Origin of the sequence: Autumnicola lenta, from assembly GCF_031846515.1 — a bacterium.
Classification (GTDB): domain Bacteria; phylum Bacteroidota; class Bacteroidia; order Flavobacteriales; family Flavobacteriaceae; genus Autumnicola; species Autumnicola lenta.
This window is the reverse complement of the sequence record NZ_JAVRHO010000002.1, coordinates 57,672-173,014: the sequence shown is the minus strand read 5'-3', so window position 1 is coordinate 173,014 and position 115,343 is coordinate 57,672. Positions and strand designations below refer to the sequence as shown.

Below are 115,343 nucleotides of genomic sequence, written 5' to 3'. Positions count from 1 at the left end.
GGACAAGCTCACTTGGACAAGCTCACTTCGACAAGCTCACTTCGACAAGCTCACTTCGACAAGCTCAGTGTGACACCAGAGTTACTGTCCGGCTGAGCCTGTCGAAGCCCCGTTCGTGCTTCTATTCCCCCACTTCGACAAGCTCACTTCGACAAGCTCAGTGTGACACCAGAGTTACTGTCAGGCTGAGCTTGTCGAAGCCTCAGTATCAAACCTGACTAAAACAACCCGTGTAGTTCCGCGTCTATTCTGTTGATAATATCCCCTAGATCCTCCGGATTTTCCACAAAATTTATGTTGTCCACATCAATGATCAGCAAATTACTCTTGTCGTAATCGTGCACCCAGGCTTCGTAACGTTCGTTTAGGCGGCTTAGGTAATCAATAGAAATAGAATTTTCATAATCCCGACCACGCTTCTGAATTTGTGCTACCAGGTTAGGAATACTACTGCGCAAATAAATTAATAAATCCGGACCCTGCACGACACTTTCCATAAGATCAAAAAGCGATTTGTAATTTTCAAAATCACGGTTAGGCATCAGGCCCATCGCATGCAGGTTAGGAGCAAAAATATGTGCATCTTCATAAATTGTTCTGTCCTGAATAATATCTTTTCCGCTTTCCCTAATCTGAAGGATTTGCCGAAATCTGCTGTTTAAGAAGTAAATCTGAAGGTTAAAAGACCATCGCTCCATTTTGTTGTAAAAATCTTCGAGGTAAGGATTTTCCAGAACATCTTCGAAGTGGGCTTCCCATTTATAATGTTTGGCGAGCAATTTGGTAAGGGTGGTTTTTCCGGCCCCAATGTTGCCGGCGATGGCTATGTGCATAGGTGTAGTTTTTTCGGGTGATTGATGATGCTGTTGAAATTAAAACAGCGGGGGTAAAGATACAAGTTTTAGGCCAAAAATATGTTCCTGGAACTGTTATGGAATCTCTATTTATGGAATTTTTAATTCGGTTCAACGTTAACACCTGGAAACGAGTGCCAACGACAAATGCAGATTATTTCAGGCATCTGCCAGGAATAAAAAACGGCAAAGATTTCTTCCGTTTAGGGATAAACTTTAAATTAAGCCTTTTAAGATGCTGCTATGAAAAAACTCTGCTGTTTATTTTGTCTTTGCCTTGTGTTCATCGGCTGTAATAATGATGATCCCGGGGATGTTTTATTCTCTTCAGATGTCGTGAGTGTGACCGGGACACGATATTCTGCAAGTAATAATGAATATGATCCCACTTATTCAGGTTTTATAAATGCCGTAAACCAGAATGCTGATTCAGACATAATTGCTGAAGTAGATCACGCTGCAAATGCAATAGCTACCGGGCGGGTTCTAAATTCTACAAACACTGTGTTTTTCACGGTTCCTACTTATGAAGCACAAATACTGGCAGAGAATCCGCTGGCGGGATTAGATCTTCCCGGTAAAATGATGTTTTATCAGAATGAAAATTCCGAAGTTTTTGCCGTTTACAATTCCGTACCTTATGTGAATTCCCGCTACGGACTCGAAGCTTCAGAAAACCTGGATGAATATGCTACACTGCTGAAGAATCTCGCGAATGCTGCCACCACTGGTGAAGTTAAATTTTCTGCAGATGCAATGGTAGGTTTGGAAGAAGGGATTATCACCGCAGAAAGTACACGTAGTTTTGAAGAAACCTACAACGCATTACGCAGCGCCATTTCTTCAGATGAAAACCTGGATATTGTGGCGCAGGTAGATCATCAGGAAACCGCGGCGGCCGAAAATGTGGAAATTCCGACTTCAACTTTAATCCTGTTTTCTTATCCCGAATTGGAAGCGCAACTTATGCAGGAGTCGCAGACGGTAGCCCTGGACCTGCCGCAAAAAATACTGGTCTGGCAGGATGAAGAGGAGGTAGTGCACGTATCGTACAATGATACAGATTATCTTATTCAGCGGCATATGTTGACAGGAAATTCTGAAGAACTTCAGGAGATTGTGCAGATTTTTGAAACGCTAACTGCTGTTGCTACAGGAGATTAACTAAACCAGAATTTCTTCAGCTTATAAATTTCCGAAGAATAATAGCATTCGCTGCATTTAGAGAACGACCAGAGACAGTCAGTAAAATCAGTAAGCATATGAAAGAGCAGCCCGATAAAAATCAGTCTGAAAATCTGGTGCTTCACAAAAATACTTCCGAAGAAATATATGATAATTGCCATTTCTGAATGCAGGGGATGATAACCAATTCCGCAGCGATCGGGATCAAAGATTGGCGTGGCAAAAAGATGATCAAGGTCCACCAGCATGGTAGCCAGCAGGATAAAGTAAGCTTGTTTCCAGTTTTCTCGATCCACCAGCCATGCAATAAGCGCAATAGCTACAAAATGTAAAAAATAATGGGCCAAAGGTTGAAGCATGGGCGTCGGAAAGTAATTTTAATCCTTATCAGCCTTTTTCTGCTCTTTGGGATCGTCCGGCTGGAGCAGCCTGTTAAGCTTTTTGTTCAGTGCGATATATCTCCAGATGCCCACAGTGATAAAAACAACACAGATAAAAAGGGACAGGTAGCCCAACCATTTTACGTGGTCATATTCCTTAATTTGCAACAATGCCAGCCCACCAATAAGTAAATACAAAGAAGCTCTTATATAAGAAAGTACTGTACGTTCGTTTGCCAGCTTTGTACGCTCCAAAGCCAGGTGCTCCCTGATGAGTTTCTCATCAATAATGCGGGTTTTAAACGGGTTGTGCAGTTTTACTTTTCTCATTCAACAGGAAACGTAAATGCAAAATCGGCTTATAGAAAAAGCCGGTTTGCATAATTCATTTTGAAAGGTAAAAATAAAAAGTCATTTTGGTCTAAACTGAAGAAAAATTCTAAAAAGATCATAGTCTTAAAATGGCAATTTTCGTCTTTGAGTATTTATAATGGCCAGAATACAGGTACCAATAACAGGATAATTACCAGCAGGATTAACGTGAGCGGAACACCTGTTTTAATAAAATCCATAAACTTATACCTTCCCGGACCGTAAACCAGAATACAGGAAGGTTCAAATGGAGTGATAAGGGAGACAGATGCCCCCAGCATGATTGCGATGGCAAAAGAACGTGGGTCTGAACCCAGCAATTCCGCAGCTTCAATGGCTACGGGAAGCACTACAAGGGCAGCAGCAGCATTGGACATTGGCTGCGTTAGTAGAATTACCAATACCACAAAACCCGCGAGTACATACCTTATGCCCAGGTCTCCTAAAAGGTATATGATGTTTTCTGCAAGAAATGTTGATGCGCCTGAATTTTCCATGGCAGTTCCAAAGGCGCTCATTCCGCCTATAAGGATGAGCAACTTCCAGTTCATAATTTCATAAGCCCGCTCTACCGTAATGGCACCTACCAGAATAGTCACCAGCGCTGCGGTAAGAAAGGCTATGGAAAGTGGTACCAGTTGTAGGGAAGCTGCGATAATGGCAATTAAAAATATGATTGCGGAAAGGATTCCTTTCCGTTCTTTAAACATATTTACCTTAAAATCCCCAATTATGGAGAACTCTCCCGACTGGCGCAGGATTTCTATAGATTCTTCGGTTCCCTGCACCAAAAGTACATCTCCAATTTTAAATCTAAGGCTGGCGATCTTTTGTGAAACAGTGGTCTTAAAACGATGGACGCCCAATACCACCAGATCATAATTTTGTCGGAATCTTATCTCAGTTAACGAGTGATCTGCCAGCCTGGAACCGGGAGTGACAAGAAGTTCTATTAACCTGATTTTGTCACTTTGTATTTCTTCATGCCGAATTGTGTCGGCCAGTACTTTTAAATCAGGTGATTCTTTAATTTTTATAAGATCATCTACCGGACATTCTATAAGCAGAATATCATTCTGCGCCAGAATCGTTCTACGGTTTGGGATAATTTCATCTTTACTGCGAATAATTTTAATGATCCTTACATCCCAGCGGGATAAATCGGATTTAAACGCACGCTGACCTATAAGATTGGAATTTTCAGCAATAAGTATTTCTGAAAGATACTGCTTGATTTTATAATCTTCAGTAAAACTGGTTTCCTTGTAATCGGGCAAAATTTTACGCCAGAAAAGAAGAATAAATATAATTCCGGAAATACATAAAATCACACCTATCCAGAAAATTTCAAAAAAGTGAAGTGGTTCCATTCCTGCCTGGGCAATGTAGCCACTCACCGCCACGTTTGTGGAGGTGCCTATGAGCGTACAGGTGCCACCGAGAATAGACGAATAGGCTACCGGAATAAGTACCTTGGAAGGACTGATGTTCAGTTTTCGGCAAATACCTACCACGGGTCCGGTAACAAGGGCTGTTACTGTGGTGTTGTTCATAAAGGCTGAAAACGTAGCCGTGACCAACATTGTGTAAGTAATGAAAATCGTTTCGCTCTTTAGGCGCTTTATCATTTGCGCACCGAGTTTGTCTAATAAACCCGTTTCAGACAATGCCCCGGAAATGACAAATATCGAGGCCAGGATAATCATAAAATCACTGCTGAAACCTTCAAAGGCTTCCTTTGGCGTAAGAATTCCTGAGAGGGCTAAAATTACCAGTAAACCGATGGTAACAACATCAACAGAGAACTTTTCTGTAGCAAAAAGAACTATGGCGACAATTAAAAGGCCTATCACTAAAGCTATCTCCATTGTTCCTGTTTTTCGGAAACTAAAGATATGTAAATTTAGTTCATACCTTCTTTATCAATTTAAATGTTGGTTGTCTGTTGTTTCTAGTTCGTAGTTTTTTGTTCGTGGTTCGTAGTGTGTCAGGCCTGTCGAAGCCGGGTTTGATTATTTCGAAAGATGAATTTTGAATTTTGAATTTTGGGTTGTCTGTTGTCTGTTGTGGGTTTGTGTCAGGCTGAGCCTGTCGAAGCCCTGCTTAGTTGTTCACTTCGACAAGCTCAGTGTGACGACTGGGAAAGTACGGCTGGGACTGTTGAAGCTGATTTATTATTTTAAATGTTTGTTGTTTGTTGTCTGTTGTGAGTTTGTGTCAGGCTGAGCCTGTCGAAGCCCAATACCTGCTTAGTTGTTCACTTCGACAAGCTCAGTGTGACGATCGGGAAAGTACGGCTGGGACTGTTGAAGCTGTTTTTATTATTTTAAATGTTGGTTGTCTGTTGTTTGTTGTGAGTTTGTGTCAGGCTGAGCCTGTCGAAGCCCAATACCTGCTTAGTTGTTCACTTCGACAAGCTCAGTGTGACGATCGGAAAAGTACGGCTGGGACTGTTGAAGCTGTTTTTATTATTTTAAGTGTTTGTTGTCTGTTCGTAGTTTTTTGTTCGTGGTTCGTAGTGTGTCGGGCCTGTCGAAGCCGGGTTTGATTATTTCGAAAGATGAATTTTGAATTTTGGGTTGTCTGTTGTCTGTTGTGAGTTTGTGTCAGGCTGAGCCTGTCGAAGCCTTGCTTAGTTGTTCACTTCGACAAGCTCAGTGTGACGATCGGAAAAGTACGGCTGGGACTATTGAAGCTGTTTTTATTATTTTAAGTGTTTGTTGTCTGTTGTTTATTGTGAGTTTGTGTCAGGCTGAGCCTGTCGAAGCCCAATACCTGCTTAGTTGTTCACTTCGACAAGTTCAGTGTGACGACTGGGAAAGTACGGCTGGGACTATTGAAGCTGTTTTTATTATTTTAAGTGTTTGTTGTCTGTTGTGAGTTTGTGTCAGGCTGAGCCTGTCGAAGCCCAATACCTGCTTAGTTGTTCACTTCGACAAGCTCAGTGTGACGACTGGGAAAGTACGGCTGGGACTGTTGAAGCTGTTTTTATTATTTTAAATGTTGGTTGTCTGTTGTTTCTAGTTCGTAGTTTTTTGTTCGTGGTTCGTAGTATGAGCTACAACCGACAACCGACAACTTTTTTCAATTCGATATGAGCGCAGCGAATACTTTCTCCGAACTCCGAACTCCGAATGAACTTCCGAACTCCGAACTCCGAACTCCGAACTCCGAACTCCAAACTCCGAACTCCAAACTCCAAACTCCAAACTATGAGCGCAGCGAACTAATGCGCCATACACCCATGCCCCTGCTCATGCCAGTCAAATGCCGGACTGTAGCGATTGTTCTCCCAATAGAAGTTGCCTCGTTCTTTCGGATAATTTCCTATCTCGTTCATGGTTTCGGCGTCGTAAAGCCGGCCGTTTATCATGGTGTAAATAATCGTGTTGGAGTTCTGAATATCTTCTAAAGGATTCTCCTCCAGTACCAGCAAATCTGCCAATTTTCCTTCTTTTAGAGAGCCGATTTCCTTGTCCATTCCAATGTATTCGGCACTATTAATTGTGGCAGTTTTTAAAGCTTCCAGATTGCTCATTCCGCCCATTTGCAGCAGCCAGAGTTCCCAGTGTGCCCCTAATCCCTGCAATTGGCCGTGAGCACCCATATTCACTTTTACACCTTCATCAGAAAGTTCCTTAGCTGTTTCAGAAACTAATATTGGTCCGTTCTCATATTCTTCCTGCGGAACCATTGTACGGTGGCGGGACCTGGAATCGATGATCTGGCGCGGAGTAAAATTCAGCAGTTTTTCATTTTCCCACACATTTGTTTTTTCATACCAGTAATATTCCCCATTTATTCCGCCGTAATTCACGATTAGGGTAGGAGTGTAGCCGGTTTTGCTTTCGCCCCACAGCGTTTTTACATCCTTGTAAACCGGCGCAATCGGGATGTTGTGTTCAATCCCGGTATGGCCGTCCACGATCATGTTCATATTGTGAAGAAACGTGCTGCCGCCTTCCGGAACCACGTTCATGTTCAGTTCTTTTGCGGCAAGTAAAATTTGCTGTCGTTGTTCCCTTCGCGGCTGATTATAACTTTTCACTGAAGTCGCCCCAAATGCTTTTGTTCTTCGCAAAGCAGATCTCGCGTCGTCCAGGCTGTTGATTACCGCCTTAAAATCCCCTTCGGCGCCGTAAAGGATTATTCCGGTAGAATATAATCGCGGTCCAACCATATCGCCGCTTTTAATTAATTCGGAAATTCCAAAAACGGTCTCACTTAAAGCAGAAGGATCGTGCGCGGTGGTCACGCCAAAAGCAAGATTGGCATAACTTGGCCAGTGTTGCTTCGGCGTAAGTCCATATCGAAAAGCCCCAATATGAGCATGTGCATCTACCATTCCCGGCATAATTGTCTTTCCAGATGCATCGTAAATTTTGGCAGTTTTCGGCACATTAATTTCTTCTGAAGGTCCAATCGCAACAATTTTATTCCCTTTTATCACAATTGTACCGTTTTCGATCACTTTATCGCCTTCCATAGTGATAATACGGGCGTTGGTAAAGGCAATTTGCCCTTCCGGAACATCTGTTTTTACTTCCAGGCCTATTTTTTGGCCATTTTCGGTGATTGGAGCAATAGAATCTGGCGAATTTTTCAGAAATGTAAAGCGTTCCGACACTTTATTGGTAAAATATTCGTCGCCCAAAGTCCAGTGTATATTTTGGCTATTATTGGACCAGTGCAAATTAATACCCGCGTCTTTGGTGATTTGCGTTACGGGAACAGACTTGGTTTTATCGTCCAGTTCCAGCGCCTGGCCGGTCATCACCAGCGGCGCGATATAAACCTTGTGCAGATTGGAAAAAGCAATCCATTTATTATCGGGGCTGGGTAGAAGTCGGTTAGCGTATTTCGATTTTACGTGCGTGCGCTCGTCTTCGCCATTAAGGTTTACACTTCTCAGGTTTTTCTCGAGGTCGCCGAAAAAGTAGCCGCCTGTTTGAAAGAACACCCTGCTGTCGTCCACATTAAAAACCGGAAAATCACCTTCTTTACTAATCCTTCTGATATTTTCTCCGGAAGCGCTCATCAGGTAAATTCCCGGTTCTTTGCTAAAAACCTGTCCCTGGTCGCTGTTCCCGCCTTCCCTCGCAAAAGCGATCATTTTACCATCATTTGAAAACGACGGATTACGATAAATGCCTTTTTTAGACGTAAGCGTAGTTTCATTTCTACCGGAAACAGAAATCTTTTTAATGCTCCCCATTCGTTCATCGTCCCAGGTTACATAGACAATTTCTTTCCCGTCAGCAGAAAAATCGGGTTCAAATTCAAAATCTTCAGAATTGGTGAGACGCTGAGGTTTTCCGTTAGGTAGTTGTTTCTTCCACAGGTAACCCACGGCATTAAAAACAAGCGTTTTTCCGTCGGGAGAAGTGACCGCGTGCCGAATTACTTTCGGATTAAATGTTTCAGAAAAAACCTCGTGATCTGTATGTAAAGCATCGGCAATCTGGATAGTGGTATTCACCTCAAACGGAATCTCTTCCACCTCGTAAGTATCGATATTTGCCTTTTTAATACCGCCTTCACTCCAGAAAACAAGCTCTTTATTATTCGGCATCCAGCTAAAACCGGGATAAACGCCGAAAATTGCCCAGGCTTCCTGCTGGTCTTTGCTTAGCTGATCGTAAACCGGCCATTCTTCGCCTGTTTCAAGATCATGAATGTAGAGCACAGATTTGGTGCGGACTCGTTTTACAAAAGCCAGTTTGGAACCGTCGGGCGAAACCTGTGGCCGCGCAGCACCGCCGGGACCGCCTGTAATTGTGGTGTTTTCTCCTGTTTCAAAATCATATCTCTTGATTACGTAGATCTGTTTGTTGGGATCTTTGTTATACTGAAAATTGCCGCCGGGATACATATCCTCGCTGTAATAAAGGTAGCGGCCATCGGGGGAAATGCTCGGCTCGTTCACGTCCTGCTGATCGTTTTTGCGCTCGGTAAGCTGAATTCCGCCTTTGCCTGCCAAATGATACTGCCACATTTCGCCGGCGCCCAGGGAACGTCCCGAGGTAAAGTGTTTACGGGCGATAATGGAATTTCCGTCTGCAGTCCAGACGGCGTTATTTAGCAGCCGGAAATCTTCTTCGGTGATTTGTTTGGCGTTGTTTCCGTTCTTTTGCATCACCCAGATGTTGTCGCCGCCACCCGCATCGCTGGTAAAGGAAATCCTGGAACCATCGGGGCTAAACCGCGGCTGCACCTCGTAGGCCATTCCGGTTCTTAGCGCTGTGGCTTTGCCGCCGGAAACCGGCATGCTGTAAATATCGCCCAGCAGGTCAAAAACAATTGTTTTCCCGTCGGGGCTAACATCCAGGTTCATCCAGGTACCTTCACTGGTTTGCAACGGAACTTCCTTAATATTCCAGTCGGCTGGATAAGGATTGGAAACATCCCATTTGGTATCATCTTTTTGTTCTTTTTCCTGTGCAAATACTACTGAAGAAGACAGCAACAGTAGCAGCGCAGGCAATAATTTGTTAAGCATAAAATGTGTGGTTTTAAGAGGCTAAATATAGGGAATGTTTTGAAGTTTTGCGGAGCGTAGTGGGACAGTAGGAAAGCTGAAGAATCTAAAAAATTTAAACTTGTTAAGATCAGGTTGAAAAGTTTTTCGTACAAACTTTTCAGGTTTAATAATTTAGCTTAGTTTTAACAAAATTCCCTATGATTTTTAGATTTAGATGTGCTGGTGCGCAGCTGCGACAGCAAAAAAGTTAGTAGAGTTGCATTTATTAGTATGTTGTGTTTTAATTTAAAAATGAACAAAACAGAATATGTTATGAAAGGTTGGCAAAGGATATTATTAATTATTCTACCATACATATTTATAGTCGGAATATTTCAGCTTATTGGAGGACTAATTTCTGGAGCTGATATCACCAATATACAATCTGAAAAAACTTCTATTCAGCAACTAATAATAAGTGTTTTTGATTTTACTGGCACTTTCTTAATTCTATGGTTTTTTATGAAGTTTGTAGATAAAGAAGACTTCGTCAGACTTGGATTTGGAACAAAAAATAGATTGAAAGAATTCATTGTTGGAATTTTACTTGGTCTATTAATAATGGTATTTGCTTTTGTTCTATTAAATCAACTCCAAGAAATATTATTTCTCAGAATAAATCTAGACTTAACAGAATTAATTATTTCTATCATACTCTTTACAATAGTTGCAGTAGTTGAGGAAACTCTTTTTCGGGGTTATATTTTGAGGAATCTAATGTCTTCATTTAATAAATATTTCGCTTTAATTATTTCGTCAATTTTATTTTCTGCAATGCACAGCTTTAATTCAAATGTTGATTTATTCTCTTTGCTTAATTTATTCTTAGCAGGAATACTTCTTGGATTGTCTTATCTGTATACTAAAAACTTATGGTTTCCCATTGCACTGCATTTAAGCTGGAATTTATTCCAAACACTTCTGGGTTTTAATGTAAGCGGACGAGACACTTATTCGATTATTGAGTTCAAAATAAATGAAGAAAACTTTATGAATGGTGGAGCTTTCGGGTTTGAGGGCTCCTATTTATCATTGTTTGCACAAATTCTTTCCATAGCAAGTATTGGATTTTATTACAACAGAAAAAAATTAACCACAACAGCGTAAAAACAATGCTTAAACTAGTCTTGAATTGAAAATCCTTGCTCACTTGCTTAGCGGATTGTCCTGCGGACAATCACACTTGCCCGCTCGCACAGTTTTTATACGAGACGATGGTAACAATATGTAACATATTAAAGAAAGATTGCGGAACATTATCAAGAGAAAGTAAATTCAGAAAATTATTACCGCCAATTCTACCTCCCCAACCGTAACATTTAAGCTATAATCGTGACAAACATCTAAAGTAATTAACATGAAAGCATGGAATTTCAGGTAAAAAGCAGTCCTAAAGAGATTGGAAAAAAATTAGAATCCTCCCTGGGATCTGCTGGAAAATTTGTATTTAATATAAGTGATGATAAGATAAATTCCGTCAGATTTAAATTGCGCAAACGCATGTTACTTGGCTTTGAATTAAATTCCCAAAATCACCTTATTGTAAACGGAAAAATACTAAAAGCAGGTAACGGCGATAAGGCTGATGTAAAAATTTACTTTACGCCACACATCTTATCGAAATTGGTAATTTTTGCAAATATTATTCTGGGGCTGGGCTTTTTAGCTGCCGTAGTCTTAGAAGTAAATAGCCATTCCTATATGTATATAATTGGAGCAATATTCTTGGTAACAGGAATTTTATTAGCGCTTCATTTACAGAGAACGTTTAAGGAGCATGTTCAGGAATATAAGACGTTGCTTTCGGACGTATTAAAATCTTAAAAGGATGAAGAACGTGCATTCACGATAATAGGTGGTGGAGTATCAAGTAAAAGAATACGATTTGCCTCAGTTATGCCCGGGACAGATGTCGCTTTTAAGAAAATGATTGAAAGTAGCGGGATGGAAGAAAATGAATTTATTTTCCAGGTTAAGAGAGCTGATTTTATTTCGGAGACTGTCCTGTATCGGATTAATGAATAAATAATAAGGGCTAAAAAGTTCCAGTCTTTTCTGTTTCAGTCGTAAAGAATAGAAAATTGTATCTTCCGATTATAATATGAAAATTATGTTGACCAAGGTAATTTTAAAAGACCATCGTTACAGCTCTTCGGAACCATTTCTGTTGATGCTCTTGTAGAGCAAATGGCCTTAAATGAAAATATAGAAAACACAAGTAAAACTATCTGAAAGGGGAAAATGAATTCTTACCCGTTGCCGCCAATCATGAAAAAATTTCTGTTAATAATACTATTTTTAGTTTCAAGTCGGGTTTTAGCTTGTGATTGTGACCCTCCGGATATTACCGAAAAATTTGTTCAATCAGAATTTGTTGCTGACGTTACAATTATAAAAATATATCCGAATGAAAAGAATGAACGCGGATATAAAGCAGATATTAAAATAAACAAACTGTATAAAGGCGAACCTTTAAAATCTGTTCACGTATATGGAAGAAGTGACCATAAATTTCAATCTTCCTGTGATATCTTTATTCCTGTCGATACCCAATTGATCGCGTATGCTAGAAAAAACAAAAATGGAAATTACGGAATTGGTATGTGCTCTGGCTTGCTTTATTTGAATGGGACAACACCTCAGAGAAAAAAGCGGGAAGTGGAAATTCTTGAAATGTTTAAATCAAAAGAGATTGATTTTACCGATAAGATAAGTTATCGGGAAAAAGGGACACTTAGAGAAAAACTGGATCAATTCAGAGGTATAAAACTTAAAAAAAATTATGGATTTTATCAAATAACATTCTCCTCTGATTTAGAAATAAAAAGTGTGGAACAAATAAGTGGATTTGGTACTCCAATTGACAAAAACCTAATGGAAATTCTTTATACTACTGAATGGACAAGTAGTGATAAAGGAATTAAAGACAAGGTCCCGGAGAACAGCAAATTTTTGATTGGGATCTATTATTATAAAGCCGAAAAGGAAAATCCGGGGTTTTTGAGTCAGTTTTACCATTAAAATATTTCGAAGCAACAAAATATAAAAAATCAACAATTTCAAAATTTGAAAAAAGCTAAAAATTATCTTGATAAGTTTGGTGGTACTCCCTGGAATATAAGTAGAAGAGACACTTCGAGCCACTTCATTTATACTGCTGTTAACTATGTTTTCATATTGTTCTTTTTTGTCGCCTGTTCGTCTACAAAAAACCAGACAGCAAAGACCGCCGAACCTACAAAATTTGTGTTTGAAAAATCCAGTATTTCTTCCCAAAGTGGAATCGCTAATTTAAAATCTAAGCAGGACTCTTTAATTGAAGCACTAGCCAATCCAAATGGAGAAGATTCTACAATGGTTAAACAACTCAAGGAGATGCCGTGGACTGATCTTTTAACTGAAACACCGGAAACTAAAATTTATATTGAAGTTCAGAATGATTCTATCTGGCGTCATCGGGAACAAAATGGAGAAATGATTGGAGATTATTTGATGATTCAAAAAGATAGCGGGATTTTACATTACTACGATAAATCTAAATCTGTGAACTACAGAAATTATGATCTTTTCAGTATAAAGGATGAATACGAAGTTCTGGAGAATAGAAATGACAGAAAAGAAATAAAGGGTTTTGATTGCTACAAATTATCGATAATTATAAAAGACACTATAAGCGATTTCGGAAACACGATTTACGAGATGTATGTAACCGATCAACTTGCTTTACCTATCCATTCTGTTATAAATCTCACTAAACTTGTTCCACATACCTTTCCAATGGAAATAAAAATTTCGGAAGAAAAGCTCCCCGGTTTGGCGGATAAGTATGAATTAATTGCTATTGAATACTAACCCAGGCAACTATTTCTAAGTGTTATTACTTTATTCTAATGGTTGAGCCGAATACATAGGTCGAAAAATACCAGCATATGAATTTCCCATTTCAATTCTTAAAGAAAATTTTCCTTTTACTAATATTAGTATCAGCTGTTGGTTGTTCTACAGATCAGGATGATGATCTTAAAGAGTATAATATCGAGGGGAGATGGAAGTATGAAGCAAACAATCGATATAACTATTATGGAGATTTAATTAGAACAAGAAGCTATGGTATAGTCTGGGAGGTAACTAAAGATAGTATTCAGCGATTTCAGACATTCGACTTAACTGGTGAAAATATGACGGGTACTATGAGTTTTTCCTCCACATTTGCTTATGAAACTTTTCCGGATGGCTCCTTTTCTATTTTTGAAAACAAATATCAAATTAAATCCTTAACAGAAAATGAATTTATTTTCCAGATTAATAGGCCTGATTATATTTTGGAGGCTGTTTTGTATCGAATTGATGAATAAAACATTAATTCATTTTCATCTGTATCACTTATTGATTTCCCATAAGATCAAAAATTGACATTTTGTACTATCGATTAAATCCTTGTTAATCAAATCCAAACGCAACCTATTAGTCTTTGCTGCATCTAATTAAATATGGGGTCATCAATTACTGAAAAATAAGAATCTATAAATTGGAAAATACAAACAACAATTACCAACTATGAGATTCAACTACATCATTTTTATCCTTCTTTTTTTATTTATTACAAATACATCTACAGCTCAGGATCTAAACAAAATCTTCTTAGAAGCTGAAGCTGTAACGAAATATTCGGTTGGGGAAACAAAAAGGGATATAATATATTATGAGACAAATTTTACCATTGATGTTCCACAGATTTCCAGTCATGAAAATCCTATTTATGGTTTAAATATTAGTCTTAGCTATCAATTAAGCTCAAATTTTTCCGCAGGCTTTGGATCTGGGTTAAACTTCGTCTTCGAACGGCGGCCGGATTTTCTAAATGAATATCATACTAAGATCATGGCTCCATTTTTTGGCCGCTTCAGATTCCAGACAAGTGTAAGCCCAAGTCTGATTTTTATATCAGATATAAACGCCGGATATCAATACCTGGATTTTAAACACGGCAATACACCAAACGGATTTCTTTTTCAGGAAAGCGGAGGGTTACTCTTAAATCTTGATCTTGGATTGGGCTTGAAAATTGCCAAATTCACACCTCTCTTAAAAGCAGGATATGAACTGAATCAATTTAATCATGAAAACAGTTTAGGATGGATTGCAGGTTATAATTACGAGGATAAGATAGAATACACAACTTACTATCACCTCCTCAAGCTGTCCTTAAGTCTGAGGTTATAGTAATAGAAAGCTTTGGGAAAACCCTAAAAGTATAAATTGTGGTATGTTTGATAAGTTGTGGGTTGCTATTATAACCGGCACCGTAAATAAGATTTGCAAACAAAAATATGAATTGTAAAAATTGCGATAAAGAAGTACATCTAAACTACTGTGACAACTGCAAACATCCTGTTCATTTAAAACGGATTAACAGCCATAATGTGCTTCACGAGATTCAAAAGGTATTAAACTTTGAAAAATGTATTTTTTACACCATCTGGGAATTATTAATACTTGAGATCACCTTTAAATTTACAGCATAAGCTGCTTCCGCAGGTAATATAGTCTCCCCTCTTAAGCACAAAAATTGGATAAAAATCTTACGAAGACGTATTTCTCATCATTACTCCCGTAACATTTAAGCTATAATAGTGACAAACATCTAAAGTAATAAACGTGAAAGCATGGAATTTTCAGGTAAAAAGTAGTCCTAAAGAGATTGGTGAAAAATTAGAATCCTCCCTTGGATCTGCTGGCAAATTTGTGTTTGATATAAATGATGATAAGATAAATTCAGTCAGGTTTAAATTGCGCAAACGCATGCTGCTTGGCTTTGAATTAAATTCCCAAAATCACCTTACTGTTAACGGAAAAATACTAAAAGCAGGTACCGGCAATAAGGCTGATGTAAATATTCACTTTACGCCACACATCTTATCGAAATTGGTAATTTTTGCAAATATTATTCTGGGGCTGTGCTTTTTAGCTGCGGTAATCTTAGAAGTAAATAGCCATTCCTATATGTTTATAATTGGAGCGATATTCTTGGTAACAGGAATTTTAATAGCGCTTCATTTACAGAGAAAGTTTAAGGAGCATGTTCAGGAATATAAGACGTTGCTTTCGGACGTATTAAAATTTTAAAAGGATGAAGAACGCGCTAACACGATAACAGGTGGTGGAGTTTCAAAGAAAATAATATCTTTATCACCGAGTCTAAGACGACAAATCTGCATCCCTACTCCCGCAACTTGTCCTCACTCGTAAATCTTGTAAATAATAAATCAAAAATCAATCAATCATGAACAGGAACATTTTTATCATCCTTATCGCACTCATTTGCAACGTATCATTCGCTCAAGATTTTAAAGAGCTGGCAAATTCTGAATTTGAATCAGCCGAGAGCTACAAACCTGCAGAAAAGCAGGTTTTGGTATGTGCCAATTATCTTTTTGAAAATCCGGCGAACCAGGCCGAACTAAACAGGTTGCACAGTATACAATATATTATGAAGTGGATGACGGGAACACCCGACTACACTTTTGATATTGGGCAAAAAGCAATGGAATTGACGAAAGGAAAGTCTGATTTGCTTGGTCTGTATATGGCTGCTATGTCTAAAGTTGTAATTGAGAATGAAGGTGAAGAATTGGATAGTGATCAAATTTATGATCAGGCAGAAAAAATATTAGTCAATTATTGTTCTGAACCAAATAACAAGATCAAGCCCACGAGGAAAATCAAAAAGCTAATAAAAGCGAGTTAGTACAAAGAGGACGATAAGTGGAAAATTGACGTGACCTCAGTTATGTCCGGGACAGATGTCGCTTTTAAGAAAATGATTGAAAGTAGCGGGATGGAAGAAAATGAATTTATATTTATGATCCTGGAAAATTTAACCGGTAGTGCGCCTGAACCAGATATTTGGACACCGATGTAGGAAATTGGTTTTATTCATGGTTTTTTCAAAAGAAAAATCCACCTAAAATTTTATTTATTTGATAAACAAACTTTTACTACTGCTGTTAGTACTAATTCTTACAGGCTGCGGGGGCGCAAAATATAATTACAACTTTGACCGGGGGAAGAAATTAAACTTCAGTACTGGAAAATGGATACTGAATAAACCTTATACTAATTATGAGGACAATGATGCTTATTCCATTGCTAAAAATGAATTTGAAGAAATCTTAGGGGACTCCTTACTGGAATTAGTGGAGCTGAGAAAGACAAAGCTTATCAGTGAGCAACTGCCTTTAGATCCCATTAAAAAGGAACTTAAAGAGATAAAAGAATTTACAGGCTGTGACTTCCTCATCAATATAGATTCAAAGGTTATTAGGGATGAGATGGGAAGTTTTGCACATAGCAGCAATTTTGGGACTGTTACAAAGTATAATGAAGCCTCTACTACGATTCAGATTTTCAATTTAAATACCCTCGAACTGATATCAGAATCCACCGCATCCGGAATAGTTGATGAGACAAAAACCCCTGAAGACGACGGGTTTCTTGAAAATTTTGATTATACCACTCCCGGCAGGATATTAGCACTAAAGACCATCAAAAAGCTTATCCGTAAATACGGCAAATACCAGGAAGAATAAGAAAATTTACCATCACAATTACCCCCGGCATGAAGAAACCAATAAAATATAAACTTGCATTCGGATTCTTACTTTTTGGACATATCCTCTTCGGACAGGAAATAGGACTGAATATCCACAAAACCTCCCTGGAGCAATACCTCCAAATAGAAAAGAACCTGGATAGTTACAGAATACCGGTAGCTTCAAATTCCGTATTGTTTAACGGGCAGGCAAGACCAATCGAGTTTATTCGGGAAGAAAAGATAATTCCAAACCTGTACTCACGATATCATTTTAAAGCAAAAGACTCTACAATGATGAGTGTGCATTATGAATGGGATGAAGGTTATCCCGGAAGGGTCGGGATGCATTCTTCAAAAAAAGAAGCTGTTCGAAGAGCTATGGTAGAAAAATTTCATAACCTGAAAAATAATATAATCCAAATTTACGGAGAACCAATAGAAGAGGTAGAAGAAGAGTTTTCTAATCCAAAATGGGTACATCCCAACAGCATTTTGCAAAAGATAGAAAAATGGTACCCGAATGATAGCACAGAAATTGAGTTAATGACCCGTCTTTATAAGCCCCGGAGTGGAGACACATCTAAGCAGAATCAGGAAATACATCTGTCCATAAGGAGCAGTAAAATAGAGACAACGAAAACCAGTTTTGGTCACTTGATTTCTTTATCGCTTGACTTTCTGCAAAGTCTGAATAATAAAGATATTACCAGATCGAGGGAGTTTTTTTCAGATTCAATTAATAATATTTTAACCGATGAGCACTTAAGCACACTAATCGATAAGGTAGATTTTAAAATTGAATCTATGATGACCAGGGCACATCACCTCGAAATGGCTGGAAAAGAATTTGCAGTATTCGAATTGAGGTATAAAGACGAGAGTTCATCTGCTCCAGATAAAATGATTGAAATTATGTTTGATTGTAAAAACGAAATAGTCGGGATAAGGCAAACAGATCGTAAGTGAGGATTTACTATTGATAATTTTCCAAAATGATTTAGGCAGAGGTATTACCATCACTTTTGTCATCTTATAAAAAATCAGGATCATGCAAAGAACAATAATAATTATCTTATCAGCTTTACTTTCAGTTTTACTCTTGTCCTGTGGCAAGGATTACACAGAAATTTCAGAATCAGAGTTTATCAACATGATGTGATCTATCAAAACAGTGCGCCCTTAGGTAGTCAATTTTATATGTATACATTTCATTTTCTGTCCCTCATTGTTCCTTTCTTAATCCCCGCCCATATTATTCTACTATGGATTGCCCTAAGAAGAATAATTAAATCTGAAGCAGATAATATAGAAAAACTGGTGTATAAAATTATTTCAATATTTTTTCCTTTTTTTGGGCCTATTCTTTACCTGACTACTGGCAAACTTTGATTTCCGACGCAACCTTTTACTGCTTGCTGCATCTTAACCCTGGGAGCGTCGCTATAAGTTCGATAACCTGGAATAAAAAAAATCCAATGCTGAAATTAATTCAACATTCAAAGTTTCTGCGCGATTACCACGATGCTCTGAGGCATAAAATTCTTCCTGTATTACTTTTCGTCTTCCTTATTACCTTCGTTTCCTGCGATGACGATGATTCCCGGGAATGCATTGGCCATAGAACGGAATTTGTTTCTCAAGTAAATGCTCCTGAAACGGGAAAAATTAACCAGCCGGTAGAAATTGAAGTAACCTTTTTCGTCAATGATGGCTGCGGAAAGTTTCAAAAATTTATTGAAAGTGGTACTGAAGATTCCAAAACTATCGAGGTTCAGGCAAGATATGAAGGTTGCATCTGTCCGGAAATTTATTCAGAAATAACTGCAGTCTATACTTTCACTCCCTCCGAACCCGGAGAATACGAACTTAAATTCAAGTCAGGAGAAAATGAATTTATTACAGTAAACCTGGCTATAACAGAATAAAATTTTCCGGTTCAGGAAGCTTCCGCTGCGGAAAGTTTTTCAGTTCAGGTTTCCACAAAAAAGAAGGTCGATAATTGCCAAATTTTAAGGTCGGCTTTATTCCAGCAATTAGATCCCCAGGAGTGTTGGTTATTTCCTTATAAGAGATCAATAAAATTTTACTGTAATATTCTGACTTACAGTGAAATATTCTATATTTATCATGTCCCCTTTGGTCTTGTTGAATTTCGAATGAAGTACCTGTGCTGAAAAGCGAATAGTATTGGCTTTGTTGGCGGTTCTACAAGAATGAGCTGAGTATTTACAAGGAAATAATTAAAAATCAATGAAAGCTTTTACAAAATCAACATATGGCGGTCCGGAAATTCTTCAATTGGAAGAAGTGGAAAAACCATCTGTAAAAGACGGTCACCTTCTCGTAAAAATAATGGCGAATTCGGCCAATCCCGCTGACTGGCATATTATTCGGGGAAAGCCTTTTCTTGCACGTTTCGCTTTTGGTCTGTTTAAGCCTAAAGATAAAATTCCGGGGATTGATTTTTCCGGTATTGTAGAAGAGGTAGGAAAAGATGTAGAGCGTTATAAAAAAGGAGACCGGGTTTTTGGAGAGATAATTCAAGGCGGGGCTTTTGCTGAATATATTTGTGTGCCGTCAAAGGTATGTGGTATCATGCCTGAAAGATCAGATTTCCCGGAAATGGCCGGTGTTCCTGTGGCTGGATTGACGGCCCTGCAGGCGCTTATTACTCACGGGAAAATTAAAGAAGGAGAATCTGTTATAATTAATGGTGCTTCGGGAGGTGTTGGTCATTTTGCTGTTCAAATTGCAAAAGCCTTTGGCGCTAAAGTAACCGGTGTCTGTTCAGCTAAAAAAGTTGATTTTGTTAAGAAGTTAGGTGCAGATCAGGTAATCGCCTATGACGAAGAAAATATTCATCAACACGACGGGCACTATGACCTCGTTCTTGATGCCCATGGTAATCTCTCCTTTGCCGATTTTAAACGAATGGGACAACAGGGCGTTATGATAGGTTTCACCACGGTGGGACATATGATGTCCGTAATTGTAAAAAGTAAGCTTAAAAAATTCCCTTTGGTCCAGTTTACAGCTGAAGCAAATACAAAAGATTTAGAGACATTGGCAACTATGATTCGTGATGGGAAAATCAAAGTTCATATAGAAAAAATCTACTCGTACAAAGAAATTCCGGAAGCCGTAAGCTACATTGAGGAAATGCATACCAAAGGAAAAGTAGCAATGGTTTGGGAGAGCAATGACAGCTTTTAATTCCTAAAAATTATATTCAACAGATTATGGCAACCATAAATGTATACCTCCACTTCAACGGAAATTGCGAAAAAGCATTTAATTTTTATAAATCTGTTTTTGGTGGAGACTATAAGTTTATAGGGCGTTACAGAGAGCTTTCAGAAACAGCCAGGCAGAATATTCCACATGCTACTGATGAGCAAATTATGCATATTGCCTTACCCATTAGTAAAGAAACATTATTAATGGGGGCTGATGTTGTTGATCCCGAAAAAGATTCAACTCATTCACATACTGCCTTTTCTCTATATGTGAATGCGGTTGATAAAATTGAAGCCGACCGGCTTTTTACTGCTTTGTCTGAAGAAGGGAAGGTCATTGTCGCTATTACCAATCAGTTTTGGGGTTCTTACTATGGTCTATGTAAAGATAAATTCGGAATTAGCTGGAAAATTAGTTTTAGTTCTAATGAAAAATAGACCAATTTCACCTGCATTAGTAATAACTCCTGAACAATGAAAACAGTTTTTGACGACCAAGTAAGAGCAGAATTGGTCAAGAGAGTGGGGGAAGTCAATAAGGCCAGTACGGCGGAATGGGGAAAGATGAACGTTTACCAAATGCTAAGGCATAACACTTATTGGAACGGCTGGATTTTGGGTAAATATAAGCCGGTTTATAAACAGGCCATTTCCGGTAAAATCTTCGGAAAAATCGCATTGAAAAGAATGATCAGGGACGAAAAGCCTCTGGCGAGAAATATTCCGACTTCTCCACAATTCCAGGTGAAAGAAACAAAGGGCGACCTGGAACCTGAAAAAGCTGAATGGATTTTGCTGATTAGAGAATACGACAGTTATAACAATCCGGATTTTATTCACGATTTCTTCGGAAGAATGACAAAGGAGCAGATTGGGCAGTTGGTGTATAAACACACCGACCATCATTTAAGACAGTTCCGAGTTTAAATGAATCCATGCAAGAAGGTCAATAATTGACAAATTTAGGCATCGACTTTAATCTTAGCTTTCAGAAGATACTTCGGCTTTTACATGTATATAAAATATAATCTTCCGTAAAGCATCCGTTGAAATGGTTACTGATAATAATTTAACCTATTTTTAAAGACTTTTGTTCAGAATCGCTTCAGGAATAGTGATTCGGGTGCTGAATTTTATAATTATCGGAAGCAATCTAATATGGGAAAGTTAATGCTGAAAACAAGTCCGAAAGTCAATGAGAAATTTGCCAATTATCCTGATAGTGTTCGGGAGAAATTGCAATTTCTAAGGTCATTAATCATTGAAACTGCAGAAGAAACCAAAGGTGTTACTGAACTGGAAGAGACATTAAAATGGGGTGAGCCTGCTTTTGTGACTAAATACGGCAGTACTTTCCGGATAGACTGGAAAGAAAAAACACCAAATCAGTACGCTGTTTATTTCCAATGTACAAGTCGGTTGGTAGATTCTTTCAGAATGATATTTGATCAAAAATTCCGGTATGAAGGAAGCAGGGCAATTGTATTTCATTTAGATCAGAAAATTCCCGTCCACGAACTGAAAGAATGTATAAAAGCATCTTTAACTTACCACAATGTAAAAGAGCTGGAAACCTTGGGGATTCAGCGAAATTTTTAAATCTCTTCGAATAACAATAAACTGAATGGAAAGTAAAATTGCAATTTTAAGAGGAATAAACGTAGGAGGGAAGCGGAAGATACTCATGGCAGATCTAAGAAATTTGTGCGGGGAGTTAAGAATGGACAATGTTAAAACTTATATCCAGAGCGGGAACATAATTTTCAATTCTGCAGGCCAAAATTCAGCCCTGGAAAACAAACTGGAAACTGCAATTAAGGAAAAATTCGGATTTGAAGTGCCGGTGATAGTAATGAATTCAGAAGAGCTTCAGGAATTAGTGGAGCAAAATCCGTTCTACAATCTAACTGCAGACATTAATAAATTGCACCTCACTTTCTTAAAAGAAGAACCTGCGGAAGAAAATAATCAGCACGCAGAGGCTTACGACTATAAACCTGATAAGTTTAAAATTCAGGATAAAGAGGTTTTTATATACTGCGAAGGCAAATACCACCAGTCTAAATTGACCAATAATTTTTTTGAAAAGAAACTGAAAACCGGGGCGACCACCAGGAACTGGAAAACAGTTTTAAAGCTGGTAGAATTGTGTAAAGGCTGAGAAAAACTAAAAATTAATAATAGCGGAATATCTAGGATGTTACTTTTCAGGAATTAAAATACACTAAAAATGCTTCCGGGGAATTAATATGGAATGACGACAAACAGAAGATCCGTCCTATCTCAAGGCGATCTCCTGTCTTACCATTTCTCCGTTCTTAACTTCAAATTTTGCATCTTTCCATTTTGGAGGGCCAAAATTTGCCGGTGCGTTATTGGAGACACCATAATTTTCCTTTGGCATTCCTATAAGATTGGTGTTCATCTCCCCATTTCCATCTTCATCATGAAATAGGGAAATCGCATACATTCCGTCGGGAACATCACTAAATTGTAACACTACTTTATCATCTTTAATTTCTGATTCTTCACTTAAAAATGCTTCTTTTAGAAAAGATACCTCAGTGTTATGAAGGGCAACGATAACAGACCCCTGGTCAGATTCGAAATTCCTGATTTCTACTTCGATGGTATTTTGCGCGTTTAGAAAAACCGTTCCGAAGAGGAAAAAAGTAAGCGCCGGGATTATTTTATTCATAACTTTAAAAATGAGATTTAAAAAATGAAGTTACAACAATAGTTCCATTTTTGGTGTCAAACTATTGCAACAGAGAAATTACAGCTTCAGATCAACCTTTAAACCCGAAATAAAAACATTCGGGAGCTGAATTATTCCTGCTGAAGAAATGAGGTTAGGAAAAGAGAAAGCCGAAAATTGGCAAATTTCAGCCAACACTTGTAACCGGGGATAACACAGAATTTTCATCATATATTAAGCTCCTTTTGAAATAATGGCCGATAAATTCCGAAACAAATACCGAATCCCATCTGCGCGATTACAAACCTGGGATTATTCATGGAATGCTGCATATTTCGTAACCATATGCACTCATAATCGCCAGAATTTCTTCGGAAAAATCTCCGATGCAAAAATGCAATTATCGGAAATTGGAACAATCACACCAATTCTGGAACGAAATCCCCAACCATTTCCCTTTTATCCAACTCGGAGAATTCATTGCCATGCCCAACCACATCCACGGAATTATAATTATTAATAACCCACCTCATTCCTTCGGGAAATCCAATGATGCCGGCGAATTAAATAATCCCGCCGCCCCATATTCCCCCGATAATGTACAGACGCCCAACTTGGGCGTCTCTAGCGTAAATCCGGAACGCGCAAATCCGGAAAATCGCGGCAACGGCGCGATAAATCCTTCTTCCAAAAAACATAAATCCTTCTTCCAAAAAACATAAATCCTTCTTCCAAAAAACATAAATCCGGCGGAAAAAATGAACAATGGAAACCCGGCACCCTTGGCGTGATCATCAATCAATATAAACGCATTTGCACGATCCACGCGCGGAAGATTAATCCAAATTTTGCCTGGCAAACACGATTTCATGATATCATAATTCGGGATGAACGCGCATTTGATACCATTTCTGAATACATAAAGAATAATCCAGCAAAGTGGGCGGCAGATAAATTTCACCAACAGAATAAAAAATGATTTTTTGTTTTATAGAATGTTTCCTGCTAAACCACTTAAGTTTGTAGTACGCGCTGCTTAGGGCAAAAACTGAAATTTTATGGATGCATCTAAAAAACCTGAAGTCTGGCTCCGTGGTCCTGTTCCAGGTATTCCTGCCTTGTTACAACCTGCGGCTCACGCCCTGTTGCAGTCTAAAGAAGAGGTTTTTAAATATACTGAAGATTTTTCTGAAGATCTGCTATGGGAGAAACCTGCCGGTCGTGCTTCTGTTGGATTTCATTTGCAGCATATCACCGGAGTCCTGGACCGGATGCTTACTTATGCTGAAGGTAAATTGCTTTCTGAAGATCAATTTGAATTTCTAGGCAGCGAAGGCGAGCCGAATGAAAATCGAAATTTGGCAAATTTGACTACTGACTTTGCTAACAAGGTAGACGAAGCTTTAGAAGTTCTTAAAGCAACTCCTGAAACAATTTTACCCGAAAAACGGACGGTAGGCAGAAAGAAATTGCCATCTACTGTGCTGGGGTTATATTTTCACGCCGCAGAACATAGTCAGCGGCATGTTGGGCAAATGCTGGTAACAATCAGCGTACTGAAAACTGGCTAAAACAGTAACTGACTTAAGTCCACATTTCCACCGGAAATGATGATCCCCACTTTCTTATTTCGGAATTTTTCTTTTTCACGTAACACTGCGGCCAGGGCTGTGGCACTGGATGGTTCTACCACAATCTTCATGCGCTCCCAAATAATTCTCAGCGCTTCGATAATCTCATTCTCTTCCACACGTATAATTTCAGAAACATACTGCTGAATTATTGGGAAATTCTTGTCTCCAAGCTGAGTTTTAAGTCCGTCGCCAATGGTATTTGTAGTTTTATTAGTTTCAATTTTTCCGCTTTGCAGCGAACGGTAAGCATCATCTGCTTCAAAAGGTTCAGCTCCAATGGTTTTGCAGTTTTTTCCGAAGAAATGGGCTGCAAGAGCAGTTCCGGCAACGAGTCCGCCGCCGCCAACCGGCGTCACAATAACTTCGAGATCAGGATATTCCTGTAAAAGTTCTATTGCCGCAGTACCCTGTCCCAGGATCACATTGGTGTCATTTGAAGGATGCAAAAAACTGGCACCTGTTTCCTGCATAATACGTTGTGCGTTTTCTTCGCGATCTTTCAGCGATGGAGGGCATTCCGTAATTATTCCTCCGTAAGTTTTCACCGCATTTTTCTTCACCTGCGGGGCAGAGGAAGGCATTACGATATAAGCAGGAATACCAATACTTTTAGCGGCAAGAGAAAGCGCCTGTGCAAAATTTCCTGAAGAATGGGTAACCACACCTTTTTGCTGTTGTTCTTTAGGAAGTTGAAGAATGGCGTTCGTAGCACCCCGCATTTTAAAAGCACCCATCCGCTGAAAATTTTCGCACTTAAAAAACAAGTCGGTTCCCGAGATTTCATTGACAAGTGACGAGTGTAAAACCGGGGTTTTATGGATGTAAGGGAGAATACGTTGGTGAACTTCTTCCAGTTCCTCTTTAGAATGCATAGCTGAATTGTTTTTATGTAAAATTAAAATTTTCAGATCATAAATGCAGCGAAAAAGCAGCCACTAATCCACTAATATTTAAAGATCACAGCAGCTGGCAAGTTGAATAAACGAAAATATATATTATTAGTGTAGTTGCGGTGAGAAAATTTAGGGCGAAAATTGCCATGTTGAAGCAACCTTTTTGAATGGGAAAAAGGGGCCACTAATTCACGAATTTTTTGAAAGTTTCGTTCGGTCTGGTGGAATAAAATCAAAGGAAATTTTGATCATTCGTAATAAATAAACCTTCAAGAAAGAATCGTCATGACTTCAGAATAAGACCTCACAGATACTGTGTTTTTAAAACTGTGAGGTCTGTTTTATATCAATTCAGTGGTTTACATAATTCCGAAGTTATTCGTGTATTCGCGGCGAACTACAGGATCAAAAATTGTCATTATTTAAGAACTATTGCTATCAGAACTTACTCAACTCCGTCTACCGGAATGGTAAGCAGAGGAATATTTGATTTTTTAAATAATTCTAAAGACACACTTTCAGAAAAGAGGTTGAAGAAAAAGCCATGTTTATGAGTGTTTACGATCATAAGGTCAGCCTGCAACTCTTCAGCTTCTTTCAGGATCATTTCTACCGTCGAACCCTGGATGAGAAGCGCTTCAGCATGAAGATTTTTACTTAAAAACCTGTCGCACAAGGCCTGTAACTTTCGGTGTTCATCACGATATTCTTCAGCCTTTAAATCTCTGATATACTGCGGGCCTGGCTCGTAACCTATAAAATCCGGCTCCGGATCTGCAACGTGGAGGAGCCAGATTTTGGCATCATATTTTTCCGCAAGGCTTTCAGTATAATTGAGCAATTTGCCTACTGATTCATCAAAATCTACTGCAACAAGAATGTTGTTTATCCCTACCATTTTATTCAGTTTAATAACCTTTATCTCTTTCTACCACGTTTTTCAGCGGCTCATCGTCCTGAAGACGTTCATAATTTTCAATAATCTGCGGGACAACAGAGGAAGCTTTAGTGACACTGGCGATATGCGGAGTGATATGAATTTTAGGTTCGGTCCAGAAAGGATGGTCTTCGGGTAAAGGTTCTTCCCTAAATACGTCCAGTGCAGCTCCAGACAAGTGTCCGCTGCCAATCATCCTGAGTAAATCCTGTTCTACAAGATGTTCTCCCCTGGCCACGTTAATCACGTAAGCTCCTTCAGGCAGTTGATCAAATAAATCCCTGTTAAGGATGTTTTCTGTTTTGGAAGTAAGCGGCAGTAGACAGACAAGGATTTCTACCTGCGGAAGAAATTCTTCCAGTCCTTCTTTTCCGCAATACGTATTAATGTCTTTCTTGTCTTTAGAGCTTTTTGCCCATCCAAGAACATTAAAACCATTCTTCGCCAGTTTTTCACCTACAGCAGATCCTAAAACGCCAATCCCCATAATACCTACGGTAGTATTTTTGGGTCTTTTATAAGGTTTCCTGTTCCAGCTTTTTTCTACCTGCTGAGCTTTATAATAAGAAAGCCGTCTCACGTGGTCCATAACCTGGGCCAGCACGAAATCACTCATATCTGTTGTAAGCTGCTGGTCTACTACTCGTGTGATTTTTATATTTTCAGGTAGTTCCCTGTCGCTGGTAATGTGGTCCACTCCAGCACCCATAGAGGCTACTACTTTTAAATTTGGATAGTTTTTAAATAAGCCGCGTGGATGGTTCCAAGCGAGTGCGAATTCCACTTCTTCTTTGTCGTGATCTTCTGGGTATACATAAATATTTAATCCCGGATGTTGGTTTTTTAAAGCTTCCAACCAGGGTTTCGGGTCTCTGCCCGGACTTACAATTAAAAATGACATTTTTCTTTTTTTATTTTAGTGTTTAACTCACAAATGCACTAAAGCCGGTAATAGCTCTTCCTACAATGAGAGAGTTTATTTCTTTAGTTCCTTCATAGCTGTAAATAGCTTCCGCATCGGCCACAAAGCGCGCTACATCATGTTCCAGCAGTATTCCGTTACCGCCCAAAACTTCACGGGCACGGCTTACAACATCGCGGGTGCGCATACTGCAGTAAACCTTGGCAAGAGATGCATGTTCATCTGTGAGCATATCCTGATCCTGCATTTCACTAAGCCTGAAAACCAGGGTTTGCATGGCCGTAAGGTTTGAAAGCATCTCGACAAGGTGATTCTGAATTAGCTGATAAGATGCAATTGGCCTGCCGAATTGTTCCCTCTTTTTAGTATATGCCAAAGCACTTTCATAAGCACCACGGGCACAGCCTACTGCCTGCCAGGCAACTCCTGCACGGGTCATTCTAAGTACTTTTGCTGTGTCCTTAAAGGAGTTTGCATTTTGTAAGCGGTCGCTTTCCGGTACTTTACAATCGGTGAGGGTAATAAGCGCATTCTGAACTATTCTCAGCGCCATTTTATCTTCCATTTTTTCGGCTTTAAAACCGGGATTTTCTTTTCTGACCAAAAATCCTTTCACCTGATTACTGTCGATATCCCTGGCCCAAATAATAATCACATCTGCAAAAGTTGCGTTTCCTATCCATTTTTTCTGGCCGTTGATTACCCAGTTTTCACCATCAAATTTACACGTGGTTTCCAGTCCTCCGGCAGCTCCGGAACCTACATTAGGTTCGGTTAAACCAAAAGCACCAATTTTGTCCAGCTTTTGCATTTGCGGCAACCATTCCTTTTTTTGTTCTTCACTCCCGCACAGGTAGATAGAACCCATTGCCAGTCCGCTATGCACACCGAAAAATGTAGAAATAGAGACATCTACTCTTGCAATTTCCTGCGCGATAATGCCCTCCATCAAAAATGGCAAGTTTGGGCATCCGTAGCCTTCATAAGGAACACCGGCGATATTAAGTGCTTTAAATTTTTCTATAATTTCAAAAGGGAATTTGGCACGGTTCCAGTGATCATTGGCAATTGGACGGACTTCTTTTTCCATAAAGTTGCGGACCTTCATCTGCAGTTCACGTTGCTCTTTAGTCAATTTAAGGTCCAGATTATAAAAGTCAGCATCTGTAGGAGGGAGTTCTTTTTCTCCTTTTTGCTGCTTTGTTTTTAACATTTTCATCAGCCCCTTCAGTTGCCTGTCATCCAGAGTACCCAATGCTTTCATTGCTTCAGAAAGGTCTATTTGCTTGTTGATTTGCTGTAATTGGTCGAGATCGACCGACTTTAAAAGGTTGATGGTGTTTCTGACTTTTCCAAAGAATGACATAAGGGTAGTATTGGTTCTTTTTAAAAATAGACAAATTAAACCTTGGCAGTTGTTAAACCTTTCCGAAGAAAACGTCAAAAATATTTTTGCAGATCAGGATTGTAAAATGAAGAAGAATTTCTTGCTAAGGATTTTTTACTATCCTAAAAATTTATGAAAGATTTAGCGACCAGACTTTTATGTACCATGCCGATATTGGTAATTTTAAGAAGGTCATCTATTTCTGCTGTTACAATTTCTTCGGAAGAAAAATAAACAGAATTTTTTCAAATAGAAGCCGACCATATTGTTTTAAAAATTAACCATTCAATTATGAAAAATCCACAAGAAAAACACGTAAAACCGCCTTACTCTTCACAAAGGCAGGAAGTGCCCGGTCACGAAGATGAAATGCAGCCTCAAGTAGACCACGGGGAAAATTCCTATAAAGGTTCCGGAAAACTGGAAGGTAAAAACGCCATTATTACCGGTGGCGATTCTGGTATAGGAAGGGCAGTGGCCATAGCTTATGCCCGCGAAGGTGCAAATGTGCTAATTGCCTATCTCAAGGAAAAAGAAGATGCTGAAGAAACTGCAAAGTACATAGAACAGGCCGGAAAAAAGGCCATACTCGTCGCGGGTGATGTGAGCGAACAGCAACATTGTGAAAAAATTGTGCGTCGTGCTGTAGAGGAATTTGGACAGATAGATATTTTGGTGAACAATGCCGCCTTCCAGATGGCGCGCGAGTCTTTACAGGATATTTCCAGTGAAGAGTGGGATTATACTTTTAAAACAAATATTTACTCTATGTTTTACTTGTGCAAAGCGGCAGAACCACACATGAAGCCGGGTAGCACGATAGTCAATACTACTTCTATTAATGCTTATAAGCCCAAACCGGTTTTACTGGCCTATGCAGCTACCAAAGGAGCAATCCAGAATTTTACAGCCAACCTTGCCCAACTGCTCGCAGATAAAGGAATTAGGGTAAATTGTGTGGCCCCGGGCCCAATATGGACGCCGCTTATCCCTTCTACAATGCCAATGGAAGAAGTGAAACAATTCGGAAAAAATACTCCGCTAAAACGTGCAGGACAACCGGCAGAACTCGCTGCAGCTTATGTGTTGCTGGCTTCAAAAGGTTCGAGTTATATGACGGGTTCTACCGTGCAGATTACGGGAGGAACTCCTACAATTTAAGTTGAAAAATAAATCTGCCCATTAAAAAAAGATCGATATGGAAGAGAATAAGGAACAATCAGCCCAACGTCGTCGCTTTATAAAAGGAGTTACCTTAGGTGTGGGTGGAATAGTGCTTAGTAGCCCCATTATGTCCTTTATGTCTGCGTCAGCTTCAGGAGACAATAACAATCGTAAACAACTAGGGATCGCACTGGTTGGATTAGGAGGTTACAGCACAAATCAACTGGCGCCGGCTTTGCAGGAGACCGAAAATTGCTATCTGGCAGGGATCGTTACCGGTACACCTTCAAAAATAGACGACTGGAAAAAGAAGTACGATATCCCTGATAAAAATGTTTATAACTACGAAAATTTTGATGAGATCGCCAATAATGATGATATAGATATTGTTTATGTAGTATTGCCCAATGCTTTACATGCCGAATATGTTATAAGGGCAGCCAAAGCAAAAAAACATGTTATTTGCGAAAAACCGATGGCTACGAATGTAGAAGACGCAAAGCGAATGCTTGATGCATGTAATGAAAACGGCGTGCAGCTTGCGATAGGTTACCGCCTGCATTTTGAACCCTACAACAAAAGAGTGATGGAGCTTGGGCAACAGCAGGTCTTTGGAAAAGTAAAAAGCATAACGGCAAACAACAGCAGTGATATGACTTCTAAAAAGCCTAACCTTTGGAGATTGGACAAAGAACTGGCCGGAGGAGGGTCGCTCATGGATTTAGGTATTTATGCCGTGCAGGGCGCCGTTTATACCATGGGGGAAAAACCTGTGGCGGTAGCTGCAAAATATGGGGAAGTGACAAAACCAACCTTTTTCCACGATGTTGAGCAGTCCATAAATTGGGAATTGGAATTTGAGGATGGAGTTAAGGCAAAAAGCAACAGCAGTTATGCCGAAGAACAAAACGAACTTTCAGCTGAGGCTGAAAATGGCTGGTGGAACGTTAGCCCCGCCTATGCGTATGAAGGTAAGAAAGGTGAAACCAGTGAAGGAGAAATGGATTATCCCAATATTTTTGAGCAGGTAAACCAAATGGACAGCCAGGCAGAAAGTTTTAGGAATAGCGAGAAGTCAATTGTGCCGGGGGAAATGGGATTACGTGATATGAAGATATTAATGGCTATTTACGAATCTGCAAATGCCGGGGGAGAAAGGGTGGTGATCCAGTACTAATACCAAATTCAGAAGTAAGGTTTAAGGTTCTGGAATAAAATAAGCCCCACAGATACTAAGTTGTGGGGTTTATTTTTAAATATTTGTCCGGTAAAGTTTTCTGATTTGAAAAAAAATTATTCCAACCCAAAAGCTTCTTTAACCTTATCCACATAGTCCAGTTTCTCCCAGGTGAAAAGTTCTACTTCTCGAGTAACTTTTCCGTTGTATGGACTTTCAAAAATTTTAGTCATTGTCCTGGGCTCTTTTCCCATATGTCCATAAGCTGCAGTTTCCCTGTAAATAGGATTTCTTAACTTTAAACGTTCTTCTATTGCTGAAGGTCTCATGTCGAAAATTTCAGCTACTTTTTTCGCGATTTCACCGTTGGTCATATCTACATTGGATTTCCCATAAGTATCTACAAAAATGGAAGTCGGCTCTACCACGCCAATAGCATAAGAAACCTGAACAAGAACTTCATCAGAAAGTCCTGCAGCAACAAGATTCTTAGCGATATGTCTGGAAGCATAAGCAGCTGAACGGTCCACTTTACTCGGGTCTTTTCCTGAAAAGGCACCACCACCATGAGCTCCTTTTCCTCCGTAGGTATCCACGATAATTTTTCTTCCGGTTAATCCGGCATCTCCATGTGGCCCACCAATAACAAACTTTCCGGTTGGGTTAATATGATATTTGATCTCATCTGTAAATAGTTTCTGAACATAATCGGGTAAACGTTTTTTTACCCTTGGAATAAGAATTTCCTTAATGTCTTTGTTAATTTTGTCCAGCATTTTTTGATCATCCTCATCAAACTCATCATGCTGGGTAGAAACTACAATGGCGACAATCCGTTGCGGAATATTATCGTCACTATATTCTATCGTCACCTGACTCTTGGAATCTGGTCGCAGGTATTTAATTTCTTCACCTTCCCTTCTTAGCTTTGCAAGCTCGATAAGGATTTTGTGAGAAATGTCAAGCGCCAATGGCATATAATTTTCGGTCTCGTTAGTGGCATAGCCAAACATCATTCCCTGGTCGCCGGCACCCTGTTCCTCTTTTTTACCGCGATCCACACCCTGATAAATATCCTGGGATTGTTCATGTATAAGCGAGATAACACCACAGGAATCACCGCTAAACATATATTCCCCTTTGGTATACCCAATTTCGTTAACAACACCACGGGCAATATTTTGTAAATCCAGGTAGGTATTGCTTCGCACTTCCCCGGCTAAAACAATCTGCCCCGTTGTAACAAGGGTTTCGCATGCAACTTTGGATTCTTCGTCAAAAGCAAGGAAATTATCTAAGAGAGTATCGCTAATCTGGTCTGCGATTTTATCGGGATGACCTTCAGATACACTTTCAGAAGTAAATAAATACGCCATGTTTTCAATTTTTTTAAGAAAAACAGGTAGGAAAATGACGTGCAAAAGGCTATAGGAGTGTATCACTGCTTTAGCATTTTCAGCTGAAATTGTTTCAGCTTATATATCACTCTTAAGAGTAATATATTTAGGGTTGCAATCAGTCAAATCTTTCCCTGTAAATAATTCGGTACAAATGTATAAAAATAGTTTAGATGAAAAATCCTTTAACTTGTTTTTATAAATTGTGCGCTGCCCTTTGCTTAAAAAAGCAGGGCCAGGCTTTCGCGGCTCGCTTTTCACAGCTAAAAAGCTGTAAAAGTGCTTAAACAAACGCTCAATCCTTAGCGCAGATTACAAAAAAAAATCCCCATGATTGTATATCACAGGGATTTTAAAGGAAGATTAATTTTCTACCTGTTTAGTCAAAATCGTTTATTGCTTCTTCAGCACTGGAACGTGGCAAGAAAATCTGTATACCTAGATTTATGCCCAAAGAATTTTGATAATTATCGCTTCCGGCACCAACGAGTCCGTTGTATTTTACACTTGCATCAAGTGCAACACTGTCGGTAAGGAAATAAGAATACCCGGGTCCAAAACCAAATGCAAATCCATTGGTTGAGGCGTCTCCAGATTGATTCACTCCTGCAAGACCAGCATTAGTTTCTAAAAAGAACTGTCCGGCAGGAACATCACCTTCAAGATTTACTTCGCTTGGGCTTACGTAAAACCTGGTAAGCGCTTGAACACCATAAACAAAAACTTCGGAGGCATCCTCGTTTGCTTTTGAAAAGCCGAGGTTTACTATAGCTCCAAGCATGAAGTTATCGCTCATCATATAACCAGCTTTGGGGCTAACACCAACATTCCAGCCCGCTCCATCATTTAAACCGACATTGAGCCCAAACAGTCCACTACTTGCGGGGCTAACAAGGCCATTTCCCAGATCTGCACCTAACATAAAATTTCCTTCCTGTAATTGTGCCTGAGTAACGCCGAAGGTTAAAAATAAAACGATAGTCAATAGTTTTTTCATAATGTATTGTTTTTTAAAATTCACTTCATGCTGTAAAGATAAAGCTAGCACCAGAGGAGCATATTATTTTATAACTATCTTGGGATTACTTTAATATTTTTTCTTAAAGCTTTTGGTGTCGGTCGAAATAAGAGAGTGTGGGAATCGTTCGGTCTATTTTTGTAATTTTTACAGACGAACAATCTTTTTATTGCCAATTTCAGAATTTATCATATCCTTACTGAGAATCCCAAAAAAATAATAATTAATTTGGAAAATAGAATTTTGTGTGGTTATATTTGCCTTAGAGAATAACAAACAATGAAACAGTTTAATTGCAACATGATGATGTGTATGATGTGGAAACCTTCCGCAGCGTACTTTATTGCATAAACTGAAAAGATATTTGCAAAAGCCGCTGCCAATCGCAGCGGCTTTTTTATTGCAGTCATTCGGAAAAAGGTTTTAGAACAGGACTTGAAGATTAAAGCAGGAAAAAGTAATATGGCAATTCAAAAACTAGTGGTACGAGAAATGATGATGATGCGAATGTGTCACATGAAACGCTATTACCAAAACTCGGAAATATAATTTAGTTTATATAGTTCAATTCGGAGTCCCCCTGGTAATAGCTAACCTGGGGGACTTTTTTTAACTTAACGCCAACGAACAGAATTATATAAAAATAGAAATTATGAGTACACAAAAATTTGCCACCAACGCACTTCACGCAGGACACGATGTAACCGCTAATGGAGGGACACGCGCAGTTCCTATTTATCAATCTACCTCCTACGTATTTAAGAATTCCAAACATGCTGCCGACTTATTTTCACTGTCAGAACCAGGTTACATTTATACCAGGATCAATAATCCTACAAACGATGTTTTAGAACAGCGACTTGCTGCGCTGGACGGCGGAATTGCCGGTGTTGTGACAGCTTCTGGAACGGCAGCTATTAATACTACGCTTCTTACCCTTTTAAAAACCGGAGACCATATCGTGGCTTCCAGTAGCCTCTATGGTGGTACATATAACCTGTTAAGCGTAACATTGCCAAGGCTGGGAATTAATACCACTTTTGTGGATCCCGCCAATCCTGAAAACTTTAAAAAAGCAGCAAAGGAAAATACGAGAGCTATTTTTGTAGAGTCTTTAGGAAACCCAAAGCTGGATGTTTTAGATCTTAAAGCTATTTCTAAGGAAGCTAAAGCGCTCGGGGTGCCTTTTATCGTAGACAACACAGTGGCTACTTCTTACCTGGTAAAACCTATTGAGCATGGCGCTGACATTGTTATTCACTCACTCACAAAATATATTAATGGTAACGGAACTGCGCTTGGGGGCGTGATCATAGACGCCGGCAAATTCAATTGGGCTAATGGTAAATTTCCTGAATTTACTGAACCTTCTCCGGGTTATCACGGGCTGGTTTATCACGACGCACTGGAGGAAGCAGCATTTATTGCTAAAGTGCGAATTGAAGGATTGCGTGATCACGGCGCAGCACTGAGTCCGTTTAATGCATTTCAGATACTTCAGGGGCTGGAAACATTAAAGGTCAGAATAAAACAACACAGTGAAAGTGCACTGGAACTGGCAAAATGGCTTCAGCAACAGGAAGAGGTTACCTGGGTAAATTATCCTGGGCTGGAGGAAAGCAAATACTATGAGTTGGCACAAAAATATCTTCCAGAAGGCCAAAGTGGTTTAGTTACTTTTGGAGTAAAAGGAGGTTTTGATTCTGCACAAACAGTAGCAGATGAAACAAAAATATTTTCGCTTCTCGCAAATATTGGAGATACAAAATCTCTTATTATTCATCCTGCAAGTACCACGCACCAGCAGCTGGATGAGAAACAACAGGCTTCTACAGGTGTAACACAGGATTTAATAAGGTTATCTGTAGGTCTGGAAGATATAGAGGATCTTAAATCTGATTTAAAAGAAGCTTTTTCAAAAATTAAGTAAGAGACACTGTTTTAATTAATTTGTTGGTTGGAAGGTAAGGGGAAAGAGCGTTTCAAATGTTCTTTCCCTCATTCTTTCAAAAAAAGGAAAGAAAATGCTAGAGGAAATTCACATAGCAAATTTTAAGAATTCCGCCGGAAAGCTTCAGGATATTAAACTTTCTTACGAAATTTTTGGTCAGCCTTTAGATACAGCTCCGGTTGTAATGATTAACCATGCACTTACCGGAAATTCGAACGTGGCCGGAGATGAGGGTTGGTGGAAAGATCTTGTTGGTGAGGAAAAATGTATAGATACTAATAAATATACTATCCTTTCTTTCAATATTCCCGGGAATGGCTATGACGGCTTTATTATAGAAAATTATAAAGATTTTGTCGCACGGGATATCGCGGAAATCTTTCTTTTGGGTCTGGAAGAATTGAAAATCGCAAAATTGTTTGCCTTAATTGGAGGTTCACTTGGAGGTGGTATCGCCTGGGAAATGGCTGCGATTAATCCCTCTATTACTCAAAATTTAATACCTATTGCTACCGACTGGAAATCTACCGACTGGCTAATTGCCAATTGCCAGGTTCAGGAACTTTTTCTTAATAATTCCAGTAATCCTGTGCATGATGCGAGAATGCACGCAATGTTGTGTTACCGCACACCAGAATCTTTCAAATCCCGTTTTAAGCGTAGTACGAATGAAGAGCTGCAGGTCTTTAATGTAGAAAGCTGGTTGTTACATCATGGTAATAAACTCCAGGAGCGATTCCAGATTGGAGCTTACAAGTTGATGAATCAATTATTAAAAACTATAGATGTTGCCCGCGGCAGACCCGAATTAGATAAAATTCTGGAGCGAATCGAAGGGAATATTACTATTATCGGAGTAGATTCAGATTTATTTTTTACTGCTGAAGAAAATAGGGAAACGCACCGACAGCTCGCACAAAGTAGCAACAAAGTTACCTACAGCGAAATCCATTCTGTTCATGGTCATGATGCTTTTTTAATAGAATCCAGGCAGGTAGAGCAGATCATAGCAGGAATTTTTCAGCAGGGAAATAAGCTGAAAATTGTCAAATTTGGCGGTAAATCTTTGTCTAATGGAAATGGAATCAAAGCAGTTCTGAATATTATTGAGGATAAAATTGAAAAGGAGGAGCGAATAGGGGTGGTAGTTTCTGCAAGAGGGAAGACAACCAGCCAACTTGAAGACTTGTTGGAAATGGCTGCTTCAAATCAGGATTACAGCGATGCCTTGAGGAAATTCAAAAAATACCAGATTGGCGGTTATGATGCTCTGGACTTTTCAGAAGAATTTAAAAATATAGAAAATATACTTGAAGGAGTTCGTTTACTCGGCGATTACAGCTTAAAGGTGAAAGATCAGTTGCTTGCCCAGGGGGAAATAATATCAGCCAAATTTATAACGGAGGTGCTGCAGCAACGGGGTCATAAGGCCCGTTTCACAGATGCCCGAAAGCTTTTAAAAACCGATGATAAATTCGGTAATGCCCAGCCTCTGGAAGCGGTTTCAAAAGAAAATTTCCTTAAGTACTTTGGAGTACATAACGGGCAGACGGTGAATGTCATTACTGGTTTTATTGGTTCAACATCAAATGGAGATACTACCACTTTAGGTAAAAACGGAAGCAATTATTCTGCGGCACTACTGGCAAATTACCTGGATGCGGAAGAGTTGCAGAATTACACTCATGTAGACGGAATTTTCACCGCAAATCCAGATTTAGTTAGGAATGCGCAACGTATCGAGGAACTTTCTTATAGTGAAGCGAATGAATTGGCAAATTTCGGAGCTACAATTTTGCACGCTAAGACGATTATTCCTTTAATTGAAAAAAATATTCCGCTACGGATTTTAAACACGTTTAATAATGATAACAAAGGAACTTTAATTACCGCTAAACCTTCGAAAGAAGGAATTAAGTCATTATCGGTTCTTGAACATAATTCATTGCTCAATCTGGAAGGCCGCGGACTTTTAGGAAAATCGGGAATTGATGCCAGAATTTTCCGGGCGCTCGGGGATAGTGGAATAAGTGTCAGTATAATTTCCCAGGGATCTTCAGAAAGGGGTATAGGTCTTGTGGTGGATGCCCAAAATGCAAGTCGCGCAGTGAAGGCCCTGGAAAGGGAATTTGAAAGTGACTTTTATTCCAAGGATGTGAATAAGATTTCTGTTGTAGATGATGTTTCGGTAATATCTATAGTGGGGCAGGACTTGAGTACTTTTCATAAACCTTATAATGCGCTCATCAGGAATCAGATCGTGCCGTTGCTTTTCAACAATACTGTCACCGGAAAAAACGTAAGCCTCGTTGTTAAAAGAACTCAGCTTCATAAAGCACTGAATGTCATTCATGGTGAAATTTTTGAGGTTTACAAAAAAATTAATATTGCCATTTTTGGACATGGAAGTGTAGGCGGAACCTTAATTGATCAGATTTTACATTCGGCTGCTTCAATAGAAGAACGGAAAAAAATTAAACTGAATATTTTTGCTGTTGCCAATTCCCAAAAGCTTTTGGTAGATTCCGAAGGTCTTTCTGATGACTGGAAAGAAAAGTTGCAGACATCAGAAAAAGAATCTTCAGTTTCAGAAGTTATCGATTACGCGCGGCTGCATCATCTGGAAAACCTTATTGCAATTGATAATACGGCCAGTAAGGATTTTGTTCAGCAATATTCCAAACTTGTTAAAAATGGATTTGACCTGATCTCCTCCAATAAAATTGCAAACACTTTGGATATGCATTTTTATAAAGGTTTGCGGGAAGATTTGGAAAAAAATCAGAAGCGATATCTTTATGAAACAAACGTAGGTGCGGGACTTCCGCTTATAGATACGATCAGAATTCTGCATCTTTCCGGAGAAAATATTACCAGGATAAGAGGTGTGTTTTCGGGAACGTTAAGTTATCTCTTCAATACATTTTCTTCAGAAAACAGACCGTTTAGCAGTGTCGTTAAAGATGCTATTGATAAAGGCTTTACAGAACCTGATCCCAGGGAAGATTTGAATGGAAATGATGTGGGCAGAAAACTACTTATTTTGGCAAGGGAACTTGATTTGCAAAACGAGTTTGAAGATGTGAAAATTAAGAATCTGGTTTCGGAAGATTTAAGAGACGGCGATGCAGGAAGTTTTATTTCAAATTTGGTGAAATTGGATGAAAGGTATCAAAAGATAAAAGACCAACAAGAACCAAATCATGTTTTGCGGTATATTGGAGACCTTTCCGGAGATTTGCAACAGGACAAGGGTGAGCTGGAAGTGAACCTGGTTTCGGTTCCAGCAGATAGCAGTCTTGGGCAGGTGAAGGGTGCCGATTCAATTTTTGAGATATATACCGAATCTTACGGCGACCGCCCAATTGTGATTCAAGGTGCCGGTGCCGGTGCTGCCGTTACTGCAAGAGGTGTATTTGGAGACATATTAAAATTATCAGAAAAAAAAGCTTAATGGAAAAATTTGAAACTATTGCAGTAAGAACTCAAATGGAACGTTCACAACATTTAGAACATTCCACACCAGTGTATTTAACTTCCAGTTATGTATTTGAGGATGCCGAGGATATGAGGGCTTCATTTTCAGAAGAAAAAGAGAGGAATATTTACAGCAGGTTTACCAATCCCAATACTTCCGAATTTGTCGACAAAATCGCCAAAATGGAAGGTGCAGAAACCGGATATGCTTTTGCCACCGGTATGGCCGCTGTATTTTCAACGCTTGCCGCATTGCTGAATAGTGGCGATCACGTTGTTTCAGCAAGATCGGTTTTTGGCTCTACACATGGTTTGTTTACGAAATATTTTCCGAAATGGAATATTTCTCATAGCTACTTTAATGTAAATGAAGTTGACAAAATTGAAAGCCTGGTAAAACCGGAGACAAAAATTCTTTTTGCTGAAACTCCTACAAATCCTGGTGTCGATATTTTGGATTTAGAGCGGTTGGGTGAAATTGCCAAAAAGCATAGCCTAATTTTGATCATTGATAACTGCTTTGCAACGCCATACCTGCAAAATCCAATAAAATTTGGAGCAGATCTTGTAATCCATTCGGCAACGAAATTAATTGATGGCCAGGGACGTGTTTTAGGGGGGGTTACGGTCGGTAATCCTGATTTAATCCGGGAAATTTACCTTTTTTCACGAAATACAGGCCCTGCTTTATCACCATTTAATGCATGGGTGCTGTCCAAGAGCCTTGAAACTTTGGCTGTAAGGCTTGACAAACATTGTGAAAATGCTTTAAAAGTAGCGGAATTTCTGGAAAAAGAGCCTAATGCTGAAAATGTCAAATATCCGTTCCTGAAGTCACATCCGCAGTATGAAATTGCCAAAAAGCAAATGAAACTGGGCGGAAATATTATTTCCTTCGAAATAAAAGGCGGGATTGAAGCCGGAAGAATATTTATTGACAGCGTGAAATTATGTTCCAGAAGTGCAAATTTGGGAGATACACGTAGTATTGTGACGCATCCTGCATCTACCACACACAGCAAGTTAAGTGAGGAAGACCAGCTGGAGGCAGGAATTACGCCTGGTCTTGTAAGGGTTTCCGTAGGACTTGAACATGTAGATGATATTATTGCTGATTTGAAGCAGGCACTTAATAGTTTGTAGTTCACAGTCTGGAGTTCGGAGTTGTAGTTGGATGCAAAAAGCTCCCATCTTTTTTAAGGAGGTCTAGCCGCGCAGGTTGAGGTGTGTTTAGGGGAGTGAAATGTAAAAGATTCCGAACCACCAACTCCAAACTCCGAACCTTTTTAATTTAGTTATCTTTGCGCTATGCTTTCAAAAAAGACAAAATACGGAATAAAAGCATTGTCGTATATGGCAAAACAACCGGAGCATAAACCGGTGCAGACCTCTGAAATTGCCAGGAGTCAGAATATTTCCCAAAAGTTTCTGGAAAGTATTCTGCTGGAACTGCGAAAGTCAGGTTTTCTGGGAGCCAAGAAAGGCAAGGGAGGAGGCTATTATCTAATCAAAGAACCTGAAGAAATAAAAATGACTTCAGTGATAAGGGTGTTGGAAGGGCCTATAGCAATGGTTCCGTGTGTTAGTCTCAACTATTATGAGAAATGCTCAGATTGTCCAAGCGAGGAAAAATGTTCTGTTCATGCCCTTATGATCCAGGTAAGAGACAGCACTTTAAAGATTTTGGGTGATAATACTTTAGCCGATTTAGCTGTAAAGGAGTAGGATCCCACAAATAAATGTTAAATCCTGTAAATTAGAGCTCTAATTAGTTGGAGTAATTAAAATTGAAGTTTACATTTGCAGTATAACCTAGTAGCCCGATAGGGTAATAGAATAATAAGAATTACTATGCTTATGTTGCTTGACCAGACGAAGACGAAAAAGAGTTACAAAAAAGACAGGGCTGCAGAAAAACCGATGCGCAGTATTGCAAAAACCGTCAGCTGGAGAATAGTAGGAACAATGGATACGGTAGCAATATCGTGGGTTTTGACTGGTGAAATAAAGACAGCTATGGCAATAGGATCTGTAGAGTTGGTTACAAAAATGATACTTTATTTTGGTCATGAAAGGATCTGGAATAAAATAAACTTTGGAAAGGAATAGTTATGAAAAAGTATAACGAACAAGAACTAAAAGTGCTTAATCAGCAATTAAAGGGGATTACTCCGGCTGAAATCGTGCAATGGGTTATTTCAAATGCTGAAAAACCTGTAGTAACCACTAATTTTCGTCCTTACGAGGCAGCTATTCTTCATGTATGTTCTAAAATAGATCCGTCTGTAAAAGTGATTTGGTGTGATACCGGGTATAATACTCCGCAAACCTATAAACATGCAAAAGAAGTTATAGATACACTTCAGCTTAATGTAAAGCTTTATACGCCAAAGCAAACCGCTGCGTACAGGGATGCGCTTTTCGGAGGAATACCCGATGTAAATTCGTCTCTACACGACGATTTTACAAAACAAGTTAAACTTGAGCCTTTCCAGAGAGCAATGAAGCAGCAACAGCCAGACGTGTGGTTTACCAATTTAAGAAAGGGACAAACCTCTTTTAGAAATAGTATAGATATCCTTAGCTACAGTAAAGACGGTATGTTAAAGGTTAGTCCGTTTTATCATTGGAGCGACGAGAAGCTGGATGCTTATCTCGAAGAACATGGTCTGCCAAATGAATTTAAGTATTTTGACCCTACAAAAGTTTTAGCCAATAGAGAGTGTGGTTTACACGCTTAAAAAATATATAAATGAATTCAATACTAAATCAAAATACCTTAGAAAGCGAAGCTATTTACATCTTTAGAGAGGTAGTGGCACAGTTTGAAAACCCGGTGTTGCTCTTTTCCGGCGGGAAAGATTCTATTACCCTGGTTAGACTGGCTCAAAAGGCGTTTCATCCTGCAAGGATTCCTTTTCCTTTAATGCATATAGACACCGGTCATAATTTTCCCGAAACCATAGAATTCCGGGATAGATTGGTAAGGGAATTGGGACTTGAGTTGATAGTGCGTCATGTACAGGACGATATAGACAATGGTAAGTCCATAGAGGAAAAAGGTAAATATTCCAGCCGAAACGGACTGCAGACAAATACTCTTCTTGATGCTATAGAAGAATTTAAATTTGATGCCTGTATTGGTGGTGCAAGAAGAGATGAAGAGAAAGCCAGGGCGAAAGAGCGAATTTTTTCAGTAAGAAATGATTTTGGAGAGTGGGACGAGAAGAATCAGCGTCCCGAAGTATTTGATATGCTAAATGGAAGGATTGAAATTGGACAGAACGTAAGGGTTTTTCCAATTTCTAACTGGACAGAGCTTGACGTGTGGAACTACATCGATCAGGAAAAAATCGAAATTCCTTCTATTTATTTTGCGCATGAGCGTGAGATATTCGAGAGGGATGGTCTAATCTGGACTGCTTCAGAATATGTATATAAAGAAGAAGATGAGGTTACAGAAAAGCGCAGCGTAAGATTCAGAACAGTTGGAGACATTACCTGTACAGCGGCGGTAGAATCCAAAGCAGATTCTATTCAGAAAATCATTCAGGAAATAAGAGAGTCTTCAATTTCTGAACGTGGCGCAAGAATAGATGATAAGCGCTCTGAAGCTGCGATGGAAACCAGGAAGCAGCAAGGTTACTTTTAGAAACCGTTTCCGAAGAAAATCTCAAGCAAAGAACAGAATTTAACGAGTTTAGAAAAAATGGAAGTTTTAAAAATAGCAACAGCAGGTAGCGTAGACGATGGTAAAAGTACACTTATAGGTAGGTTGCTTTACGATACACAGTCCCTTACCTCAGATAAAATTGAGGCAATCGATAAAAGTAGTCGCAAAAAAGGTCTGGATTATCTGGATTTTTCTTTGGCTACAGATGGTTTGGTTGCAGAACGGGAACAGGGGATTACTATAGATGTTGCTCATATTTATTTTTCTACAAAGAAAAAGAGTTACATTATTGCTGATACTCCCGGGCACGTTGAATATACACGGAATATGGTAACAGGAGCGTCGACTTCTCAGGCTTCAATAATTCTAATTGATGCCAGAAAAGGAGTGATCGAACAGACGTACCGTCACTTTTTTATCAATAACCTGCTTCGGGTAAAGGAAGTAGTGGTGGCAATAAATAAAATGGACCTGGTAAATTATTCTGAAGAGGTGTTTAATGAAATTGTTGCCGATTTTAGAAAACTTCAGGAAGAGAGCGACTTTAAAGAACAAAAATTGACATTTATTCCGGTAAGTGCACTTTGGGGAGAGAATATTGCTGAAAAATCTACGGCAATGCCTTGGTATAATGGTGATACGGTACTGGAGCACCTGGAAGATATTAAAGCCGAAGATTTTCAGGAAACTTCTCAGGCACGTTTTGCTGTACAAACCGTAATTCGTCCTAAAACCGATGAGCATCACGATTTTAGGGGTTATGCAGGAAAAATTACAGGGAACAGCCTTAAAGTAGGGGATGAGGTAACTGTGCTTCCATCTTTAACAACTTCAACTATAAAGGAAATATTCTTTTTTGATGAGAAATTTCAAGAAGCACCGGCAGGAAGCTCAGTAACCATTACTTTAAATGATGATATTAATGTGGCGCGTGGAAATACGCTGGTAAAATCTTCAGAAGTGCCGAAAGAGTCAAAACGATTAAATGCTACTATTTGCTGGATGGACGGGAAAGCTCTTGTACCAGGAAGTAAATATGTACTTCAGCATAATACTAACGGAGTAATGGCGAAAATTGACAAAATTGAGGGTCAGGTTTCTACAGATTTTGGAGGGATTAGCGAAGCTTCATCACTTCAGCTTAATGAGATAGGACAGGTTTCCATTAAATTAAGTAAGTCCATTTTTGCAGATAACTTTGAAAAAAATAAGGCAAATGGACGCTTTATTCTTGTAGATACTCAAACCAATACAACTTCCGGAGTGGGCTTTATAAAGTAAGAATCAAATGAAATTAAAAAAAACATCATTCTATAAGTTTATGTGTATGCGCTGTACAGCAAATACTTAGAAGACCGTTTTTATAACATCCAATTATAAAAGGTTCTTTTTAAGCGTAAAAACTAAAAGAGCCTTTTTTATCAAAATCCTGTTTTTCAGGTGATAAATTAAATTTTCAATATTATGCAAAGTTTTAGAACCGAAATAGAAAATCCTGTTGTTGAGAACGACATTATAGACCTGGAGAAAAGAATCAGGTTGTTCCGTGAAGGTAAAGCCGATGAGGAAAAATTCAGGAGTCTACGTCTTGCCCGGGGTGTTTATGGACAAAGGCAGGCAGGAGTTCAAATGGTTCGTATAAAACTTCCGTTTGGTAAAGTTACGTCTGAACAGTTACACAGGATTGCTGATGTATCTGATGAATATTCCAGGGGGAGGTTGCATATAACTACCAGGCAGGATATTCAGATTCATTATGTGAGCCTTGACCGCACCCCGGAATTATGGTCCCAACTGGAAAAAGATGATATAACACTTCGTGAAGCCTGTGGAAATACGGTAAGAAACATCACGGCTTCTCCAACTGCGGGGATAGACGTAAATGAACCTTTTGATGTTTCCCCTTATGCTCACGCTGCATTTCAGTTCTTTCTACGGAATCCTATTTGTCAGGAAATGGGAAGAAAGTTTAAAATGTCTTTCTCTTCTTCAGACGGAGATACTGCGCTGAGTTACCTTCATGATTTGGGCTTTATCGCCAAGATGAAAGATGGAAAACGCGGATTTAAAGTGATGCTTGGTGGAGGTTTAGGTTCTCAGCCCAGACATGCAGATGTGCTTTATGAATTTATAGAAGCAGATAAAATAATTTCCCTTATTGAAGGAGTACTACGTGTTTTTGACCGCTACGGAGAGCGGGCAAAAAGGATGAAAGCAAGAATGAAATATCTTGTAAAGGATTTGGGAAAAGATGCTTTTATGGAACTGGTGGCAGAGCAAAATACTGCACTATCCAAAAAAGAGCCGAATATTGAAATAGAAAAGTTTGAAGCAGCACCACCTTTAAAGGAGGTAGAAGTTCCTTCAGTAGAAATTGAAGATCAGAAAGATTTCGAACTTTGGAAAAGCACAAACGTGCTTCCGCAGAAACAAAAAGGTTTATTTGCTGTAGGTATTCGCGTACCGTTAGGAGATTTTTATACTGGAGGTGCAAGAAAACTTGCAGATTTAGTGAAAAAATATGCCGGAAATGAAATTAGGTTAACTTTAAGACAGGATATTTTGATCCGTCACGTACGCGAAGAGTTTCTTCCGTTCTTTTATTCGGAATTAAAGAAATTGGGTTATGCGGAAACCGGTTACGATAAAACAGTGGATATTACGGCCTGCCCGGGAACAGATACCTGTAACCTTGGGATCGCCAGTAGTACAGGAATTGCAGATGTACTTGAAGATGTACTGAAGGAAGAATATCCGCAGTTTGTAAACGGAAGGGATATTACCATTAAAATTAGTGGTTGTATGAATGCCTGTGGGCAGCATAATATGGCTGAAATTGGCTTTCAGGGAATGTCTATAAAAATTGGAAAAACGGTAGCTCCTGCACTTCAGATATTACTTGGAGGAGGAACTCTTGGAGATGGAGAGGGACGTTTTGCAGATAAGGTAGTTAAGGTGCCAAGTAAAAGAGGTCCTGCAGCTTTCCGAATTCTTTTGAACGATTTTGAAGCGAATGCTACGTCTGAAGAACGATTTATTCAATACTACGATCGCCAGGGGAAAACGTATTTCTATGATTTACTAAAAGATATTGCCGATACTTCTAATTTTACTGAAGATGAATATGTTGATTGGGGTCATGAAAAACCTTATATTAAAGCAGTTGGAGTTGGTGAATGTGCCGGAGTGGTGATTGATCTTATCGCAACGCTTCTTTTTGAGAGCGAAGAGAAAATAGATAATGCAAAAAGCGCGCTTGATAGAAAAGACTGGGCAGATAGTATTTATCATGCCTACACCTCTATTGTAAATTCGGCTAAAGCTCTATTAATTGCTGATGATGTAAAAACGAATACACAGGCAGGTATTATTTCCCAATTTGATGAGCTTTTTGTGGAAACAGGAAAAATTGAACTTTCCACTTCCTTTAAAGAATTTGCTTATCAGTTGAACGAGCATGAGCCTTCAGAAGCTTTTGCCGTGAAATATTTAGAAGATGCGTCTTTATTTCTGAAGAGAGTAGATGCATATAGAACAAGGGAGGTGCAACATGCATAATTCATCCAGGTTAACAGTAGTAGGAGCGGGGCCGGGAGATCCGGAATTGATAACGTTAAAAGCGTTAAAAGTGCTCGAGTCTGCCAACGTGGTTCTGTACGACGCGTTAATCAACCGTGAACTATTGGAATATGCTCCACAGGCAGAGCATATATTTGTGGGGAAACGCAAAGATAAACATCGTTACTCCCAGGATGAAATAAACGAGCTGATTGTAAAGTATGCGTTGGAGCGGGGACATGTGGTAAGACTTAAAGGAGGAGATCCTTTTGTCTTTGGAAGAGGTTCTGAAGAAATTAATTATGCGAAGAGCAAAGGACTGGAGATAGAAATGGTTTCTGGAATTACTTCAGCCATATCTGTTCCGGCAGGTGTGGGTATTCCGCTCACGCAACGTGGAACTTCAGAAAGTTTCTGGGTGATAACAGGAACTACAACGCAGAAGAAATTATCTGATGATGTACGCCTGGCAGCACAATCTACGGCAACCGTTGTGATATTAATGGGAATGAGTAAACTGGCTGAAATTGTTGAAATTTTTAGTCATTTTGGGAAAGAAGATATGCCCGTTGGAGTAATTCAGAATGGAACTACGGTAAATGAAAAGTCAGGTTTTGGAACTATTTCGACTATTGAAGAAGTGGTTTCTGAAAAAGGGTTAACAGCACCTGCAATAATTGTTATTGGCGAAGTGGTAAAGGAAAGAAATCAGGTGCACAGGATTTTTGAAAATCTTGAGGTAATTCCTGAAAACAACCCAAAAAATTAGTGATGGAAGAGCGAAACGAGTTATATCCTGTTTTCCTAAAGGTCAATAAGCTTAATATCCTTGTTGTGGGCGGTGGAAACGTGGGTCATGAAAAATTGTATTTTTTACTCAAATCCAGTCCAAATGCCAATGTTGAAGTTGTCGCCAAAAAGTTCCTGCCAGAAACGGCAGAACTTGCAAAGAAGCATGGTGTAAAAATGATCAAGGGCAGGTATAGAAGAAAGTATTTAAAAAAACGGCATGTGGTAATTGCGGCAACTAACGATGCCAAGCTTAACAAGCGGGTTCACAGAGATGCAAAAAAACGCTATTTACTTGCTAACATTGCCGATACACCAGATCTCTGTGATTTCTACATGGGCGGAATTGTAAACAAAGGGCATGTGAAAATTGCCATTTCTACCAATGGAAAGTCACCTACGACTGCAAAACGCCTGAGAGAATTTTTTGAGGAAGTAATTCCTGAAAACGTGAACCAGATGGTGGAAAATTTAAATGAGTACCGTAAATCCATTAAAGGCGATTTTGAAGCCAAGGTGGAACAGATGAATACAATAACCGAATCGTTAAAAGTTAAAAAAGATAGTAATGATTAAGACAGATATCCTGATAATAGGAGCCGGCCCCACGGGATTATTTACCGTTTTTGAGGCGGGACTATTAAAGTTGAAAACACATCTAATAGATGCTTTGCCACAACCTGGCGGACAGTGTTCTGAAATTTATCCAAAAAAACCGATCTATGATATTCCTGCATTTCCGGAAATCTTAGCCGGGGATTTAGTAGGAAATCTTATGGAGCAGATAAAACCTTTCGAACCTGGATTTACACTGGGTGAGCGTGCAGAAACTCTGGAGAAACTGGACGATGGGACTTTTATAGTCACTACCAATAAAGGTACAAAGCACCATGCTCCCGTAGTGGCAATTGCAGGTGGGTTAGGATCTTTCGAACCAAGAAAGCCACCTATTGAAAATATCACCGACTATGAGGATAAAGGAGTTTCTTATTTCATTAAAGATCCTGAAGTTTACCGTGATAAAAAAGTTGTTATTGCAGGTGGTGGGGATTCTGCCTTAGACTGGGCGATTTATCTTGCAGATGTTGCAGCCGAAGTTGCACTGGTTCACAGAAGAAAAGAATTTCGTGGCGCATTAGATAGTGTAGAACGGGTTTCTGAACTGGCAAAACTTGGTAAGATTGAAATGATCACGAATGCTGAGGTTGTTGGACTAAGAGGAGAGGATAAACTTGAAAAAGTGGTGATTCGTCATAAAGATACCGCAAGGGGAGAAGAATTCAGAGAGGTAGATGATTTCATTCCGCTATTCGGACTTTCGCCAAAACTTGGTCCTATTGGAGACTGGGGTCTGGAGATCGAAAAGAACGCTATTAAAGTCGATAACTCTTACGATTATCAAACCAATATTCCTGGGGTTTATGCAATTGGAGATGTGAATACTTATAAAGGAAAATTAAAACTCATCCTTTCAGGTTTTCATGAAGCTGCGATCATGTGCCAGAGTGCTTACCAGAGAATTTTTCCGGATAAGAAATATATTCTGAAATATACTACTGTTGGAGGTGTTCAGGGCTTTGACGGAAGTAAAAAGGAAGCTAAAAAAGAAGTCGTACAAAGTATAGGTTAAATTAATTGAAGTATTTTTTCGAACCTGTGAGATATAAAAGTCTCACAGGTTTTTGCTTCTCGTGCTGTGCCGAATTCTGAAAGATTCAGCAGGATCTGAGAGAAAACAGCAGGACGATAATTGGCATTTTTAAGGGTACTTTAAATTGGCCTGAATGCAGAGAAATTTTAACTTTGGGTAAAATTCCGGTTTTATGAAAATCAATTTAAAAAGGCTTAACAACAATTACCATTTCGAAACAAAGAACGAACGTGGGGACATAGTCCATTTGGATAATAAATCTGAAGAAAATCCGCAGGGATCGAGTCCTATGGATCTTTTACTAAGGGGTGTAGCCGGCTGCAGCAGTATTGATGTGGTGATGATTTTAAAGAAACAACATTTAGAACTGGATGACCTTCAGGTGGAAGTTGAAGGATTCCGGGAAGACGGAGCAATTCCTAATGTTTTTAAAAAAATCCATCTTAATTTTAAGCTGAAGGGAGACATTCCGGAAGCAAAGGCAAAAAGGGCAGTAAGTCTCTCTATGGAGAAATACTGTTCAGTATCAAAAATGCTGGAAAAAGCTGCTGAAATATCTTTTGAAGTTAATTTGAATGAAAAGCTCATTTAAAACTTCAAATTAAAGAGAGAAAGAGTTAATGAGATGAAGGATGGAAAGATAATAAGTAGAGAATTCACTACATAATTTTTTCCTTCTTTACCTTTTTAACTTTCTGTTTAATTCACTTGCAAATTCAGGCCTTAGCCTTATATTTGCTACCTAAGTTCATAAATTTAAACATCGTTATCAAGAAAGGTTGAGGGATTAGACCCGCTGAAGCCTTGGCAACCCTCCTGTAATGGGAGAAGGTGCTACGTTCTACCACTCAGGAAACGCTGTGGATAGATAACAAAAGAATCCTTTCCTCTCTTCTTTTTTGATAATATTTTGAAACGAATAGCATGTCAAGAATAGAAGATCTGATTTCTCAAAAAATACTTGTTTTAGATGGTGCAATGGGTACCATGCTTCAGGAATATAAATTTTCTGAAGAAGACTTCCGTGGAGAACGTTTTAAGGACTGGCCGGTTTGCTTGCAGGGTAATAATGACTTACTTTCTTTAACGCAACCTGAGGCAATTGCCGAAATTCACCGGAAGTATTTTCTTGCCGGTGCCGATATTGTGGAAACTAATACCTTCTCTGGGACTACCATTGCTATGGCAGATTACCAGATGGAAGGTCTTGTTTATGAGCTGAATTATGAGTCTGCGAGGATTGCGAAAAAAGTAGCTACAGATCTTACTGCAGAAAATCCTGAAAAGCCTCGCTTCGTGGCGGGTGCAATTGGTCCCACAAATAAAACGGCGAGCATGTCGCCAGATGTTAATGATCCCGGGTACAGGGCAATTTCTTTTGAAGAGCTTAAGGTGGCTTACCGGCAACAGGCACAGGCGTTAATAGACGGCGGAGTGGATATTCTGCTGGTGGAAACGGTATTTGATACTCTTAACGCAAAGGCAGCCTTGTTTGCCATAGATGAACTTAAGGAGGAATTAAACGTAGATGTTCCGGTGATGATTAGCGGAACTATTACAGATGCTTCAGGGAGAACCCTTTCCGGACAAACTGCTGAAGCTTTCCTGATTTCGGTTTCCCATATTCCACTTTTAAGTATAGGGTTTAATTGTGCTCTAGGTGCAAAACAGCTCACTCCGCATCTTGAAGTTCTTAACAGGTACGCAAATTCCGGAGTGTCAGCCTATCCCAATGCGGGATTGCCAAATGCCTTTGGAGAATACGATCAGGATGCTGAAGAAATGGCAAGTCAGATTAATGAATATCTTGAAAAGCGACTGGTGAATATTATTGGTGGTTGCTGTGGCACCACACCCCGGCACATTAGGGCCATTGCAGATATTGTTAAAAATTATGAGCCGCGTGAAATTCCAACCAAGATTCAATATACAGAAAGCATATAATCTCTATGTCAGAAATTAGACCTTTAAAACTCTCTGGCCTTGAGCCTTTAGTAATTACTCCCGACAGCAATTTTGTCAATGTTGGGGAGCGTACTAACGTTGCAGGATCAAAGAAGTTCCTGCGGCTTATTAAAGAAGAGAAGTTTGATGAAGCCCTGGAAGTTGCAAGAGATCAGGTAGACGGCGGCGCACAGATCATCGATATCAACATGGATGATGGTCTTATCGATGGCAAAGAAGCCATGGTGAAATTCCTGAACCTGGTAGTTGCCGAGCCGGATATTGCCCGGGTGCCTATTATGATTGATAGCTCAAAATGGGAAATTATCGAGGCGGGGCTTCAGGTGGTGCAGGGTAAATGTGTGGTGAACTCCATCAGTTTAAAAGAAGGAGAAGAAGAATTTGTAACTAACGCGAGAAAAATAAAGCGATACGGTGCTGCGGTAATTGTGATGGCTTTTGACGAAGTAGGACAGGCTGATAATTATGAACGCCGTGTGGAGATTGCCAAAAGATCCTACGATATCCTGGTTAACAAAGTTAAATTTCCTCCGGAAGATATCATTTTTGACCTTAATATCTTTCCTGTGGGAACAGGAATGGACGAACATAAGCGTAACGCGATAGATTTTATTGAAGGAACACGCTGGGTTAGAGAAAACCTTCCGCATTGCAGTGTAAGTGGTGGGGTTAGTAATGTTTCTTTCTCCTTCCGGGGAAATGATCCTGTAAGGGAGGCGATGCATTCTGTTTTCTTATATCACGCCATAAAGGCAGGAATGAACATGGGAATTGTAAACCCTGCACTTCTGGATGTTTACGACAATATTCCGAAAGATTTACTCGAACATGTAGAAGACGTAATTCTGGACAGAAGAGAAGATGCAACCGAGCGCATGCTGGATTTTGCAGAAAATGTTGTAGGTACAAAACGTGAAAGCAAGGTAGATCTTTCCTGGAGGGAAAAGCCGTTGCAGGACAGGATTACCCATGCCCTGGTAAAAGGAATAGATGCTTATATTCTCGATGATATCGAAGAAGCCCGGCAGGAAGCAGATAAACCTATAGAAGTTATTGAAGGCCACCTGATGATTGGGATGAATGTGGTTGGTGATTTATTCGGAAGCGGGAAAATGTTCCTTCCGCAGGTAGTTAAGTCTGCCCGGGTGATGAAAAAAGCGGTTGCTTATCTGCTCCCGTATATTGAAGCTGATAAATCACAGAAACGGCAGTCGGCAGGGAAGGTCCTTATGGCAACGGTAAAAGGAGATGTGCACGATATTGGTAAAAATATCGTAAGTGTTGTTTTGGGCTGTAATAATTATGAAATTATCGATCTGGGAGTGATGGTACCTTCAGAAAAGATTATTGAAACTGCCAAAGCTGAAAATGTGGATGCGATTGGGCTGAGTGGTTTAATCACACCTTCGCTGGATGAAATGGTTTTTCTTGCGAAAGAAATGCAGCGTCAGAACTTTGAGGTGCCTTTGTTGATTGGTGGTGCGACAACTTCTAAAGCTCATACTGCCGTAAAAATAGATCCGCAATATAATTATGCTGTAGCGCATGTTAATGATGCTTCGCGAGCTGTAACGGTGGTAGGTGACTTGTTGAAGGAAAGTACCCGGGAAAAATATAAGAGCGATCTTAAGGAAGAGTATGATAAATTCCGGGCGAACTTTAAAAAGCGTGGTAAAGTTAAGAGTTTCCTTAACCTGTCGCAGGCCCGACGAAATAAGTACCAGATTGATTGGAAAAACACGTCGATAAAAAATCCAAATAAACCCGGTATCCACATAATTGAAGAGTTTGATATCAGGAAGTTGGTTAAGTATATTGACTGGAGTCCGTTTTTTAGAAGTTGGGATTTACATGGCCGTTACCCGGATATTTTGAAGGATGAAAAGGTAGGGGAACAGGCTGGTATTCTGTTTGAAGATGCAAAACGTATGTTGAACAGGATTCTTGATGAAAAGCTCCTGAAAGCAAAAGCAGTATTTGGACTATTTGAAGCTAACACAGTCAATAATGATGATATTGAAGTCAGTTATAAAGAAGATTCCGAAGACAAAACGATGCTTTTTCGCACATTAAGGCAGCAGCTTAAGAAGCACGGTGAAAAGCCAAATTTCGCCCTTGCAGATTTTATAGCGCCAAAGGAAACCGGAATTCAGGATTACCTTGGTTTCTTTTGCGTAAGTACAGGATTTGGAACCAGTGAATTGGCGGCACAATTTGAAAAAGATCACGATGATTATAATTCTATAATGATCAAGGCTCTTGCCGACCGTTTAGCTGAAGCTTTTGCAGAATATCTTCATAAGCAGGTCCGTACTGAAGATTGGGGTTATGCGCCAGATGAAGATCTTTCTAATGAAGAATTGATTAAGGAAACTTATAAAGGAATAAGACCGGCACCGGGCTATCCCGCCTGTCCCGATCACCTTGAGAAGTTAAGTATTTGGGAGCTTTTAAAAGTGGAGGAGCGAATTGGCGTCAAGTTAACTGAAAGCCTCGCCATGTGGCCGGCCGCAAGTGTAAGTGGTTACTATTTTGCGAATCCTGAAGCACGTTATTTCGGACTCGGAAAAATAAAAGAGGATCAGGTAAAGGATTTTGCCGAAAGGAAAGGTATATCCTTCGAAAAAGCAGAGAAATGGCTAAATCCGAATATTGCAGATTAGGAGTGAGAAGTTGGATTGAAATATTGAGAATTAGGGACCTCACCGGTTTTTAAAACCTGTGAGGTCTGGAAAAAAACTCGGTAGACCTGCAAGGTTTTTAGAACCTTGTAGGTCTGGAAAGAATGATCGGTCTTAGAGTCGCGGAAAAGTGTAGACAAGCATTAAGCTACATTTAATTTAGCTGCTCAAGATTTGGTTTCGCGCTTTTGAATAAAAGAATAATAAATTAGAGGAATTAAATGCGTTAGGGATTGCAGCGGCATCCTTTTTTTACCGGCACATAGCGAAGCGGAGTGCAGGAAAAAAAGATATAGCGTAAAGCCCGGCCTGTAAGGCAACGCCCACATATAAAGAAATTTTAGATTTAAATGAAAGTTACAGAACACATTAAAAATGCAAAAGGCAAAACATTGTTTTCCTTCGAAATTATTCCACCAAAAAAGGGGAAAAATATTCAGGAGCTATATGATAACATAGATCCTTTAATGGAATTCCAGCCACCTTTTATAGATGTGACAACTTCCCGGGAAGAATATGTATATGTGGAAAGAGAAGGGCTTCTGGACAGGCAAATTACACGTATGCGCCCTGGAACGGTGGGTATTTGTGCCGCAATTAAACATAAATACAATGTAGATACAGTTCCTCATGTGCTTTGCGGAGGTTTTACCAAGCAGGAAACTGAGTATCTGCTGGTGGATTGCCATTATTTGGGTATTGAAAATGTAATGGCGCTGCGTGGTGATGCGATGAGCCATCAAAAATATTTTGAACCTTCAGAAGGTGGTAATAATTACGCCTGTGAGTTGGTGGAGCAAATTCAGGGTTTAAATCAGGGAAAATATTTGCACGATGTTATCGAGGCAGATCACAAGGCTGATTTTTGTATTGGAGTCGCGGGCTATCCTGAAAAACATTTGGAAGCCCCTTCCTTAAAATCAGATCTCCGGCGGTTGAAAGAAAAAGTAGATAAAGGGGCAGATTATATCGTAACACAAATGTTTTTTGATAATAGCAAATATTTCAAGTTTGTGGAAGATGCCAAAAAAGCTGGAATTAACGTGCCAATTATACCTGGCATAAAACCAATAGCCACAATGAGGCACCTGCAATTACTGCCGCAGGTTTTTAGAATAGATCTTCCGGAAGAATTAATTTCAGAAGTTGAAAAGTGCAAAAGTAATGCAGAAGTACGACAGGTAGGTGTAGATTGGTGTATCTCACAATCTAAAGAATTGATGGATGCCGGGGTTCCGGTTTTGCACTACTACTCTATGGGGAAAAGCTCTAATATTCAAAAAATTGCAGAGGCAATTTTTTAGCGGAAAATAAGAGAGATGCCAAAAATGGCAATTATCGCAAATGTATTAGATTTGCCGTGCCATGAATAGATTTGTCCTCTACCTACATTTGTTTTGCTGCGGAATAATTAATGCGCAGGATAAAGCTCCCAAATTTTATTCGGTAGATGCCAATTATTTCTATGGAACAATTTTAGAACATAGTCCGGATATCTCCCACCTTATTACGGACCATCCCACGGGAATAATCCTCAGTTTTCAGCGAAAAACCTATGGATTTGAAGCGTGGGAACGGCGTTACAACTATCCCGATGTGGGCTATTCTTTTACTTATCAGGATCTAAAAAATCAGCAACTTGGAGAGAACTTCGGACTTTTTGCTCATTTAAGTTTTTACTTTTTACAGCGGAATTTGATGTTTAGGGTAGGGCAGGGACTGGCCTATGCTTCAAATCCATATCATCCGGACGATAATTACCGGAACAACGCATACGGTTCCCAAATTTTAAGTTCCACTTACCTCATGGGTAATTTCCACAGGGAAAATATTTACAAAGGATTTGGATTGCAGGCGGGAGTTTCGCTGCTTCATTATTCCAATGCCGATTTTAAATCTCCTAATAGCAGTACAAATACGTTGGCATTTAATGTGGGAGTAAATTATATGCTGGATTATGAAAATGCTCCGGAATATATTGCTAAGGATTCGGAGAAAATTAAATACTCCGAACCGGTTCACTTGAATTTTGCTGTTCGCGGCGGAGTAAATACCATGGGAGTTATAGGATCTGCACGATATCCTTTTTTAACGGCTACGGTATTTGCAGATAAAGTGATTAACAGAAAAAGCACTTTGCAGGCAGGTGCGGAGTTTTTCTATTCCAAAGCCCTGGAAGAATATATTTATTACCAGTCGGTGGCTTTTCCAAACGGCCATACCACAGGTGATGAAGATGCAAATCGCGTAGGACTGTTTGCGGGTCATCAGCTAACATTCAACAAACTCTCTGTCATTACTCAGCTGGGTTTTTACGTTTACTATCCTTATGCTGAATATGTGGACCAGCTATACATAAGGGCAGGATTGAGCAGAAAGTTGAGTGAACATATCTGGGCATCAGCTACAGTAAGGGCGCATGGTGCAAATGCAGAAGCTGTCGAATTTTCTTTAGGGTATAGATTATAAATAAATGAAGAATATTTTCTACATAGTATTTATCGTATTTTTCTTTTCCGGCTGTTCTCCGGAAGAGGCTGTAACCTGTTTTGAAACTGCTGGGGAAGTGGTGCGGGACGAAGTTGAAGTAGAAGCTTTTGATGAAATAATAGTTTATGAAAGGGTGAAATTGTTCATTCAGCAGGGGGCAGAGCAGAAGATAATCGTGGAAACCGGAGAAAATTTAAGAGATGAGGTTTCGGTTGAAGTAGAGAATTCCAAGTTAAGTATTAAAAATGGCAATTCGTGCAATCTTTTTCGGGAATATGGGGTCACCAAAGTGTATGTTACTGTTCCCGATCTTACGTGGCTGCAGAATAGTAGCGGCAGCACGATAGAAAGTATAGGTATCCTGAAATTTGCCAATTTATGGCTGCGATCTTTTAACCAGGAAGAAGATGCTTCTTTTCGAACGGTTGGAGATTTCAAACTGAACCTGGACGTTGAAAACCTCCGAATTACGAATGACCAATATTCCAATTATTTTCTCTCCGGAAAGGTGGAAAATCTGAATGTGTTCTTTGCTGCCGGGGATGGAAGGCTGGAGGCCGCAGAATTGGTTATTCAGCATTGTGACATCTTTCACCGCGGGACAAACAAGATGATCATAAATCCGCAGCAATCTGTAAAAGGTGAGATAAGGAGTTTTGGCGATGTAATTTCTGTTAATAAGCCGCCGGTTGTTGATGTAGAAGAGTTCTATACAGGAAAGCTCAGGTTTATCATCCCCTAAATCCCCGAAGGGGGCTTTTAAATATGAAGTCACCTCGAGCGGAGTCGAGAGGTTCTTTTAAAGAGAGTAATTTGTATGAGTTCTCGACTGCGCTCGAACTGACAAAACATCGCGTGACATATCTTCCCGGAAGGATTCGAAGAGCAAAGATTTAAAGTGCGAATCCCCGAGTCAGAAAGAAAAAATTTTTGACCCTTCTGGTTTCAAAAGATCGATAATTGCCAAATTTGATGTCTCACTTCTAACACGTTTAAAAATTCTTTTGTTCACTTCTAAGCCGGGACGTTTATTTAAAGTGAGTTAATTTAGAAGTTCCCGACTGTGATTGGAACTGACTCTAATTCAGGATATTCACGTTGCAATTGTATGACGCCCCGAGCGGAGTCGAGGGGTTTGTTAAAAGCAGGGAAACATCTTCTTTATGGGAACAGCACAATGTGTTCTCTACTGCGCTCAAACTGACAAAACAGTGCGTTTTTGAGATTGAAAAATTTCACTTGTGAAATTTTTTCTACGAAGCTCCCCCTTCGGGGGTTGGGGGGATCGTAAGTTCGGCAAAAAGACTTTCCAGGTTCTTGGTTTTCCGGTTTAGCTGAAGTGTTTTTAGTCCGTTATCATGTGCGAAATCAAAAACAGCGGGGCGCATATCTTTTCTGGTATCAAAATGAAGTTCGTAGGTAAAACCACCGACATTTTTAGCGCTAATTAAATGCGGAAGTTTGTTGAAGGCAACATCTTCAATACGATAATCGAATTCCACTATGATAATTTGCTCATTTTCGTCCCGAAGTTCTGCCATTTTCTTGTCCGCGACTACTTTTCCGTGATCTATAATAATTACCCTTTCGCAAATCGCCTCTACTTCCTGCATAATATGAGTAGAGAGAAAAATAGTTTTGTTCTTGCCTATATTCCGGATAAGATTCCTGATTTCCACAAGCTGGTTAGGATCCAGCCCGGTGGTAGGTTCGTCCAAAATCAGAACTTCAGGATCATGAAGTAATGCTGAAGCCAGGCCAACACGCTGCCGGTAACCTTTGGAAAGCTGCTCAATTTTTTTGTTCGCTTCAGGAGTAAGTCGGGTAAGTTCAATTACTTCTTCTATTCTCTCTTTATCAATATTGTAGACCTTTGCATTAAAAGCAAGATATTCCCTTACGTACATTTCAGTATATAGCGGGTTGTGCTCCGGCAAGTAGCCAATTCCCTTTTGAATTTGATGAATATCATCTGTTAAGTGGATTCCGTTTACTTCAGCTTTTCCTTCAGAAGGAGGTAAATAGCCAGTAAGGATCTTCATTAAAGTAGATTTTCCCGCTCCATTAGGTCCCAGGAAACCAACAATTTCGCCTTTTTCAATAGAAAATGAAACTGCATCCAGGGCTTTTTGATTTCCGTAGAATTTAGAAATTCCTTCAACTAAGATAGACATGAAACTCTTTTCTTTCAAAAGTAACGATTAATTATCACCCATATGTGCTAAGGAAAATGTAGGTTTTCTTTTTACTTCTGAAAAGCAGCAATTTTCGTTTAAACTATTCGGAATAAAGACTTATTAAAAATGACAATTTTTAGTAATCCTTTTGTAAAAACAGAATTCCGAAATGAAATTAATAAAAAGTTAAAAAAAGCAGAAAAACTATTCCTGCTTTTGAAATTTAATGCTACTTTAGCCACGTAACAGTGAAACAATGAACAACTTAATTACCTGGAACGCATTTTATTATTTTTATTTCTATACCAGAGATAGGATCGGGAATGCTTTGTAATTAACTGTGCTGAAATTATATAAGAGTCTCGATCTAAAAGTCGGGACTTTTTTTTTAGAGCAAATTTTAAATGGAGAAAAAAGTAGCAATTCAGGGAATTCAGGGTTCCTTTCATCATTTGGTGGCACAAGAGTACTATCATAAAAGTATAAACGTGCTGGAATGTATGTCTTTTAGAGAGCTCGTTTCGGCATTAGTTTCCGGAGAAGCAAATGAGGCAGTGATGGCTATAGAAAATTCTATTGCAGGTTCAATTTTGCCTAATTATGCAATGATCGACGAAAATAACATAAAAGTTATTGGAGAGCATTACATCCCAATAGATATGAACCTGATGGCTTTGCCTGGCCAATCTATAGAAAAGATAAAAAAAGTTTTTTCACATCCCATGGCATTGCTGCAGTGTAAAGATTTTTTCAAAAAATTTCCGCATATTAAATTAATAGAGGATGCAGATACCGCTGAAGTCGCCAAGAGAATATATGAAAAGGAGCTAAAGCATGTTGGTGCGGTGGCAAGTAAAGCTGCAGCGCAGATTTTTAACCTTGAAATGCTGGCAGAAAGTATCCATACCAAGAAAAGTAATGCTACCCGCTTCCTTATTTTGAGTATGAAGAAGAAGGAGCCCAATGGCGAGATTATTAATAAGGCATCTTTAAAATTTGAGCTGGAAAGCAAGCGGGGAAGCCTGGTTTCGGTTTTAAATATCATCAGGGATTTTGATTTGGATATGACGAAGATCCAGAGTATGCCAATTATAGAAACACCCTGGAAATATTCATTTTTTGTAGATGTGATATTTGAAGAATATGAAAGTTTCCAAAAAGCAATGGAGATTTTGGAAGTGATGACTGAGCAGTTAAAAGTATTGGGCACATATAAAAATAGTTTGTAATGGTACAGGCAAAAAGATTAGATGAGGTAAAGGAATACTACTTTTCCAGTAAACTTAGGGAGGTAAGGGCATTAGAGGCAGCGGGAAAACCGATTATAAATTTAGGAATTGGTAGCCCTGATTTGCCACCGCCGCCACAGGTAATTTCAAAATTGAACGAGGCGCTTATGGATCCCGGGGCGCACCAGTACCAGCCATACAAAGGAACTGCAGATTTTAGAAATGCCATTCGGGATTTTTATAAAAACCATTATCATGTAAGCCTGGACCCGGAAACGGAAATTATTCCGTTAATGGGGAGCAAGGAAGGTATTACCCATATTTCCATGGCCTTTTTAAATAAAGGAGACCAGGTTCTAATTCCAAATCCCGGTTACCCAACCTATTCTTCGGTGACGAAGTTGGTAGAAGCCGAAGCTGTTTACTATAATTTGAGCGCTAAAGGAAACTGGCTTCCAGATTTGGAAGAATTAGCTAAAAAAGATTTAAGCAAGGTAAAACTAATGTGGGTTAATTACCCTCATATGCCCACCGGTGCTTCGGCTAACGATAAGTTCTTTGCAGATTTAGTGGCGTTTGCCAAAAAATGGCAAATATTGATCATAAATGATAATCCCTACAGCTTTATTCTAAATGACCATCCCGAAAGTATTTTGAAAACTGAAGATTGCAAAGATGTTGTGCTAGAGCTGAATTCCCTGAGCAAAAGTTTTAATATGGCCGGCTGGCGTATTGGGATGCTCTGCGGAAGTGAAAAAAACATCAATACCATCCTGAAGGTGAAAACCAATATGGATAGCGGTATGTTTTACCCCTTACAAGCCGGTGCTGCGGAAGCTTTGCGATTGGATAAAAAGTGGTTTACCGTTCAAAATGAAATTTATAAACAACGGAAAGAGAAAGTTTTGGAACTTGCTGAGGCTCTTAATTGCACTCCGGAAAAAGATCAACAGGGAATGTTTGTGTGGGCTAAGGTGCCGGAAGGAGAAACTTCAGAAGGTTTTGTGGACCATCTTTTACATACCCATGATATTTTCACCGCTCCCGGATTTATTTTTGGCAGCCAGGGAGAAGGTTACATCAGGTTTTCCCTTTGTACAAACGAAGAGAATATTTCCGAAGCCATTAAACGAGTAAAAAAATGAAAGTTTATATAATAGGAATCGGACTTATTGGAGGTTCTTTTGCACTGGATGTAAAAGCAAATTTTCCGGAGGCAAAAATCTTCGGAATAGATGCCAGCGACGCACATCTTGAGCGGGCCAAGGAATTGAAGCTGATAGACGAAAAAGCTTCTATGGCAGATTTAAAAGAAGCTGATGTAGTGTTTGTGGCCGTTCCTGTAGATGTTAGTTTAGGGGTGATTTCGAAGGCTCTGGATCAGGTTGGTGAAAATACGCTGGTTATAGACGCGGGATCAACAAAATCAAAGCTCTGCCAGGCGGTTTCCAATCATGCAAACCGAAGGAATTTTTTGGCGGCCCATCCAATTTCAGGTACCGAATATTCCGGACCCGAAGCTGCAACTCCGAATCTTTTTAGGGATAAAACGAATATTATTTGTGAAGTGGAAAAAACAGCTTTTAAACTTCAGGAGAGGGCGTTGGAAATCTTCAGTAAACTTGGGATGCGAATACGGTATATGGATCCTGAATCCCATGACCGGCACATTGCATACGTCTCCCATCTGTCACATATAAGTTCATTTATGCTTGGCAAAACCGTTTTGGAGAAGGAAAAGAACGAGCGGGATATCTTTGATCTTGCAGGCAGTGGTTTTGCTTCAACAGTAAGGCTGGCAAAAAGCTCACCTGCTATGTGGACACCAATCTTTCAGCAGAATAAGGAGAATGTACTGGAAACTTTAAACGGATACATCAGTAATCTTACCCAATTTAAGGATCTCATCGAAAATGAGGATTTTGAGGAGGTCTTTAACGAAATGGAAAGAACAAATCATATAAGAACAATTTTAAACGGAATCAACTAATACTACTTAAATTATATTGAAAAATGGAAAACAAGAAAGAACTTAGAAACTGGCTGGATGCTTTTGGACTGGATCATCCTCTGGTAATCGCCGGCCCATGCAGCGCCGAAACAGAGGAGCAGGTTTTGAAGATTGCACATCAGCTAAAAGATACAGATGCGACAGTTTTAAGAGCGGGAATCTGGAAACCAAGAACCAGGCCTGGAAACTTTGAGGGTGTTGGTGCTCTTGGATTAAAATGGCTTAAAAAGGCAAAGGAAGAGACCGGAATGTTAACGACTACTGAAGTTGCAAACACTGCTCATGTAGACCTTGCCTTAGAAAATGATGTGGATATTCTCTGGATTGGGGCGCGTACTACTGTTTCTCCGTTTATTGTTCAGGAAATAGCAGATGCACTAAAGGGAACAGATAAAACCGTTTTGGTAAAGAACCCGGTGAACCCGGACTTATCACTTTGGTTAGGAGCTGTGGAGCGGTTCTATACTGCAGATATTAAAAACCTGGGAGTAATACACAGAGGATTTTCGGCTTACGAAAAGACTAAATACCGAAACAACCCCGAGTGGCAAATTGCTATTGAACTTCAGAATAAATTCCCTGATCTTCCATTAATCCTTGATCCTTCCCATATTGCCGGGCGTCGTGATATTATTTTTGATCTTTGCCAGACTGCACTGGATTTAAATTACGACGGAATTATGGTAGAGACCCATCATACTCCTGATGATGCATGGAGTGATGCGGCACAACAAATAACTCCTGCAACACTAGTTCAGATTATGAAAGATTTGAAGATTAGAAAAGAAATTTCAGAAAGTGAAGAATTTCAGAATAAACTCAGCAATCTAAGGGCGCAAATTGATGTTGCCGATAATAAGTTAATCGAACTGCTTGCAAAAAGGATGAGAGTTTCCGACGAAATTGGAAAAGTTAAAAAAGCACAGAATGTTTCTGTTCTTCAGACTAAAAGATGGAACGAAATTCTTGGAAAAATGGTGTTGGAAGGAGAGCAACACGGTCTTAGTGAAGAATTTATTTTACGTCTTTTCAAGGCTGTACACCAGGAATCTATTAATCATCAGGAAAAAGTAATGAAGGCTTAATTGAGCTTTTAGTTTATTAGTGGTTCCTAAAAAAAGTAAAGCCTCACTTGTAGTGAGGCTTTACTTTTTTAACTCTTTAATCTATTTGGTGTAGGCCAGTCGTCTTGAGGCTTTACGCATAAGTGTATTAATCAAGCCATCTGTACTGCTGCCAAGGCTGCCAACCACCCTTTTGTTATAATTCCAAAGAAGTTCTCCATCCATCGCGTTGTTTACGCTCATATTAATCGTGGCAGAATTTGTGGCTCCCCAAAAACCAACAAGAACGCCAAGTGCAATGGAAGCACCGTCAGACATTGGCTTATCGGTTTCAAAGTTACCGCCAATAACAGCATCCACTTCTAAGAGTTCGGCCAGTTCTTCTGGTGTAAGGGCGGTGAGATCATAAATCTTGTTCTTCGCCAATATGGCATTAGTGCGCTTTGGATCCTGAACGTCAATAAACAATTTGCCGCGGCTTTTTCTTTTCAGGAACCATGAGTACATGGCGGCTTGTACAGCAGATCCTTCGCTTTTTTCCATTTCTGCCAGCTGTTCAACTGAAATTTCTTTCATTTGTTTAGGTCGTAGGCTTACCTTTGCAGTAAATGGCAGGATAGCAATTCTTTTGTGCTCTTTTGCAATTTGGTCAAAATTTGGGTTTTCATACAGGTGAGTTTGCGCGTTGGATGTAATCCCCATAAAGATGAAGAAGATGAAAATAAACGATTTTTTAGTAATTTTTTGCATGATGAACAATGATTAAGTTTAAGCGGTTAAATGTATGCGAAAATTCAATTGATCTTACAAGGCAATTAGTATAAATTTAATAATTGATGAAAGGAACTGTTTACAAGTCTACAGGTAGCTGGTACCTGATAAAAACCAAAGAAGGAGAACTCTATAACTGCCGAATAAAAGGAAAGTTCCGCCTTAAGGGGATTAAAAGTACAAATCCCGTTGCTGTAGGGGATAAAGTGGTTTTTGATCTGGAAGACCAGCAAGGAGATGAGCAGCAGGGAGTGATCAAGAAAATTGAAGAGCGGGAAAATTACATTATCCGGAAATCTGTCAACCTTTCTAAGCAAACCCATATTATAGCTTCAAATATAGACCAGGTTTTCCTTATAGTTACGCTCAATAACCCACCTACTTTTACAACATTTATGGACCGGTTTCTGGTCACTGCTGAAGCGTACGATATCGAAGCAGTCATCCTCTTTAATAAAACAGATACTTATTCTGAAGAAGAAGTGCTGGAAGTAAAATTTCTCGCTCAACTTTACAGGGACGTTGGTTATAAATGTGTGGGAATTTCAGCAAAGACAGGGAAGAATGTAGAGAAGGTTAAGGAAATGATGACTGGTAAAACCAGTATGTTTTCGGGACACAGCGGGACGGGAAAATCTACATTAATCAATGCACTTGAGCCTTCGTTGGATTTAAAGACTTCAGAAATTTCTGAACAACACCGGCAGGGGCAGCACACTACTACGTTTGCTGAAATGTTTGACCTTAGTTTCGATGCCAGAATTATTGATACGCCCGGGATTAAAGGTTTTGGAGTGGTGGATATGGAAAAGGAGGAAATTGGGGATTACTTTCCGGAATTTTTCGCGTTAAAACAAGATTGTAAATTTCATAATTGTCTGCACCTGGAAGAGCCGCATTGTGCTGTAAAAGAAGCTTTGGAAGAGGGAGAAATAGCCTGGTGCAGGTATAAAAGTTATTTACAAATAATGGAGGGTGAGGATGAGAATTACAGGATAGACAATTATCAAAAGAAATGAGAGTAGTATTACAAAGGGTTTCAGAAGCGTCTGTAACTATTAATCACCGTGTAAATGCGGTAATAAAACAAGGTCTCGTTATTTTATTAGGTATTGAAGATGAGGATACAAGTGAGGATATCGAATGGCTGTGTAATAAGATTATAAAAATGCGAATCTTCAATGATGAAGATGAGGTGATGAATCTATCCTTACTGGATATTGATGGGGACGCAATTGTGGTAAGTCAGTTTACACTCCATGCCAGCACTAAAAAAGGAAATCGACCCAGTTATATAAAAGCAGCCAAACCGGAAGTAGCGGTTCCTCTCTATGAAAAATTTATTGAAGTGCTGTCGGAAAAACTGGATAAAATAGTTGGAACGGGAGAATTTGGGGCAGATATGAAGGTAGCATTAATTAATGATGGACCTGTTACCATTCTCATGGACTCTAAAAATAAAAGTTAAAAAGTCTTAAAATTTTATATATTGCAGTCATTAATCTACCCTACCATAGAAATGTAATCTTTTAATGATTCTGAGTAAAATTTCAGTATATACAGTAGTACTATTTTTTTTAGCTAATTCTGCAGTTGCTCAAGATTTCAAGTTACCTAAGATTGCGGCAGAAGATTTAGAAGCTGCAATTTATCCTTTAGATTCTGCTGCGCCTGCAGTTTTTCTTTATAAAGTCAGAGAAACTTATTTTGATTATACTGAAGAGGATGGCTGGTCTATTATTACAGATGTGCGGGAGCGTATAAAAATTCTGGATAAGGAAGGGCTCGATTATGCTACTAAGAAAATCCCTGTTTTCAAAAGGGATAGTGAAAATGAACTTCTGGATAAAGTAGAGGGTATTACTTATAATCTTGAAAAGGGGAAAATTACCAAAACAAAGCTGGATGAGGATATTCTTTACAAGAAGAACATTAATGAGCATTGGGACGAATTCGCATTTACAATGCCCGCAGCAAGAGTGGGTTCGGTTATAGAATGGAGCTATCGCCTGGTATCTCCATTTTGGAAAATAGATGATCTCATATTACAGGAAGATATTCCTGTAGCTCATTATTTCTCAAGAATACGAAATCCTGAAATGTTTGGCTTTCGTATTATTAAAAAAGGTTCTTTTAAGATTGAACCTCGTTCTTCTGTCGAGAGAAGAAATTTAAATTTTACTTATGGCGGATATGGCGGATATGGCACCACCACTATGCGATCTAATTCGGCCAACCTAAGTTTTCCTGAAATCATCAGTGAATACGAAAAAGAGGATATACCGGCTTTAAAAACAGAACCCTTTGTCAACAATGTCAATAACTACAGGTATTCTGTTATTTATGAGTTAGTGTCCACAGAGTTTAATGAGGGGAATGTCAAAAATTATGCTACCGACTGGGCGGAAGTGGCAAAATCTATTTTCAAATCTAAAAATTTTGGAAAGCAACTCCAGGATCCGCATTTTTTAAGAAGTAATGCCGACATGCTGAAACAAAAATATCCTGATAAAAATGAAAGAATGGAGCAGGCTTTCAATCTTATAAAGGCAAGAATGACCTGGAATGGAGATTACAGTAAATATACTGATAAAGGATTATCCAGGGCCTATAAAGATGGAACAGGTAACGTTGCTGAAGTAAACCTTCTGCTTGTCGCGTTATTGAGAGAATGCGGTCTGGAAGCCAATCCAGTGCTGGTAAGTACACGAAGCAATGGTATTCCATCATTTCCTACCCTTGAAGGTTTCAATTATGTTATTGCAGGACTAAGGGTATCTGGTAAAAATATTTTGATGGATGCAACAGATAAACTCAGCACACCTAATGTTCTTCCTTCACGCGTGTATAACTGGAAAGGTCGCATGATAAGCGCCGTTGGTGCTTCGCAGGAGGTAGATCTTTATGATGGTCTTTTTGCTGATGAATATATTACCCTCGTGGCAGAGATAGATGAAGACGGCGTGCTAGCCGGCCACGTGAAGAAAAGGTACAAGGGCAATGAAGCTCTTAATTATCGTACTAAATATAATAGTGTTTCGAAAGAAGAAATGATAGCAAGGACCACAGAGGAATTAGCAATTGATAAGATTACAGATTTCCAGGTAGAGAATGTGTTTAGTTTTAATGAACCAATAGTGGAATCTTTTAGTTTCAAATCTGGTAAAAGTCTGGATCGCATAGGAGATAACACTTATTTTTCTCCGATGCTATTTCTTCGGCTAAATGAAAATCCATTTAAATCTACTGAAAGGAATTTCCCTGTAAATTTCATACATCCTTTTTCAGCCACAAAAACCGTTACTATTAAGATTCCGGAGAATCATAAAATTTTATCCCTTCCAAAATCCATAAATATTGCTCTTCCAAACAAGATTGGGACTTTTATTTATAGTGTAAGAGAGCAGGACGGCATGGTTCAGGCAATATCGCGGTTCTTTATAAATGAGCCTAATATTTCTTCAGGGGATTATTTTTCACTAAGGAAGTTCTATGAGCTTCGTGTAGAAGGAGAAAATGAAAAAATTGTTTTAAAGAAAGGCTGAGTGAAGCATAGAACGTAGGTTAATTTTCTCTTCCTGATATTATTATTCACTATTAAAAAAACTAATGCAAAAACTCCAAATTTTATTTCTGGTTATTATGTATCCTCTATGCATCCAGAGCCAGGAATTTTATCCTGTTTCAGAAATTGATTCTAATCTTCTCCAGAATACCAATGCTGTTGTTCGAAACTATAGTAGAAAAATAATTATTGAAGACCTGGATAAAGTTGTTGTAAAAACAAATAAGGTTATTACCATTTTAAATGAAAAGGGAAATAGGTTCCTTGGAGCATATGAATTATATGATAATTCTGAAAAAATCAAAGAGCAGAAGGCTACGATCTATGACAGGAATGGAGAAGAGCTTGAGAAATTTAAAAGCAGGGATTTTCGTGATCAGAGTAACTACCCTTCCTTTGTCTTATTTGCGGATAACCGGGTGAGCATCCTGGATTATGTGCCTCGTTCATACCCTTATACAATAAGCTATACCAGCGAGGTGGAAAGCGTGAACAGTGTTTTTCTTCCTGATTGGTGGCCGTTAAACAATTATAATATTAGTGTTGAAAATTCTTCCTATCAGATCATTAATGAAATACATGCACCGCTTCGGTTTTTAGAAAGCAATCTGGACAATATGCAACTGGAAAAGGATTTTGATGATTTTAATCTACATTATAGAGTTCGTAATATCGCTGCCATGCAACAAGAAGCATTAAGTCCCGATTTTTCCGAAGTAGCTCCAAAACTTCTTGTGGCATTGGGAGAGTTCCACTTAGCCGGTGTAAATGGCAAGGCCGAAAATTGGAAAGAGTTTGGTAAATGGCAATACGAAAATCTGGTGAAAGGACATGACGAATTGCCTGAAGAAACTATAGCGCAGGTTAGGACTTTGGTTAAAGATGCCAATTCTCTGGAGGAAAAGGCGGAGTTAATCTATGACTATGTACAGAATAAAACGCGATATATTGCAATCGCATTAGGAATAGGAGGATGGGAACCAGCCTATGCCAATGAAGTTGATCATCTTGGATATGGGGATTGTAAAGGCTTAACCAACTATACAAAGGCGCTCTTGAAATCGCAGGGAATTGAGGCTTACTATACAGTAGTTCATTCCGGGGACAAAATCGACATAGATCCAAAATTCACCAAAATGCAAGGTAATCATGTGATTTTAAATATTCCGCGGGAGGAGGGGGAAGATATCTGGCTTGAGTGCACCAGTCAATATTCACCATTTAATTATCTTGGTGATTTTACTGATGACCGTTACGTCTTAAAAATAACTCCTGAAGGCGGTGAAATTGTAAAAACCAAGAAGTACTCTGCAGAAGATAACCTTCAGAAAATTACATGCACAATTGCCGTTGAGGACGGAGGAGGATTTCATGCCGTATTTAACAGGCAAAGTACAGGTATTCCCTATGGTGACATTTTTCCCATAGCCAGGCAAACCGAGGAAATCCAAAAGCAGTATTATCGTGAGAAATGGTCTCATTTGCGAAATATTTCATTTGATGAGATAAAGTATTCTAATAGTAAGGACTCCATCAGGTTTACAGAACAGCTGATGTTCCACGGTGATAAATTTGCAGTTAAAGCGGGTAGTCGTATGCTCTTACCTTTAAATTTTATTAATAATCATCGTATGCAACTGCCGGATGACAAAAACAGGCAGCATCCTATCAAAATGAGCCGGGGTAAAACCTATTCAGATACCTTTAAGTATATTATTCCAAAAGCCTATGTAGTAGAGGCTTTTCCTGAAGGAACAGAATTAACCACAGATTTTGGTAGTTTTAGCTTTCAGGTTGAAAAGCAGGAAACAGAAAATGCTGTGGAACTAATTGTGAGAAGGTCGCTTATGTTTAAGGAAGGCGAATGGGCTCCGGAACGTTACCAGGATTTCAAAAGTTTTATGAACGCCATAGGCGATATGAATAATCAAAAAGCGGTCATCATAGAGAAAATCTAATTCAATAGCTAATATGAAAAATTACTACTTCCTCCTCATTACATTTTTTGTTATGAACCCTCTTTTCTCGCAGGACTTTAAATTCGGAAAAGTTTCCGAAGAAGAAGTGCTGGAAAAAGTTCACCCTTTGGATTCCGCAGCTAATGCAGTCATTCTTTATAAAAGTGAAGACACTTATTATGAGTTAAACCAAAATACAGGATTCACTCTTGTAACTGATGTTCACGAACGTATAAAAATTTATAATAAAGAGGGATTTGACTGGGCAACCAAAGAAATTACAGCTTATCAGAGTGGATCCGATCGGCAAAAAATTATTAATGTTAAAGGAAATACCTACAATATTGTAAATGGTAAACTTGAAGATGAAAAGCTGCACAAAGATGGGATCTTTGATGAAGAAGTCAACAAATACCGTCTTAAAACAAAATTTACTATGCCAGCTGTTACAGACGGGAGTGTAATTGAATTTTCATATACCATTCGATCTCCGTTCTTAACTCGTATAGGGGACACCAGGTTGCAATATACTATTCCTGTTAATAGAATGGAAGTGAAGGTGAAAATTCCCGAATTTTTTGGATTTAAGCTGCATTCTAACCTTAAATCCGGTTTAATTTTTAATATAGACAAATCTGGTGACACTTTTAGATATACTTATCAGGAGAGCAATAGAAGGAATAATGGCTGGACAATGTCGTCTAATTATTCCAGTAATTCTATAGATTACAAGCTGGATGTTTATGAGATTAACCAGGATGATATCCCTGCTTTAAAAGAAGAACCTTTTGTTGATTATCTCGAAAATTACGCTGCTTATATAAAATGGGAACTTATGTTTACAAAATTCCCCAATTCGCCCGTAAAGAATTTAACTGAAAGCTGGGAGAAGGTTACTAAAACTATCTATGATGGCAGCCTGGGAAGTGAATTAGACCAGGAGCGGTATTTTAGGAAAGATATTGATGAACTTCTTAAAGGAGTTTCCAATCCTGAAACCAAAGTAGCACTGATATATGGTTTTGTAAAGAAAAAAGTGAGATGGAATGACTTTGTGGGATGCTATGCAGAAAATGGTCTTAAATCTGCATATAAAGAGGGAGTTGGGAACTGTGCAGATATTAACCTGATGCTTACAGCCATGCTTAGATATGCAGGTTTAACCGCCAATCCCGTGCTTATAAGTACACCAGATAACGGGATTCCTGTGTTTCCTACAAGGAATGGGTTTAATTATGTAGTTTCCTGTGTAGAACTTCAGGATCAAACCGTGCTGTTGGATGCTACAGATCCCTTAGCTGCTATAGGAGAGCTGCCGAAGCGTGCCAGAAATTTTCAGGGTAGACTTATACGAGAAGAAGGTAGTTCAGACTGGGTGGACCTTATTCCTAATACGGTTTCTGAAGAAAAAGTGTATATGTATCTGGGGTTAAACGACAGTCTTAAACTGGAGGGTAAAGCCAGTAAAGCACATCAGGGGTTGTATGCGAAGCGATTCCGTGAAAATAACGGCATGAGTGATGAGAAATATCTGGAAAAACTGGAATCAAAATTAGGGGGATTTACTATTTCAGAACTTGTTGTTGATAATAAAAAGGACATAAGTGAAAATATTAGGGAAGCTTATACTTTTACAGCAAAGAATGCGGTAGAGGAAATCAACGGGAAAATTTATTTACAGCCGTTTTTGTTCGATGCAGTTAGGGAAAACCCGTTTAAAGCCGATGAGAGAAATTACCCAATTTTCTTTGATTTTCCTTCCTTACAAAATGAAAATATTACTTTTGTTGCTCCGGAGGGGTATATCCTGGAATCTGTTCCCGAAAGTGGAATTTTCCAGCTTAATGGGGGAGAAGTAAAATATACCTTTCTTGTACAGCAAAGTGGATCTGTCTTAAGTATAAGATCTACTTTGGATTTGCCAAAAACCTATTTTACGCCTGAAGATTATGAAGGTTTAAAGAAGTTTTACAGCCAGATTATTGAAAAACAAACCGAAGCAATAGTTCTTTCCAAAATATAAAAAATGAATATACAGGACGCTCAAAAAGCTGTTGACGAATGGATAAATGAACACGGAGTACGTTATTTCAACGAGCTCACAAACATGGCGCAACTTACCGAAGAGGTTGGGGAGGTTGCCAGGATTATTGCCCGTCGTTATGGGGAGCAAAGTGAGAAAGAAAGTGATAAAAATAAAGACCTTGGAGAGGAATTGGCAGATGTTGTTTTTGTAATTTTATGCCTTGCAAATCAAACTGGCGTCGATCTTCAAAAAGCGTTCGATAAAAAATTGGATTTGAAGACAAGACGGGATCACGACAGGCACCACAATAATGAAAAGCTGAAGTAAATGGGGTTTAAGAGCATTGTCTCACAAAGGAAATACTGGAAGTCTGTAGTTGTACTGGGGCTAATATTTGCCATTCTTTACAATCTCATTTCAATTCTTTTTGAATATGGCGGTTTTGCTTTTGAAAATTATTACAACGATCATATTGCCGGGGACAAGTTGCTAAGGTATATTTTAGCCCAACTTGGAGCCGCTCTTTTTTATGGAGTTATAGTTGCTTATGGCCAGTTTAGATCGAAGGAAAAACGAGAAGAAAATTCCGATAACTGAATTATATGGAAATCAAAATATCACATTCTGAAAAAAGGCTTTTTGGAAAATTACAAATAACCGGTTCTAAAAGCGAATCCAACAGGCTTCTTATTCTTCAATCTTTATTTCCTTCACTGCAGGTAAAAAATCTGTCCAATAGTGATGATACCCAGGTGATGAAGAAGGCGCTTCAGTCTGAAGATGAGATCGTAGATATACATCATGCAGGTACTGCCATGCGGTTTTTAACAGCATATTTTGCAGCTAAAGAGGGCAGGGAAGTAGTACTCACAGGAAGTCCGCGCATGCAGGAGCGACCAGTTAAACTACTGGTTGAGGCACTTAAAAGTATAGGAGCAGATATTTCTTATGAAAAGGAGCAGGGTTTTCCTCCGCTAAGGATAAAAGGGAAAAAACTCGTTAAAGATGAGGTAGTGGTGCAGGCAAATATCAGCAGCCAGTACATTTCGGCGTTAATGTTAATTGCACCTTCACTTCCAAACGGACTACAGATCAAGCTGGATGGGCAAATTACCTCGGCACCGTACATTTCCATGACGCTGGAAATGTTGCAGCACGCCGGCATCAAAGGAGAGTTTAAGAATAACAGAATCAAAATTGAACCTGTAGAAAGCCTGCCTTCGAAAACGATCAATATCGAATCGGACTGGAGTTCAGCCTCTTATTTTTACAGTATCGCTGCCATTTGTGATGAGGCAGAGCTAAAATTATCCAATTATCGTAAAACCAGCCTCCAGGGCGATTCGTGTTTGGCAAAAATATATAGCCAGTTGGGAGTGGAAACAGAATATGAAAAGGATTCCATTATTCTGAAGAAAAAGCCCTGTAAAAAGCCTAAGAGGATCACTGAAGATCTTCAGAATTCACCGGATATTGCTCAGACAATTGCTGTAACCTGTCTAGCTTTGGGAATTGAATGTCAGTTAACCGGTTTACATACGCTGAAGATCAAAGAAACCGATAGATTAGTCGCTTTAAAGAACGAAATTGAAAAATTTGGGGCAAAGGTGGACATTACGAACGACAGTCTAAGGCTGCATCCGGTAAAAACGTTCAATGAAGGGGCTTCTGTGGCTACTTATAACGATCACAGGATGGCAATGGCATTTGCGCCGCTTGCTCTTAAAGTGCCGTTTAAAGTTGAAGACGCTATGGTAGTTTCAAAATCCTATCCAGATTTTTGGGAAGATCTGGAAAGCCTGGGATTTTATGTACAAAGAGAAGGCTGAAAAATGCCAATTTTCGACCTGTAGTTCCGCCACGAATTCACGAATAATCTCAAGTGTGTCCGCAGAAGGTCCTTTCAGTGATTCTTCTGATTCTTGTCTCCTGTTTCATGGTTCAATTTAAGATGAACGCTCCAAAATGGCAATTATCGGCCTTGAGGAGGTACTGGTTCTTCAGAAAAACCCTGAAGTTCTTTTGTTATTCACAATGGAAATTAAGAAGGGCTGAAAAATGCTGATTTTCGACCTATATATTTTTCAGGAGCAGGTTGTAAAATCTCAAATGGAATCTTTTGTCACGAATTTCTGCTGAAATTCATAAGTTGTGATGGTTTTTCACGCATCCTGGTTCTTGTCTCCTGTTTCATGGTTCAATTTAAGATGAACGCTCCAAAATGGCAATTATCGGCCTTGAGGAGGTACTGGTTCTTCAGAAAAACCCTGAAGTTCTTTTGTTATTCACAATGGAAATTAAGAAGGGCTGAAAAATGCTGATTTTCGACCTATATATTTTTCAGGAGTAGATTGTAAAATCTCAAATGGAATCTTTTGTCACGAATTTCTGCTGAAATTCATAAGTTGTAATGGTTTTTCACACATCCTGGTTCTTGTCTCCTGTCTCCTGTTTCCTGTTTCCTGTTTCCTGTTTCAATTTAAGAATAGCCTTCAAAACGGCAATTTTCGGCACTATTTCCTTCCGAAGAAATCATTTTTTAAATAAAGTGCTATTTACTTGACAACCCCTATGTTGAGGTTGTATATTTGCCCCCTTTAAAAATTCAACTATGGGAATGAAACTTTCACACTTCAATTTTGAACTTCCAAAAGAACTTTTGGCTGAATATCCTTCAGAAAACAGGGATGAGGCAAAGCTAATGGTGCTAAACAGGAAGGATCAAACTATTGAACACAGGCAATTTAAGGACCTGATAGAGTATTTTGATCCGCAGGATGTAATGGTACTTAACAATACCAAAGTGTTTCCTGCAAGGCTTTTTGGAAACAAGGAAAAAACCGGAGCCAGGATCGAAGTGTTCCTTTTAAGGGAGTTAAATCCTGAAACCAAGCTTTGGGATGTGTTGGTGGACCCGGCAAGAAAAATTAGGATCGGGAACAAGTTATATTTTGGCGATGACGAAAGTCTTGTTGCAGAAGTTATCGATAATACAACTTCCAGGGGTCGTACATTGAGGTTTTTGTATGACGGTTCTTATATAGACTTCAGAAAAAAATTAAATGAATTGGGGGAAACTCCGCTTCCAAAGTATATCAAACGAGAGGTAGAAGCTTCAGATGAGGAGCGTTACCAGACGATATATGCGAAAAAAGAAGGTGCTGTTGCGGCACCTACTGCAGGATTACACTTTTCTAAGCACCTGTTAAAGCGTCTTGAAATTAAAGGAATCGATTTTGCTGAAGTTACCCTTCATGTTGGATTGGGGACTTTTAGTCCGGTGGAAGTGGAAGATCTTTCCAAGCACAAAATGGACAGCGAAGAAGCTTTTATTGAAGGTCCGGCAGTGGAAACAATTAATAAGGCGAAAACGGAAAGACGTAAAGTTTGTGCTGTTGGAACGACAGTAATGCGCGCTTTGGAAAGCTCGGTTTCTTCGAATCTTACGCTTAATGAGTTTGGAGGCTGGACCAATAAATTTATTTTCCCTCCTTACGATTTTAGTATTGCTAATTGTATGATTACTAACTTCCATACTCCAAAATCTACGCTTTTAATGATGGTTTCTGCATTTGCAGGACACGATTTTATGAAAAGAGCTTATGATGAGGCTGTAAAGGAAGGATATAAATTCTATACTTACGGAGATGCTATGTTGATTTTATAGCCTCTTAAATAATAATTTGAAAAAGACCCCACAGGTTTCTGAAACCTGTGGGGTCTTTTGTATTTTTGCAGCGTGAAAAACGAAAAGAAAGATATACGGGCTTTAACCAAAAAGCAACTTCAGGAATTCTTTGTCTCCCAGGGAGATAAATCCTTTAGAGGGAGCCAGGTTTATGAGTGGTTATGGAACAAAAGTGCCCATACTTTTGAAGAAATGACCAACATTTCCAAAGAGACCCGTGAGATGCTGAAGGAGAATTTTGTTATTAATCACATTAGGGTGGACCAGATGCAGCGCAGCAGCGATGGCACGATTAAAAATGCCGTAAAGTTGCACGACAGCCTCACTGTGGAGTCTGTGCTCATCCCTACGCCTAAACGTACTACTGCCTGTGTTTCTTCTCAAGTTGGTTGTAGTCTTGATTGCCAGTTTTGTGCAACGGCCAAATTAAAAAGAATGCGCAACCTCAATCCTGACGAAATCTATGATCAGGTAGTTGCCATAGATAACGAAAGCCGGCTTTACTTCGATAAACCGCTTTCTAACATTGTTTTTATGGGAATGGGCGAGCCTTTGATGAATTACAACAACGTGATGAAAGCTGTTGAGAAAATCACTTCTAAGGAAGGATTGGGAATGTCTCCTAAAAGAATTACCATTTCAACTTCTGGCGTTCCAAAAATGATTAAAAAACTTGCTGATGATGAAGCGAAAATTAAACTTGCAGTTTCATTACATTCGGCAATAGATGAGGTGCGGACGAAGATTATGCCTTTTAACGAAACTTTTCCGCTGAAAGATTTAAAAGAGTCTTTGGAATACTGGTACGCTAAGACGAAGAGCAGAATTACATATGAATATATCGTTTGGAAGGATATTAATGATAATCGCGTAGCGGCCCAGGCATTGGTGGATTTTTGTAAAGCGGTTCCCTGTAAGGTAAATTTGATTGAGTATAATCCTATAGATGACGGACATTTCCAGCAAGCATCTGCTGAGGCTACTACTATGTATCAGCACATGCTCGAAAGAAACGGAATTACCGTTACCGTAAGGCGTTCCAGGGGTAAAGACATAGATGCAGCCTGTGGTCAGCTCGCAAATAAATCGGCTTAATCTACGGGGACTAAAAGCAGCAGGATTTCCGCATAAAAAGTTATCTTTGCTCCCTGCTTTATGAAGGTAATTTCCCAAATAAAACTTCCGGTGGAAAAGGAGATGGAACTTTTTGAAAAAAAGTTCTTTCAGTCCATGTCTTCAAATGTAGCACTTCTTAACAGGATTACACACTACATCGTAAATCGTAAAGGCAAGCAGATGCGGCCTATGTTTGTGTTCCTCGTAGCTAAGATGGTTTCCGGCGGCACTGTTAACGAACGGACATATCGCGGTGCTTCAGTAATAGAACTTATACATACCGCCACACTGGTTCACGATGATGTTGTGGATGATTCTAACCGAAGGCGGGGTTTTTTCAGTATTAATGCGTTGTGGAAGAATAAAATTGCGGTTTTAGTTGGCGATTATCTGCTCTCCAAAGGATTACTGTTGTCTATAGATAATAATGATTTTGACCTTTTGAAGATAATTTCGGTTGCGGTAAGAGAGATGAGTGAAGGCGAATTGCTGCAGATTGAAAAGGCAAGACGATTAGATATTACAGAAGAAGTTTATTACGAAATTATTCGGCAGAAGACAGCTACTTTAATTGCAGCTTGTTGTAGTCTTGGCGCTGCTTCTGTAAAACCTGATTCTGACGATATGATTAAGATGCGCAGATTCGGGGAGCTTATAGGAATGGCTTTCCAGATTAAGGATGATTTATTCGATTATGGAGAAGCTCAAATTGGTAAGCCTACCGGGATAGATATTAAAGAGCAAAAGATGACGTTGCCTCTTATTTATACCCTAAATAATTGCTCGAGTAAAGAGAAATCCTGGCTTATCAATTCAGTCAAAAGGCACAATAAAGATAAAAAGCGGGTAAAAGAAGTTATAGAATTTGTTAAAACCAGCGGAGGTCTGGAATATGCTGAACAAAAGATGACAGAATTCCAGCAGGAAGCGTTATTGATTCTCGAAGAGTACCCACCCTCCACTTACCGGGATTCACTTGAGCTAATGGTGAATTACGTGATAGAACGAAAAAAGTAGGGTAGCAAATGTCGTTTATTCGACTTCGTTTTCATGGCGTTCCAATTCCTGAAGTTCCTCCTCTACTTTATTATCAATTTTCTCTGCGCCTTCTTTAAGTTTACGTCCGGCTTCACGTGTATTTTCTTCTATATCTTCACCTATGGCTTCAACCGCTTCTTCGGTCTTCTCCTGTGTACTTTCACGACAGGAATATAAAAAGCAGGACACGGCTACTATAAAAACTAAAACTACTTTTTTCATTGTTGTGATTATATTAAAAGTAAAAAGCCATTCCGAAATCAGAATGGCTTTAGAAAATATTAGTTCAAACGATGATTACATCTCGTCAGTTCCTTCTACTTCTGCTTCTACTTCGTTACCAGCTTCCTCGGTAGCATTCTCGATGTCTTCACCAGCTTCTTCAGCAGACTCTTCGATGTCGTTACCGATTTCTTCCATATCGTTTTCTACATTTTCTTCTGTAGTTTCTCTACAAGAATAGATAGAAAGAGACATTGTTGCTACCGCGAATAATAAAAATAATTTTCTCATTGTAATATTTGTTTAATTAGTTGAAGCAACAAATTTAAACTATTTTTTAATTATGCAATAGGCTCTTTTCACTTAAATATTTCCAGTACCGTCTGGGAACATGTTGCAGGTGAAGCTTAGTGTTTTTTCTTGATGCAATGTTGGTACTTGTAAAATATTGTTGCCACAACTGTTGAAACTCTATCTCTTTAGGATCTAAAGCCTTGCCATTACTGGTGTTTATGTAAATATCCTGATTAAATTGTAAGGCTATTTGATTAACTTCCTGAAGATCATAATATAACCCGTATTTTCTTGCGATGTCGTAAATAATCCATGCCTGATCGGCATATCTTTTTTTAAAATGTTCCTGGATAAGAGGCAAAACATTGAAATCAGGTTCAATACAGGCAAAATATATTTGATCCTTAGTCAGCTTAAAACGTATAAAAGCCTCCATACGATGTTTTTCTCTGCCGACTTTTTTAGCTGTCTGAGCAATTTTTAAAACTTGTGGATTACTATAATCGGAATCAATTTGATGTTTGCTTTTAAAAACATACTGCAGGTATTTCAGCATAGTAAGCTCAATTCCTGGTTCTTCACTAAGGAATGCCCGGTAGAGATTCCTTCTTCCGGCGGCTGAACATCTTTCTTTTATAGCCAAAGCAACCCTTGCGGCTTTAGCTTCATCTGTAATGATATTTTGTAGTTGGCTGAACAATAATTCTGTTGCCCTTTGCTCCTGTTGAATGTCCACCACTTCAAGTTTTTCTTCATACGTGGTAAAGACACATGTAAGAAATCCCGTAAAAGTTCCATCATAGCTTAATATAGTTTTCATGAGTCGAAAATTGACAATTGCGGACTATAATTCTTTTTAAATTTGCTACTCGAGGTTTTGAGTATTAAACTTTTAATTTTTTCTGAAGAAAGATCTTTCGTCTCCCACCCATGTGAATTACATATAATAAAGAATTTTGCGCGATTGAAGGCAATTCCAATATTTTTAAGATGTTCCCAATTGAGGCAGCGATGTTTACGGGCATTAATAATTTTATGAACCGACTTTAACCCGATTCCCGGGACGCGTGCCAGCAGTTGTTTTTCAGCTTTATTTATATCTACAGGAAAAAGGTGCATGTTGCGAAGCGCCCAGCTTAATTTGGGATCAATATCTGTATCTAAATTTTTATGTTCTTCATTTAGTAGTTCTCTTATGTCAAAGCCGTAAAAGCGAAGCAGCCAATCTGTTTGATAAAGACGGTTCTCCCGCAACATGGGAACGGCAGAGGTGAGAGCTGGCAGTCGGGGATCGCTGGTAACCGGCACATAACCTGAATAATAAACCCTTTTCATTTCGTATTTTTTGTAAAAGTAAGTGGCGGTGTACATGATGTCCCTGTCTGTCTCTCCTGTGGCTCCAACAATCATCTGAGTGCTTTGTCCTGCAGGAGCGTATTTTGGTGTGGATTTTAAGATATTACTCTCTTCACGATTTTTTGTAATTTCATTTTTCACCTTGCGCATGGGTTTCATGAAATCTTCATGTTTTTTATCTGGAGCCAAAAGTTTTAGGCCGGAAACAGTAGGTATTTCAATGTTAACGCTTAGCCTGTCTGCATATAATCCGGCTTCCTGCATAAGCTCATCACTTGCTCCAGGTATGGATTTCAGATGAATGTATCCGTTAAAATTTTCTTCTAATCGAAGCTTTTTAGCAACCAAAATAAGGCGTTCCATAGTATAATCAGCATCTTTAAAAATTCCTGAACTAAGAAATAGACCTTCAATATAATTGCGTCGGTAGAAATTAATAGTAAGATCTACTACTTCCTGCACTTTAAAGGCGGCACGTTTTATATCATTGCTTTTACGGGTGACGCAATAAGCACAATCAAAAATGCAATGGTTAGTAAGAAGAATTTTGAGCAGAGAAACACACCTCCCATCTTCTGTATAGCTATGGCAAATTCCCATTCCTGAAGAATCTCCGAGCCCCTTTCCTCTGTTTTTACGATTACTTCCACTGCTGGAGCAGGAGACGTCATACTTAGCCGCATCTGCAAGGATGGACAATTTTTCCTTAATCCTATCGAAATTCATTTCTCATAGCAATTTTATCAAAAATAGGAATAAATCCAATATAATGGAAATAATCCTCCTAATAAAAAAGAGCGATATGAACTCATTCAGGATTTACTATAGTGGTCAAAAAAGGAGGAGGGTTAAAATATTATACGCCAGGGAAATGATGACACTGTAGCAGGGCCGATAATGTGGAAAAACAGAGTGTCTCTTTAGAAGCAAAAAGTTAGGATGAAAAATTATACTGAACACGATCTGATTTTGGAATTGGATTTAAGTGGTGATTTTAAATATAATATTTTATCTTCGCACCCAGAAACGAGAAACAATGAGTCTACAGGATGAAGTAATGGTTGAGATGAAAGCGGCGATGCGGGCTAAAGATAGTACAAAACTGGAAGCTCTTAGAGCTGTGAAAAGTGCTATTCTTCTGGCGAATACTGATAGCGCTTCTAAGGATGGCCTAACCGAAGATGAAGAGCTTAAACTCTTGCAGAAACTTGTAAAGCAGCGTAAGGAAAGTGCTACTATTTACCGGGAGCAGGGAAGAGAAGATCTGGCTGAACCTGAAGAAAAGCAGGCAGAAGTAATTGAGAATTTTCTTCCAGAGCAAATGAGTGAAGCAGAAATTGAATTGAAAATAGAAGAGATTATTCAGAACACCAATGCGAGCGGAATGCAGGATATGGGAAAGGTGATGGGAATGGCTTCAAAAGAACTTGCAGGAAGGGCAGACGGTAGAACAATATCTGCGATTGTAAAGAGAAAACTTAGTAAATAAATTTAATCCTCACAGGAAAAATAACGGCCCCGTGGCGCAACTGAATAGCGCATCAGATTTCGGCTCTGAGGGTTGGGGGTTTGAATCCCTCCGGGGTCACCAAAGCTAATAACAATTAGCACCAAAACCACGCAAATCTTAGGATTAGCGTGGTTTTTAAGGTTTTAAGGATTCATTTAATTTGAATCAATTTGATTTAAAATGGGAACTAATAAGTTACCTCAAAATTTAAAAAGTTAGCATTGCTATCTTTCCAAAATAGCATCTACAGTTAATCAAGTATCCACTATTTGATTAGATCTAAGTTGGTTTCATGGTTTAAAACTAGATCCGGGACCTACCGTTGGTGAGGATATGCCATTTCCAATTTTGCATAGGGATTTTTTCTATCGACACGCTTATGACTGGATGAACTGGAGTATATAGGTTATCTCTTTAGTGAATCTCTGTTGTTGTAATATTGGACCGGTATCGTGAATTTTTGATCCTTGCTCGTAAACTTTTTCCTCTTGTACTTAATAATCCTCTTTTGCTTCATAGCTTTCGAAGCTACTTCTTAATAAGCTTAAAAATTTTTCGCCGGTACTGCTTTTTTTTGAAGCAGCCTTCGCTAAAGCAGTCTTTGTCCATTTCAGCTGTCAAATCCTTCCTACCCCACACATTTTTGTCCAGGGTATTATTAATTTCACAATTTTTTACAATCTATTTAAGAATTGTTGATTTTTATTTAACTTTAATTTTAAATTTAGTTAACTTTGAAACAGAAGGTAGTTTCGATTTAAGAAATTTTTTAATAATAATTGAAAAATTTGAAAACATTTTTTTTAATAAGAGCCTTGAAAAGCGGTGATGTAAAATCTCTGGAAAGGGTATATAAATTGTACTATTCGAAGCTATATAATTTTTCTCAACGCTTCCATTCCTCAACAATGGATTCTGACGATTTCGTACAACAAACTTTTCTTAAAGTTTGGGAGAATCGAAATCAGTTAAAAGATGATGTTACCCTGGATCAGCAGATTTTTGTGATATGTAAAAACCTGATATTAAATCATTTAAAAAGAGAATCGCGCATAATTTCAGAATTAAAAGAGGATTATCTTTCCCCAGAGCCACAGGATGAAAACATCTTTACCACTTTTAGCCTAAAACTTGATCGCTTGCATCGGATTATGGAGCGATTACCTTCCAAAAGGAAAAATGTTTTCATTCTTCACAAAATTGACAATTTAAGTTATACTGAAATCTCTCAAGCCCTTGGTATATCTAAGAAAACCATAGCTAACCATATATATCTTGCGCATAACTTTATTAAAGAAGAATTGCATAAATAATAATTTTAACATAATAAAATTAGGAACTTTTAAATACTCAATTGTTATAGTAATATAAATAGATATTTAAATAGGTGAAAAATAGAGAATTTAATAATAAAGATGTTGAGCGATTTTGGAACGCTTCTTATAGCGAATTACCCAAAGATCAGATAGAAGAATCCTGGCAAAAATTCAGCAGCGCAAATTCCCTTAAAGATAAATCTAGTTTTAGAAGGAATTATTATGGGGCCGGTATGGCTGCAGCTGTTCTGGTTTTACTTTTTTCAACCTATTATTATGTGGCTCTCTATAATCCTATTATACAGATTAATAATTACGGCTTACTGGATAAGCAAGTAAACTTACCTGACGGAAGTCTTGTGCTGCTAAAGGAAGGAGGGGAAATAAAGTATAAGGAGCATTTTAGTGCCAGAAAGGTTGAAATAAAGGGAGAAGCTTTTTTTGACGTAGTTAAGGATAGTTCAAGAGAGTTTAATGTGATTTCAGGTTCGACCACTACAAAAGTTTTGGGTACAAAGTTTTCCGTTTCGGAGAAGGGTTCTAAAGGTGTGGAAATTTCTCTTTATACTGGCAGAATAATGGTTAAGGTAAAAGGGCAGGCAGAATCCTGGGGGTTAATTCCGGGAGAGAGTTTGGCTTATCACCAGGGAATTACGAAAATCAGAAAATTTAATACCACGCTTTCATTTGCTCTCGGAAATAAATTTATTGATGTAAACAATATAGAACTGGAAGAACTTTTTGATTTTCTTGGTAGACGGTTCAATTATAAATTCTCTAATTCTGATCTCACGGAGAAAGAGCGGGTAACACTAAGAATAAACAAGGAAGATTCTTTAGCTGAAATATTACATCTATTGTCTATCATAAACAACATAAGTTATGAAATAAAAGAAGAAAAAAAGCAAGTAGAAATTAGCAGAAAATAAAAAGGGTTTCCACCGTCAAATAGAGAACCCTTTTATTAAAAAAAAAGAAGCACTACCGACTCTTACGTCGAATAGGACTTTACATTTTCAAATTTAAAGAATTTAAATATGAACAAACTATTAATTACATTATTTATTTATGTACCGCTCCTAATAAATCCTCAGGAAATATCTTTTAGCGCAGAAAATCCTGCCATAAAGGTTATAATAAATAAAATTGAAAGCCAAACGGACTTTAAATTTGCGTATGGCAGCGAAATCGATATAGTACAGGAACTGGTAGGTCAATATACTTTTAATAAGGAAAATATAGAAAAGGTAGTTCAGGAATTATCTGACAGGACTTCCTATACGTTTTCCATAATTAGAAACAATATTACAATAACTACCGATCCTGCTCCTGATGTTGTGCCTGAAAAAAAAGCTAATGTTAGGCAACCTTTTCAAATGCAGGTTGAAGGAAAGGTTACAGATGCGAATGGAATGCCGCTCCCAAGCGTCACGGTTCAGGAAAAGGGAACCAGTAACGGAGTCTTAACAGATTTCGATGGTAATTATTCTATTCAGGTAAGTTCAGTAAATTCAGTTCTATTATATACTTATGTTGGAATGCAACCTGAAGAGAGACTCGTGGATACAGAGAACATTATAAATGTTCAAATGCAGAATGATCTTGAGTCCTTGGATGAGGTAGTGGTTACCGCTTTGGGAGTTAAAAGAGAGGCTAGAAGTCTCGGGTATTCAGCAAGTACCGTAGATACAGAGGAATTGACTGCTCAAAGGAATGTAAATGTTGGTAATAATCTTGTCGGTAAGGTTGCAGGTCTTAATGTTACCACTCCTACTACAGGTCCGGCTGGAACTTCCAAAATCAGGATCCGGGGTCAATCTTCTTTTGGTGGAGATAATTCTCCTTTGATAATTGTGAATGGAGTGCCGATAAACAACTCTCCTGCAGGTGCTGCAAATGATAGCGGGGAAGGTTTTGCAGGTGAAGCAAATAGTGATTCAGGTGACGGTCTTCAAAGTATAAACCCTGAAGATATAGAATCTATGACAGTGCTGAAAGGGGCAGCGGCTGCAGCTCTTTATGGCTTTCGTGCAAAAGATGGTGCGATTATTATAACCACAAAATCTGGAGCGGGATCCACTGGAATTGGTGTTGAATTTAATTCAAGCTTTCAAGCTGATTATGCGCTTGATTTTACTGATTTCCAGTATGAGTATGGCCAGGGTGAAGGTGGTGTGAGACCCCAGAGTGTTGCAGAGGCTAGGAGCAGTGGAGTGTGGAGTTTTGGAGAAAGGTTTGATGGGGAGCCAACCTGGCAACTTGATGGGGAACAACATCCTTATCTTCCTCATAAAAACCGGATTGATACTTTTTATGATACAGGTATAACTTTAATGAATACTGTAGCTCTTTCGGGAGGAGATGAAAACGGAAGCTTTCGCCTTTCATTCTCCAATACTGATGTAGAAAGTATTGTCCCAAATTCCAGCTTTGATAAAAACACAATCAATATAGGAGTGAATTACAATTTAACAGATAAATTTTCTACCCAGCTTAATGCCAATTATTCCAATGAGGATAATTTAAATCCACCTGTTGTGGCTCAGCAGGATTATAATGTTAACCAGACACTTATGACATTGGCAAACAGTATCAATCCTGAGTGGATGGAAGATGTCTATGAGGATCCTGAAACAGGTGACGAAATTAATCCTGCCCGATTTAGGAACCGGACAAATATGTATTTTACAATGGCTAATCGTTTTGAGAACCGTAAGCGAGACCGTCTCTTCGGGAATGTTTCTTTACGTTATTTGTTTACTCCATGGCTTTATGCTCAGGGGCGTATTGGGCAGGATTATTTCTCTATCCAGCATGAGGTGAATCGGCCAACAGGAACGGCATTTCTTTCTCCGGCAGCTTCAGGATTCAATGGGAACTATTATCAGGATTCGGAACAATTTCGTGAGCTAAACATGGATTTTCTTATTGGTGCTGAAGGTGAATTAGGTGATTTTGGTTTTGATGCTCTTGTAGGGGCTAATAGACTCGATCAAACTGGTCAAACTTTAGGTACATCAGTTACAAATTTTTACGTTCGGGATTTATATACTATTAATAATGGTCAAATAAAAAATCCAAGTTATAGCTACTTTAAGAAAAGAGTAAATTCTATTTACGGAACCGCAGGAGCATCTTTTAGAAACCTCTTATTTATCAATTTCACCGGGCGTAACGACTGGTTTTCTACATTAAACCCTGATTCTAATAGTTACTTTTATCCTTCTGTGAGTTCCAGCTTTGTTTTTACTGAAGCTATGGGTGAGGGATCCCCAGATTGGTTGAGTTTTGGGAAATTAAGGGCTGCCTATGCGGAAGTAGGGGGTGATACAGACCCTTATGCCAATCAACTTTTTTATAATCTTCAGCCAAATGAATTTAATGGTACAGCTCTAGGAGGTATTCAAGGTAATATAAGTCCTAATCAAAATCTTCGCCCACTAAAAGTAAAAGAGGCTGAGGTGGGACTTAATCTAGGTCTTTTTAGTAATCGCGTAACCCTGGATATGGCCGTATATCGTAAAAATACAGAAGATGAAATTCTTGATGTAGATATTTCTGTGGCATCTGGTTTTGAGCAGACAAAGGTAAATGTAGGTAGGTTGAGAAACGAGGGGGTTGAGGCATTACTTTCTATCTCACCGGTACGTAATGACGACTTAAGATGGGAAACCTCTTTTAATTATGCTTACAACAAAAGTGAGGTGCTGGAGCTTGCGGAAAACCAGCAAAGGATAGATGTTGGTAATGCAGAGTTGATAGGTAATGTTTCTCATGAAGTTGGAATGCCTATGGCTTCCTTAAGAGGTAGGGATTATTTAAGAGATGAAGAGGGGAATATCATAACTGTGGAGGGACGTTTTCAGGCAGGAGATTTAATTACCTACGGTAGTGCCATACCAAAGCATGTAGGGGGTTGGATCAATAATATTAACTATAAGGGTTTTAGCTTCTTTAGCCAGGTAGATTTTAAGGCTGGTCATAAAATGCTCTCAAACTCTAATTTTAACTGGACGCGCCATGGATTGCATAAAATGTCTTTGGAAGGACGGGATGGTGGTGTAGTAATGGATGCTGTGAATCCCGATGGTACACCTAATACAACTCCGGTAGAAGCAGGCGTTTTTTGGAATGATTACAGAAGTAAGGGAATATCTACTCCGTTTGTATATGATGCTAGTTTTGTCAGGTGGAGAACGGTCTCTCTTGGATATGATTTCTCAGAAATGCTTGGTGAAAATAGTGTTGTCCAAACCTTAAATCTGCGGGTATTTGTAAACAATGTTTTGGTTATTTCAAAATCGACAGACAATCTTGATCCCGAAGCAGCTTTTTCGGCCTCCGATAACCTAACAGGATTAGAATATCATGGCTTACCAACTGCTCGTAGTTATGGATTAAATTTGAATATTAAGTTATAAATTAGGTTCATTAAATTTTAGAAATTATGAAAATTAATTATATAATCCCGTCTTTTTTAGCTATTTCATTGGGTTTAATTAGCTGTGATAAAGACTTTGAAGAAATAAATACAAATCCGATAGAGCCGGTTTCCTTGGATCCTGTTTATCAATTTTCCGACGCTCAACAGAGTTCCGCTATTCCCACATATCATTATCAGGGGGAAATTGTTCAACAAATTAATGTGCCTTATGGGGGTGTACTTGAAGGGGGTAATAGAAATTCTTATAATGATATTAATTCCAGCCTTGCGTTTACTGACCTTTATAACGGACCAATTAGGGAATTAGAAGATGTAATTCGAAAAACGCAAGATGATCCGGACAGGAGTAATCTCTACAACATGGCTCGTATAATGAGAGCTTATTGTTATCAATTTTTGGTTGATACTTATGGAGACGTTCCTTATACAAATGCAGCACAAGGCTTTACTCAACAAGAATATTTTCCTGTGTATGACGATCAAAGCGCAATCTATGAAGATGTTTTAAATGAATATGAACAAGCCGTAGAAGCTTTGGATCCTAATGGGGATATAGTAGGTGGAGATCTCTTTTATGATGGGGATATTTCTAAATGGAAAAAATTTGGTAATTCTCTCTTATTAAGAGCAGGAATGCGCTATACTGCCTTAAATGAAGATAAGGCTGCTGCAATAGTTCAAACTGCAGTGGATCCGTCAAGAGGTGGTGTGATGTCCTCTAATGACGACAACGCATATATACAATTTAATGCTACTTTCCCTAATGCCTCATCAAGTTTGTTATTAGGTGGTGAACGTGCTAATTATTATCTGGGAGAACCATTTGTTGAATATTTAAAAAATACCAATGATCCACGTTTGGAGTACATCGCTGTTCTTTATGAAAACCCTTCCAATACATTGTCTGGGGTTGGAGAGACAAATACCGATCCCGAAGATCAAATTGGAATGCCTTATGGTTATGACGAAAATAGCATAGAATCTGATCAAGACTTTCCTGGTAAGATTGGTACTGCATTTAAATATTCACAATTTAATCGAGCAACAGTTGCCCGGTTGGATGCGCCAGAATATCTTGTAACATACGCACAAACACAGCTGCTTTTGGCCGAAGCCAATCAGAGAGGATATATTTCAACAGGATCTGCTCAGGAACATTATGAAGCCGGCATAAAAGGGCACATGACGCAGACAGCGCTTTATGGGGAAACATTAAATATCACCTCTGAACAACAAGAGGCTTATCTACAGGGTCCTGAAGTTGCTTTTGATCCATCACGCGCTCTTGAACAAATTAACGAGCAATATTGGATTGCTTCTTTTCGTATTTGGCAAGAGGCATGGGCAAATTTTCGTAGAAGCGGATATCCGGACCTTGATCCAATTGACTTTCCGGGACAAGATCCTTCTGTTGATGATTTTATTCTTCGTTTGCCTTACCCGGTACGGGAACTATCTGTTAACCAATCCAATGTGGAAGCAGCTGCGGCCAATATTGGTGGTGATAATCTTGGAACGCCTGTTTTTTGGGATGTTCCAAATTAGAATTATAAATACTTCTCTAACATAATAATAAACAATAATCGATGAAAACTTTACTCCAAGAGCTTATTCTAAAGAACAAGCAAGATGAAAAAGCAAACACGGCCGCTAAATTGGCTGAAATTAATAACCCCTCTACAACTAGGGATCGACGAAACTTCTTGAAAAAAACTGCTTTGGGCGGTATATTTTTGACTTCTGGGCTTTCTTTTCAGGATACCATTGCCCAAACTACTTCAAAAGTTAGTCGTTCCTCAGCTCCTTCCGACCTTAAGATTACCGATATGCGTTATGCATTAACAGATGTCATGGGCGGCACTGCTATTATTCGTATAGATACAAATCAAGGTATATATGGTTGGGGGGAAGTAAGAGATGGAGCAGATGCTCGATATGCCTTGATGTTGAAAAGTAGAATCTTAGGAATGAACCCATGCAATGTGGAGAAGATTTTCAAAACTATTAAGCAGTTTGGAGGACAATCACGTGCAGCAGGTGGTGTATGTGCAGTTGAAATGGCTCTTTGGGATATTTGCGGTAAGGCTTATGATGTTCCTTGCTGGCAATTGTTGGGGGGGCAATATAGGGACAAGGTTCGTTTATATGCTGATACGCCTGAAGCTGATTCCCCGGAAGAACAACGAAGGTTGATTAAGAAGCGGGTTGAAGATGAGGGATATACCTGGCTAAAAATGGATGTTTCTATTGCAGATTTAGTCGATGTGCCAGGCGCATTGGTAAATGCTGAATTTTGGAAAAACGAAAGAGGACAGCTTGCCCAATGGGGTGACCAAAGAAATTATATGTCCTACGGTAATACGAGGCATCCATTTACTCAAGTACAAATAACAGAAAAAGGACTGGAACATTTACAGCAGGTAGTCGAGAATGTTAGAAATATGGTGGGATATGATATCCCCATATCTACAGATCATTATGGCCACTTTGATGTTAATAATCACATCCGGCTAGGTAAAGCATTGGAAAAATATAGACTTGCCTGGTTGGAAGATATGGCTCCATGGGATCATACAGAAGACTGGATAACCCTTACCCGGGCTCTAGAAACTCCTACTACTACCGGAGAGGATATATACCTACTAGAAAACTTCAAACCGTTAATTCATGCCAAGGCGGTTGATATTGTTCATCCAGATTTAGCATCATCAGGTGGTTTGTTGGAAACAAAGAGAATAGGGGATTATGCCGAGGAATATGGAATGGGAATGGCTATGCACCAGGCAGGTACGCCTGTCTCTTTTATGGCAAATGTTCATTGTGCCGCGGCAACTCAAAACTTTCTTTCCTTAGAACATCATTCAGTAGATGTTCCATGGTGGGAAGATTTGGTAACTATGACAGGTGGCGGTGAAATGATTACAAAAGGTTATGCTAATGTTCCTCCCACGGCTCCTGGATTGGGAATAGAATTAAACATGGATGTAGTAAAAGAACATCTGGATCCAAGAGATGATACGTTTTTTGCACCCACTCCGGAGTGGAATGAAGTACGTTCTCATGATAGGATATATAGCTAATCATAAATAGTGAAGTACAGCCTCCTTTAAAACTTGTTGCGATTCTGGATGGTAAGAACGTTTAAAGGAGGTTTTGTTAAACCTAATATTTTATTAATCAGGATATGAAGGAGAATCGAAGGAGTTTCTTAAAGAAGAGTGCCGGGCTCACAGCCACATTAGCTGTTAGCGGGGGGATTTTTACATCTTTTGGAAAGGACGCCAAAGTTGCAAGTACGAATAGAAAGCTAAATGGTATGGCCAAAGATGCCGGTATCAAATTTAGCAATGCCTATTTTGGTGGTCTTAAAAATGCTAAAAATCAGTACTTGATTAAGTTGGCCAGACAAATGGACGTGCTTGGAGCTGTTGCCGGTCTTGATCCGGGGGAAGCGGGAATGCCTAATGCAAACCCTTGGGATTACGAAGTAATAGCTGGGGTTAAACAAGCTTATAAGGACGTTGGATTGGATTATCATGTTGTAGAAGGGCCTCCTTCCCTGTATTCCAAAACTAAACTTGGTCTTAAAGGGAGAGATGAGGAAATAGCTAATTTTATTATTTTCATGAAAAACCTTAAGAGGGCTGGAATTGATGTAATTTGCTATAACTGGATGCCTGAAATAAGCTGGGCGCGAACAAATGTGGAACGCCCTGGTCGAGGCGGGGCTCTTGTGACAGCGTTTGATTATGATGAAATAGAACATAAACCTTTAACAGAATATGGTGATATTCCAGCAGAGAGATTATGGGGTACTCTTGAATATTTTTTAAAAGCCGTTGTGCCCGAAGCAGAAAAGATAGGAATGAAATTGGCATTACATCCTGATGATCCTCAGGTTCCTAAAATTCAAGGTATTCCACGCATTATGAATACTGTTGATAATTTTGATAAGATGTTAAAGATAGTACCAAGCGACTATAATGGGGTCACCATGTGCCAGGGTAATTTTTCTCTAATGGGTGCAGATGTACCAACCTTAATAAGAAGGTGGGGGAACGAGGGTAAAATACATTTTGTACATTTTAGGAATGTTGAGGAATTGAGCGGGGTTTTGCCTAGCACTAAATTCACTGAAACTTTCCACGACGAGGGAGACATAGATATGTACCAGGCTATGAAGGCTTACTATGATGTCGGATTTAAAGGTTCTATGAGACCGGATCACGTTCCTACTATGGCAGGAGAAGAAAATACAAGTCCCGGTTATATGGCCCTGGGAAATCTTTGGGCTTTAGGTTATATGCGCGGACTTGCGGAATCTGTTTCTAAGGAAGCGAAATAGTTGGTTCTCCATTTTTATACTACAGAAACAAAGACGAAAATTAACTCATTTAAATAACTATATTATGAATAAGAAGATTACGCTGCTTATTGCATTTTCTCTAACCTTTTTCTTTTCCGAGGCTCAACGCGTGGCATCATCACCCGAGTATATCAGGACCCTTACCTCTCAGTGGGAAGGAGAGCGATTTGAAGATGGGCGTCCTAAGGTTCCGGACCTGTATCTGGAACGTTTAGAGAATGCAACGCTGGAACAGATATGGGGTTATCTGGGACGCAGGGGATATAATAACCAGGTTGAACTCGACTGGGTGATTTTAAAGCCTGGTGAAACAATGGTGGGGCGCGTGGTAACAACCCAATTTATGCCTTCCAGACCAGATTTGGATAGTATTGTTAAAGCGCAGGGCAAGGCCGAAGGGCATTCTCAGCATGGGGGAATAAACATTTGGCCTATTGATATGCTAACTAAGGGCGATATTTATGTTGCAGATGGATATGGAAAAATTAAAGATGGTACCTTAATAGGGTCCAGTTTGGGAAACGCTATACATGGTAAAACGGGCAAAGGAGTTATTTTTAATGGTTCTGTTAGGGATATGCAAGAATTAAAAGCTACAGAGGGTTTTAACGCATGGGTAAAGGGGCACGATCCTTCCTATATTAAAAGTATGACACCAACCTCTATCAATGCCCCAATACGTATTGGTGAGGTCACTGTTTTTCCCGGAGATGTGGCATTTGCAAATGATTATGGGGTGGTATTTATTCCTGCTCACCTGGTGGAAGGACTTGTTACTGCTTCGGAATTGACGGGCTTGCGCGATGAATTTGAAAGACTGCTCTTGCAACAGGGAAATTATCCCTCGGGGGAAGTACATGGCGATTGGTCTGATGAAATTAAAAATGAATTTCGGGCATGGGTGGCTGATTATCCTAGGGAACTGGCTGTAACTAATGATCAAATAGAGGCTTACTTGGAAAAACAGGATTAGGCTCATACTAGTTTTTCCAATGCCTGTTTCAAGAACAAAATTAATCTGTTTAAAATTATTAATATGAAATTTAGAATTGCTCTGGTATTATCTTTTTTTATAAGTATCTGTTGTGCAGATTCTGTTTATGCACAAACTATTTCTGAGGAGGAACTTATTTTTCTTACTTCCAGTTGGGAAGGCGAAAGATTTCCCGATGGCCGCCCCAAAATTGGGGATGATCTGTTGGAAAGAGCCAAAAAAATAGGAATTGATGACGCCTGGACCGTACTGCATAATGAAGGCTATACTAATCAATTTGAAGGAAATTGGAAAATGGTCAAAGACGATGTGCCGGTTGTGGGTCGCGCCCTTACTGCTATGTTTATGCCAAGTAGACCAGATATTGAAGAGAACATAAAAAACAGAGGGATAAAATCCCGAGGTAGAAAAGGCAACACAAATTCATGGCCAATTGAAGAATTAACACAGGGAGATGTTTATGTGGCTGATGGCTATGGAAAAATAGATGCAGGAACACTTATGGGGGCTACCCTGGCAACGTCTATTTATAACAAATCGGGTAATGGCGTGGTCTTTAATGGTAGTTCAAGAGACCTGGAAGCAATAAGCGAGATTGAAGGCTTTAATGCTTTTGTACGAGATTTTCATCCTTCCTTTCTCGAGGAAATGGTCTTAATGGGGCTCAATACTCCTATACGCATGGGGGAAGCAATTGTGTTGCCAGGTGACTTGGTAATAGCAAAAAAAGAAGGTGTTCTTTTTGTTCCTGCTCATTTAGCTGAACAGGTAATCGCTACAGCCGAATTTGTAGCTCTTAAGGATCAGTTTGGATTTGAAATGGTGAAAACCAGACGTTATACCACTGGTGAAATTGATAGCCAGTGGGGTAATCAATTAAAATCTGACTTTCTGGATTGGTTAGAAAAACATCCTGAACTTGGATCTATGACCAGAGCAGAGCTGGATAAAGTTTTGAGCAAGAGAACCTGGTGATTTTTAAATTTTTAGTTTCTGATAAAGAGATTAAGCTGTGGTTGCTCTTAGCAATGCTTTGAGGGATCAAGGGTTTCAGTATTGTATTTAAATAAACCAGTTATTAATGTCGTTAGTATTCCCTTAAATGCTGGAGTAAAGCATATCGAATATCTAATTATTTCAGATCCTATAGATAATCCACTACCAAGGCGCTAATTAAATTAATACTTCATAAACGAGAAGCGAATTAATGAACAGAATTTTAATGAACAGAATTTTATTACCTCTGTCCCTAAGTCTGCTTTTTCTAATTGGGTGCAGAAATTCAGAAAGTTCAGGAACAATAGCCTCAATGGAAACTGGTGAGGATTATCCGGTTTATGGCGGGAACAAAGCAGGTAATCGATATTCTCCATTAGATCAGATAAATAGGAAAAATGTCCATAGGTTAGAAGTGGCATGGATGTATGATGCTACAGAGGCTTCGGGAGATAAAAGTCGGTCCGGTCAGATTCAGTGTCAGCCTATAGTGGTAAACGGAGTGCTTTTTGGAACCACCCCGGAGTTGAAGTTGTTTGCACTAAATGCTGGTACGGGAGATGAATTGTGGATATTTGAACCGGGAAATGAAGATGGGAGACATCATATTACCGCTAGCCGGGGTGTCGCTTACTGGGAAAGCGGCGAGGATAAACGTATCCTTTATACTGTGGGCGCCAAGCTCTTTAGTATCGATGCCCGCAGTGGTATACCGGATAATAACTTTGGCGAAAAAGGTATAGTGGATTTCCGGGAAGGGCTCTTATCAGAGAATTATGATCTGGACGAAGTAATTGTTAATGCTACCAGTCCCGGTGTTGTTTACGAAAATACTTTAGTTATTGGTTCTACTGTCTCAGAATCTGGTCATGCAGCTCCGGGGCACATTCGGGCATTTGATATCATCACGGGAGAACTAAAATGGATATTTCATACTATTCCAAAGCCGGGGGAAGTAGGATATGACACCTGGCCAAAAGATGCTTATAAGGAAGTAGGAGGAGCAAATAGCTGGAGTGGTATGTCGTTGGATGAAGAACGAGGTGTGGTATATTTGGGGACAGGCTCACCATCATCTGATTTTTATGGTGCAAAAAGGAAAGGTAAAAACCTGTTTGGTAATTGCGTTATTGCACTTGATGCTGAAACAGGGGAACTAAAATGGTATTATCAAACCATCCACCATGATCTTTGGGACAGGGATCTTCCCAGTCCTCCAAACCTTACGACAATAAATTATAATGGTCAAATGGTAGATGTGGTGGTCCAGGTAACTAAGGACGGGTTAATCTATGTATTAAACAGAGATACAGGAGAATCCCTTTTTCCAGTAGAAGAACGGCCTGTTCCAACTGAAGGTTTACCAGGTGAACATCCATATCCCACACAAAAATTTCCAGTTAAACCCGATCCTCTTTCCCACCAGGTTTTTACTGAAGATATTATTACCAATCTTTCTCCTGAATCTCATGCCTACATTAAGAATATCTACAATAAATATCAGACAGACCACAAATTTACCCCACCAAGTACAGAAGGTACTTTGGCTTTTGGCTACAGTGGGGGAGCAGAGTGGGGCGGAAATGCCATAGATCCAAGCGGTGTCCTTTACCAAAATTCTAATAATGACCCCTGGGTTCTTCAAATGATAGATACTTCAAGTATGAAGGCAGAATTTGCCTCGCTTACACATGGTAATGCCCTTTATTTGGAAAATTGTGCATCTTGTCATGGTAAAGATAGAAGAGGAAGTGGTTCTGAATTTCCAACGCTGGAAAATATTGCAGCGAAACTTTCTAAGGAAGAAATTAATGGAATTTTAGAGACCGGGAGCGGCAGGATGCCTTCCTTTCAGCATATTTCTGAACAGGACCGGGAAGCAATTGCTGGTTATTTATTAAACCTGAAGGAGCCTTCTTCTAAGGGGCATAGAGGAGCTTCTGAAATTAGCGTAGAGTTGGATAATTCAGGATCAGCTGATAAAAAGAAATTTGGATTTCCGGCGAAATATGTCATAAAATTCTGGAAAAAGTTAACAGACCAAGAGGGCTACCCGGGAATTAAGCCACCTTGGGGAACACTAAATGCGATTGATTTAGGTACAGGTGAATATTTGTGGAGGGTACCATTGGGAGAATATCCTAAACTCACTGAAAGAGGCATACCTGTTACTGGAACTGAAAATTACGGAGGACCTGTGGCGACAGCCGGGGGCCTTGTGTTTATAGCGGCTACTAAAGATGAAAGGATTCGGGCTTTTGATAAGAATACAGGTAAGGTGTTATGGGAGCATCAGCTTCCTGCAGGTGGTTTTGCTACTCCAATTACTTACCAAGTTGATGGGAAACAATATGTAGTAATAGCCGCAGGTGGAGGTAGAGGACAAAAACCAGGCGGGGATTACGTAGCCTTTTCTCTTAAAGACTAAATAAAGAGTTTTACCTCAATCAACATTTGGTTTATGGTAAAGAAAACTTAGTAGATAATAATAATTTAAAAGGAAGTTTTTTATGAAAAATTTTAAAAATTGGATGCTGTTAGTTTCATTAATTGGTTTTATCGCCTGTAACCAATCTGGAAGTAGTTCCTCAGGTGATAACAAAGCCGAAGACGTAGATTCATCTACCGCAAATGAAACCTCCGCATCTGCGGAAACAGAAGTAGCTTCAGCTGTAGAAGCCTTAAATATGGCAATTATTGATCCTGAAGAGTCTGTTCTCGATACGCTGATCTCAGATAAAATTACTTATGGACATTCGAGCGGACTTGTTCAAAATAAAGAAGAATTTATTGATGATCTGGTAAATGGAGATTTCAATTTTTCCTCGGTAGATGTATCCGATCAAAATATACATATAGAGGACGAAACGGCTATAGTAAGGCATGTATTTTCAGCAAAAGCGACAAATGCCGGTGACCCTGTAGACGTTAGGATTGGAAACGTCCTGGTGTATGTCAAACAGGGTGACCATTGGAAGCTTCTTGCCAGACAAGCATTTAAATTATAGATATTATATAAAACCTTTTCATGAAACAGTTGAACATTTATTCCATTTCGTTAATTATAGCTGGCATTTTACTTTTTACTGCCATTGGTTTTCTTATTACAGATTATCTGGAATATGCCGGGCCGGTACTCGTAGCATTTTTTGCCGCTTTGGCTTTGGGGTTTAGAGGGTATGAGCAGTTAAAAGGATTTGTATTTACCACCATGATTTTCGCAGCTGTTACCATGTCCATGTTTTATCCACAATATTTTGTGGAAATAGGTGGATTCGAATTAACAATGTTAATTACGCCACTCATTCAAATTATCATGTTCGGAATGGGGACCTCTATGAGCGCCAAGGATTTTGTGGCCGTTGTTAAATCTCCCCGGGCCGTGGGTATAGGTATTTCAGCCCAAATGGTTATAATGCCCATTATGGGTTATGGTTTAGCAACGGTAAGTGATCTTCCTCCCGAGATTGCAGCAGGTATTGTATTAATAGGTTGCTCTCCAAGTGGAATGGCCTCTAATGTCATGGCTTATTTAGCAAATGCAAATTTAGCTCTTTCTATAACCATAACAGCTATTGCAACTCTCCTTGCACCTTTTGTTACACCTTTTTTAATGAGCTTTTTAGCTGGAGAATTTATTGAAATTGACACTTTAGCTATGATGTGGAGTATTGTTAAAATGATTTTAATACCTATTGGTGCAGGTTTACTCTTTAATCAGTTTTTTGGCGGAAAGGTTAAGTGGCTTGATCAGGCCATGCCAGTTATTTCTATGTTAGGCATAGGATTAATTATAGTTGTGATTACCGCTGCCGGGCGTGATAGCCTTTTAAACATAGGTGCGCTCCTGATAATTCTTGTACTGGTACACAATCTTTTTGGTTATACTTTGGGGTATTGGTACGCCCGGCTCTTTAAAATGACCGAACGGGATGCACGTACTATTGCTTTGGAAGTAGGTATGCAGAACGGTGGTCTTGCTTCGGGTATTGCCAACGAAATAGGTAAAATAGCAACTATGGGATTGGCACCAGCTGTATTTGGGCCTTTAATGAATATAACCGGTTCCATTTTGGCGTCCTACTGGCACAAGAAGGTTCCAAAAGGAGAAAATACCTATGCTCCTGTAGAAGGAAAAGTGGACCCGGAAGAAGATACAACCTTAACATAATAAAAGATTAACCCCCTTATTATAAACTTCAGGCTAATGTCTTGCCATGAGAACCCACAGGCAACATTGCTTTACGCAAGAAGATGTTGGCTTTTTTCAGCTTTGTTGCTTAGGCTCAAAGCTTAATCAACAGAGGTGAAAAAATATGCCAGGAAAAACTGATCGGAAGACATGAGAATATTACATTCTTTAAATTTTGAAAAAGTGGCCTTCACAGAATTACTCTTATATTAGGTCTCTAATCGTAAAAGACGAGAATGAGCTTTTTTAAAGTCAACATGCAAAAAATACTATTTTTATTAATAGTTTTCCCAATAGTTCAGGTTCAAACCTTATTTGCACAAGAACAAATACCTCATCTACAGAAAGTAGGGGACGAACAGCAATTGATAGTTAGCGGAAAGCCTTTTTTAATATTGGGAGGGGAGCTGGGAAATTCTACTGCGACTTCGATGGAGTCTATGGAGCCTGTATGGCCAAGACTGAACTCACTAAATTTGAACACCATTCTCGTGCCTGTTTACTGGGAACTTTTAGAACCCAAAGAAGGAGAATTTCAATATAAATTAGTAGAAGATTTAATAATTGAAGCCAGGAAGCACGATTTAAAATTAATCTTTCTTTGGTTTGGAGCATGGAAGAACAGCATGTCCAGTCACGCCCCCGCATGGGTAAAGCTGGACCAGCAGCGGTTCCCTCGTGCTAAAAGTGAATCGGGAGAAAGTCAGGAAATTCTCACCCCTTTTTCTGAAGAAACCTTAGAAGCAGAAATAAACGCTTACCGACATCTTATGCGACATATCAAAGGTGTGGATGCCGGGCACCAGACTGTAATTTTAATGCAACCGGAAAATGAAATTGGAATGTTGCCATCGGCACGAGATCATAGTCGCCTGGCAAACCGGAAATTTAAAGAGGAAGTTCCTGCTGATCTAATTCAATATTTTCAAAAAAATAAGTCTGAGTTAAACCCGGAATTTTTAGAAGTATGGAAGAAAAACGGATTCAAAACCGAAGGAAACTGGGCGGAAGTTTTCGGCAAAGGATTACACACAGATGAAATTTTTATGGCTTATTATTTTGCTAAATATACAAACCAGATTTCTGCTGCAGGGAAAGAAGAATATGCGTTGCCAACGTTTGTAAATGCCGCACTTAACCGGCCTGATGTTAAACCTGGGGATTACCCAAGTGCAGGACCCTTACCACACATTCTGGACGTGTGGAAAGCAGCTTCTCCAGAAATTGATTTCTATGCACCCGACTTCTATAATCCCCGGTTTAAGCACTGGAACGATTTGTATGTAAGGCAGGATAATCCGCTTTTTGTTCCCGAACATAGATTTGATAATACCGTGGCGGCAAAAGCGCTTTACACAATTGGTCATTATGAGGCGCTGGGATTCTCACCTTTTTCTATTGAACAAATACCGGGTGAGCCTTTAAGTCATAAAGAAAAGAAATTAGCTAAAGTTTATAAAGTTATTGACCAAATAAAGCCGCTCTTGGATAAGTACAGAGGACAGGGCAAAATTGAAGGGGTGTTATTGGATAAAGAAGTAAGTGAAGCAAAATTTGTGCTGGGCGACTATGAATTTACCGCTGAACATACTTTTAACCTGGGCTGGGAACCCGATGCTGCTTCTGAAGAGTGGGAACCTTCCGGAGCTATAATTATTCAAACTGGAGAAAACGAGTTTTATTTTGCTGGTTTTGGTGTTTCGCTTAAGATGAAGAACCTAAAAGATAAAAGTGGCAGGGTAGGCATCTTGAAAACTGATCTCGGTTGTTTTGAAGACGGTCAGTGGAAGGTTTATCGGCATTTAAATGGAGACCAGACGCACCAGGGAAGGCATATACGTTCTTTTGTAGATGATGTGTCCATCCAGCGGTTTGAGCTTTACAAATATGACTAATTAAAGCCTATCCCCTTTTTTGGCAGTTACCGATCTTTAGAATTTTACGGTTTAAGACTTTGTAGTACAGTGAGCAAAATATTTTAGCCGATTTTCTTTCAGTGCATAAAATTTTCTCCGAGAAGAAAATTAAACAACAGGATTCTATGAGCTACAGGAGAGCATGGAACATCCTGCCTTGTCATTAGCCCAATCCGGTCTCTTCTTAAAGAATTCATCATGATTTTTTGAATATGGCTCCTTCAGGGCTACTCTTAATTTTTCAAAAAGAGAGGATTCTCCTTTTTCCAGCTCCTCGATGGCCTGGTGCAACAGGTAATTCCGAAGAACAAACCTTGGATTTGCTTTTTCCATTCTTTCCCGTGATTCTTCTTCTGATATTGAATTCTGTTTTAGTCTGTCCTGATATTTTTGTATTAAATCAAAGAAGGATTTTCTTCCATTGCCCGTCGGAATCTCATAAAAGCTATCATTGAAATAATCCAGAATAGATTCTTCCTCAAGAAGATCCTTAGGAAGATAAGTGAGTAACTGATAAAAAATAGTCAAGTCTGGATTTAAAGAAGAGAGTACTTTTTCAAATTGAGCAACTAAAGTTCGATCGTCTTTTTCCACATTATCGAGTCCTAGTTTATTAGCCATCATCTCGTAGTATTTCCTCCAGAAGGTCTCTTCATAGGTTTGCATGGCTTCTTCTAGCTCATCAGGTCTTTCAAAAAGGGGAAGGAGTGCATTTCCTAGTTTTCCCAGGTTCCAGTAACCCACCGAAGGTTGATTCCCAAATGCATAGCGACGACCCGGAAGATCTGTGGTATTTGGAGTAAACCCGGGATTGTAATCATCTATAAACGAAAATGGACCGTAGTCTATAGTGAGACCGAGAATAGACATATTATCGGTATTCATCACTCCATGCACGAAGCCCACTCTTTGCCATTCGACCATAAGACTGGCTGTTTTTTGGATAACTTCTTTGTACCAGCTAATTATTCTGTTCTCTCCCGTAAGGTGAGGGTAGAATTCATCAATAGTCCAATTAACCAGCTTTTGAAGATTGTCTATTTCGTGCCTGGCGGCGAGAATTTCAAAATTCCCGAATCGCAGGAAAGATGGCGAAGTTCTCATTACTATTGCTCCGGGTTCATACTCAGGATTTCCGTTGTAGAACATGTCCCTTAGGATTTCTTCTCCGGAAGAAACAAGACTTAAAGCTCTTGTAGTGGGAACTCCCAGATGGTACATGGCTTCGCTCATCAGGTATTCTCTAACCGAAGATCTCAACACGGCCCTACCATCTGCTCTTCTTGAATAGGGTGTGGGACCAGCTCCTTTTAATTGAAGTTCCCAATTTTTTCCCTGACTTTCCCATTCTCCCAGGGTGATTGCCCTGCCATCTCCTAATTGTCCGGCCCAGTTTCCAAATTGATGACCTGCATAACAGGCTGCATAAGGTTGCATAGAGGTAGTCACTTTATTACCTGCAAGTACTGCCACATCTTCATCATCTGGTTCTGAAATTCCTAAATCCTGAGCAAGATCTTCTGTCCAGGCGAGGAGTTTTGGTTTGGGAACAGGAGAAGGATGAGCTTTGCTGTAAAGTACTCCCGGAGTTTGCCTGGGGGAAAGGTCACCACTTTCGTCTCCTTTAAACTTAGACACAAATTCGTTCTTGTAATTTTTCTTAATAAGGCTTTGCATATTTTTTCTTTTACGATAAGCAAGAGAAGGTTCTAAGCACAAGAACCAATTTTTCTTTTAAAATACTTATAATATATATAGGCAGCAATTTAAACTCGGGAAAATCTGCTTTTGGCATTGATCCATTTAGAACAACTTTTGCCTTGTATGAAGTTGCGCATAGTTAAGAAAAAGTTTTAGTTTTTAAGGGTGTTATTTCTTAATTAATTGAAAATTAGATAATTATATTTATTGTTTTCTTTTTTGTTATCATTCTTTTAATGATTGAAGTTAAACCTGACTAAAAAAGTTTTCCAATGGGAGCTTATGGGATATATTTATGTCATTAAACAAAACTTAATATATCATGGCTTCATATTTAAATAAGAACGAAATTCAAGATTCTCTTCGAATATTAATTAAACAGTATCTGCAGGATTGCAGGAAAAGTAACAAATTATCTCAGGACTTTATAACTCTTTTGGAACACAATTTCCTGGCGAAGTATGTAATTTTCAACAGGTCTGAGAAAACTATAGAAATTGGGATAGAAGACAGAAATGATACGTCTGAGGCGGCTTATCCTAAAATTCAGGTTTATAAATACAGGCTTGATGATGCTGAGGAAAGAATTGCAAGCTCTTGTGGAGATAAGGATGTTGACCTGGAATTTTATGGTAGGCTGATAAACAGGAATAATCTCCATTCAAATTCTGAGGTTGTTCTAATGAATTAATAACCTGTCTTATGTTTTCTGGTAAAGGTGGCTCTGCAAAAAGCTGCCTTTTTTGTTTGTTGAACTTTTAGTGGCGAAAACGATATTGTGAATAATATAATTGCGCTACCCGGAAAAATAGAATATGATATTTCTCGTCGCCTAATATTTATTGAATTAATTATTTGGTAATTAACATTTTATATTTGTATAGATCAATCTGTGACCTCAATGTTTTAATTATATTTGAGAAGATAGGATTAAGATATTTTCACCTTTTAAGTCCTAAATACGTTTTATTTCTATAATTTAACATTCTAGTAGTATTATGGTTTCTTATATTAAAACAGGGGAAGTTAAATCTTCACTTCAGGCTCTTGTAAAACAGCAAATAGGGGATTGTTCTCAAGGGAAAGAGCTTTCTCAGGATGTCGTGGAGCTCATTAAGCATAATTTTCTCGCCAAATTTGTTCATTACGATAATTACAAAAAAGTGCTGGAAGTAGGAGTTAACATGTCCTCACCAGATTCTATATATCCCAATATTACTGTACACATTATTCCGGAAAAAGAGGTGCTGAATTGGCTTGAGGATTCTTACAAAAGCAGGAAATGCGACCTCGAATTCTATGGGAGAATTTTAAGTGGCAGTACATCTTCAAAAGATTCCGATGTTGTTTTTATGTAAATGAATCCTCTGAACCTTCTTCTGAAGAAAATAGGATTTGTTGAATTTTCTGGAAAACATTCTTTATTTATAAGTTCCTTAACGGCCATTGCATATTCATTTCCATATTTTAAAAATAAAAAATTATGGAAAAGTACTCTAATCTTAATCAACAATATATCGGTGGTAACTGGCAGGAAGGAAATGATGATGCCAGTATCAAAAACATTAATCCATACGATAATTCGGAAATCAATATGATTAAGGGAGCCAATGCAGATGACGTAGATGCTGCACATGCTGCAGCAAAGAAAGCGGGCGAAGAATGGGGAAAGGCCCTTCCGCAGAAAAGGGCAGAAGTGATTCAAAAAGCAGTACAAATTCTCACCCAACGTCAGGAGGAAATTGTAGAATGGCTAATAAAAGAAGCCGGTAGTACCCGGGTAAAGGCGGAGACGGAAATCCAAATTACCCTTGGAATTATGAAAGAAGCTGCATCATTCCCTACAAGAATGCACGGCTTTATCTTCGACTCTATCACACCGGGAAAAGAAAGCAGGGCTTACAGAAAACCTTTGGGTGTGATAGGTATTATAAGTCCGTGGAATTTCCCTTTAAACCTTTCTATGCGTTCTATTGCTCCGGCCCTCGCTACTGGTAATGCCATTGTATTAAAGCCATCATCAGATACACCTGTAACGGGCGCAATTCTCCCGGCCAAAATTTTCGAAGAGGCAGGCTTGCCAAAAGGCGTTTTTAATGTGGTGATTGGAAAGGGGTCTTCTATAGGAGATCATTTTGTTTCTCATCCCGATTCTAAACTTATTTCCTTTACCGGTTCTACTCCTGTGGGAAAAAATATAGGCAAATTGGCAGGGGAAGCCATAAAGAAAACTTCTCTGGAGCTGGGTGGTAACAATGCGTTTGTTGTTCTGGACGATGCCAATATAGACGACGCTGTAGATGCAGCTGTTTTCGGAAAATTCATGCATCAGGGTCAGATTTGTATGTCGATAAACCGAATTATTGTCGACAATAAAGTTGCAGATGAATTTGTAGAGAAGTTTGTCGAAAAGACCAAACAACTTAAATTCGGAGATCCTTCAGACAAAGAAACTACTGTGGGTCCTTTAATAGATCACGATCAGGTAGAGCGAATTCTTAAAGATGTAAACGAAAGTACTAGTGATGGCGCAATCCTTAGAATTGGAGGCGAGGCCAAAGATAATGTCCTGGAGCCAACAATCCTCGATAATGTAAGGGATGATATGCCAATTGCCGATAATGAGATTTTTGGACCTGTAGCACCAATTATAAGGGTTTCTTCGGAAGAAGAAGCGCTAAAAATTGCAAATTCCAAAAAACATGGCTTAAGTGGAGCTGTATTTACTAAAAATATCACCCGCGGAGTAGCTTTTGCACGAAAAGTTGAAACCGGAATGATCCATGTGAACGATCAGACGGTAAATGATGAGCCAAATGCTCCTTTTGGAGGTGAAAAGGGCTCCGGTATTGGTCGTTTCAATGGGGATTTTGTGCTGGAAGAATTTACAAGGCTGCAATGGGTAACTGTGCAGCATGAGCCAAGGGATTTCACTCCTTTTGCATGATAACTGCCAAATTTAGGGCATCATCTTTTTCAAAGTGATGCCTAACTTTTTGTAACAATATTTTCCAGGATCATTTTTGCATGGACCCTCGAGTTTTCGATAAACCACTTATGTGTGTCTACACCACCGCAAACTACACCGGCCAGGTATATGTTGGAAACATTGGTTTCCATAGTATGTGGGTCGTAATTCGGTATTTTTTTACCATCATCAGATAACTCAATTCCCATATCCTGAAGAAATTTAAAGTTGGGACGATAACCGGTCATTAGTAAAACAAAGTCGTTTTCGATCACTTCTGTTCCTTGTGGAGTTTCGATCACCACCTCATTCTCCCTTATTTCTGTAAGTTTTGCATTAAAATGTGCTTTAATACTGCCTTCATTTATACGATTATCAATATCGGGCCTTACCCAATATTTAACCCGCCTTCCAATTTCAGGCTTTCTCACGATCATGGTGACCTCACCACCTTTTCTGTAAATTTCCAGCGTAGCATCTACAGCAGAATTACTGGCTCCCACCACGACGGTTTTTCTTGTTGCGTAGTAGTGCGGATCCCCGTAGTAATGAAACACCTTTGGCAGATCCTCTCCCGGGATATTTATTTTATTCGGAATATCGTAAAAACCCGTAGCTACAATCACATTCCGGGTTTGGTAAACAGCTTTTTGAGTTTCAACAATGATTTTTTTATCCTCCTGTTTTTCTACGGAAGCCACCTTTTCAAAAAGATTGATGTTTAATTGATTTGAAGTGGCGATCCTACGATAATATTCTAATGCTTCTGCTTTTCTTGGCTTGGGATTAGTACTTATAAACGGAATATTATCAAGTTCCAGCTTTTCTGAAGTAGAAAAGAAGGTCATATTTGTAGGGTAGTAATAAAGAGAATTTACCAGGCAGCCTTTTTCAAGGATCACGTAAGAGAGGTTCTTTTTCTCGGCTTCCAGTCCACAGGCTATACCTATAGGGCCTGCTCCAATTATTACTACATCGTAAGGTTTATCAGGAATTTGCAAGTTTTCTTAAATTTTGAATGGTATCTAAAGGATTTTCTGCTTTAAAAACAAAACTTCCTGCTACCAGGATATCAGCACCGGCTTTACAAAGTTCAGCAGCATTTTGGTCTGAAACACCTCCGTCAATTTCGATAAGCGTTTCAGCAGCATTTTGGATAATCAGCTCCTTGAGCTGCCTGATTTTTTTATGGGTGTTTTCTATAAAGCTTTGCCCTCCAAATCCGGGATTTACACTCATTATAAGCACTAAGTCGATATCATTTATAATATCTTTCAGCAAATCGATATTAGTATGGGGATTAATTGCAACACCGGCTTTCATTCCTTCAGATTTTATTACCTGCAACGTTCTGTGCAGGTGAGTACAGGCCTCAAAGTGTACCGTAAGATTGTGTGCACCAAGTCTCGCAAAATCTTTAATATACCTGTCGGGATCAACGATCATAAGGTGTACATCAAGAGTTTTTTTGGCATGCTTGTTAATGGCTTCCAATACCGGCATTCCGTAGGAAATATTCGGAACAAAAACGCCGTCCATAATATCGATATGAAACCAATCTGCCTCACTCGAATTTACCATTTCTATGTCCCGCTGAAGGTTACCAAAATCGGCAGCAAGAAGGGAAGGGGCAATTAGTTTAGGTGTCATAGCTATTTAAATTTATGCAAAAATAGAAATTATGATGGCATTGTGCGGAAGAAAAGAATTTATGATCAATTATTATGTCATTAATTCAAACCGGGAATGTCCGCCGCACCTACGCCATAACTTTACTAATTTTGAGCCATATTACTTTCCACGTTGGGATCGCCTTGTAGTTTAACCGAGAATACAGCGGAATTTACATCATCCGGTTGGTCCGTATCTGGTTGATAAGTGAAGTAAATAGAATGTTTATTTCCATCCCTTACCGGTTTTAAATCCATTTTAAGAGTAGACTGCGTTTCCCCTGATCCTGGTGTTATCATGCTACCTTTGCCCAACAATTCACCATCCGGCGAATCCAAATGGGCCTCAAGGTTAAATACAGGAATAATTTCACCTTGCCAGCCTAAATTAATAGTGGCTTTATTCACATTTGTTAAATCCATTTTAGGCAAGGCAAACCAACCTGCATTCTTTGGGGTCAATAGCAATTTTTGGCCATTATACTCCATTGTGGTGAAGCCATCGCTTTTTAATGTGTCGGAAACCATAAACGTGTTGCCTGGCATTATCATTTGAGTGGTTTCGGTAAGAGGGTTTATCCCTTTGGCACCTTTATCGGTATAGCTGGCTACTAAGACCAATGATTTTTGAGGGCCACTTTCTTCGGGATAAATAGTTCCATCTACAGGTAGCGATTTATTGTTTTGTTCTTCCTGGGTCAGTGAAAAGATATAATCCACAATTTGTTGAGTTTCTTTTTTACTGAGGTTGGGGTGTGCGGGCATCATAATTTCGCCCCATACACCACCGCCTCCGGCCATGATCTTCCGCTCCAGGTACGAATATACATTTTTATCATTTTTGTATCTTTCAGAAACTGCCATGTAAGATGGTCCTACCGAAGGTTCCTCTACCTTATGGCAGCTTTTGCAATCCAGAGTCTGGGTTAGGGTTTTGCCCATAATAGCCGAGTTCACTTCCTGGTGTCCCATCGCCATAGAGGCTTTATCAAGCCCTTCGGCATAATCGACTCCCACGTAAATATTTTGTTCATCAACATTGCTGCCGTCTTCATGATCCTTCACGCTCACCGAATAGCCTAATGGAACCCCGGGCATGTAAAAGGAGGTGTTACCTTGGGTAATGGCAATTTTCACTTCAGGCCGTGAATTTCCGGCAATCACCCTGGCTACTGTATTCTTTGTAGAGTCACCCTGACTATCTTTTGCGGTCACAGAAACTTGATATTCTCCTGCTTTGTTATATGTATATTGAACTTCAGGCACATTGGTTTCCATGGTTTCCCCATTCCCAAGATCCCATAGATATGTTATTTGATCATTTTCCCGATCGCGGGCATCCACGCTTGCTTTAATGCTAAGCGGAAGGCTGCCCGAAGTTTTATTAACTTTCATGTTGGTAAGCAGGGGAGGACGATTGCCCCCATTGTAATTAATAACCGCTAAGCCAGAGTCGTCGTTTTGTGCAAACCAGCCACTACCATACTCCAGTAGGTAGATGCGACCATCGGGTCCTACTTCCATATCAATTAGGTTATTCAGCTCAATATCTTCGGCAAAAGGCTCCATCTTGCTAAAATTACCTTCCTCATCAAAAGTCACCGCTTTCATCCAACCGCGTATCCATTCGTAAATAATTAATTTGCTATCGTAGTAATCTGGAAGCCGAGTTTCCTGGGGAAACATATCTGGATAATATACAGGACCCGCCATGGCATTCCTACCGCCTGAGCCGACTTCGGGAAAATCCGGGGAAGCGTCGTAAGGGTACCATATCATCGCTTTTTGTGCTGGCGGAAGATTGGTTAAACCGGTGTTGTTGCGCGAGTCGTTTACGAGATGATCGGGATCAAAGTGCTCTCCACTTTTTCCAGTGGCATAATCATAGTCAACATAAGGTTTGTTGTTTGCTATAACGAAAGGCCAGCCATAATTGCCTGCTCTTTTGGCCTGGTTTACCTCGTCATAACCTTTGGGTCCGCGGGTTTTTAAACTGTCTTCGCCTGCATCTGGTCCTACTTCTCCCCAGTAAAGGTTGCTGTTTTTCTGATCAACAGATATACGATAAGGGTTACGATGGCCCATAGTATATATTTCTGGCCTGGTTTTTTCCGTTCCTTCCGGGAAAAGGTTTCCGTTGGGAATATCATAGGTGCCGTCTTCATTTACCTTAATACGGATAATCTTACCGCGTAAATCATTGGTATTACCGGCAGTCCTGCGCGCATCAAATTGCCTATGGCCGGGAATATCATTTAGTGGCGCAAAACCATTACTCACAAATTTCACATCTTTTTCATTAAAAGGGGTTGAGTTATCCCCCGTAGAAAGAAATAAAAGGCCATCCGGCCCAAAGGCTATGGAGCCACCCGTATGGCAGCAAATCTCCCGCTGGGTCTCAATTTCCAAAATAACTTCCTCTGTATCTTTTTGAAGTTTGTCATCGGTGAATTTAAAACGGGACAGGCGGTTAGTCCAGTCGTCACCTGATGGACTATAATAGGTATAAATCCAATGATTTTCTTTAAAATTGGGATCTTTCTGCAATCCCATCACACCTTCTTCTGCATTCACCCCCGGAGTATTCAGGGTCTCGGAATAAACATCCAGCATGCCTACCTGGCTTAATGTGCCTGTTTTTTGCTTATATAGCATTAACTCACCGCGGCGCTGCGCCACAAGGATGTCCAGGTTAGGAAGGATGGTCATTTCCGTAGGTTCAAAAAATTCTCCCATTGAGAGTTCTTCTTTGGTAAAACGGTCTGCATCGGGTGGGAGCTGAGTCGTCGCTTTATCATAGTCAAGCAATTTATTGTCATTCATGGCATACTTGAGGCCACCCCATAAATGCTTTAGATAGTTTTCTTCGGAATAGCTTTCGTCGGTATGGCCTAACTCTGTATAAAATGCACGACCTCCATCATAATCGTGATACCAGCTCATGGGATGGTTTTTTCCGTTGGTTCCACCCTCGTATGTACTTTCGTCTATACCGATAAGTACGTTAATATCTGGATTGATGTTTTTGAAGTTATAAAGCTCATCTTCTCTGTGCCAAACATCCTCTTCGAAGAAAGAGGTAGCATCAAAATCTTTATTTTTTATAATAAAATCTGCTTCCTGTATAGCGGGATGGCTTACAAATTGCGCGCCTACCAGTTTGGTGTACCAGCCCCAATCATATTCAGTATCTGTAGCAGCATGAACCCCGACAAATCCACCGCCGGCCTGGATATAACGTTCCATCGCCGCTTCCTGACGGGCGTTAAGGACATTTCCCGTAGTGTTTAGAAAAACGATCGCAGCGTATTTTTTCAAGCTGTCATCTACAAAGCGTGAAGCATTTTCAGTAGTATCCACCTGAAAATTGTGCTCTTTCCCCAATTTTTGAAAGGCTTCAATCCCTTTGGGGATTGAGCTATGACGGAAGTTAGTAGTCTTCGAAAATACAAGTATGCGCGGTTCACCATCCCTTTTGTTGTTGCAACTGGAAAACAGGATTAATACAAAGGCAAGGCTAGAAAATAATTTTTTTTTCATTTTAAGGAAATACTGTAATGACTAAAGGTTTTATGTTATCATAACATCAACGGCTAAAAGTACATTTTTTTTAATTTTATATAAAAATTAATATTTAATTCCTTTTGGATTTCTCTACTTCACTGACTTCACTCTCCATCCATAATATTGATATAAAACCAATCTGCCTCGCTTATTTTACCGTTTAATACTTCGCTGGAGTTACCAGAATTCGCAGCAAGAAATGATGCGGAAATAATAGTGTTTATTAAATGTATTTAAGTGTAGGAATAAGAATAACTGGGTTAAACTTATTTTATGCCCTCTGTGAACTTATTTAAAATGTACCTGACGGAACCTTGAATAGAAGGGTTTAGAAGATCTATTTGAGAAAGATAAGTGTCTATTTGAGCAGCGTTGTAACTGTCGTCCAGGGAAATAAAATCCACTTCGTAATCATCAAACTGAATATTTGGTACTTTTTTCTGAAAAATAGTGATGACATTATGATGGCGTTGGTCAGCTTTTATTCTGCTAAATAAAGATTTTAATAAATTCTCCTCGCCCTCCAGGACCTGGAAAAAGTTTCCTTGAGAATATAAGAGTATCCCTGTTATATTATTATCGTTGTTCCAATTTTTACTGAAATCTAAAGCTTCCTGAATTTCTGTTTCTGAAAGCTCTGGATTAACAGTGCTTACATAGCTAATGGCATAGCGCATATGGGTTGTTAATTTGGTTAGACTTGATGCCAAAAATACCGAAAAATTAAGAACTGTTTATACCTTAATTTTGCCTTGATCGAGTTTATTTCTGCTTCAAATCATTAAAATGATCTGAAATCACCTTTTTTGCAGCATTAAATCCGCTCATCCCATGTACGCCACCACCCGGTGGAGTTGAAGAAGAGCAGATATAAATACTGGGATTAGGAGTCGAATATGGAGATATTTTTGCTATTGGCCGGGTAAAGAGCTGAGTGATATCTTGTTTTCCGCCATTGATATCCCCACCTATGATGTTGGGATTAAACACTTCCAGTTGATGAGTATTCATTGTAGATTTAGCAAGGATGCAACCTTTAAATCCGGGAGCGGCTCTTTCTATTTGGTCTTCTATTTGTTTTGTGAAATCTTTGGTGCTTCCATTTTCGACATGACAGTAAGCCCAGGCAGTGTGTTTGCCATCTGGGGCGCGGGTATTATCAAAAACTGAATGTTGTGCGATTAATACATAAGGAGTATCAGTCGCGCGATTGTTATGAACGGAATCTTCAGATTCTTCCATTTCCTTTTTTGTAAAACCGAGGTGTATTGTACCTGCTTTTCGGCATTTTTCGTTCGTAAAAGGAATAGGTTTGCTTAAAGCCCAGTCGATTTTAAAGACTCCTGCGCCATAGTTATAATTCCCCATTCTTTTACGGTACAGCGAAGGGAATTCGGTTCCTTTTATTTTTAAGAGTTGTTCCGGGGTAACATCAAAAAGATATGCTTTTGCTTTAGGAAGCTCATTTACATCCTCCACCTTTTTATTCAGAAAAATTTCACCTCCCATAGATTTATAGTAGGAGAGGAGCGCTTCTATAAATTTTCCGGCGCCACCTTTAGGGAACGGCCATCCAAATTTGTGTGCCATTGTGGTCAGCACAAGTCCGAAAGAGGCTGAAGCAATGGTGTTTAGTGGCAAAGTGGAATGAGCGGCAGAGCCATAGAAAAAGACTTTGCTTTTATCCTCTTTAAAATAATGGTTCACCAGCATTTTTGCAGATGGTAGTGCTTTTAATCCAAATTTCAGTAATTCAACGGGATGATCTGGAAATGACAATGGTCCCAGGAGGTTGTATTCCAATTGGGGCCATTTTTCCACAATAGGCTTGAAGAGTTTTTTATAGGAGTTTTCATCCTTATATAGCTGCGCAGCTGTCCTGTCAATATCCTGAAAACAAGCGAGGGCAGTACCATCATCAAATGGATGAGCATAAGGAATATCGGGATAGATCCATTCCAACCCATGTTCGTCAAGGGGCAGGGTTCTGAAAAAAGGAGAAGCAACGCCCATCGGCAAAATTGCAGAGCCAATATCGTGCTTAAAGCCCGGCAGTGTAACTTCTTCCGTTCGGGTGGAACCGCCAGGGGAAGAAGCCTGCTCAAAAATGGCAGTTTTTAGCCCCTTTTGTTGAAGATGAATGGCCGCAGCCAGCCCGTTGGAACCACTTCCAATTATAATCGCGTCATATTGTTGAGACATTATGGCAATTGATTTTTATCTAAATTAGCTAAATATTCTTTAAAGGTGATATTACCGTTTTTCTCGCCGATCATATCATTGGTAGTGACAAACTTAAAATAGTCCAGTTTCTCGTGAATATCTTCAAAGAAATCGGGAAGTTTCAAGCCGATATCTGCGATAACTTCAGGAACTTTTACAATTTTTCCGCCTATAGTTTCCTGGATCATTTCTGCCATTTCCAGTCGGGTATGGATTTCCGGTCCTCCCACTTCCGTTACTTCCGGCCCTTCATCCACATACCGACAAACCACCTTGGCGAGATCTGCATGATGAATACTATTGGTTTTGGCGCTTCCATCTCCAATGAGAGGAATCACTTTTCTTTTCGCCATTATCATCAAGTCATTAAGGCCGGAAAAGAATCCCACAGGACGTATAATCGTATAATCAAACCCTGAGCCGTGCAGCGCCTGTTCAAATAATTTATGTGAGCGTGCTACAGCAAAATCTTCCTCTACATCGGCTCCTTTTATAGAAGTATAAACGAACCTTTTTACGCCATTTTTCTCTGCATCACGCAGAATATTTCGATTGGATTCAAAATCAATCTTATAAAAAGATTTCTCATTGGGGGTAAAGAGGCTTACACTGTTTCCCAAAGCCGAAATCACGGTACCCACACCTTCTGTAATATTAGCAACTTCCTCGCTGTTGCTTGCATCGGCTTTCCAAATGTCGTTCGTGTACGGAATAAGTTTTTCTTTTCCTTCATCAGAACTGGTGAGGACGCGTATAGGCCGCCCCTGTGCATTCAGCACTTTTACTATCTCCAGTCCCAAAGAGCCAGATGCTCCTGCGACCAAAACTTTTTGCTGTTTTCCCATAAATTTTTTACAGAAAAAATACGCAGAATAAAGAGAAAAGCGATGAGCAGAAACAGGGATTAACAAAAGTTTAGTTTCTGTAAAAGTCTGCATAGGTTTTCAACCTCAGGCATAAAAAAAACCCCGGTCATCACTCCGGGGTCATTCATCAATCAAAAAACGAACAGTTATTTCTGCTCCGGTCATCACTCCGCAGCTAAACTGTTGTCATCTTAAATATCTTATCCTAAGTAAGTTTTCAAAATCTTACTTCTGGAAGTATGCTTCAATCGTCTGATTGCCTTTTCTTTAATCTGTCTAACTCTCTCACGTGTTAAATCAAAAGTCTCGCCAATTTCTTCAAGCGTCATTGGGTGTTGGTCTCCCAATCCAAAATAAAGACGAATTACATCTGCTTCACGCGGAGTCAATGTTTCCAAAGCACGCTCAATTTCAGTTCTAAGCGACTCATGCAGCAATTCTTTGTCAGGATTTGGAGATTCACCAGAACGTAATACATCGTAAAGGTTAGAATCTTCCCCTTCAACCAAAGGCGCATCCATAGATACGTGGCGCCCGGAATTCTTCATAGATTCCTTAACATCATTAATCGTCATGTCCAGTTCCTTGGCGATCTCTTCAGCACTAGGCGGGCGCTCGTGAGACTGCTCCAGGAAAGCAAAAGTTTTGTTGATCTTGTTAATAGATCCAATCTTGTTTAGCGGCAAACGCACAATACGCGATTGCTCTGCCAAAGCCTGTAAAATGGACTGACGGATCCACCATACAGCGTAGGAAATAAACTTAAAACCACGTGTTTCATCAAAACGTTTAGCAGCTTTAATAAGGCCTAAATTCCCTTCGTTAATTAAATCGGGAAGTGTTAAACCCTGATTTTGATATTGTTTTGCCACCGAAACCACAAAACGTAAATTCGCTTTGGTCAGTTTTTCCAAAGCACGGTCATCACCCGCTTTAATTCGCTGAGCCAATTCTACCTCTTCGTCGGCAGTAATTAAATCAACCTTACCAATTTCTTGCAAATACTTATCCAGCGAAGCAGTTTCACGGTTAGTAACCTGCTTCGTAATCTTAAGTTGTCTCATCTATCTTCTCCTTGGATTTATAATGTGAATAGCTCTTGTATTAGTTTATACGTAAAGAGTAGTCGGAATGTTACAAAAAACCTTAATTATTTTTATTTGGGCGTTGCCCTACGGGCCGGGCTTTCCGCTGCAAGTCCGCGCTCCTTCCAGTCGCGGCGGGCTTTTCGCTGCAATCCCTAACGCAAAAAAATGTATAAAGTGAAAGTAAAAAAGTTTAAGTTTAGACTTTAGACTGTAGTTCGTAGTTTGTAATTGGTGGCGGATTTTGGAATGTGAAGTTGGGAAATTGTGAGTTCAGTTTTCAGAAGCAGGTCGAAAATTGCCATTTTTCAGTCCTCATTCAAAATTAAGAATTCAAAATTCAGAATAATTTTATTTTCATCTTGCTTCCCGTTTCCTGCAGCGCAGCGGTCTATAATCTTTTTCAACCAATTTAATTTGTATAGGTCGAATATTTCCATTTTCCAGTGTCCATTCAAATTTCAGAATTCAACATTCAAAATAGTTTTATTTTCATCCTGTTTTCTGCAGCACAGCGGTCTTTAATTTTTTTCTGATCAAATAAATTCGTTTAGGCCGATAATTGCCATTTTAGAGTCACCATTTAAAATTCAACATTCAGAATAATTTTAATTTTATCTTACTTCCTGCTTCCTGCTTCCTGCTTCCTGTTTCCTGTTTCCTGTTTCCTGTTTCCTGCTTCCTGCAGCGCAGCGGTCTTTAATCCTTTTTTGCCAATTACATCATTTAGGCGATAAATGCCATTTTTCGGTCTTCATTCAAACTTCAGAATTCAAAATTCAAAATAACCTTTAGGAACAGGTCGATAATTGTCATTCTAAAAAACTTCATTTAAAGTCAATATTAAACCTTAAACATTGAACATTTGAAAGGTTTTAAATAAAAATGCCCCTGAATTTCTTCAGAGGCATTTATTATATAGGATTCAGAAGAAATTAATCGTCTTTTCTACGATCTCTTCCTCTGCTGCGATCATCGCGTCCGCGATTGTCACGTGAACCTCTGTTGTCACGACCTCTGTCATTGCGGTCGTTATCTCTTGGAGGTCTTGCCTGGTATCCTTCAGGTTTGTCAAGTAAAGCTTTACGCGATACTTTTTCCTTACGGGTCTTAGGATCAACTCCAAAATACTTAACGTCTATCACGTCGCCAAGGTTTACAACATCTGTTACGTTGTCTGTGCGATCCCATGCCAATTCAGAAATATGTAATAATACTTCGTTACCCGGAGCATCAATATATTCTACAACTGCACCAAAATCAAGGACTTTTATCACTTTTACTTCGTAAACGCTTCCTTTTTCAGGCTTAAATAAGATAGAGTCTATTTTTGCAAGTACTTTGTCTATTCCTTCCTGGTTGGTTCCAAGAATTTCAACAACTCCCTGCTCGTCTACTTCGTTAATTACAATTTCGGTTCCGGTAGATTTCTGAAGTTCCTGAATAACTTTTCCTCCAGGTCCAATAAGCGCTCCAATAAATTCGCCAGGTATAGTTCTGGTAATGATTTTTGGGGCATGAGCTTTTACATTTTCGTTTGGTTGAGAAATGCTTTCAGAAAGTTTATCAAGAATATGCAATCTTCCGGCTCTCGCTTGTTTTAAAGCTTTTACCAAAATTTCATAAGAAAGTCCTTTAACTTTAATATCCATCTGGCAGGCGGTAATTCCGTCTTCGGTACCGGTTACTTTAAAGTCCATGTCACCTAAAGCGTCCTCATCTCCTAAAATATCAGAAAGAACGGCATAGTCATCTCCCTGGGAAATTAATCCCATTGCGATTCCGGAAACCGGCTTTTTTAAATTGATTCCGGCGTCCATAAGTGCCATTGTTCCGGCACATACTGTTGCCATAGAAGAAGAACCGTTGGATTCTAAAACTTCAGAAACTACTCTTACAGTGTAAGGGCAATCTGCAGGAATCATATTTTTAAGTGCACGTTGTGCCAGGTTACCGTGTCCTATTTCCCTTCTTGAAGTTCCTCTTAAAGGATAGGCTTCTCCTGTGGAAAAGGGAGGAAAGTTATAGTGTAGGTAAAAAGTTTCTTCGCCCTGGTGTGTTGGAAGGTCTACCTGGTTAGCCTCTCTTGAAGTTCCCAGAGTTACTGTTGCCAGCGCCTGAGTTTCTCCTCTTGTGAAAATAGCCGAACCGTGTGTAGAAGGTAAATAATCAACTTCTGTCCAGATAGGACGAATTTCGTCAGTTTTTCTACCGTCTAAACGGATTCCTTCTTTTAGAGTCAGATCTCTTATAGCAGCTTTATGTGTTGCTTTAAAATACTTAGAGATAAGAGCTCCATTTTCTTCCTGTTCTTCTTCAGAAAATAGTGCTTTTACTTCTTCTTTTATTTCTGAAAATGCAGCGCTACGGTCATGTTTGGCTTTAGCTGCTTTAGCAGTATCGTAAATTTTCTGATAAGCAGCTTCGTGAATTTTCTGCTGAATGCTTTCGTCTTCTTTTGCAGTTTCGTATTCACGTGTTGCTTTCTTTCCGAAAGCTTCAGCAAGTCTTACCTGTGCCTCAACCTGAATTTTAATAGCTTCGTGAGCAAATTTAATAGCTTCTGCCATTTCTTCTTCGCTGCACTCCTTCATTTCGCCTTCTACCATCATTACAGAATCTGCAGAAGCACCAACAATCATATCGATGTCTGATTCTGCCAATTGTGAGCGGCTTGGGTTAATAACAAATTCACCGTTAATACGGGCAACTCTTGCTTCAGAAATAGGAGCCTCAAAAGGAATATCCGACAACTGAATAGCGGCGGATGCTGCCAAACCGGCCAAAGCATCTGGCATCACTTCTTCGTCATGAGACATTAGCTGAATCATCACCTGGGTCTCAAATTTATAATCTGAAGGGAATAAAGGTCTTAAAACCCGGTCTACTAATCTCATTACCAGAATTTCTTCTGTACTTGGTCGTGCTTCCCTTTTGAAAAAACCACCAGGATAACGTCCTGCGGCTGCGAATTTTTCACGATAATCTAATGTTAACGGGAAAAAATCCATAGTTGTTGGTGTGTGGGAAGATACTACAGTACAAAGAAGTACTGCATTTCCCATTCTTAGCTCAACCGACCCGTGGGCCTGCTTTGCTAATTTTCCGGTCTCGAGGGAGATAGTTCTACCGTCTCCTAAGTCGATAACCTCTTTAAATGTTTGTGGAATCATAATGTGTTTGAATTCTTAACCGGAATAGTTCCGGAATTATTTGTTAAACAATGGTCTCCGCCTTTGCCGGACGGCCGGTGTGTGTTGTTGTGTGTGAAGTAAGGTAGACCAATGAAAAACTACCTCTCGACGATGCTCGAGGTAACAATTTTTAATCTAAAAGCTAATTTACTTTTAAATATATAAAAAAGGGGGCATAAAGCCCCCTTGAAATTTATTTTCTTAATCCTAATTCTTTAAT

Annotated in this window: 100 protein-coding genes, 1 tRNA gene and 1 riboswitch (1 of these 102 only partly in view); of the genes, 73 read left to right on the top strand and 28 right to left on the bottom strand. The window is 39.2% G+C overall.

What is annotated here, in order from left to right:
• Window positions 1-218 precede the first annotated feature (218 nt).
• Window positions 219-833 (bottom strand): deoxynucleoside kinase, encoded by a 615-nt coding sequence (locus RM545_RS01985; protein WP_311493608.1) that lies wholly within the window; start codon window positions 831-833, stop codon window positions 219-221.
• A gap of 264 nt (window positions 834-1,097) precedes the next feature.
• Here RM545_RS01985 and RM545_RS01980 point away from each other — a divergent pair, with 264 nt between their 5' ends.
• Entirely contained in the window at window positions 1,098-2,018 is a 921-nt protein-coding gene (locus RM545_RS01980) for a DUF302 domain-containing protein (RefSeq protein WP_311493606.1), read from the top strand.
• Here RM545_RS01980 and RM545_RS01975 read toward each other — a convergent pair.
• From RM545_RS01975 to RM545_RS01960, 4 genes are all read right to left on the bottom strand, one after another.
• On the bottom strand, window positions 2,015-2,398 hold the full coding sequence (locus tag RM545_RS01975; protein ID WP_311493604.1) for a DUF6122 family protein: 384 nt from the start codon (window positions 2,396-2,398) through the stop codon (window positions 2,015-2,017). The two genes, RM545_RS01980 and RM545_RS01975, sit on opposite strands and share 4 nt — an antisense overlap.
• An 18-nt stretch (window positions 2,399-2,416) precedes the next feature.
• Window positions 2,417-2,749: a DUF202 domain-containing protein gene (locus tag RM545_RS01970; RefSeq protein WP_311493603.1), complete on the bottom strand. Its 333-nt coding sequence runs from the start codon at window positions 2,747-2,749 to the stop codon at window positions 2,417-2,419.
• A 155-nt stretch (window positions 2,750-2,904) separates the two neighbouring features.
• A complete protein-coding gene (locus RM545_RS01965; RefSeq protein WP_311493601.1) occupies window positions 2,905-4,659 on the bottom strand; it encodes an SLC13 family permease in 1,755 nt (584 codons plus the stop codon).
• Window positions 4,660-6,017: 1,358 nt separating this feature from the next.
• Window positions 6,018-9,290, bottom strand: a complete 3,273-nt coding sequence (locus tag RM545_RS01960) for an amidohydrolase family protein (RefSeq protein ID WP_311493600.1) — start codon at window positions 9,288-9,290, stop codon at window positions 6,018-6,020.
• Between the two features lie 273 nt (window positions 9,291-9,563).
• On the opposite strand from RM545_RS01960, the gene RM545_RS01955 reads away from it, so the two are divergent.
• The 18 genes from RM545_RS01955 (at window position 9,564) to RM545_RS01875 (ending at window position 22,302) form a co-directional block, all read left to right on the top strand.
• On the top strand, window positions 9,564-10,418 hold the full coding sequence (locus RM545_RS01955) for a CPBP family intramembrane glutamic endopeptidase (RefSeq protein WP_311493599.1): 855 nt from the start codon (window positions 9,564-9,566) through the stop codon (window positions 10,416-10,418).
• A 258-nt stretch (window positions 10,419-10,676) separates the two neighbouring features.
• Window positions 10,677-11,135 carry a DUF423 domain-containing protein gene (locus tag RM545_RS01950; protein ID WP_311493598.1) on the top strand — a complete coding sequence of 153 codons (459 nt, stop codon included), beginning with the start codon at window positions 10,677-10,679 and terminating at the stop codon, window positions 11,133-11,135.
• 444 nt (window positions 11,136-11,579) lie between these two features.
• Window positions 11,580-12,332 (top strand): hypothetical protein, encoded by a 753-nt coding sequence (locus RM545_RS01945; RefSeq protein WP_311493597.1) that lies wholly within the window; start codon window positions 11,580-11,582, stop codon window positions 12,330-12,332.
• Between the two features lie 45 nt (window positions 12,333-12,377).
• The gene (locus RM545_RS01940) at window positions 12,378-13,163 is read left to right on the top strand and encodes a hypothetical protein (protein ID WP_311493595.1); all 786 of its coding nucleotides are present in this window, start codon (window positions 12,378-12,380) and stop codon (window positions 13,161-13,163) included.
• Window positions 13,164-13,240: 77 nt separating this feature from the next.
• Window positions 13,241-13,666 (top strand): hypothetical protein, encoded by a 426-nt coding sequence (locus tag RM545_RS01935; protein ID WP_311493594.1) that lies wholly within the window; start codon window positions 13,241-13,243, stop codon window positions 13,664-13,666.
• Between the two features lie 202 nt (window positions 13,667-13,868).
• A complete protein-coding gene (locus RM545_RS01930; RefSeq protein ID WP_311493593.1) occupies window positions 13,869-14,534 on the top strand; it encodes a hypothetical protein in 666 nt (221 codons plus the stop codon).
• A gap of 435 nt (window positions 14,535-14,969) precedes the next feature.
• Window positions 14,970-15,437: a 6TM ABC transporter family protein gene (locus RM545_RS01925; protein ID WP_311493591.1), complete on the top strand. Its 468-nt coding sequence runs from the start codon at window positions 14,970-14,972 to the stop codon at window positions 15,435-15,437.
• 157 nt (window positions 15,438-15,594) lie between these two features.
• Entirely contained in the window at window positions 15,595-16,059 is a 465-nt protein-coding gene (locus RM545_RS01920) for a hypothetical protein (RefSeq protein WP_311493590.1), read from the top strand.
• A gap of 30 nt (window positions 16,060-16,089) precedes the next feature.
• A complete protein-coding gene (locus RM545_RS01915) occupies window positions 16,090-16,233 on the top strand; it encodes a hypothetical protein (RefSeq protein ID WP_311493589.1) in 144 nt (47 codons plus the stop codon).
• 58 nt (window positions 16,234-16,291) lie between these two features.
• Window positions 16,292-16,900 (top strand): hypothetical protein, encoded by a 609-nt coding sequence (locus RM545_RS01910; RefSeq protein ID WP_311493588.1) that lies wholly within the window; start codon window positions 16,292-16,294, stop codon window positions 16,898-16,900.
• 29 nt (window positions 16,901-16,929) lie between these two features.
• Complete coding sequence (locus tag RM545_RS01905) at window positions 16,930-17,871, top strand: hypothetical protein (RefSeq protein WP_311493587.1); 942 nt, start codon at window positions 16,930-16,932, stop codon at window positions 17,869-17,871.
• A gap of 231 nt (window positions 17,872-18,102) precedes the next feature.
• Window positions 18,103-18,294: a PLDc N-terminal domain-containing protein gene (locus RM545_RS17620; protein WP_432264567.1), complete on the top strand. Its 192-nt coding sequence runs from the start codon at window positions 18,103-18,105 to the stop codon at window positions 18,292-18,294.
• An 86-nt stretch (window positions 18,295-18,380) separates the two neighbouring features.
• Window positions 18,381-18,830 carry a hypothetical protein gene (locus RM545_RS01900; protein ID WP_311493586.1) on the top strand — a complete coding sequence of 150 codons (450 nt, stop codon included), beginning with the start codon at window positions 18,381-18,383 and terminating at the stop codon, window positions 18,828-18,830.
• Window positions 18,831-19,155: 325 nt separating this feature from the next.
• Window positions 19,156-20,118 (top strand): NAD(P)-dependent alcohol dehydrogenase, encoded by a 963-nt coding sequence (locus tag RM545_RS01895; RefSeq protein ID WP_311493584.1) that lies wholly within the window; start codon window positions 19,156-19,158, stop codon window positions 20,116-20,118.
• Between the two features lie 26 nt (window positions 20,119-20,144).
• Entirely contained in the window at window positions 20,145-20,579 is a 435-nt protein-coding gene (locus tag RM545_RS01890) for a VOC family protein (RefSeq protein ID WP_311493582.1), read from the top strand.
• Between the two features lie 36 nt (window positions 20,580-20,615).
• Window positions 20,616-21,068 (top strand): DUF1569 domain-containing protein, encoded by a 453-nt coding sequence (locus RM545_RS01885; protein ID WP_311493581.1) that lies wholly within the window; start codon window positions 20,616-20,618, stop codon window positions 21,066-21,068.
• Window positions 21,069-21,311: 243 nt separating this feature from the next.
• Complete coding sequence (locus tag RM545_RS01880; RefSeq protein WP_311493580.1) at window positions 21,312-21,740, top strand: DUF1801 domain-containing protein; 429 nt, start codon at window positions 21,312-21,314, stop codon at window positions 21,738-21,740.
• 25 nt (window positions 21,741-21,765) lie between these two features.
• The gene (locus RM545_RS01875) at window positions 21,766-22,302 is read left to right on the top strand and encodes a DUF1697 domain-containing protein (protein WP_311493578.1); all 537 of its coding nucleotides are present in this window, start codon (window positions 21,766-21,768) and stop codon (window positions 22,300-22,302) included.
• 117 nt (window positions 22,303-22,419) lie between these two features.
• Here RM545_RS01875 and RM545_RS01870 read toward each other — a convergent pair whose 3' ends face one another.
• Window positions 22,420-22,839, bottom strand: coding sequence for a DUF2141 domain-containing protein (locus RM545_RS01870; RefSeq protein WP_311493577.1), 420 nt, complete (start codon window positions 22,837-22,839; stop codon window positions 22,420-22,422).
• A gap of 410 nt (window positions 22,840-23,249) precedes the next feature.
• On the opposite strand from RM545_RS01870, the gene RM545_RS01865 reads away from it, so the two are divergent.
• Both RM545_RS01865 and RM545_RS01860 read left to right on the top strand, forming a co-directional pair.
• Window positions 23,250-23,561 carry a hypothetical protein gene (locus tag RM545_RS01865; RefSeq protein WP_311493575.1) on the top strand — a complete coding sequence of 104 codons (312 nt, stop codon included), beginning with the start codon at window positions 23,250-23,252 and terminating at the stop codon, window positions 23,559-23,561.
• A gap of 336 nt (window positions 23,562-23,897) precedes the next feature.
• Window positions 23,898-24,410: a DinB family protein gene (locus RM545_RS01860; protein ID WP_311493574.1), complete on the top strand. Its 513-nt coding sequence runs from the start codon at window positions 23,898-23,900 to the stop codon at window positions 24,408-24,410.
• Here the strand turns inward: RM545_RS01860 and RM545_RS01855 are convergent.
• The 4 genes from RM545_RS01855 to RM545_RS01840 all read right to left on the bottom strand — a co-directional run bounded on the left by RM545_RS01855 (window position 24,407) and on the right by RM545_RS01840 (window position 28,591).
• The gene (locus RM545_RS01855) at window positions 24,407-25,345 is read right to left on the bottom strand and encodes a pyridoxal-phosphate dependent enzyme (RefSeq protein ID WP_311493573.1); all 939 of its coding nucleotides are present in this window, start codon (window positions 25,343-25,345) and stop codon (window positions 24,407-24,409) included. The genes RM545_RS01860 and RM545_RS01855 overlap by 4 nt on opposite strands.
• 466 nt (window positions 25,346-25,811) lie before the next feature.
• Window positions 25,812-26,264 (bottom strand): universal stress protein, encoded by a 453-nt coding sequence (locus tag RM545_RS01850; protein ID WP_311493572.1) that lies wholly within the window; start codon window positions 26,262-26,264, stop codon window positions 25,812-25,814.
• A 10-nt stretch (window positions 26,265-26,274) separates the two neighbouring features.
• The gene (locus RM545_RS01845; protein ID WP_311493571.1) at window positions 26,275-27,204 is read right to left on the bottom strand and encodes a 2-hydroxyacid dehydrogenase; all 930 of its coding nucleotides are present in this window, start codon (window positions 27,202-27,204) and stop codon (window positions 26,275-26,277) included.
• A 22-nt stretch (window positions 27,205-27,226) separates the two neighbouring features.
• A complete protein-coding gene (locus tag RM545_RS01840; protein ID WP_311493570.1) occupies window positions 27,227-28,591 on the bottom strand; it encodes an acyl-CoA dehydrogenase family protein in 1,365 nt (454 codons plus the stop codon).
• 312 nt (window positions 28,592-28,903) lie between these two features.
• Here RM545_RS01840 and RM545_RS01835 point away from each other — a divergent pair, with 312 nt between their 5' ends.
• Entirely contained in the window at window positions 28,904-29,773 is an 870-nt protein-coding gene (locus RM545_RS01835; protein ID WP_311493569.1) for an SDR family oxidoreductase, read from the top strand.
• 37 nt (window positions 29,774-29,810) lie between these two features.
• Complete coding sequence (locus RM545_RS01830; RefSeq protein WP_311493568.1) at window positions 29,811-30,953, top strand: Gfo/Idh/MocA family protein; 1,143 nt, start codon at window positions 29,811-29,813, stop codon at window positions 30,951-30,953.
• Between the two features lie 116 nt (window positions 30,954-31,069).
• Here RM545_RS01830 and metK read toward each other — a convergent pair whose 3' ends face one another.
• Window positions 31,070-32,329: a methionine adenosyltransferase gene (gene metK, locus RM545_RS01825; protein WP_311493567.1), complete on the bottom strand. Its 1,260-nt coding sequence runs from the start codon at window positions 32,327-32,329 to the stop codon at window positions 31,070-31,072.
• 400 nt (window positions 32,330-32,729) lie between these two features.
• Window positions 32,730-33,347 carry an outer membrane beta-barrel protein gene (locus tag RM545_RS01820; protein WP_311493566.1) on the bottom strand — a complete coding sequence of 206 codons (618 nt, stop codon included), beginning with the start codon at window positions 33,345-33,347 and terminating at the stop codon, window positions 32,730-32,732.
• Between the two features lie 673 nt (window positions 33,348-34,020).
• On the opposite strand from RM545_RS01820, the gene RM545_RS01815 reads away from it, so the two are divergent.
• From RM545_RS01815 to RM545_RS01730, 18 genes are all read left to right on the top strand, one after another.
• On the top strand, window positions 34,021-35,298 hold the full coding sequence (locus tag RM545_RS01815; protein ID WP_311493564.1) for an O-acetylhomoserine aminocarboxypropyltransferase/cysteine synthase family protein: 1,278 nt from the start codon (window positions 34,021-34,023) through the stop codon (window positions 35,296-35,298).
• A 94-nt stretch (window positions 35,299-35,392) separates the two neighbouring features.
• Complete coding sequence (thrA, locus tag RM545_RS01810) at window positions 35,393-38,773, top strand: bifunctional aspartate kinase/homoserine dehydrogenase I (RefSeq protein ID WP_311493562.1); 3,381 nt, start codon at window positions 35,393-35,395, stop codon at window positions 38,771-38,773.
• Window positions 38,773-39,939 (top strand): trans-sulfuration enzyme family protein, encoded by a 1,167-nt coding sequence (locus RM545_RS01805; protein ID WP_311493560.1) that lies wholly within the window; start codon window positions 38,773-38,775, stop codon window positions 39,937-39,939. Before thrA ends, RM545_RS01805 begins: the two co-directional genes overlap by 1 nt.
• Window positions 39,940-40,104: 165 nt before the next feature.
• On the top strand, window positions 40,105-40,521 hold the full coding sequence (locus RM545_RS01800) for an RrF2 family transcriptional regulator (RefSeq protein WP_311493558.1): 417 nt from the start codon (window positions 40,105-40,107) through the stop codon (window positions 40,519-40,521).
• A 126-nt stretch (window positions 40,522-40,647) separates the two neighbouring features.
• Window positions 40,648-40,905: a DUF2061 domain-containing protein gene (locus tag RM545_RS01795; RefSeq protein WP_311493557.1), complete on the top strand. Its 258-nt coding sequence runs from the start codon at window positions 40,648-40,650 to the stop codon at window positions 40,903-40,905.
• A gap of 2 nt (window positions 40,906-40,907) precedes the next feature.
• A complete protein-coding gene (locus RM545_RS01790) occupies window positions 40,908-41,537 on the top strand; it encodes a phosphoadenosine phosphosulfate reductase domain-containing protein (protein WP_311493556.1) in 630 nt (209 codons plus the stop codon).
• Between the two features lie 11 nt (window positions 41,538-41,548).
• Window positions 41,549-42,448, top strand: coding sequence for a sulfate adenylyltransferase subunit CysD (gene cysD / locus RM545_RS01785; RefSeq protein WP_311493554.1), 900 nt, complete (start codon window positions 41,549-41,551; stop codon window positions 42,446-42,448).
• Window positions 42,449-42,505: 57 nt separating this feature from the next.
• On the top strand, window positions 42,506-43,750 hold the full coding sequence (locus RM545_RS01780; RefSeq protein WP_311493552.1) for a sulfate adenylyltransferase subunit 1: 1,245 nt from the start codon (window positions 42,506-42,508) through the stop codon (window positions 43,748-43,750).
• A 183-nt stretch (window positions 43,751-43,933) separates the two neighbouring features.
• Entirely contained in the window at window positions 43,934-46,027 is a 2,094-nt protein-coding gene (locus tag RM545_RS01775; protein ID WP_311493551.1) for a HEPN domain-containing protein, read from the top strand.
• The gene (cobA, locus tag RM545_RS01770; RefSeq protein WP_311493550.1) at window positions 46,020-46,796 is read left to right on the top strand and encodes a uroporphyrinogen-III C-methyltransferase; all 777 of its coding nucleotides are present in this window, start codon (window positions 46,020-46,022) and stop codon (window positions 46,794-46,796) included. The genes RM545_RS01775 and cobA overlap by 8 nt, the downstream gene beginning before the upstream one ends.
• Before the next feature lie 2 nt (window positions 46,797-46,798).
• Window positions 46,799-47,392 (top strand): precorrin-2 dehydrogenase/sirohydrochlorin ferrochelatase family protein, encoded by a 594-nt coding sequence (locus tag RM545_RS01765; protein ID WP_311493549.1) that lies wholly within the window; start codon window positions 46,799-46,801, stop codon window positions 47,390-47,392.
• Window positions 47,385-48,446: an NAD(P)/FAD-dependent oxidoreductase gene (locus tag RM545_RS01760; protein ID WP_311493548.1), complete on the top strand. Its 1,062-nt coding sequence runs from the start codon at window positions 47,385-47,387 to the stop codon at window positions 48,444-48,446. The genes RM545_RS01765 and RM545_RS01760 overlap by 8 nt, the downstream gene beginning before the upstream one ends.
• A 193-nt stretch (window positions 48,447-48,639) precedes the next feature.
• The gene (locus RM545_RS01755; protein WP_311493547.1) at window positions 48,640-49,059 is read left to right on the top strand and encodes an OsmC family protein; all 420 of its coding nucleotides are present in this window, start codon (window positions 48,640-48,642) and stop codon (window positions 49,057-49,059) included.
• A gap of 171 nt (window positions 49,060-49,230) precedes the next feature.
• A riboswitch (SAM riboswitch) is annotated at window positions 49,231-49,342 on the top strand.
• 49 nt (window positions 49,343-49,391) lie between these two features.
• Window positions 49,392-50,411, top strand: coding sequence for a homocysteine S-methyltransferase family protein (locus RM545_RS01750; RefSeq protein WP_311493546.1), 1,020 nt, complete (start codon window positions 49,392-49,394; stop codon window positions 50,409-50,411).
• 5 nt (window positions 50,412-50,416) lie between these two features.
• Window positions 50,417-53,095 (top strand): methionine synthase, encoded by a 2,679-nt coding sequence (gene metH / locus RM545_RS01745; RefSeq protein WP_311493545.1) that lies wholly within the window; start codon window positions 50,417-50,419, stop codon window positions 53,093-53,095.
• A 368-nt stretch (window positions 53,096-53,463) separates the two neighbouring features.
• Window positions 53,464-54,417 (top strand): methylenetetrahydrofolate reductase [NAD(P)H], encoded by a 954-nt coding sequence (gene metF, locus RM545_RS01740; protein ID WP_311493544.1) that lies wholly within the window; start codon window positions 53,464-53,466, stop codon window positions 54,415-54,417.
• Between the two features lie 61 nt (window positions 54,418-54,478).
• Window positions 54,479-55,582, top strand: a complete 1,104-nt coding sequence (locus RM545_RS01735) for an acyloxyacyl hydrolase (protein ID WP_311493543.1) — start codon at window positions 54,479-54,481, stop codon at window positions 55,580-55,582.
• Between the two features lie 4 nt (window positions 55,583-55,586).
• Window positions 55,587-56,345 carry a head GIN domain-containing protein gene (locus tag RM545_RS01730; RefSeq protein ID WP_311493542.1) on the top strand — a complete coding sequence of 253 codons (759 nt, stop codon included), beginning with the start codon at window positions 55,587-55,589 and terminating at the stop codon, window positions 56,343-56,345.
• Between the two features lie 511 nt (window positions 56,346-56,856).
• Here the strand turns inward: RM545_RS01730 and gldA are convergent.
• Entirely contained in the window at window positions 56,857-57,777 is a 921-nt protein-coding gene (gene gldA, locus RM545_RS01725; protein ID WP_311493541.1) for a gliding motility-associated ABC transporter ATP-binding subunit GldA, read from the bottom strand.
• A 407-nt stretch (window positions 57,778-58,184) separates the two neighbouring features.
• Here gldA and RM545_RS01720 point away from each other — a divergent pair, with 407 nt between their 5' ends.
• From RM545_RS01720 to RM545_RS01705, 4 genes are read left to right on the top strand one after another with little or no spacing between them, the layout of a single operon-like run.
• Window positions 58,185-59,009: a prephenate dehydratase gene (locus RM545_RS01720; protein ID WP_311493540.1), complete on the top strand. Its 825-nt coding sequence runs from the start codon at window positions 58,185-58,187 to the stop codon at window positions 59,007-59,009.
• Window positions 59,009-60,154 (top strand): pyridoxal phosphate-dependent aminotransferase, encoded by a 1,146-nt coding sequence (locus RM545_RS01715; RefSeq protein ID WP_311493539.1) that lies wholly within the window; start codon window positions 59,009-59,011, stop codon window positions 60,152-60,154. The genes RM545_RS01720 and RM545_RS01715 overlap by 1 nt, the downstream gene beginning before the upstream one ends.
• Window positions 60,151-60,999, top strand: a complete 849-nt coding sequence (locus RM545_RS01710; protein WP_311493538.1) for a prephenate dehydrogenase — start codon at window positions 60,151-60,153, stop codon at window positions 60,997-60,999. The genes RM545_RS01715 and RM545_RS01710 overlap by 4 nt, the downstream gene beginning before the upstream one ends.
• A 23-nt stretch (window positions 61,000-61,022) precedes the next feature.
• Window positions 61,023-62,105, top strand: a complete 1,083-nt coding sequence (locus tag RM545_RS01705) for a chorismate mutase (RefSeq protein WP_311493537.1) — start codon at window positions 61,023-61,025, stop codon at window positions 62,103-62,105.
• A gap of 81 nt (window positions 62,106-62,186) precedes the next feature.
• On the opposite strand, the gene RM545_RS01700 is transcribed toward RM545_RS01705, so the two are convergent.
• A complete protein-coding gene (locus RM545_RS01700) occupies window positions 62,187-62,834 on the bottom strand; it encodes a hypothetical protein (RefSeq protein WP_311493536.1) in 648 nt (215 codons plus the stop codon).
• Between the two features lie 86 nt (window positions 62,835-62,920).
• Between RM545_RS01700 and rsgA the strand changes: the two genes are divergently transcribed.
• The 11 genes from rsgA to RM545_RS01645 all read left to right on the top strand — a co-directional run bounded on the left by rsgA (window position 62,921) and on the right by RM545_RS01645 (window position 76,225).
• Entirely contained in the window at window positions 62,921-63,874 is a 954-nt protein-coding gene (gene rsgA, locus RM545_RS01695) for a ribosome small subunit-dependent GTPase A (protein WP_311493535.1), read from the top strand.
• On the top strand, window positions 63,871-64,323 hold the full coding sequence (gene dtd, locus RM545_RS01690; protein WP_311493534.1) for a D-aminoacyl-tRNA deacylase: 453 nt from the start codon (window positions 63,871-63,873) through the stop codon (window positions 64,321-64,323). Before rsgA ends, dtd begins: the two co-directional genes overlap by 4 nt.
• A gap of 64 nt (window positions 64,324-64,387) precedes the next feature.
• Window positions 64,388-66,400, top strand: a complete 2,013-nt coding sequence (locus RM545_RS01685; protein ID WP_311493533.1) for a DUF3858 domain-containing protein — start codon at window positions 64,388-64,390, stop codon at window positions 66,398-66,400.
• Window positions 66,401-66,464: 64 nt separating this feature from the next.
• Entirely contained in the window at window positions 66,465-68,378 is a 1,914-nt protein-coding gene (locus tag RM545_RS01680) for a DUF3858 domain-containing protein (RefSeq protein ID WP_311493532.1), read from the top strand.
• A 13-nt stretch (window positions 68,379-68,391) separates the two neighbouring features.
• On the top strand, window positions 68,392-70,401 hold the full coding sequence (locus tag RM545_RS01675; protein ID WP_311493531.1) for a transglutaminase family protein: 2,010 nt from the start codon (window positions 68,392-68,394) through the stop codon (window positions 70,399-70,401).
• A 3-nt stretch (window positions 70,402-70,404) separates the two neighbouring features.
• The gene (locus RM545_RS01670) at window positions 70,405-70,731 is read left to right on the top strand and encodes a nucleotide pyrophosphohydrolase (protein ID WP_311493530.1); all 327 of its coding nucleotides are present in this window, start codon (window positions 70,405-70,407) and stop codon (window positions 70,729-70,731) included.
• Window positions 70,732-71,001 carry a hypothetical protein gene (locus RM545_RS01665; RefSeq protein WP_311493529.1) on the top strand — a complete coding sequence of 90 codons (270 nt, stop codon included), beginning with the start codon at window positions 70,732-70,734 and terminating at the stop codon, window positions 70,999-71,001. It abuts the gene before it with no gap.
• A 5-nt stretch (window positions 71,002-71,006) separates the two neighbouring features.
• Window positions 71,007-72,233 (top strand): 3-phosphoshikimate 1-carboxyvinyltransferase, encoded by a 1,227-nt coding sequence (gene aroA, locus RM545_RS01660; RefSeq protein WP_311493528.1) that lies wholly within the window; start codon window positions 71,007-71,009, stop codon window positions 72,231-72,233.
• A 788-nt stretch (window positions 72,234-73,021) separates the two neighbouring features.
• Window positions 73,022-74,071: a tRNA preQ1(34) S-adenosylmethionine ribosyltransferase-isomerase QueA gene (gene queA / locus RM545_RS01655; RefSeq protein ID WP_311493725.1), complete on the top strand. Its 1,050-nt coding sequence runs from the start codon at window positions 73,022-73,024 to the stop codon at window positions 74,069-74,071.
• Between the two features lie 72 nt (window positions 74,072-74,143).
• Window positions 74,144-75,187, top strand: coding sequence for a dual-specificity RNA methyltransferase RlmN (gene rlmN / locus RM545_RS01650; RefSeq protein ID WP_311493527.1), 1,044 nt, complete (start codon window positions 74,144-74,146; stop codon window positions 75,185-75,187).
• Window positions 75,188-75,247: 60 nt separating this feature from the next.
• Window positions 75,248-76,225: a polyprenyl synthetase family protein gene (locus RM545_RS01645; RefSeq protein WP_311493526.1), complete on the top strand. Its 978-nt coding sequence runs from the start codon at window positions 75,248-75,250 to the stop codon at window positions 76,223-76,225.
• 15 nt (window positions 76,226-76,240) lie between these two features.
• Here RM545_RS01645 and RM545_RS01640 read toward each other — a convergent pair whose 3' ends face one another.
• From RM545_RS01640 to RM545_RS01625, 4 genes are all read right to left on the bottom strand, one after another.
• Window positions 76,241-76,468 carry a hypothetical protein gene (locus RM545_RS01640; RefSeq protein WP_311493525.1) on the bottom strand — a complete coding sequence of 76 codons (228 nt, stop codon included), beginning with the start codon at window positions 76,466-76,468 and terminating at the stop codon, window positions 76,241-76,243.
• A gap of 75 nt (window positions 76,469-76,543) precedes the next feature.
• Entirely contained in the window at window positions 76,544-76,723 is a 180-nt protein-coding gene (locus tag RM545_RS01635) for a hypothetical protein (protein WP_311493524.1), read from the bottom strand.
• A gap of 82 nt (window positions 76,724-76,805) precedes the next feature.
• On the bottom strand, window positions 76,806-77,582 hold the full coding sequence (locus RM545_RS01630; RefSeq protein WP_311493523.1) for a TIGR03915 family putative DNA repair protein: 777 nt from the start codon (window positions 77,580-77,582) through the stop codon (window positions 76,806-76,808).
• Window positions 77,579-78,844, bottom strand: a complete 1,266-nt coding sequence (locus RM545_RS01625) for a putative DNA modification/repair radical SAM protein (RefSeq protein ID WP_311493522.1) — start codon at window positions 78,842-78,844, stop codon at window positions 77,579-77,581. The genes RM545_RS01630 and RM545_RS01625 overlap by 4 nt, the downstream gene beginning before the upstream one ends.
• 310 nt (window positions 78,845-79,154) lie before the next feature.
• On the opposite strand from RM545_RS01625, the gene RM545_RS01620 reads away from it, so the two are divergent.
• The 14 genes from RM545_RS01620 (at window position 79,155) to RM545_RS01555 (ending at window position 97,831) form a co-directional block, all read left to right on the top strand.
• Window positions 79,155-79,607, top strand: a complete 453-nt coding sequence (locus RM545_RS01620) for a GatB/YqeY domain-containing protein (RefSeq protein WP_311493521.1) — start codon at window positions 79,155-79,157, stop codon at window positions 79,605-79,607.
• A 25-nt stretch (window positions 79,608-79,632) separates the two neighbouring features.
• Window positions 79,633-79,709 (top strand) — tRNA-Arg (locus RM545_RS01615).
• A 707-nt stretch (window positions 79,710-80,416) separates the two neighbouring features.
• Complete coding sequence (locus tag RM545_RS01610; RefSeq protein WP_311493520.1) at window positions 80,417-80,941, top strand: RNA polymerase sigma factor; 525 nt, start codon at window positions 80,417-80,419, stop codon at window positions 80,939-80,941.
• A gap of 74 nt (window positions 80,942-81,015) precedes the next feature.
• A complete protein-coding gene (locus tag RM545_RS01605; RefSeq protein WP_311493519.1) occupies window positions 81,016-81,873 on the top strand; it encodes a FecR family protein in 858 nt (285 codons plus the stop codon).
• Between the two features lie 108 nt (window positions 81,874-81,981).
• A complete protein-coding gene (locus tag RM545_RS01600) occupies window positions 81,982-85,365 on the top strand; it encodes a SusC/RagA family TonB-linked outer membrane protein (protein WP_311493518.1) in 3,384 nt (1,127 codons plus the stop codon).
• 26 nt (window positions 85,366-85,391) lie between these two features.
• Entirely contained in the window at window positions 85,392-86,933 is a 1,542-nt protein-coding gene (locus RM545_RS01595) for a SusD/RagB family nutrient-binding outer membrane lipoprotein (RefSeq protein ID WP_311493517.1), read from the top strand.
• Window positions 86,934-87,106: 173 nt separating this feature from the next.
• Window positions 87,107-88,468 carry a mandelate racemase/muconate lactonizing enzyme family protein gene (locus tag RM545_RS01590; RefSeq protein WP_311493516.1) on the top strand — a complete coding sequence of 454 codons (1,362 nt, stop codon included), beginning with the start codon at window positions 87,107-87,109 and terminating at the stop codon, window positions 88,466-88,468.
• Window positions 88,469-88,572: 104 nt separating this feature from the next.
• The gene (locus tag RM545_RS01585; RefSeq protein WP_311493515.1) at window positions 88,573-89,733 is read left to right on the top strand and encodes a mannonate dehydratase; all 1,161 of its coding nucleotides are present in this window, start codon (window positions 88,573-88,575) and stop codon (window positions 89,731-89,733) included.
• 64 nt (window positions 89,734-89,797) lie between these two features.
• Complete coding sequence (locus RM545_RS01580; RefSeq protein WP_311493514.1) at window positions 89,798-90,727, top strand: RraA family protein; 930 nt, start codon at window positions 89,798-89,800, stop codon at window positions 90,725-90,727.
• A 63-nt stretch (window positions 90,728-90,790) separates the two neighbouring features.
• Window positions 90,791-91,723 (top strand): RraA family protein, encoded by a 933-nt coding sequence (locus RM545_RS01575; protein WP_311493513.1) that lies wholly within the window; start codon window positions 90,791-90,793, stop codon window positions 91,721-91,723.
• A 247-nt stretch (window positions 91,724-91,970) separates the two neighbouring features.
• Window positions 91,971-94,172, top strand: coding sequence for an outer membrane protein assembly factor BamB family protein (locus RM545_RS01570; RefSeq protein ID WP_311493512.1), 2,202 nt, complete (start codon window positions 91,971-91,973; stop codon window positions 94,170-94,172).
• Between the two features lie 82 nt (window positions 94,173-94,254).
• Entirely contained in the window at window positions 94,255-94,752 is a 498-nt protein-coding gene (locus RM545_RS01565; RefSeq protein WP_311493511.1) for a nuclear transport factor 2 family protein, read from the top strand.
• A 20-nt stretch (window positions 94,753-94,772) separates the two neighbouring features.
• Window positions 94,773-95,915, top strand: a complete 1,143-nt coding sequence (locus tag RM545_RS01560) for a bile acid:sodium symporter family protein (RefSeq protein WP_311493510.1) — start codon at window positions 94,773-94,775, stop codon at window positions 95,913-95,915.
• Between the two features lie 278 nt (window positions 95,916-96,193).
• Complete coding sequence (locus RM545_RS01555; RefSeq protein ID WP_311493509.1) at window positions 96,194-97,831, top strand: GH35 family beta-galactosidase; 1,638 nt, start codon at window positions 96,194-96,196, stop codon at window positions 97,829-97,831.
• 144 nt (window positions 97,832-97,975) lie between these two features.
• Here the strand turns inward: RM545_RS01555 and RM545_RS01550 are convergent, their stop codons facing one another.
• Window positions 97,976-99,529, bottom strand: coding sequence for a protein adenylyltransferase SelO (locus RM545_RS01550; RefSeq protein WP_311493508.1), 1,554 nt, complete (start codon window positions 99,527-99,529; stop codon window positions 97,976-97,978).
• A gap of 346 nt (window positions 99,530-99,875) precedes the next feature.
• On the opposite strand from RM545_RS01550, the gene RM545_RS01545 reads away from it, so the two are divergent.
• From RM545_RS01545 to RM545_RS01535, 3 genes are all read left to right on the top strand, one after another.
• Window positions 99,876-100,244 carry a hypothetical protein gene (locus tag RM545_RS01545; protein WP_311493507.1) on the top strand — a complete coding sequence of 123 codons (369 nt, stop codon included), beginning with the start codon at window positions 99,876-99,878 and terminating at the stop codon, window positions 100,242-100,244.
• Window positions 100,245-100,551: 307 nt separating this feature from the next.
• Window positions 100,552-100,911: a hypothetical protein gene (locus RM545_RS01540; protein WP_311493506.1), complete on the top strand. Its 360-nt coding sequence runs from the start codon at window positions 100,552-100,554 to the stop codon at window positions 100,909-100,911.
• Between the two features lie 125 nt (window positions 100,912-101,036).
• The gene (locus tag RM545_RS01535; RefSeq protein ID WP_311493505.1) at window positions 101,037-102,500 is read left to right on the top strand and encodes an aldehyde dehydrogenase family protein; all 1,464 of its coding nucleotides are present in this window, start codon (window positions 101,037-101,039) and stop codon (window positions 102,498-102,500) included.
• 41 nt (window positions 102,501-102,541) lie between these two features.
• On the opposite strand, the gene RM545_RS01530 is transcribed toward RM545_RS01535, so the two are convergent.
• The 9 genes from RM545_RS01530 to rpsO all read right to left on the bottom strand — a co-directional run.
• A complete protein-coding gene (locus RM545_RS01530; RefSeq protein ID WP_311493504.1) occupies window positions 102,542-103,522 on the bottom strand; it encodes a YpdA family putative bacillithiol disulfide reductase in 981 nt (326 codons plus the stop codon).
• Entirely contained in the window at window positions 103,509-104,171 is a 663-nt protein-coding gene (gene rpe, locus RM545_RS01525; protein WP_311493503.1) for a ribulose-phosphate 3-epimerase, read from the bottom strand. Before rpe ends, RM545_RS01530 begins: the two co-directional genes overlap by 14 nt.
• A 125-nt stretch (window positions 104,172-104,296) precedes the next feature.
• Window positions 104,297-107,731 carry a ThuA domain-containing protein gene (locus RM545_RS01520; RefSeq protein WP_311493502.1) on the bottom strand — a complete coding sequence of 1,145 codons (3,435 nt, stop codon included), beginning with the start codon at window positions 107,729-107,731 and terminating at the stop codon, window positions 104,297-104,299.
• Window positions 107,732-108,021: 290 nt separating this feature from the next.
• Entirely contained in the window at window positions 108,022-108,465 is a 444-nt protein-coding gene (locus RM545_RS01515) for a BLUF domain-containing protein (RefSeq protein ID WP_311493501.1), read from the bottom strand.
• Window positions 108,466-108,517: 52 nt separating this feature from the next.
• On the bottom strand, window positions 108,518-109,957 hold the full coding sequence (locus RM545_RS01510; RefSeq protein WP_311493500.1) for a phytoene desaturase family protein: 1,440 nt from the start codon (window positions 109,955-109,957) through the stop codon (window positions 108,518-108,520).
• Window positions 109,957-110,823 (bottom strand): SDR family oxidoreductase, encoded by an 867-nt coding sequence (locus tag RM545_RS01505; protein WP_311493499.1) that lies wholly within the window; start codon window positions 110,821-110,823, stop codon window positions 109,957-109,959. Before RM545_RS01505 ends, RM545_RS01510 begins: the two co-directional genes overlap by 1 nt.
• A gap of 221 nt (window positions 110,824-111,044) precedes the next feature.
• Entirely contained in the window at window positions 111,045-111,908 is an 864-nt protein-coding gene (locus RM545_RS01500) for a sigma-70 family RNA polymerase sigma factor (protein WP_011708302.1), read from the bottom strand.
• Window positions 111,909-112,864: 956 nt separating this feature from the next.
• Window positions 112,865-115,102: a polyribonucleotide nucleotidyltransferase gene (locus RM545_RS01495; RefSeq protein WP_311493498.1), complete on the bottom strand. Its 2,238-nt coding sequence runs from the start codon at window positions 115,100-115,102 to the stop codon at window positions 112,865-112,867.
• Between the two features lie 214 nt (window positions 115,103-115,316).
• A protein-coding gene (gene rpsO, locus RM545_RS01490; RefSeq protein ID WP_311493497.1) for a 30S ribosomal protein S15 crosses the window boundary here: on the bottom strand, window positions 115,317-115,343 show its 3' end. The gene runs 243 nt beyond the window's last position; only the last 27 of its 270 coding nucleotides appear in the window; the start codon falls outside the window, past its right edge; the stop codon is at window positions 115,317-115,319.

What these genes read in the sequence shown, in the direction of transcription:
- RM545_RS01790 (WP_311493556.1), top strand. Translation starts at nt 40,908, where the DNA reads ATGAAAAAGTATAACGAACAAGAACTAAAAGTGCTTAATCAGCAATTA.
- RM545_RS01730 (WP_311493542.1), top strand. Translation starts at nt 55,587, where the DNA reads ATGAAGAATATTTTCTACATAGTATTTATCGTATTTTTCTTTTCCGGC.
- RM545_RS01500 (WP_011708302.1), bottom strand. Translation starts at nt 111,908, where the DNA reads ATGAGACAACTTAAGATTACGAAGCAGGTTACTAACCGTGAAACTGCT.
- thrA (WP_311493562.1), top strand. Translation starts at nt 35,393, where the DNA reads ATGCTAGAGGAAATTCACATAGCAAATTTTAAGAATTCCGCCGGAAAG.
- rsgA (WP_311493535.1), top strand. Translation starts at nt 62,921, where the DNA reads ATGAAAGGAACTGTTTACAAGTCTACAGGTAGCTGGTACCTGATAAAA.
- cobA (WP_311493550.1), top strand. Translation starts at nt 46,020, where the DNA reads ATGCATAATTCATCCAGGTTAACAGTAGTAGGAGCGGGGCCGGGAGAT.
- RM545_RS01930 (WP_311493593.1), top strand. Translation starts at nt 13,869, where the DNA reads ATGAGATTCAACTACATCATTTTTATCCTTCTTTTTTTATTTATTACA.
- RM545_RS01630 (WP_311493523.1), bottom strand. Translation starts at nt 77,582, where the DNA reads ATGAAAACTATATTAAGCTATGATGGAACTTTTACGGGATTTCTTACA.
- RM545_RS01640 (WP_311493525.1), bottom strand. Translation starts at nt 76,468, where the DNA reads ATGAAAAAAGTAGTTTTAGTTTTTATAGTAGCCGTGTCCTGCTTTTTA.
- RM545_RS01760 (WP_311493548.1), top strand. Translation starts at nt 47,385, where the DNA reads ATGATTAAGACAGATATCCTGATAATAGGAGCCGGCCCCACGGGATTA.
- RM545_RS01495 (WP_311493498.1), bottom strand. Translation starts at nt 115,102, where the DNA reads ATGATTCCACAAACATTTAAAGAGGTTATCGACTTAGGAGACGGTAGA.
- RM545_RS01680 (WP_311493532.1), top strand. Translation starts at nt 66,465, where the DNA reads ATGCAAAAACTCCAAATTTTATTTCTGGTTATTATGTATCCTCTATGC.
- RM545_RS01985 (WP_311493608.1), bottom strand. Translation starts at nt 833, where the DNA reads ATGCACATAGCCATCGCCGGCAACATTGGGGCCGGAAAAACCACCCTT.
- RM545_RS01830 (WP_311493568.1), top strand. Translation starts at nt 29,811, where the DNA reads ATGGAAGAGAATAAGGAACAATCAGCCCAACGTCGTCGCTTTATAAAA.
- gldA (WP_311493541.1), bottom strand. Translation starts at nt 57,777, where the DNA reads ATGTCTATCTTAGTTGAAGGAATTTCTAAATTCTACGGAAATCAAAAA.
- RM545_RS01735 (WP_311493543.1), top strand. Translation starts at nt 54,479, where the DNA reads ATGAATAGATTTGTCCTCTACCTACATTTGTTTTGCTGCGGAATAATT.
- RM545_RS01875 (WP_311493578.1), top strand. Translation starts at nt 21,766, where the DNA reads ATGGAAAGTAAAATTGCAATTTTAAGAGGAATAAACGTAGGAGGGAAG.
- RM545_RS01565 (WP_311493511.1), top strand. Translation starts at nt 94,255, where the DNA reads ATGAAAAATTTTAAAAATTGGATGCTGTTAGTTTCATTAATTGGTTTT.
- RM545_RS01585 (WP_311493515.1), top strand. Translation starts at nt 88,573, where the DNA reads ATGAAGGAGAATCGAAGGAGTTTCTTAAAGAAGAGTGCCGGGCTCACA.
- RM545_RS01975 (WP_311493604.1), bottom strand. Translation starts at nt 2,398, where the DNA reads ATGCTTCAACCTTTGGCCCATTATTTTTTACATTTTGTAGCTATTGCG.
- RM545_RS01820 (WP_311493566.1), bottom strand. Translation starts at nt 33,347, where the DNA reads ATGAAAAAACTATTGACTATCGTTTTATTTTTAACCTTCGGCGTTACT.
- RM545_RS01935 (WP_311493594.1), top strand. Translation starts at nt 13,241, where the DNA reads ATGAATTTCCCATTTCAATTCTTAAAGAAAATTTTCCTTTTACTAATA.
- RM545_RS01845 (WP_311493571.1), bottom strand. Translation starts at nt 27,204, where the DNA reads ATGTCATTTTTAATTGTAAGTCCGGGCAGAGACCCGAAACCCTGGTTG.
- RM545_RS01545 (WP_311493507.1), top strand. Translation starts at nt 99,876, where the DNA reads ATGGCTTCATATTTAAATAAGAACGAAATTCAAGATTCTCTTCGAATA.
- RM545_RS01775 (WP_311493551.1), top strand. Translation starts at nt 43,934, where the DNA reads ATGCAAAGTTTTAGAACCGAAATAGAAAATCCTGTTGTTGAGAACGAC.
- RM545_RS01855 (WP_311493573.1), bottom strand. Translation starts at nt 25,345, where the DNA reads ATGCATTCTAAAGAGGAACTGGAAGAAGTTCACCAACGTATTCTCCCT.
- RM545_RS01860 (WP_311493574.1), top strand. Translation starts at nt 23,898, where the DNA reads ATGGATGCATCTAAAAAACCTGAAGTCTGGCTCCGTGGTCCTGTTCCA.
- RM545_RS01625 (WP_311493522.1), bottom strand. Translation starts at nt 78,844, where the DNA reads ATGAATTTCGATAGGATTAAGGAAAAATTGTCCATCCTTGCAGATGCG.
- queA (WP_311493725.1), top strand. Translation starts at nt 73,022, where the DNA reads ATGAAACTTTCACACTTCAATTTTGAACTTCCAAAAGAACTTTTGGCT.
- RM545_RS01945 (WP_311493597.1), top strand. Translation starts at nt 11,580, where the DNA reads ATGAAAAAATTTCTGTTAATAATACTATTTTTAGTTTCAAGTCGGGTT.
- RM545_RS01895 (WP_311493584.1), top strand. Translation starts at nt 19,156, where the DNA reads ATGAAAGCTTTTACAAAATCAACATATGGCGGTCCGGAAATTCTTCAA.
- RM545_RS01765 (WP_311493549.1), top strand. Translation starts at nt 46,799, where the DNA reads ATGGAAGAGCGAAACGAGTTATATCCTGTTTTCCTAAAGGTCAATAAG.
- RM545_RS01970 (WP_311493603.1), bottom strand. Translation starts at nt 2,749, where the DNA reads ATGAGAAAAGTAAAACTGCACAACCCGTTTAAAACCCGCATTATTGAT.
- RM545_RS01620 (WP_311493521.1), top strand. Translation starts at nt 79,155, where the DNA reads ATGAGTCTACAGGATGAAGTAATGGTTGAGATGAAAGCGGCGATGCGG.
- RM545_RS01715 (WP_311493539.1), top strand. Translation starts at nt 59,009, where the DNA reads ATGGTACAGGCAAAAAGATTAGATGAGGTAAAGGAATACTACTTTTCC.
- RM545_RS01635 (WP_311493524.1), bottom strand. Translation starts at nt 76,723, where the DNA reads ATGTCTCTTTCTATCTATTCTTGTAGAGAAACTACAGAAGAAAATGTA.
- RM545_RS01805 (WP_311493560.1), top strand. Translation starts at nt 38,773, where the DNA reads ATGGAAAAATTTGAAACTATTGCAGTAAGAACTCAAATGGAACGTTCA.
- RM545_RS01815 (WP_311493564.1), top strand. Translation starts at nt 34,021, where the DNA reads ATGAGTACACAAAAATTTGCCACCAACGCACTTCACGCAGGACACGAT.
- RM545_RS01700 (WP_311493536.1), bottom strand. Translation starts at nt 62,834, where the DNA reads ATGCAAAAAATTACTAAAAAATCGTTTATTTTCATCTTCTTCATCTTT.
- RM545_RS01900 (WP_311493586.1), top strand. Translation starts at nt 18,381, where the DNA reads ATGCTGAAATTAATTCAACATTCAAAGTTTCTGCGCGATTACCACGAT.
- RM545_RS01955 (WP_311493599.1), top strand. Translation starts at nt 9,564, where the DNA reads ATGAACAAAACAGAATATGTTATGAAAGGTTGGCAAAGGATATTATTA.
- RM545_RS01850 (WP_311493572.1), bottom strand. Translation starts at nt 26,264, where the DNA reads ATGGTAGGGATAAACAACATTCTTGTTGCAGTAGATTTTGATGAATCA.
- RM545_RS01795 (WP_311493557.1), top strand. Translation starts at nt 40,648, where the DNA reads ATGCTTATGTTGCTTGACCAGACGAAGACGAAAAAGAGTTACAAAAAA.
- metK (WP_311493567.1), bottom strand. Translation starts at nt 32,329, where the DNA reads ATGGCGTATTTATTTACTTCTGAAAGTGTATCTGAAGGTCATCCCGAT.
- RM545_RS01685 (WP_311493533.1), top strand. Translation starts at nt 64,388, where the DNA reads ATGATTCTGAGTAAAATTTCAGTATATACAGTAGTACTATTTTTTTTA.
- RM545_RS01555 (WP_311493509.1), top strand. Translation starts at nt 96,194, where the DNA reads ATGCAAAAAATACTATTTTTATTAATAGTTTTCCCAATAGTTCAGGTT.
- metF (WP_311493544.1), top strand. Translation starts at nt 53,464, where the DNA reads ATGAAAGTTACAGAACACATTAAAAATGCAAAAGGCAAAACATTGTTT.
- RM545_RS01960 (WP_311493600.1), bottom strand. Translation starts at nt 9,290, where the DNA reads ATGCTTAACAAATTATTGCCTGCGCTGCTACTGTTGCTGTCTTCTTCA.
- RM545_RS01920 (WP_311493590.1), top strand. Translation starts at nt 15,595, where the DNA reads ATGAACAGGAACATTTTTATCATCCTTATCGCACTCATTTGCAACGTA.
- RM545_RS01600 (WP_311493518.1), top strand. Translation starts at nt 81,982, where the DNA reads ATGAACAAACTATTAATTACATTATTTATTTATGTACCGCTCCTAATA.
- RM545_RS01965 (WP_311493601.1), bottom strand. Translation starts at nt 4,659, where the DNA reads ATGGAGATAGCTTTAGTGATAGGCCTTTTAATTGTCGCCATAGTTCTT.
- RM545_RS01595 (WP_311493517.1), top strand. Translation starts at nt 85,392, where the DNA reads ATGAAAATTAATTATATAATCCCGTCTTTTTTAGCTATTTCATTGGGT.
- metH (WP_311493545.1), top strand. Translation starts at nt 50,417, where the DNA reads ATGTCAGAAATTAGACCTTTAAAACTCTCTGGCCTTGAGCCTTTAGTA.
- RM545_RS01870 (WP_311493577.1), bottom strand. Translation starts at nt 22,839, where the DNA reads ATGAATAAAATAATCCCGGCGCTTACTTTTTTCCTCTTCGGAACGGTT.
- RM545_RS01905 (WP_311493587.1), top strand. Translation starts at nt 16,930, where the DNA reads ATGAAGAAACCAATAAAATATAAACTTGCATTCGGATTCTTACTTTTT.
- RM545_RS01980 (WP_311493606.1), top strand. Translation starts at nt 1,098, where the DNA reads ATGAAAAAACTCTGCTGTTTATTTTGTCTTTGCCTTGTGTTCATCGGC.
- RM545_RS01560 (WP_311493510.1), top strand. Translation starts at nt 94,773, where the DNA reads ATGAAACAGTTGAACATTTATTCCATTTCGTTAATTATAGCTGGCATT.
- RM545_RS01540 (WP_311493506.1), top strand. Translation starts at nt 100,552, where the DNA reads ATGGTTTCTTATATTAAAACAGGGGAAGTTAAATCTTCACTTCAGGCT.
- RM545_RS01580 (WP_311493514.1), top strand. Translation starts at nt 89,798, where the DNA reads ATGAATAAGAAGATTACGCTGCTTATTGCATTTTCTCTAACCTTTTTC.
- rpe (WP_311493503.1), bottom strand. Translation starts at nt 104,171, where the DNA reads ATGACACCTAAACTAATTGCCCCTTCCCTTCTTGCTGCCGATTTTGGT.
- cysD (WP_311493554.1), top strand. Translation starts at nt 41,549, where the DNA reads ATGAATTCAATACTAAATCAAAATACCTTAGAAAGCGAAGCTATTTAC.
- RM545_RS17620 (WP_432264567.1), top strand. Translation starts at nt 18,103, where the DNA reads ATGTATACATTTCATTTTCTGTCCCTCATTGTTCCTTTCTTAATCCCC.
- RM545_RS01570 (WP_311493512.1), top strand. Translation starts at nt 91,971, where the DNA reads ATGAACAGAATTTTATTACCTCTGTCCCTAAGTCTGCTTTTTCTAATT.
- RM545_RS01550 (WP_311493508.1), bottom strand. Translation starts at nt 99,529, where the DNA reads ATGCAAAGCCTTATTAAGAAAAATTACAAGAACGAATTTGTGTCTAAG.
- RM545_RS01520 (WP_311493502.1), bottom strand. Translation starts at nt 107,731, where the DNA reads ATGAAAAAAAAATTATTTTCTAGCCTTGCCTTTGTATTAATCCTGTTT.
- RM545_RS01720 (WP_311493540.1), top strand. Translation starts at nt 58,185, where the DNA reads ATGGAGAAAAAAGTAGCAATTCAGGGAATTCAGGGTTCCTTTCATCAT.
- RM545_RS01705 (WP_311493537.1), top strand. Translation starts at nt 61,023, where the DNA reads ATGGAAAACAAGAAAGAACTTAGAAACTGGCTGGATGCTTTTGGACTG.
- RM545_RS01750 (WP_311493546.1), top strand. Translation starts at nt 49,392, where the DNA reads ATGTCAAGAATAGAAGATCTGATTTCTCAAAAAATACTTGTTTTAGAT.
- RM545_RS01890 (WP_311493582.1), top strand. Translation starts at nt 20,145, where the DNA reads ATGGCAACCATAAATGTATACCTCCACTTCAACGGAAATTGCGAAAAA.
- RM545_RS01840 (WP_311493570.1), bottom strand. Translation starts at nt 28,591, where the DNA reads ATGTCATTCTTTGGAAAAGTCAGAAACACCATCAACCTTTTAAAGTCG.
- RM545_RS01755 (WP_311493547.1), top strand. Translation starts at nt 48,640, where the DNA reads ATGAAAATCAATTTAAAAAGGCTTAACAACAATTACCATTTCGAAACA.
- RM545_RS01675 (WP_311493531.1), top strand. Translation starts at nt 68,392, where the DNA reads ATGAAAAATTACTACTTCCTCCTCATTACATTTTTTGTTATGAACCCT.
- RM545_RS01665 (WP_311493529.1), top strand. Translation starts at nt 70,732, where the DNA reads ATGGGGTTTAAGAGCATTGTCTCACAAAGGAAATACTGGAAGTCTGTA.
- RM545_RS01645 (WP_311493526.1), top strand. Translation starts at nt 75,248, where the DNA reads ATGAAGGTAATTTCCCAAATAAAACTTCCGGTGGAAAAGGAGATGGAA.
- aroA (WP_311493528.1), top strand. Translation starts at nt 71,007, where the DNA reads ATGGAAATCAAAATATCACATTCTGAAAAAAGGCTTTTTGGAAAATTA.
- RM545_RS01885 (WP_311493581.1), top strand. Translation starts at nt 20,616, where the DNA reads ATGAAAACAGTTTTTGACGACCAAGTAAGAGCAGAATTGGTCAAGAGA.
- RM545_RS01880 (WP_311493580.1), top strand. Translation starts at nt 21,312, where the DNA reads ATGCTGAAAACAAGTCCGAAAGTCAATGAGAAATTTGCCAATTATCCT.
- RM545_RS01510 (WP_311493500.1), bottom strand. Translation starts at nt 109,957, where the DNA reads ATGTCTCAACAATATGACGCGATTATAATTGGAAGTGGTTCCAACGGG.
- RM545_RS01835 (WP_311493569.1), top strand. Translation starts at nt 28,904, where the DNA reads ATGAAAAATCCACAAGAAAAACACGTAAAACCGCCTTACTCTTCACAA.
- RM545_RS01575 (WP_311493513.1), top strand. Translation starts at nt 90,791, where the DNA reads ATGAAATTTAGAATTGCTCTGGTATTATCTTTTTTTATAAGTATCTGT.
- RM545_RS01535 (WP_311493505.1), top strand. Translation starts at nt 101,037, where the DNA reads ATGGAAAAGTACTCTAATCTTAATCAACAATATATCGGTGGTAACTGG.
- RM545_RS01800 (WP_311493558.1), top strand. Translation starts at nt 40,105, where the DNA reads ATGCTTTCAAAAAAGACAAAATACGGAATAAAAGCATTGTCGTATATG.
- RM545_RS01670 (WP_311493530.1), top strand. Translation starts at nt 70,405, where the DNA reads ATGAATATACAGGACGCTCAAAAAGCTGTTGACGAATGGATAAATGAA.
- RM545_RS01505 (WP_311493499.1), bottom strand. Translation starts at nt 110,823, where the DNA reads ATGGGAAAACAGCAAAAAGTTTTGGTCGCAGGAGCATCTGGCTCTTTG.
- RM545_RS01780 (WP_311493552.1), top strand. Translation starts at nt 42,506, where the DNA reads ATGGAAGTTTTAAAAATAGCAACAGCAGGTAGCGTAGACGATGGTAAA.
- RM545_RS01950 (WP_311493598.1), top strand. Translation starts at nt 10,677, where the DNA reads ATGGAATTTCAGGTAAAAAGCAGTCCTAAAGAGATTGGAAAAAAATTA.
- RM545_RS01710 (WP_311493538.1), top strand. Translation starts at nt 60,151, where the DNA reads ATGAAAGTTTATATAATAGGAATCGGACTTATTGGAGGTTCTTTTGCA.
- dtd (WP_311493534.1), top strand. Translation starts at nt 63,871, where the DNA reads ATGAGAGTAGTATTACAAAGGGTTTCAGAAGCGTCTGTAACTATTAAT.